Annotated in this window: 96 protein-coding genes and 1 tRNA gene (1 of these 97 cut by a window edge); 61 read left to right on the forward strand and 36 right to left on the reverse strand. The window is 63.0% G+C overall.

Going from position 1 to position 115,343, the window contains the following annotated elements:
* Together BTM36_RS16325 and sodC are read left to right on the forward strand one after the other, a co-directional pair.
* Window positions 1-736, forward strand: partial view of a bifunctional diguanylate cyclase/phosphodiesterase gene (locus BTM36_RS16325; RefSeq protein ID WP_077237096.1) — the end only. The gene continues 1,352 nt to the left of window position 1, outside the view; the window shows 736 of its 2,088 coding nt (coding positions 1,353-2,088); its start codon lies beyond the left edge, outside the window; its stop codon occupies window positions 734-736.
* 201 nt (window positions 737-937) lie between these two features.
* Window positions 938-1,465: a superoxide dismutase family protein gene (gene sodC / locus BTM36_RS16330; protein WP_077237097.1), complete on the forward strand. Its 528-nt coding sequence runs from the start codon at window positions 938-940 to the stop codon at window positions 1,463-1,465.
* A gap of 9 nt (window positions 1,466-1,474) precedes the next feature.
* Here the strand turns inward: sodC and BTM36_RS16335 are convergent, their stop codons facing one another.
* From BTM36_RS16335 to BTM36_RS16350, 4 genes are all read right to left on the reverse strand, one after another.
* Entirely contained in the window at window positions 1,475-2,590 is a 1,116-nt protein-coding gene (locus BTM36_RS16335; protein ID WP_077237098.1) for a sterol desaturase family protein, read from the reverse strand.
* Between the two features lie 197 nt (window positions 2,591-2,787).
* Window positions 2,788-2,881 (reverse strand) — tRNA-Ser (locus BTM36_RS16340).
* 161 nt (window positions 2,882-3,042) lie between these two features.
* Window positions 3,043-4,296 carry an aspartate kinase gene (locus tag BTM36_RS16345; protein WP_006462578.1) on the reverse strand — a complete coding sequence of 418 codons (1,254 nt, stop codon included), beginning with the start codon at window positions 4,294-4,296 and terminating at the stop codon, window positions 3,043-3,045.
* A 569-nt stretch (window positions 4,297-4,865) separates the two neighbouring features.
* The gene (locus BTM36_RS16350) at window positions 4,866-5,144 is read right to left on the reverse strand and encodes a DUF4148 domain-containing protein (RefSeq protein ID WP_077237099.1); all 279 of its coding nucleotides are present in this window, start codon (window positions 5,142-5,144) and stop codon (window positions 4,866-4,868) included.
* A gap of 230 nt (window positions 5,145-5,374) precedes the next feature.
* On the opposite strand from BTM36_RS16350, the gene BTM36_RS16355 reads away from it, so the two are divergent.
* On the forward strand, window positions 5,375-6,286 hold the full coding sequence (locus tag BTM36_RS16355; protein ID WP_006462576.1) for a LysR family transcriptional regulator: 912 nt from the start codon (window positions 5,375-5,377) through the stop codon (window positions 6,284-6,286).
* 18 nt (window positions 6,287-6,304) lie between these two features.
* On the opposite strand, the gene BTM36_RS16360 is transcribed toward BTM36_RS16355, so the two are convergent.
* Entirely contained in the window at window positions 6,305-6,733 is a 429-nt protein-coding gene (locus tag BTM36_RS16360; RefSeq protein ID WP_006462575.1) for a thioredoxin family protein, read from the reverse strand.
* A 121-nt stretch (window positions 6,734-6,854) separates the two neighbouring features.
* Here BTM36_RS16360 and tsaB point away from each other — a divergent pair, with 121 nt between their 5' ends.
* From tsaB to BTM36_RS16380, 4 genes are read left to right on the forward strand one after another with little or no spacing between them, the layout of a single operon-like run.
* On the forward strand, window positions 6,855-7,574 hold the full coding sequence (tsaB, locus tag BTM36_RS16365; protein ID WP_077237100.1) for a tRNA (adenosine(37)-N6)-threonylcarbamoyltransferase complex dimerization subunit type 1 TsaB: 720 nt from the start codon (window positions 6,855-6,857) through the stop codon (window positions 7,572-7,574).
* Window positions 7,571-8,068 (forward strand): ribosomal protein S18-alanine N-acetyltransferase, encoded by a 498-nt coding sequence (gene rimI, locus BTM36_RS16370; RefSeq protein ID WP_077237101.1) that lies wholly within the window; start codon window positions 7,571-7,573, stop codon window positions 8,066-8,068. Before tsaB ends, rimI begins: the two co-directional genes overlap by 4 nt.
* Complete coding sequence (locus tag BTM36_RS16375; RefSeq protein WP_077237102.1) at window positions 8,065-9,081, forward strand: uracil-DNA glycosylase family protein; 1,017 nt, start codon at window positions 8,065-8,067, stop codon at window positions 9,079-9,081. The genes rimI and BTM36_RS16375 overlap by 4 nt, the downstream gene beginning before the upstream one ends.
* Before the next feature lie 12 nt (window positions 9,082-9,093).
* Window positions 9,094-10,119, forward strand: coding sequence for a DUF1853 family protein (locus tag BTM36_RS16380; RefSeq protein ID WP_077237103.1), 1,026 nt, complete (start codon window positions 9,094-9,096; stop codon window positions 10,117-10,119).
* Window positions 10,120-10,143: 24 nt separating this feature from the next.
* On the opposite strand, the gene lplT is transcribed toward BTM36_RS16380, so the two are convergent.
* Complete coding sequence (lplT, locus tag BTM36_RS16385; protein ID WP_006462570.1) at window positions 10,144-11,415, reverse strand: lysophospholipid transporter LplT; 1,272 nt, start codon at window positions 11,413-11,415, stop codon at window positions 10,144-10,146.
* Between the two features lie 231 nt (window positions 11,416-11,646).
* On the opposite strand from lplT, the gene alr reads away from it, so the two are divergent.
* Both alr and radA read left to right on the forward strand, forming a co-directional pair.
* Window positions 11,647-12,726 carry an alanine racemase gene (gene alr, locus BTM36_RS16390; protein WP_077237104.1) on the forward strand — a complete coding sequence of 360 codons (1,080 nt, stop codon included), beginning with the start codon at window positions 11,647-11,649 and terminating at the stop codon, window positions 12,724-12,726.
* An 89-nt stretch (window positions 12,727-12,815) separates the two neighbouring features.
* Window positions 12,816-14,201, forward strand: a complete 1,386-nt coding sequence (gene radA, locus BTM36_RS16395; RefSeq protein WP_006462568.1) for a DNA repair protein RadA — start codon at window positions 12,816-12,818, stop codon at window positions 14,199-14,201.
* Window positions 14,202-14,230: 29 nt separating this feature from the next.
* On the opposite strand, the gene BTM36_RS16400 is transcribed toward radA, so the two are convergent.
* Genes BTM36_RS16400 through ompR form a run of 3 tightly spaced genes read right to left on the reverse strand, consistent with a single transcriptional unit; the run spans window position 14,231 to window position 16,950 of the window.
* Window positions 14,231-14,797 (reverse strand): flagellar protein FlhE, encoded by a 567-nt coding sequence (locus BTM36_RS16400; RefSeq protein WP_077237105.1) that lies wholly within the window; start codon window positions 14,795-14,797, stop codon window positions 14,231-14,233.
* The gene (locus BTM36_RS16405) at window positions 14,790-16,151 is read right to left on the reverse strand and encodes a sensor histidine kinase (protein WP_006462566.1); all 1,362 of its coding nucleotides are present in this window, start codon (window positions 16,149-16,151) and stop codon (window positions 14,790-14,792) included. Before BTM36_RS16405 ends, BTM36_RS16400 begins: the two co-directional genes overlap by 8 nt.
* Window positions 16,152-16,188: 37 nt before the next feature.
* Window positions 16,189-16,950: a two-component system response regulator OmpR gene (ompR, locus tag BTM36_RS16410; protein ID WP_039874787.1), complete on the reverse strand. Its 762-nt coding sequence runs from the start codon at window positions 16,948-16,950 to the stop codon at window positions 16,189-16,191.
* Between the two features lie 187 nt (window positions 16,951-17,137).
* Between ompR and BTM36_RS16415 the strand changes: the two genes are divergently transcribed.
* A complete protein-coding gene (locus BTM36_RS16415; RefSeq protein ID WP_006462564.1) occupies window positions 17,138-17,419 on the forward strand; it encodes a hypothetical protein in 282 nt (93 codons plus the stop codon).
* Between the two features lie 147 nt (window positions 17,420-17,566).
* Here the strand turns inward: BTM36_RS16415 and BTM36_RS16420 are convergent, their stop codons facing one another.
* From BTM36_RS16420 to dapC, 8 genes are all read right to left on the reverse strand, one after another.
* Window positions 17,567-18,226, reverse strand: a complete 660-nt coding sequence (locus BTM36_RS16420) for an amino acid ABC transporter permease (protein ID WP_174616863.1) — start codon at window positions 18,224-18,226, stop codon at window positions 17,567-17,569.
* 93 nt (window positions 18,227-18,319) lie between these two features.
* Window positions 18,320-19,123: a cystine ABC transporter substrate-binding protein gene (locus BTM36_RS16425; protein WP_077237107.1), complete on the reverse strand. Its 804-nt coding sequence runs from the start codon at window positions 19,121-19,123 to the stop codon at window positions 18,320-18,322.
* A 135-nt stretch (window positions 19,124-19,258) separates the two neighbouring features.
* Window positions 19,259-21,244 carry an ATP-binding cassette domain-containing protein gene (locus BTM36_RS16430; RefSeq protein ID WP_077237108.1) on the reverse strand — a complete coding sequence of 662 codons (1,986 nt, stop codon included), beginning with the start codon at window positions 21,242-21,244 and terminating at the stop codon, window positions 19,259-19,261.
* A 50-nt stretch (window positions 21,245-21,294) separates the two neighbouring features.
* Complete coding sequence (gene prmB / locus BTM36_RS16435) at window positions 21,295-22,185, reverse strand: 50S ribosomal protein L3 N(5)-glutamine methyltransferase (RefSeq protein ID WP_077237257.1); 891 nt, start codon at window positions 22,183-22,185, stop codon at window positions 21,295-21,297.
* 24 nt (window positions 22,186-22,209) lie between these two features.
* A complete protein-coding gene (gene dapE, locus BTM36_RS16440) occupies window positions 22,210-23,337 on the reverse strand; it encodes a succinyl-diaminopimelate desuccinylase (RefSeq protein WP_077237258.1) in 1,128 nt (375 codons plus the stop codon).
* A gap of 2 nt (window positions 23,338-23,339) precedes the next feature.
* Entirely contained in the window at window positions 23,340-23,699 is a 360-nt protein-coding gene (locus tag BTM36_RS16445; protein ID WP_077237109.1) for an ArsC family reductase, read from the reverse strand.
* 114 nt (window positions 23,700-23,813) lie between these two features.
* Window positions 23,814-24,647 (reverse strand): 2,3,4,5-tetrahydropyridine-2,6-dicarboxylate N-succinyltransferase, encoded by an 834-nt coding sequence (gene dapD, locus BTM36_RS16450; protein ID WP_006462557.1) that lies wholly within the window; start codon window positions 24,645-24,647, stop codon window positions 23,814-23,816.
* Between the two features lie 58 nt (window positions 24,648-24,705).
* Entirely contained in the window at window positions 24,706-25,917 is a 1,212-nt protein-coding gene (dapC, locus tag BTM36_RS16455; RefSeq protein ID WP_077237110.1) for a succinyldiaminopimelate transaminase, read from the reverse strand.
* 376 nt (window positions 25,918-26,293) lie between these two features.
* Here dapC and BTM36_RS16460 point away from each other — a divergent pair, with 376 nt between their 5' ends.
* The 6 genes from BTM36_RS16460 to def all read left to right on the forward strand — a co-directional run bounded on the left by BTM36_RS16460 (window position 26,294) and on the right by def (window position 37,364).
* On the forward strand, window positions 26,294-28,069 hold the full coding sequence (locus BTM36_RS16460; RefSeq protein WP_077237111.1) for a methyl-accepting chemotaxis protein: 1,776 nt from the start codon (window positions 26,294-26,296) through the stop codon (window positions 28,067-28,069).
* A gap of 211 nt (window positions 28,070-28,280) precedes the next feature.
* The gene (gene smc, locus BTM36_RS16465) at window positions 28,281-31,811 is read left to right on the forward strand and encodes a chromosome segregation protein SMC (RefSeq protein ID WP_077237112.1); all 3,531 of its coding nucleotides are present in this window, start codon (window positions 28,281-28,283) and stop codon (window positions 31,809-31,811) included.
* A gap of 453 nt (window positions 31,812-32,264) precedes the next feature.
* On the forward strand, window positions 32,265-33,584 hold the full coding sequence (locus BTM36_RS16470) for a cell division protein ZipA C-terminal FtsZ-binding domain-containing protein (protein ID WP_006462553.1): 1,320 nt from the start codon (window positions 32,265-32,267) through the stop codon (window positions 33,582-33,584).
* 23 nt (window positions 33,585-33,607) lie between these two features.
* Window positions 33,608-35,725, forward strand: a complete 2,118-nt coding sequence (gene ligA / locus BTM36_RS16475) for an NAD-dependent DNA ligase LigA (protein ID WP_077237113.1) — start codon at window positions 33,608-33,610, stop codon at window positions 35,723-35,725.
* 119 nt (window positions 35,726-35,844) lie between these two features.
* Window positions 35,845-36,735: a UTP--glucose-1-phosphate uridylyltransferase GalU gene (galU, locus tag BTM36_RS16480; RefSeq protein WP_039874777.1), complete on the forward strand. Its 891-nt coding sequence runs from the start codon at window positions 35,845-35,847 to the stop codon at window positions 36,733-36,735.
* Between the two features lie 92 nt (window positions 36,736-36,827).
* Entirely contained in the window at window positions 36,828-37,364 is a 537-nt protein-coding gene (def, locus tag BTM36_RS16485; RefSeq protein ID WP_077237114.1) for a peptide deformylase, read from the forward strand.
* Between the two features lie 105 nt (window positions 37,365-37,469).
* Here the strand turns inward: def and cphA (BTM36_RS16490) are convergent, their stop codons facing one another.
* The gene (gene cphA / locus BTM36_RS16490) at window positions 37,470-40,043 is read right to left on the reverse strand and encodes a cyanophycin synthetase (RefSeq protein WP_077237115.1); all 2,574 of its coding nucleotides are present in this window, start codon (window positions 40,041-40,043) and stop codon (window positions 37,470-37,472) included.
* 75 nt (window positions 40,044-40,118) lie between these two features.
* A complete protein-coding gene (gene cphA, locus BTM36_RS16495; RefSeq protein WP_077237116.1) occupies window positions 40,119-42,317 on the reverse strand; it encodes a cyanophycin synthetase in 2,199 nt (732 codons plus the stop codon).
* A gap of 660 nt (window positions 42,318-42,977) precedes the next feature.
* Here cphA (BTM36_RS16495) and BTM36_RS16500 point away from each other — a divergent pair.
* Both BTM36_RS16500 and BTM36_RS16505 read left to right on the forward strand, forming a co-directional pair.
* Window positions 42,978-45,254 carry an ABC transporter ATP-binding protein gene (locus BTM36_RS16500; protein WP_077237117.1) on the forward strand — a complete coding sequence of 759 codons (2,277 nt, stop codon included), beginning with the start codon at window positions 42,978-42,980 and terminating at the stop codon, window positions 45,252-45,254.
* A 4-nt stretch (window positions 45,255-45,258) separates the two neighbouring features.
* Window positions 45,259-45,744 carry a DUF1854 domain-containing protein gene (locus BTM36_RS16505; protein WP_006462546.1) on the forward strand — a complete coding sequence of 162 codons (486 nt, stop codon included), beginning with the start codon at window positions 45,259-45,261 and terminating at the stop codon, window positions 45,742-45,744.
* An 84-nt stretch (window positions 45,745-45,828) separates the two neighbouring features.
* Here BTM36_RS16505 and BTM36_RS16510 read toward each other — a convergent pair whose 3' ends face one another.
* The 3 genes from BTM36_RS16510 to map all read right to left on the reverse strand — a co-directional run bounded on the left by BTM36_RS16510 (window position 45,829) and on the right by map (window position 50,216).
* A complete protein-coding gene (locus tag BTM36_RS16510) occupies window positions 45,829-46,575 on the reverse strand; it encodes a pseudouridine synthase (protein WP_039874775.1) in 747 nt (248 codons plus the stop codon).
* 109 nt (window positions 46,576-46,684) lie between these two features.
* Entirely contained in the window at window positions 46,685-49,237 is a 2,553-nt protein-coding gene (locus BTM36_RS16515) for a [protein-PII] uridylyltransferase (RefSeq protein ID WP_077237118.1), read from the reverse strand.
* A 154-nt stretch (window positions 49,238-49,391) separates the two neighbouring features.
* On the reverse strand, window positions 49,392-50,216 hold the full coding sequence (gene map / locus BTM36_RS16520) for a type I methionyl aminopeptidase (protein ID WP_006462543.1): 825 nt from the start codon (window positions 50,214-50,216) through the stop codon (window positions 49,392-49,394).
* Window positions 50,217-50,534: 318 nt separating this feature from the next.
* Between map and rpsB the strand changes: the two genes are divergently transcribed.
* From rpsB to BTM36_RS16605, 17 genes are all read left to right on the forward strand, one after another.
* Window positions 50,535-51,275: a 30S ribosomal protein S2 gene (gene rpsB, locus BTM36_RS16525; protein WP_006462542.1), complete on the forward strand. Its 741-nt coding sequence runs from the start codon at window positions 50,535-50,537 to the stop codon at window positions 51,273-51,275.
* 137 nt (window positions 51,276-51,412) lie between these two features.
* Entirely contained in the window at window positions 51,413-52,300 is an 888-nt protein-coding gene (gene tsf / locus BTM36_RS16530; RefSeq protein ID WP_006462541.1) for a translation elongation factor Ts, read from the forward strand.
* Between the two features lie 315 nt (window positions 52,301-52,615).
* Complete coding sequence (gene pyrH / locus BTM36_RS16535; protein ID WP_006462540.1) at window positions 52,616-53,332, forward strand: UMP kinase; 717 nt, start codon at window positions 52,616-52,618, stop codon at window positions 53,330-53,332.
* 116 nt (window positions 53,333-53,448) lie between these two features.
* Window positions 53,449-54,009, forward strand: a complete 561-nt coding sequence (frr, locus tag BTM36_RS16540) for a ribosome recycling factor (RefSeq protein ID WP_006462539.1) — start codon at window positions 53,449-53,451, stop codon at window positions 54,007-54,009.
* 199 nt (window positions 54,010-54,208) lie between these two features.
* Window positions 54,209-54,967, forward strand: a complete 759-nt coding sequence (gene uppS / locus BTM36_RS16545) for a polyprenyl diphosphate synthase (protein WP_077237119.1) — start codon at window positions 54,209-54,211, stop codon at window positions 54,965-54,967.
* Window positions 54,967-55,794 carry a phosphatidate cytidylyltransferase gene (locus tag BTM36_RS16550; protein ID WP_077237120.1) on the forward strand — a complete coding sequence of 276 codons (828 nt, stop codon included), beginning with the start codon at window positions 54,967-54,969 and terminating at the stop codon, window positions 55,792-55,794. The genes uppS and BTM36_RS16550 overlap by 1 nt, the downstream gene beginning before the upstream one ends.
* A gap of 26 nt (window positions 55,795-55,820) precedes the next feature.
* On the forward strand, window positions 55,821-56,993 hold the full coding sequence (gene ispC, locus BTM36_RS16555) for a 1-deoxy-D-xylulose-5-phosphate reductoisomerase (protein WP_077237121.1): 1,173 nt from the start codon (window positions 55,821-55,823) through the stop codon (window positions 56,991-56,993).
* The gene (gene rseP, locus BTM36_RS16560) at window positions 56,990-58,363 is read left to right on the forward strand and encodes an RIP metalloprotease RseP (RefSeq protein ID WP_077237122.1); all 1,374 of its coding nucleotides are present in this window, start codon (window positions 56,990-56,992) and stop codon (window positions 58,361-58,363) included. The genes ispC and rseP overlap by 4 nt, the downstream gene beginning before the upstream one ends.
* A gap of 188 nt (window positions 58,364-58,551) precedes the next feature.
* Window positions 58,552-60,933, forward strand: coding sequence for an outer membrane protein assembly factor BamA (gene bamA / locus BTM36_RS16565; protein WP_006462534.1), 2,382 nt, complete (start codon window positions 58,552-58,554; stop codon window positions 60,931-60,933).
* Between the two features lie 45 nt (window positions 60,934-60,978).
* Entirely contained in the window at window positions 60,979-61,488 is a 510-nt protein-coding gene (locus tag BTM36_RS16570) for an OmpH family outer membrane protein (protein WP_233207591.1), read from the forward strand.
* A 128-nt stretch (window positions 61,489-61,616) separates the two neighbouring features.
* Window positions 61,617-62,705 (forward strand): UDP-3-O-(3-hydroxymyristoyl)glucosamine N-acyltransferase, encoded by a 1,089-nt coding sequence (gene lpxD, locus BTM36_RS16575; protein WP_077237123.1) that lies wholly within the window; start codon window positions 61,617-61,619, stop codon window positions 62,703-62,705.
* Entirely contained in the window at window positions 62,698-63,162 is a 465-nt protein-coding gene (gene fabZ / locus BTM36_RS16580; RefSeq protein WP_006462531.1) for a 3-hydroxyacyl-ACP dehydratase FabZ, read from the forward strand. The genes lpxD and fabZ overlap by 8 nt, the downstream gene beginning before the upstream one ends.
* Window positions 63,163-63,293: 131 nt before the next feature.
* Entirely contained in the window at window positions 63,294-64,082 is a 789-nt protein-coding gene (lpxA, locus tag BTM36_RS16585; RefSeq protein ID WP_006462530.1) for an acyl-ACP--UDP-N-acetylglucosamine O-acyltransferase, read from the forward strand.
* Entirely contained in the window at window positions 64,066-65,241 is a 1,176-nt protein-coding gene (gene lpxB / locus BTM36_RS16590; protein WP_077237124.1) for a lipid-A-disaccharide synthase, read from the forward strand. The genes lpxA and lpxB overlap by 17 nt, the downstream gene beginning before the upstream one ends.
* 46 nt (window positions 65,242-65,287) lie before the next feature.
* Complete coding sequence (gene rnhB / locus BTM36_RS16595) at window positions 65,288-65,935, forward strand: ribonuclease HII (RefSeq protein ID WP_077237125.1); 648 nt, start codon at window positions 65,288-65,290, stop codon at window positions 65,933-65,935.
* Window positions 65,936-65,944: 9 nt separating this feature from the next.
* Window positions 65,945-66,736 (forward strand): RNA methyltransferase, encoded by a 792-nt coding sequence (locus tag BTM36_RS16600; RefSeq protein ID WP_077237126.1) that lies wholly within the window; start codon window positions 65,945-65,947, stop codon window positions 66,734-66,736.
* A 9-nt stretch (window positions 66,737-66,745) separates the two neighbouring features.
* Window positions 66,746-67,276, forward strand: a complete 531-nt coding sequence (locus BTM36_RS16605; RefSeq protein ID WP_077237127.1) for a DUF6314 family protein — start codon at window positions 66,746-66,748, stop codon at window positions 67,274-67,276.
* Here BTM36_RS16605 and BTM36_RS16610 read toward each other — a convergent pair.
* Complete coding sequence (locus BTM36_RS16610; protein ID WP_006462525.1) at window positions 67,257-68,111, reverse strand: pyruvate, water dikinase regulatory protein; 855 nt, start codon at window positions 68,109-68,111, stop codon at window positions 67,257-67,259. The genes BTM36_RS16605 and BTM36_RS16610 overlap by 20 nt on opposite strands.
* Window positions 68,112-68,486: 375 nt before the next feature.
* Here BTM36_RS16610 and ppsA point away from each other — a divergent pair, with 375 nt between their 5' ends.
* From ppsA to BTM36_RS16635, 4 genes are all read left to right on the forward strand, one after another.
* Window positions 68,487-70,841, forward strand: coding sequence for a phosphoenolpyruvate synthase (gene ppsA, locus BTM36_RS16620; protein ID WP_234296548.1), 2,355 nt, complete (start codon window positions 68,487-68,489; stop codon window positions 70,839-70,841).
* 146 nt (window positions 70,842-70,987) lie between these two features.
* Window positions 70,988-71,422 carry an NfeD family protein gene (locus BTM36_RS16625; RefSeq protein WP_077237129.1) on the forward strand — a complete coding sequence of 145 codons (435 nt, stop codon included), beginning with the start codon at window positions 70,988-70,990 and terminating at the stop codon, window positions 71,420-71,422.
* Between the two features lie 31 nt (window positions 71,423-71,453).
* Window positions 71,454-72,365, forward strand: a complete 912-nt coding sequence (locus BTM36_RS16630; RefSeq protein WP_077237130.1) for an SPFH domain-containing protein — start codon at window positions 71,454-71,456, stop codon at window positions 72,363-72,365.
* Window positions 72,366-72,374: 9 nt separating this feature from the next.
* Window positions 72,375-73,652: a serine hydrolase gene (locus tag BTM36_RS16635; protein ID WP_174616864.1), complete on the forward strand. Its 1,278-nt coding sequence runs from the start codon at window positions 72,375-72,377 to the stop codon at window positions 73,650-73,652.
* A 38-nt stretch (window positions 73,653-73,690) separates the two neighbouring features.
* Here the strand turns inward: BTM36_RS16635 and BTM36_RS16640 are convergent, their stop codons facing one another.
* A complete protein-coding gene (locus BTM36_RS16640; protein ID WP_077237131.1) occupies window positions 73,691-75,124 on the reverse strand; it encodes an ATP-binding protein in 1,434 nt (477 codons plus the stop codon).
* Between the two features lies 1 nt (window position 75,125).
* The gene (locus tag BTM36_RS16645) at window positions 75,126-75,815 is read right to left on the reverse strand and encodes a response regulator transcription factor (protein ID WP_039877189.1); all 690 of its coding nucleotides are present in this window, start codon (window positions 75,813-75,815) and stop codon (window positions 75,126-75,128) included.
* A 371-nt stretch (window positions 75,816-76,186) separates the two neighbouring features.
* On the opposite strand from BTM36_RS16645, the gene BTM36_RS16650 reads away from it, so the two are divergent.
* Both BTM36_RS16650 and BTM36_RS16655 read left to right on the forward strand, forming a co-directional pair.
* Window positions 76,187-76,936, forward strand: a complete 750-nt coding sequence (locus BTM36_RS16650; RefSeq protein WP_077237132.1) for an AT hook motif — start codon at window positions 76,187-76,189, stop codon at window positions 76,934-76,936.
* 45 nt (window positions 76,937-76,981) lie between these two features.
* Window positions 76,982-78,565, forward strand: coding sequence for a tetratricopeptide repeat protein (locus BTM36_RS16655; protein WP_077237133.1), 1,584 nt, complete (start codon window positions 76,982-76,984; stop codon window positions 78,563-78,565).
* Between the two features lie 63 nt (window positions 78,566-78,628).
* Here BTM36_RS16655 and smpB read toward each other — a convergent pair whose 3' ends face one another.
* A complete protein-coding gene (gene smpB, locus BTM36_RS16660) occupies window positions 78,629-79,078 on the reverse strand; it encodes an SsrA-binding protein SmpB (RefSeq protein ID WP_006465562.1) in 450 nt (149 codons plus the stop codon).
* A 67-nt stretch (window positions 79,079-79,145) separates the two neighbouring features.
* On the opposite strand from smpB, the gene BTM36_RS16665 reads away from it, so the two are divergent.
* From BTM36_RS16665 to BTM36_RS16685, 5 genes are all read left to right on the forward strand, one after another.
* Window positions 79,146-79,577, forward strand: coding sequence for a type II toxin-antitoxin system RatA family toxin (locus BTM36_RS16665; RefSeq protein WP_077237134.1), 432 nt, complete (start codon window positions 79,146-79,148; stop codon window positions 79,575-79,577).
* Window positions 79,570-79,875 carry an RnfH family protein gene (locus BTM36_RS16670; protein ID WP_077237135.1) on the forward strand — a complete coding sequence of 102 codons (306 nt, stop codon included), beginning with the start codon at window positions 79,570-79,572 and terminating at the stop codon, window positions 79,873-79,875. The genes BTM36_RS16665 and BTM36_RS16670 overlap by 8 nt, the downstream gene beginning before the upstream one ends.
* A gap of 138 nt (window positions 79,876-80,013) precedes the next feature.
* The gene (gene guaB, locus BTM36_RS16675; protein WP_006465559.1) at window positions 80,014-81,483 is read left to right on the forward strand and encodes an IMP dehydrogenase; all 1,470 of its coding nucleotides are present in this window, start codon (window positions 80,014-80,016) and stop codon (window positions 81,481-81,483) included.
* A gap of 114 nt (window positions 81,484-81,597) precedes the next feature.
* Entirely contained in the window at window positions 81,598-83,190 is a 1,593-nt protein-coding gene (gene guaA / locus BTM36_RS16680) for a glutamine-hydrolyzing GMP synthase (RefSeq protein WP_006465558.1), read from the forward strand.
* Between the two features lie 530 nt (window positions 83,191-83,720).
* The gene (locus tag BTM36_RS16685) at window positions 83,721-85,736 is read left to right on the forward strand and encodes an acyltransferase family protein (RefSeq protein ID WP_077237136.1); all 2,016 of its coding nucleotides are present in this window, start codon (window positions 83,721-83,723) and stop codon (window positions 85,734-85,736) included.
* A gap of 118 nt (window positions 85,737-85,854) precedes the next feature.
* Here the strand turns inward: BTM36_RS16685 and BTM36_RS16690 are convergent, their stop codons facing one another.
* Window positions 85,855-86,220 (reverse strand): cupin domain-containing protein, encoded by a 366-nt coding sequence (locus BTM36_RS16690; RefSeq protein WP_077237137.1) that lies wholly within the window; start codon window positions 86,218-86,220, stop codon window positions 85,855-85,857.
* A 171-nt stretch (window positions 86,221-86,391) separates the two neighbouring features.
* Between BTM36_RS16690 and BTM36_RS16695 the strand changes: the two genes are divergently transcribed.
* From BTM36_RS16695 to ldcA, 10 genes are all read left to right on the forward strand, one after another.
* On the forward strand, window positions 86,392-87,306 hold the full coding sequence (locus BTM36_RS16695) for a DUF72 domain-containing protein (RefSeq protein WP_077237138.1): 915 nt from the start codon (window positions 86,392-86,394) through the stop codon (window positions 87,304-87,306).
* Window positions 87,307-87,423: 117 nt separating this feature from the next.
* Window positions 87,424-87,924 (forward strand): sigma-70 family RNA polymerase sigma factor, encoded by a 501-nt coding sequence (locus tag BTM36_RS16700; protein ID WP_306460539.1) that lies wholly within the window; start codon window positions 87,424-87,426, stop codon window positions 87,922-87,924.
* A complete protein-coding gene (locus tag BTM36_RS16705) occupies window positions 87,918-88,955 on the forward strand; it encodes a FecR domain-containing protein (protein ID WP_077237140.1) in 1,038 nt (345 codons plus the stop codon). The genes BTM36_RS16700 and BTM36_RS16705 overlap by 7 nt, the downstream gene beginning before the upstream one ends.
* A gap of 69 nt (window positions 88,956-89,024) precedes the next feature.
* Window positions 89,025-91,472, forward strand: a complete 2,448-nt coding sequence (locus BTM36_RS16710; RefSeq protein WP_077237141.1) for a TonB-dependent receptor — start codon at window positions 89,025-89,027, stop codon at window positions 91,470-91,472.
* 104 nt (window positions 91,473-91,576) lie between these two features.
* Window positions 91,577-92,713, forward strand: a complete 1,137-nt coding sequence (locus BTM36_RS16715) for an efflux RND transporter periplasmic adaptor subunit (RefSeq protein ID WP_077237142.1) — start codon at window positions 91,577-91,579, stop codon at window positions 92,711-92,713.
* Window positions 92,713-94,674, forward strand: coding sequence for a MacB family efflux pump subunit (locus tag BTM36_RS16720; RefSeq protein ID WP_077237143.1), 1,962 nt, complete (start codon window positions 92,713-92,715; stop codon window positions 94,672-94,674). Before BTM36_RS16715 ends, BTM36_RS16720 begins: the two co-directional genes overlap by 1 nt.
* Before the next feature lie 149 nt (window positions 94,675-94,823).
* Complete coding sequence (queE, locus tag BTM36_RS16725) at window positions 94,824-95,459, forward strand: 7-carboxy-7-deazaguanine synthase (protein WP_077237260.1); 636 nt, start codon at window positions 94,824-94,826, stop codon at window positions 95,457-95,459.
* 105 nt (window positions 95,460-95,564) lie between these two features.
* On the forward strand, window positions 95,565-96,011 hold the full coding sequence (queD, locus tag BTM36_RS16730; RefSeq protein WP_006712655.1) for a 6-carboxytetrahydropterin synthase QueD: 447 nt from the start codon (window positions 95,565-95,567) through the stop codon (window positions 96,009-96,011).
* On the forward strand, window positions 96,011-96,589 hold the full coding sequence (gene tadA, locus BTM36_RS16735; RefSeq protein WP_368730706.1) for a tRNA adenosine(34) deaminase TadA: 579 nt from the start codon (window positions 96,011-96,013) through the stop codon (window positions 96,587-96,589). Before queD ends, tadA begins: the two co-directional genes overlap by 1 nt.
* Window positions 96,586-97,593 (forward strand): muramoyltetrapeptide carboxypeptidase, encoded by a 1,008-nt coding sequence (gene ldcA, locus BTM36_RS16740; protein WP_077237144.1) that lies wholly within the window; start codon window positions 96,586-96,588, stop codon window positions 97,591-97,593. The genes tadA and ldcA overlap by 4 nt, the downstream gene beginning before the upstream one ends.
* Before the next feature lie 38 nt (window positions 97,594-97,631).
* Here the strand turns inward: ldcA and BTM36_RS16745 are convergent, their stop codons facing one another.
* Window positions 97,632-98,204, reverse strand: a complete 573-nt coding sequence (locus BTM36_RS16745; protein WP_077237145.1) for a DUF1439 domain-containing protein — start codon at window positions 98,202-98,204, stop codon at window positions 97,632-97,634.
* 243 nt (window positions 98,205-98,447) lie between these two features.
* Between BTM36_RS16745 and BTM36_RS16750 the strand changes: the two genes are divergently transcribed.
* The 3 genes from BTM36_RS16750 to nadC are packed head-to-tail and all read left to right on the forward strand — an operon-like array spanning window position 98,448 to window position 102,126.
* Window positions 98,448-100,046 carry an ABC-F family ATPase gene (locus BTM36_RS16750; RefSeq protein WP_006712651.1) on the forward strand — a complete coding sequence of 533 codons (1,599 nt, stop codon included), beginning with the start codon at window positions 98,448-98,450 and terminating at the stop codon, window positions 100,044-100,046.
* A 29-nt stretch (window positions 100,047-100,075) separates the two neighbouring features.
* A complete protein-coding gene (gene nadA, locus BTM36_RS16755; RefSeq protein WP_077237262.1) occupies window positions 100,076-101,215 on the forward strand; it encodes a quinolinate synthase NadA in 1,140 nt (379 codons plus the stop codon).
* Entirely contained in the window at window positions 101,212-102,126 is a 915-nt protein-coding gene (gene nadC, locus BTM36_RS16760; protein ID WP_077237146.1) for a carboxylating nicotinate-nucleotide diphosphorylase, read from the forward strand. Before nadA ends, nadC begins: the two co-directional genes overlap by 4 nt.
* Before the next feature lie 117 nt (window positions 102,127-102,243).
* On the opposite strand, the gene nadB is transcribed toward nadC, so the two are convergent.
* Window positions 102,244-103,848: an L-aspartate oxidase gene (gene nadB / locus BTM36_RS16765; RefSeq protein WP_077237147.1), complete on the reverse strand. Its 1,605-nt coding sequence runs from the start codon at window positions 103,846-103,848 to the stop codon at window positions 102,244-102,246.
* Window positions 103,849-104,005: 157 nt separating this feature from the next.
* Window positions 104,006-105,217, reverse strand: a complete 1,212-nt coding sequence (purT, locus tag BTM36_RS16770; protein WP_077237148.1) for a formate-dependent phosphoribosylglycinamide formyltransferase — start codon at window positions 105,215-105,217, stop codon at window positions 104,006-104,008.
* Between the two features lie 315 nt (window positions 105,218-105,532).
* On the opposite strand from purT, the gene BTM36_RS16775 reads away from it, so the two are divergent.
* A complete protein-coding gene (locus BTM36_RS16775) occupies window positions 105,533-105,796 on the forward strand; it encodes a hypothetical protein (RefSeq protein ID WP_077237149.1) in 264 nt (87 codons plus the stop codon).
* Window positions 105,797-105,804: 8 nt separating this feature from the next.
* On the opposite strand, the gene BTM36_RS16780 is transcribed toward BTM36_RS16775, so the two are convergent.
* Genes BTM36_RS16780 through BTM36_RS16790 form a run of 3 tightly spaced genes read right to left on the reverse strand, consistent with a single transcriptional unit; the run spans window position 105,805 to window position 108,818 of the window.
* Window positions 105,805-106,110 (reverse strand): hypothetical protein, encoded by a 306-nt coding sequence (locus BTM36_RS16780; protein WP_077237150.1) that lies wholly within the window; start codon window positions 106,108-106,110, stop codon window positions 105,805-105,807.
* A gap of 1 nt (window position 106,111) precedes the next feature.
* Window positions 106,112-107,473 carry an acyclic terpene utilization AtuA family protein gene (locus BTM36_RS16785; protein WP_077237151.1) on the reverse strand — a complete coding sequence of 454 codons (1,362 nt, stop codon included), beginning with the start codon at window positions 107,471-107,473 and terminating at the stop codon, window positions 106,112-106,114.
* Window positions 107,474-107,516: 43 nt separating this feature from the next.
* Window positions 107,517-108,818 carry a CitMHS family transporter gene (locus tag BTM36_RS16790; RefSeq protein ID WP_077237152.1) on the reverse strand — a complete coding sequence of 434 codons (1,302 nt, stop codon included), beginning with the start codon at window positions 108,816-108,818 and terminating at the stop codon, window positions 107,517-107,519.
* A 187-nt stretch (window positions 108,819-109,005) separates the two neighbouring features.
* Here BTM36_RS16790 and BTM36_RS16795 point away from each other — a divergent pair, with 187 nt between their 5' ends.
* Window positions 109,006-109,962 (forward strand): LysR family transcriptional regulator, encoded by a 957-nt coding sequence (locus BTM36_RS16795; protein ID WP_077237153.1) that lies wholly within the window; start codon window positions 109,006-109,008, stop codon window positions 109,960-109,962.
* A gap of 202 nt (window positions 109,963-110,164) precedes the next feature.
* On the opposite strand, the gene BTM36_RS29355 is transcribed toward BTM36_RS16795, so the two are convergent.
* The 3 genes from BTM36_RS29355 to BTM36_RS16810 all read right to left on the reverse strand — a co-directional run bounded on the left by BTM36_RS29355 (window position 110,165) and on the right by BTM36_RS16810 (window position 115,264).
* Complete coding sequence (locus tag BTM36_RS29355; RefSeq protein WP_077237154.1) at window positions 110,165-111,499, reverse strand: PAS domain-containing methyl-accepting chemotaxis protein; 1,335 nt, start codon at window positions 111,497-111,499, stop codon at window positions 110,165-110,167.
* Window positions 111,500-111,815: 316 nt separating this feature from the next.
* On the reverse strand, window positions 111,816-113,477 hold the full coding sequence (locus BTM36_RS16805) for an MFS transporter (RefSeq protein ID WP_006712641.1): 1,662 nt from the start codon (window positions 113,475-113,477) through the stop codon (window positions 111,816-111,818).
* Window positions 113,478-114,061: 584 nt separating this feature from the next.
* Entirely contained in the window at window positions 114,062-115,264 is a 1,203-nt protein-coding gene (locus tag BTM36_RS16810; protein WP_077237155.1) for a TIGR03364 family FAD-dependent oxidoreductase, read from the reverse strand.
* Window positions 115,265-115,343 lie beyond the last annotated feature (79 nt).

Genomic DNA, 115,343 nt, shown 5'->3' on the forward strand with positions numbered 1-115,343 from the left:
CGGGGCCGAAGCACTGGTGCGCTGGCAGCATCCGGAGCGCGGCCTGCTGCTGCCGGGCGAGTTCATCCCCATCGCCGAAGAGACCGGTCTGATCGTCCAGCTCAGCGACTGGGTGCTGGATGCCGTGTGCCGGCAGGCAAGGGCCTGGAAGGAAGCCGGTATGGCGCCGATCCGTATCGCCCTGAACGTGACGGCGCGTGAGTTCACTCGTTCGCTGCCCGACCGCGTGCGCGCCGCGCTGAGCCGCCACATGCTCAGCGGCGACTGGCTGGAGCTGGAAATCACCGAGAGCATGCTGATGCATAGCACCGATCGCGTCATTTCCATCATGGAAAAGATCTGCAGCCTGGGTATCACCATCTCGCTGGACGATTTCGGGACTGGCTATTCCAGCCTGTCCTACCTCAAGCGTTTCCCTATCAATACCCTCAAGATCGACCGCTCCTTCACTATGGGCATCCCGGACGATACCAATGACTGCGCCATCGCCAGCGCCATCATCGGTATCGCCAAGCAGTTGCGCCACAAGGTTATCGCCGAAGGGGTGGAAACCGAAAAGCAGTTCAACTTCCTGCGCGAAGCCGGTTGCAACGAGTTGCAGGGCTATATCTTCTCGCGCCCGATTCCGGCCGTGGATTTCCATGCGATGCTGCTGGAGGGGCGTAAGCTCAATGTGGCGTTGGGTGGTGCCGATACAGGTGAGGGCAGCGAAACCGGTAACACGCCGCACGCCTGAGTCCGCTGTCAGGAAGGCGGCACCGGTTTGTGATGTAGTCCTGTCGGCGTGTGGTAGAGCAATTCAGCTTTGATTTTCGAAGTTTTCTGGGATAAAAATCTCGAACTTCGTCCAGTTCTGGCGGCGAGAATCCGTCATTCCCACCGCTGCGCTTGCGGACGACCTATCCTCCATCCTTTTCATTTTCGGAAGGAAACAAGCATGAAACGACACATTGCAGCATTGGCCATGATGGCCTGTGGAACCGCTATGGCTGCCTCTCCGGCGGCGATCAAGGTGCCGATGAACCTGGTCGATGCCAATGGTGTGGCCGCCGCCGTGGGTGAGGTGACCATCAGCGAGACTCCCTACGGTCTGCTGTTCACGCCGGCCATCAGCGGCCTGCCGGGCGGGCAGCACGGTTTCCACGTGCATCAGAATGCATCCTGCGCACCGCTTGAGAAAGACGGCAAGATGGAACCGGCCCTGGCCGCAGGTGGTCACTGGGACCCGCAAAAAACCGGCAAGCATGAGGGCCCGTATGGCGAGGGGCACCAGGGCGATTTGCCGGCGCTCTACGTGAATGCCGCCGGCAAGGCCGAGTACCCGGTCCTGGCGCCTCGCATCAAGACACTGGCCGAGGTCCGTGGCCATGCCCTGATGATCCACGTGGGCGGCGATAACCATGCCGACCATCCTGCGCCGCTGGGTGGAGGCGGGGTGCGCCTGGCCTGCGGCATCATCCAGTAAGCAGAGCGCTCAGATCAAAGCGTAGACGGCCACCGCTGCCGCCACGTCAATGGCAAGTACCAGCGCGCCGCCCAGGCGGCGCTGCATGTACGCACCGAGCGCCCAGAATCCGGCCAGCAGGGCGGTGCTGATCGCCAGAAGGTGCAGGTAGGGCTGTTCGTCTGCCTGCCACAGCAACGCCGAGGCTGCTGCCAACAAACCTACGAACTGTAGTCCTGAAAGCCACTGCCTCAGGCGCGGCAGCTGTACGTCGTAACGGCGACGCGCGGCCTCAAGGTCGAAGGGCGGGTAAGGTTCCATCCCGGCGGGGCGCCAGCCTGGCGCCTTGAACCAGATTTTCAACTTGTCCTGCCAGCGCGGCATCGTTGCCGCGCTGTGCAATAGCTGCCAGTAGCCGGACAGGACCGCCCACAGCGGATCCCAGCTATTGAGGGGCGTACGGGTGCCGTAGACGACTTTCTCCTTTTCCTCGGCAAAGGTGCCGAACATGCGGTCCCAGATCACCAGCATGCCGCCGTAGTTCTTGTCCAGGTATTGCTCGTTGACCGCATGATGTACCCGGTGATTGGAGGGGGAGGAAAACACGCGATCGAACCAGCCCAGTTTGCCGATGTGCTCGGTGTGGATCCAGAATTGGTAGGTCAGCACCACCAGTCCGGCGATGCCGAATTGTTCGGGCTCCACGCCGAGGATCGCCATGGGCAGGTAGAACACCCAGCCAAGCAGCGCCACGGTGCTTTCCTGACGCAGCGCAGTGGAGAGATTGAAGTCCTGGCTCTGATGATGCACCGAGTGTGCCGCCCAGCCCAAGGCGTTCTCATGGCCGAACCGGTGCAGCCAGTAATCGAAAAAATCGAACAGCAAGATGGCCGCGATCCAGCCGAACGCGCCTTGCCAGAAGCGCGCCGCCGGGAAGACGGCCACGGCACGATAGGTGAGCGAATACAGCCCGACCTGGAACAACTGGGTGAGCAGCGCCACCAACTGGCTGATGACCCCTTGCGACATGCTCGCCAGGACATCGGGCAGGCGGTAGGTATTGCGGCCGCGAACGTAGCCATAGGTGAATTCCGCCACGATCAACAAGAGGAAGACGGGAATGATGTAGACAATGATTTTTTCCATGGCGGATATTATGCCGCGATGCACAAAACACTGTCTGACAGTACCCTGACGTTTACGTCCAGCCGCGCAGATGCCGAGAGTCAGAATCTCCTGTTTGCCGTCCATGCTACGACAACTCAGCAGCTGCCCCCGGGGAGGGTGGCAATATCGATGAAGCAATAAAAAAGCCCCTGTAAAAACAGGGGCTTAGTAATGCTTGGCGGAGACGGAGGGATTCGAACCCTCGATACAGGTTTAAGCCCGTATGCTTCCTTAGCAGGGAAGTGCCTTCGACCACTCGGCCACGTCTCCACACTGAAGGCTGTTATCGCATTGCTGCGTTGCCTCAGCGAAGACCGAGATAATATCTTCTCATTTGCATCCGGTCAACAGTCGTCTTGCAAATAATCACTGTTTTTTACCGGTGCGGTCTTCGCTGCTGCGGGTAGTGCAGAGGATGCAGTTGGTGCGGATTACTTGGCGCTGTCCAGGTCGAAAGCCTTGTGCAGGGCGCGCACGGCTAGTTCCATGTACTTCTCGTCGATCAGCACCGAGATCTTGATTTCGGAGGTGGAAATCATCTGGATGTTGACGCCTTCTTCGGACAGGGTGCGGAACATCTGCGAGGCGATGCCCACGTGGCTGCGCATGCCCACGCCGACCACCGAGACCTTGGAGACCTTGGTGTCGCCGTTGATGGCGGCCGCGCCGATGTGCGCCTTCACGCTGCTGTTCAGCACTTCCACGGCCTTGGCGTATTCCGCGCGCGGGACGGTGAAGGTGAAGTCGGTCTTGCCTTCCACCGACTGGTTCTGGATGATCATGTCCACTTCGATGTTGGCATCGGCCACCGGGCCCAGGATCTGGTAAGCGATGCCCGGACGATCCGGTACGCCCAGCACGGTGATCTTGGCTTCGTCGCGGCTGAAGGCGATGCCGGTGATGGTTGCTTGTTCCATGTTCTTGTCTTCCTCAAACGAAATCAGGGTGCCGGAGGCGGCTTCTTCGGCCAGCGGCGTGAGCGGGTCGGTCAGAGACGACAGCACGCGGGTCGGCATCTTGTAGTTGCCGGCAAATTCCACCGAACGGATCTGCAGGACCTTGGAGCCCAGGGAGGCCATTTCCAGCATCTCTTCGAAGGTCACGGTCTTGAGGCGGCGGGCGTCGCTGACCACGCGCGGGTCGGTGGTATAGACGCCGTCGACGTCGGTGTAGATCAGGCATTCGGCCGCCTTGATGGCCGCAGCCACGGCAACTGCGGAGGTGTCCGAGCCGCCACGACCCAGGGTGGTGATGTTGCCGTCGGCGTCCACACCCTGGAAGCCGGTGATCATGACGATCTTGCCGGCATTGAGGTCCTTGCGGACCTTGGCGTCATCGATGGAACGGATGCGGGCCTTGGTGAAGGCCGAGTCGGTCTTGATCGGCACTTGCCAGCCGGCATAGGACACGGCCTGCTTGCCCAGGGCCTGCAGGGCGATGGCCAGCAGGGCGACCGATACCTGTTCGCCGGTGGAGGCCAGCATGTCCAGTTCGCGACCGTCGGGCTGGGCCATGATTTCCTTGGCCATGCCCAGCAGACGGTTGGTTTCACCAGACATCGCCGAAGGTACGACGACGATCTGGTGGCCTGCGTCGTGCCATTTGGCAACGCGCTTTGCGACATTCTGGATGCGCTCGATCGAGCCCATCGAAGTGCCGCCGTATTTGTGAACGTATAAAGCCATAGGGGGATAAAAAAAGGTGGCCCGACTTTGACAAGAAACCCTTAGCTAGGCCGGAAGGAACAAACCCTTGACTTTACATGCGGCGCGCCAAAATCTCAAGGGAAAGCTGGGTCTGGCTTGCGTTTGCACCAGGCCGGGATGGCAATTGAGGCATGTCGCGCCGCAGCAGAAATGAGCATGGGCGGGCCGCCGCATGCATGAATCTGGAGACTCACGGCATGGGAATGCGTGCTCCGTGCGTCAAATGCGGCTGTAGCGGGAAAAGTGGGGAGGGCGCGGGAGGGGCGATTCAGGAGCGGCTGGACGGGAGGCGGAAATGATTGGCGCACCAGCTGTCATGCGCCCGATAACGACTGGCGGCATGGCAGGTGGTGCTGCGGTACTGTGAAGCATTGGTACTGCGGGTGAAGCTTTGCGGCGACGGCGGACCTGATTTCCAGGGCGGGCGGTTCGGACGCCATCGGGGCACTCATTCGCGTTCATTGATGATCAAACGCGGGGGATGCGCCGTGCGGAACACTGCCTGTGCGGAATCGGTCAATGCATCGACCGGGTGCGGAGTCTGTCGATCAGGCGCCGCTGTACAGGTTTTGTGCTGCGTTGTTGGCTTGTTGCACCTGGCTTTCGACTTCCTGGCGGCTCAGCTTGGAGGGCGCCTGACGCAGCACCGGGTACTCGTTGCGCGAGACGATCTCATGGTTGGCCTGGGCGCGTTGCAGTTCAGCCTTCACGTCGGCGCGGGTCTGGGTCGAATGGAACGGGGTTTCCGGCGGATATGGGGCTTCGGCCATGGCGGCACCGGCAGCGGCCAGCAGGGAGGCGGCAACGACAATATTCTTGATGTTCATGATAGGGTCCTCTGTTTGGTAAGTGGGTGGAACTACATTGCCCAGATGCCGGCGAGTAAGGCACTCTCCTTGTGGGAAAGTCCACTCGTGGGCCAGCTGGTGCAGGCGGTTGGGGCAGATGCTGCATTGCGCTAACCGATGACTGAAGTGTAAATATTGCGAAGCTAAAGAAAAATAGGTCTAATCGGAATTGACTATTTCTCTTTATGGAACAATCGGGGACTTGAAAAATGGATCGTCTGCAATCAATGCGGGTGTTTGCCAAGGTGGTGGAGCAGGGCAGTTTTGTGCGCGCCGCCGAATTGCTGGAAATTTCCAACGCCGTGGCGACGCGTTTCATTGCCGATCTCGAGGCGCATCTCGGTACGCGTCTGCTCAATCGTTCCACGCGCAGGCTGTCGCTCACCGAGGCGGGGCAGGCCTATCTGGAGCGGGTGCGCATGATCCTGGGGGAGATCGATGACGCCGAAGCGCTGGTGTCGCTGGAAACCAAGCGTCCTGCGGGCACTCTGGCCATCTATGCCAATGCCGGTTTCGGGCAGTCGCAACTGGGCGAGCTGCTGGCAGGCTACGCCCAGGCATTTCCGGACGTGGCGCTGGATATCAACCTGTCCGACCGCTCCATCGATCTGGTGGAGGAGGGTATCGACATCGGATTTTTCAGCAGTCTGCAGAAATTCGACGCCAGCATGATCGTGCGCCAGCTCGGCGTGGCGCGGGTGGTCCTGTGCGCGTCGCCGGCATATCTGGAGCGCGCTGGCGCCCCGGAGCAACCGGAAGACCTGTCGCGTCATAGTTGCCTGAATTTTTCGCATGAATATCTGCGTCATCACTGGCACGTCAATACTGAGGCGGGGGTGCTGGATGTGCCCATCGTGAGCAAGGCGGTGTCCAACAGTGGCGTGCTGCTGCGCGACCTGGCCCTGGCCGGGATGGGCATCGTCCTGCGGCCGTCCTACTCGCTGGGGGATGATCTGCGCTGCGGCAAGCTGGTGCAGGTGCTGCCTGGCTTCGACATGGGGCAGGTGGTGATTTCCATGGTCTATCCGAGTCGCCGCCTGCTCTCGGCCAAGGTGCGCAGCTTCGCCGATTTCATCAGCGCACGCTTCCCCCATCCGGAGAGCGATCCCTGGCTGACCTGAAACAGAAGGGGATTGGCTTCAGCCGATGACGTCGGCGAGCTTGTCCAGCAGGCTGCACTCCTGCTGCCAGGTACGGCGCTCGGCGCTGCTGGCGGCTTCGCGCTGCAGTTCGGCGTCGCTCTTGTCGACCTGTGCCAGCAGGATGCGCTCCGCCAGCCGGGTGTCGGGCTCCATGGGGCCGAAGAAGGCCACGGTGGCGCCACGTTCGATCAATAAGGTCGGGAAGTTGTCGATATCGAGGTCGCCAACGAGGTCGGCCTGGTCTTCGATGTCGATCCAGGTGAAGTGGTGTTGAGGATAGCGTTCGGCCCAGGCCTGGAAGGCGGCCTCGTATTCGCGACAACTGCCGCACCAGTTGGCGCACAGGCAGGCAACGACCCACGTGTCGTTGCGCAGCGCCTCGGCGAGATGGCGGCGGTTGGTCTGGTCAAGTTTCTGATAGGACATGGCGTGGCTATTTTACTCGCTTCATGCGCCGGTGTTTTGCGCCGCCGCATGAAGCTGCCGGAAGCTGCCGGAACGCGGCAAAGGAACCGAACAATTGCTCACCTCACGGTAAAATAGCGGGATGTCCACGATTCTTGCTATTGAAACTTCCACCGAGCTGGCCTCGGCCGCCTTGTTGCACCGGGGCGAACTGATCTCGCGCCAGTCGGCCGGCACGCAGACGCACTCCGATGCCATCCTCCCCATGATCCAGCAACTGCTGGCCGACGCCGGCCTGACACTGGCCCAGTGCGATGCCCTGGCCTTCGGCGTCGGCCCGGGCTCGTTCACCGGCGTGCGCACCGCATGCGGTGTGGTGCAGGGATTGTCCTTCGGCTGCGACCGGCCGGTGGTGCCGGTGGTCACGCTGGAGGCCGCAGCCCAGGCCTGTCGTGCTCTGGACGAGAGTGTCACCGAGGTGCTGGCCATCCTGGACGCCCGCATGGGTGAAGTCTACTGGGCGCGTTACCGGGCTCGCCCCGAGGGTGGCTGGGAGGTGCTGGCCGAACCCGCCCTGGCAGCGGCCGACCAGGTGCGCACAGAGGGACGCCCCACCGCCTGTGGCAATGGCTTATCGGTCTATGCGGCCCATTTTACGCCGCAATTCTGTGCCAGCCAGTTCGCGGCGGCGCATCCACAAGCCATGCCCCACGCACGTCAGGTGGCCCAGTTGGGCCAGGTCTATTTCGGCCAGGGACGCGGATTGCCGGCGCAGGAGGCGCAACCGCTCTATCTGCGCAACAAGGTGGCCCTGACCACCGCCGAGCGCGAACTGCGCGACGCTGCCAAGGGCGCTGCATGAGTGCAGGGGTCTTGCCGCTGTCGGCGCTCTCGCATCCGCAGCTGGGCCGCCTGCAATTCGCCCCCATGGGTGCGGGTGACCTGGATGCGGTCGTGCAGATCGAAGACGCTGTGTATTCCCACCCGTGGAGCCGTGGCAACTTCCAGGATTCGCTCTACAGCGGTTACCAGGCGCAGACCCTGCGCGACGCCGGTGGCCTGCTGCTCGGGTACTTCCTGGTCATGCTGGCCGTGGATGAGGCCCACCTGCTCAACATCAGCGTGGCGGCCGCGTATCAGCACCAGGGACTTGGACGCATGTTGCTGGATCAGGCCACTGCGGTGGCTCGTCAGCAGCAGATGCGGACCATGCTGCTGGAGGTACGTGAATCGAATACGCATGCGGCCAAGGTCTACCGTCGCTATGGTTTCACGGAAATCGGCCGCCGCAAGAATTACTATCCCGCCGCCAACCAGACCCGGGAAGGGGCTATCGTCATGAGCCTGCCTTTATGAGTGAAGAAATGAAACAAGATCCCGGCTTCGGTTCCTCCCTGGCCCTGCTCGATGCGCTGGGGATCGGCCCGGTGTGGGTGAGGCGCGAACTGGCCGTGGAGGAAGATGTGGAAGCGTCCGCTGCGGAAGATGCGGTAGCACCGCCGGAAGTCGCCTCTGCTGCCCAGCGCCAAGTCCCTGTGCCGCCACCGGTGGCTCCGGCCGTCGGTCCCGTTGCGCGGGCACCGGTGACCAGTGATGCGGCAGCGATGCCACCTGCCGCTGCGCCCTCCGTTCCGGCACCGAGCGCGCCGCGGGTGCGTGCGCCGGTCGATGAGGACGGTGGTCCTCCGTCCTGGCTGGATGACATGAATTTCGCTGCGTCGATGGAACCCATGCCCATCCCGGATGGCGATGAGGAAGAGGACGCCCCCGCAGTCGATCCGATGATCGCCAGGATCAAGTCCATGGACTGGCCACAGCTGACGCAGCAGGTATCTGAATGCCGCCGCTGCGGGCTGTGCAACGGGCGCAAGAATACCGTCTTCGGCGTCGGTGACGAAAAGGCCAAATGGCTCTTCATCGGTGAGGGGCCGGGGCGCAACGAGGATATGCAGGGCGAGCCCTTCGTCGGACCGGCCGGCAAGCTGCTGGACAACATGCTGCTGGCCATGGGTGTCAAGCGGGGTGCCAACGCCTACATCGCCAACATCGTCAAATGCCGGCCGACCGATGACAATGGTCGCGACCGACCGCCTTCGCCGCAAGAGGTGGCGGCCTGCCTGCCTTATCTGCAACGCCAGATCGAACTGATCCAGCCCACCGTGCTGGTGGCATTGGGCAAGACGGCGGCACTCTCGCTGCTGGGTCTGGACCCGGCCACGCCGGTCTCGCGCCTGCGCGGCAGCGTGCATCGCTATCAGGACCTGCCGCTGGTGGTGACCTATCACCCGGCCTATCTGCTGCGTACGCTCAACGACAAGAGCAAGGCCTGGGCCGACCTGTGCCTGGCCATGAGCACCTACCAGGCTTAGGCAGGCGCAACGATGCACACCGGCGCCGCCCTGGGGACGCAACCCGCCACGCATCAGGCCCGCTTTCACCAGCGCTGGCCTGATCTACGCGACCCACACGTGCGGGCACTGGCCTGGTTGCTCTATGCTCCGGACCTGCTGGCGGCCGATGCGGCCAGCTGGGAGGGCCGCATTGCGACCCTGGGTCCCGTCTCACCCGCCGTGGCGGGCTGGCTGCACGACCTGCAATACGATCCCGTCCTCAACGCCGAGCTGCATGCCGAGATGGTGCGGCAACCGTCTGCGCGCCTGGGCCGCTATGCCGAGAAACTGCTCGGCTTCTACCTGCGCCAGCATGACTGGCTGGTCGCCGCCAATTTGCAGGTACGCAATCAGGGGCCGACGCGCGAGACGCTGGGAGAGTTCGACTTCCTGGTGAGTTCGCCGGAGGCGGAGGAGCAGGGAGGAGTCGTGCATTGGGAATTCGCGACCAAGTTCTATCTGCTACAGGCACGCGATGCCTGCCAGGCCGATGCCTTTGTCGGCCCCAACCTGGCCGATTCCCTGGGGCGCAAGATGCGCAAGATCATGCAGCAGCAACTGATGCTGTCGGCCCACCCGGCAGCCCAGGCGGTGTTGCCGGCTCCGGTGGTGGCTGCCCGTGCATTGGTGAAGGGCTGGCTGTTCTATCGGCACGATGAAGCACTGGTGCTGCCAGCGGCGATGGGAATCGCACCGGACCACTGTCGGGGTTTCTGGGGGGATGTGCAGTTCCTGAAGGAGCGCGACGATGTGGCAGACCGCTATGTGCTGCTGCCGCGCCTGTCCTGGCTGGCGCCGGCAAGGCTGCCGCTGGCCGAGGGATTGACGCTGGCGCAGTTGCTGTTGCGCCTGGAAAACCTGTTCCAGGCTGACGACAGCCCGGTCATGGTGGCCCGTTGTCGCCCGGGCGAATCCATGGAGCCGGAACTGCTGGAAACGGCGCGGGGTTTTATCGTGCCGCCGCAGTGGGAGCAGCGTGCCGCCGCAATCCAGCAGCACGTCATCGTTCAGGTCTGAATCGGCTGCAGTGCAGCTTCAGGCTCAGTGGTGGGGATGCTTGTCCTCGCCGATCAGGGCCAGGGAATCATGCTCGCGCTGGTTGGCCGCATGACGGCGCATGATCAGGTACATGATGCCGGCCACGAAGGTGCCGAAGATGATGATGACGGTATTTACATCCAGGTTCATGCGCACCATGAAGGCATACAGCACCAGCATGGTCAGCACCGAGAGGTTTTCGTTGAAGTTCTGGACGGCGATCGAATGGCCGGCGCTCATCAGCACGTGGCCCCGGTGCTGCAGCAGGGCATTCATCGGCACCACGAAGTAACCCGACAGCGCCCCCACGATCACCAGCAGCGGATAGGCGACCCAGACCGAGGTGGTGGTGGTCATCAGCATGACCACGATGCCCATGATGATGCCCAGCGGCATGACGGTCAGCGATTTCTTCAGCGGCACGAAGCGGGCAGCGCCCATTGCACCCAGTGCCACGCCTACGGCGACGATCCCTTGCAGGATGGCTGCCTTGTCCAGCGGCATGTGCAGTGACTTCTCGGCCCATTTCAGGACGATGAACTGCAGGGTTGCGCCAGCACCCCAGAACAGCGTGGTCACGGCCAGCGAAATCTGGCCCAGCTTGTCCTTCCAGAGGGTGGTGAAGCAACCGGCGAAGTCCACGATCAGGCGGATGGGATTGCGTTGCTGGTTTTCGTAGCGGGCGCCAGTGTCGGGAATGTAGAAGTTGAACAGCGCGGCGATGACGTAGATGCAGGAGATGATGCACAGTGCCGCTTCGGTGGGGGTATCGATGGGAAAATCGACCATCGGGAAATCGAAGCTGAGGATTACTGCGGAAATCTTCGGGTTGACCAGCGCTCCGCCCAGGACCGTGCCCATGATGATGGAGCCCACCGTCAACCCTTCGATCCAGCCGTTGGCGGCGACCAGTTTCTCAGGCGGTAGCAATTCGGTGAGGATGCCGTACTTGGCCGGCGAATAGGCCGCCGCGCCGAAGCCCACCACCGCGTAGGCCAGCAGTGGATGGACGGTGAAGAACATGAGTGAACAGCCGACGATCTTGATCATGTTGGTGATCAACATGACCTTGCCTTTCGGGAAGGCGTCGGCAAAGGCGCCCACGAAAGCCGCCAGCAGCACGTAGGAAAGCACGAAGAACAGCTTCAGCAGCGGGGTCATCCACGCTGGCGAATGCATTTCGGCAAGTAGGGCGATGGCGGCGATCAGCAGCGCGTTATCGGCGAGCGACGAAAAGAACTGCGCCGCCATGATGGTATAGAAACCGCGATTCATCCCTGTCCAAGATGTATAACAAATGATGTCCGGCTAGCTTTATACCATGAAACCATGAGCTCTCCGTCATAAGTCAAACCAGAAAGATGTTCGTCCGGTAAAATGCCCGCTTGTTCCGCGCCAGGCAAAAACTTCCGGGCCAAGCGCGAGAAGCAGGCCCCTGGCGGGCCTGTCGCCTCGCCGCATGCGTTGCCTGTCATTTGCCCACCGTCATCAGCCTACCCCGACATCATGCCAAGACCGATCGTTGCCTCCATCAGCCTTTCCGCTCTTCAACACAATCTGGCCGTTGCCCGCGCCCATGCTCCCGGGGCCAAGGTCTGGGGCGTCGTGAAGGCCAATGGCTATGGTCACGGACTGGAGCGCGTCATGCGCGGATTTGCAGCCGCCGATGGCCTGGCACTGGTGGAACCCAACTATGCGGTGCGCCTGCGCGAACTCGGCTGGACCAAGCCCGTCCTGCTGCTGGAAGGCTTTTTCGATGCCGATGACCTGCCGGTGCTGGCGCGTCACGACATCCAGTTCGCCGTCCACTGCGAAGAACAGATCACCTTGCTGGAGGCCTACGCGGGTGAAGCCAACTGGCATATCCACCTGAAGATGAACAGCGGCATGAACCGCCTGGGTTTCCAGCCCGACGTCTTCCGCGCTGCCTATGCACGCCTGCAGAAGATCGCCGGGGTGCGCAGCATCACCATGATGACCCACTTCGCCAACGCCGACGACGCCGGTAACCCGGCGCTGCCGCTGAAGGAACAGGTGCGGCGCTTCCAGGCCGCCACGGAGGGCCTGGCCGGTGCCAGGAGCCTGTGCAATTCGGCGGCCGACCTGATGCATGGCGAACTCGCGCATGACTGGATCCGGCCGGGCGTCATGCTCTATGGCGGTACCCCGGGTGGCGGCACGGCGGCCGATTTCGGACTGCGCGCGGCCATGACGCTGGAAAGCCGGATCATCGGCGTACAGGATGTCCAGCCCGGCGAGGCGGTCGGCTACGGCAGCCGCTTCGTGGCCGACAAGCCGATGAGGCTGGGCGTGGTGGCCTGCGGTTATGCCGACGGCTATCCGCGTCATGCGCCCACCGGGACCCCGGTACTGGTCGATGGCGTAAAGACGACCACCGTGGGCCGGGTATCGATGGATATGCTGGAAGTCGACCTGACGGCTATCCCCGGTGCGGGCGTGGGCAGCCATGTCGAGCTGTGGGGGCAAGGCCTGCCCATCGACGAGGTTGCGTTTTCTGCCGGCACCATCGGTTACGAGTTGATGTGCGCGCTGGCCCCACGCGTGGCCGTGCGCGAAGTGGAGTAAGCCGGGAACAGGCCGGGAATAGACTGGAAACAGACCGGGAAAAAGCCAAGACGGGTGCCCGGGACGCAATAAGGAACAGCAAGGCGACAATGGCGAAGCTCAAGACCAACTACACCTGCACGGAATGCGGCGGGATCAGCAACAAATGGGCCGGCCAGTGCCCGTCCTGCGGACAGTGGAACACCCTGGTCGAGACCCTGGTGGAGCCGGCTGGTGGCAACCGTTATTCCTCGACGCCGCAAAGCCTGGCGCAGACAGCCCCGGTGCTCAGCCTGGCCGACATCGAGGCCATCGACGTGCCACGTTTCGGCACTGGTATCGAGGAATTCGACCGGGTGCTGGGCGGCGGCCTGGTGCCGGGTGGGGTGGCCCTGATCGGTGGCGATCCCGGCATCGGCAAGTCGACCCTGCTGCTGCAGGCGCTGGCCAATATCTCCAAGCTGAAGAAGGTGCTCTACGTCAGCGGAGAAGAATCCGGCTCGCAGATTGCCCTGCGCGCCAAGCGGCTGGCGGTGGATGCGCGCGAACTGCAACTGCAGGCCGAGATCCAGCTCGAAAAGATCCTCGCCACCCTCGCCGAACACAAGCCGGAAGTGGCCGTGATCGACTCCATCCAGACCGTGTATTCGGATGCATTGACGTCGGCGCCCGGCTCGGTTGCGCAGGTGCGCGAATGCGCGGCGCAGTTGACGCGGGTTGCCAAGACCTCCGGCATCACCATCATCATGGTTGGCCACGTGACCAAGGAAGGTGCACTGGCCGGCCCCCGCGTGCTGGAACACATCGTGGATACGGTGCTGTATTTCGAGGGCGATACCCATTCCAGTTTCCGCCTGGTGCGTGCCTTCAAGAATCGCTTCGGCGCGGTCAACGAACTGGGCGTGTTCGCGATGACGGAGAAGGGCTTGAAGGGCGTGTCCAACCCGTCCGCCCTGTTCCTCTCGCAGCACGAGAACCAGGTCCCTGGCTCCTGCGTCATGGTGACCCAGGAAGGTACACGTCCACTGTTGGTGGAAATCCAGGCCCTGGTCGACAGTTCGCATGTGCCCAACGCCCGCCGTCTCTCGGTCGGCCTGGAGCAGAACCGGCTGGCCATGTTGCTGGCCGTGCTGCATCGTCATGCGGGAGTTGCAGCGTTTGACCAGGATGTGTTCATCAATGCTGTGGGTGGAGTGAAGATTACGGAGCCCGCGGCCGATCTGGCGGTGCTGCTGGCGATCAATTCATCAATGCGCAACAAACCCCTGCCACGGGGCCTGGTGGTCTTTGGCGAGGTAGGGCTGGCTGGCGAAATCCGTCCGGCACCGCGCGGTCAGGAACGCTTGCGCGAGGCCGCCAAGCTGGGCTTCTCGATCGCCGTGATCCCCAAGGCCAACGCGCCCAAGCAGCCTATAGAGGGCTTGAAGGTGATTGCGGTGGAACGCATCGACGATGCCCTGCAGAAGGCACGCGAGATCGACGATCTGGCGGCCTGAGTCGCTTGCCCAGGCCGATAAGGCAGCGATCAGCGGGGAATATCGAAGGTCACGATGACCTGGTTGACCTCGCCCTTGACCGGCGCTTCGCCGGTGCGCGTGCTGCCGCGTACGCCGTAGTAGAGCTGGAAAGGCAGGCTGGCATCGCGCCCGTTGAAGAAGTCGGTGCTGCCGCTGTCGGCATGGCTGACGTCCCAGCACAGGGCCGCATCCTTCCAGCAGAGACGGGCTTCAAAGCCGGCCGGCTTGCGCGCTACGGTGTAGCGCCAGCTGACCTTGCTGATGGTGGCGCCCGGCGGGATCTGACCCACCACCTTGAACTGCGTGAGGTAGTCGGCATTGCGGGCGCGGATGTCCGGACCCGCTTCGTCCGAGGCGTAGGCGCCGCTGGGGCCATTCCTGGCGGCGGCCGGTGCGGCGGGTGGGGGCGCTGCCGGCGTGACGGGCGATACGACGATGATGGGGCGGCGGTTTTCCGTGCCGCCCTGCGGCAGGCTCAGGTTGCGATCGGCATAGCTCTGGGCCGGTGCCAGGGCAGGGAGCAGGGCGCTACCGGCCAGCAGCATCATGCCGGCCAGCCCGGCGCGCTCACGCATGGCGACGATGCCCCTTCAGCGGCAGCGTGATCTGCACCAGCAGGCCGCCACGGGTTTCTTCATGTCCCTTCAAGCTCAGCTTGCCATTGTGCTTGAGCACGATGCGGTTGACGATCGCCAGGCCCAGTCCGGAACCGTTGGCCTGTCCGCGCGCGGTATCGAGCCGCGTAAACGGGCGCAGCAGGCGCTCGCATTCATTCTCCGGCACGCCCGGGCCATGATCGAACACATCCACCACTACGTGATGCCCTTCGATGCGACTGCGCAGATGGATCTCCGCACAATCGGTGCCCGGCGTCTTGCCGTAGCGGCGGGCATTTTCCACCAGGTTGCTGAAGACCCGCGCCAGCTCGGTGCCATTGCCGGCGACTTCGGTGGCCGGGGTGATCTGGGCGGTGATCTTCACGTCGGACAGCCTGCCGGAGTTGCTGGCAACGTCTTCCAGCAGACTGGCCAGGTCGATGGTTTCCAGATTGCTGGTGTCGAAGGGTTTGGCGTAGTCGAGGAACTGCCCGATGATGCTATCCATCTGCGCCAGATCCGAATGCATGCCATCGCGCGATTCGTCGGAGAGGTTGGCCATCTCCACTTCCAGCTGCATGCGCGCCAGCGGGGTGCGCAGGTCGTGCGAGATGCCGGCCAGGATCAGGGCCCGGTCGGACTCGATGCGATTGAGGTCGGCCACCATCTGGTTGAAGCTGCGGTTGGCTTCCTCGATCTCGGTCGGTCCGGACTCTGGTAGCGGCTCCGGTTGCCGCCCCTTGGCGATGGCGCGGGCCGCAGCCGTCAGGCGCGCCAGCGGCTGGTTGATCAGGGTCGAGATGAAGACCGCGCCGATCAGCGACAGGAACAGTGCAATCGAGCCCCAGCCCAGCCATTGCAGGCTGGAGGTGCGATCCAGGCGGCCACGGTCGAGCATCAGCCAGTACTGGTCGTCATCGATGTTGAAGCTGATCCAGAACCCTTCGACGTCGTTCACGCTGGAGGCGAAGGTGGTGTTCTCATCCAGCGACTGGCGCACGTAGTACTCCAGTTCGGGGACGATGGGTGAGTCTTCCGGCGGGACGATGCGGTCGGTCTTTTCCAGCGGATAGATGCGGATACCTTCATTGCTGGCCAGGTCGAACAGGAGTTCGCGTCGCATCTCCGGCGCCGAGTGGGTCAGCGCAGCGCGGGTGATGGTCACGACCGAGACGATCTGGGCGGCCAGCTGCTCCGCACGCGGGCCGCGTTCGACCATGCGGAAACTGGCCACCCAGGCCACCATGCTGGCGGTGATCAGGAAGGTCAGGAGGAAGAAGGTACGCCAGAACAGGCCGTTGCTGAACCATCCTGATTGGGGTCGGGCTTTCATCGGCAAACGGCCTGCAGGTCAGGGGTGAAGCGGGCGATCAGCGCGGTTTCCCTTCCGGGATGAAGACATAGCCCAAGCCCCAGACGGTCTGGATGTACAAGGGATTGGCCGGATCCGGCTCGATCAGCTTGCGCAGGCGGGAAATCTGCACGTCCAGACTGCGGTCGAAGACTTCATATTCGCGACCGCGCGCCATTTCCATCAGTTTTTCACGCGACAGCGGCTGGCGGGCGTTACGGGCAAAGACCTTCAGTACCGAGAATTCGCCGGTGGTGAGGGAAATCGTTTCGCCGTTCTTTTTCAGGGTACGGGTCCCCAGATCAAGGATGAAATCGCCAAATTCAAAGGTTTCCGGCGTCTCCGAAGGCGCACCCGGAAGTTCGTCCGGGCCCTTGCGGCGCAGCACCGCGTTGATGCGGGCCACCAGCTCACGCGGATTGAACGGCTTGGGCAGGTAGTCGTCGGCACCCATTTCCAGGCCGATGATGCGGTCCACGTCCTCGCCCTTGGCGGTGAGCATGATGATCGGGGTCTGGTCGCCGGCGCCGCGCAGGCGGCGGCAGATCGCCAGGCCATCTTCGCCGGGCAGCATCAGGTCCAGCACCAGCAGATCGTAGCGCTCACGGATCCAGAGCTTGTTCATGGCCTGGGCGTTTTCGGCCGTGACCACGTTGAAACCCTGTTCGGTCAGATAGCGACGCAGCAGGTCGCGCAGACGGATATCGTCATCCACCACCAATACTTTGAATTGATTGGCGGATGTTGTCGTATTACTATTGTTGCCAGTAGTTGTATTCATGTTGCCTATGGTAGCGTCTTGGCGATTTTGAGCAAGTCGGGGCGGATGATCCATTACAAACTGTTACATACCTTACCTTAATCATCTTATACCATCGCGGCCTGCGGCCTAAACTGGAATCAAGCACGAAAGCCATGTCGTCAGTGCTTTCCCTTTTGATTCTCTGTCCTCGGAAAATACGCACATTATGAAGATTGCAGTCGTCAACAAGCTATGTCTGGCAGTGATGCTGGCGCTCGGTGTGGGAGCGGCCGCGTCGGCAGCCCCACCACAGGGTGGCCGGCCGATGCCGGGGCAGCCGGGCGACTTTCGTCAGCACGCAGGTGATTTCAACCCGCAGGATCACCGCAACCAGATCGCCAGCGATCAGGATCAGCGCCGCAACGGCAAGCTCAGCGCCGATGAACGGCGTGAACTGCGGCGCCAGATCAACGAGGTCGGTCAGGACATCTACCGCGTCAAACGCTAGAGTTGATTGCTGATTCATGGATGTCGTCGGCACGGAAAGATTCCCGCCCCGATCCACAAATGCGAAAAGCCCGGATGCACAACATCCGGGCTTTTTCACGTCTACCGGCCGCAGGGGTCTCCGCTTGCGCGCCAGACCTCGCCAGACCTATATCTGGTGCGCCTTGCCCAATTTCTTTTCAAGGCGATGCTGCAAGGCCTCGAAACACAGGCTAAGTACCCAGTAGATCGCCGCTGCCGCCAGATAGAGCGGAAGCGGGCGGAAGGTCACGGCGATCACTTCCTTGGTGGCCAGCATCAGTTCCGTGACGGTAATGACGGAAACCAGCGAGGTGTCCTTGATCAGGCTGATCAGGGTGTTGCTCATCGAGGGGACGGCGATACGCACCGCCTGCGGCACGATGATGTAGCGCAAGGTCTGGAAGTAGGTCAGCCCGACGCTGTAGGATGCGTTCCACTGACCTCGGGTAACGCCCAGGATGGCACCGCGCAGGCTTTCCGACAGGTAAGCCCCGGCGTTCAGGCTCAGGGTCAGGACGCCGGCCGTCAGCGGCGAGAACTCGATGCCGATCCCCGGCAGGCCGTAATACACCACGAAGATCTGCACCAGCAAGGGCGTGCCGCGCATCATGCTGACGTAGAGCGCAGCCGGCCAGTGGATCGGGCGCCAGGGAACGATGCGCGCCACGGCCAGCACGAAACCCAGCACCAGTCCGCCCACCATGGACGCCAGTGCAAAAAGCAGGGTATAGCCCACGCCCTTGGCCAGGATGGGGGCGGCTTGCTGTAGCAGTTCCAGGATTTCCATAGGCATTCGATATAAAAAATTATCCCCGCAATGCGGGGATAAGTCGGTCCGCCCGGTCAGTGCCGGGCGGCATGGAGCGCCGGTGAGCGCGCCTTATTGTGCTTTCGGCGGCTGGCTTACGTCAATGCCGAACCACTTCTCGGAAGCGGCCTTGAAGCTGCCATCGGCCTTGATGTCGGCCAGGGCCTTGTTCAGCGCGGCCTTGAATTCCGGGTTGCCCTTGCGGAAGGGGATACCGATCTTGTCGACCGTGCCAATGGGACTGCCGGCCTTCAAGGGCAGGTTTGTCGACTTCAGGATGTAGCCGACCAACAGGCTGTCGTTGAGGGCAGCGTCGATGCGACCGGCGGCCAGGTCAGCCAGGTATTCCGGCGAGCCCGGATAGGTGCGCACGTCGATGCCCGGCACGGCCTTGGCCTTCTGTTCGAAGTTGGTGCCCTGGCCGAGGCCGAGCTTCTTGCCCTTCAGGTCGTCCAGATTCTTGAATTCGCGCTTTTCATCCTTGCGCACGATCAACTGGGCGCTGGAGAGGGTGTAGGGATCGGAGAAGTCGAAGGCCTTCTGGCGTTCGTCGGTAATGCCCACCTGGTTGATGATGACGTCATACTTGCCGGCGCCCAGGCCTGCCAGGATGCCGCTCCATTCGGTGGTGGTGAAGACGGGTTTCACGCCCAGCTTGGCCGCCAGCAGCTTGGCCACGTCGACCTCGAAGCCGGTCAGCTCGCCCGTCTTGGCGTCCTTGAAGTTGAACGGCGGATAGTTGCCTTCCAGCGCCACTTTCAGGGTGCCGCTGCTCTTGACCGATTGCAGCAGGTCAGCTGCGGAAACGCTCAGGGAAGAGGCCAGCAGTGCAGCGCCAACGCCAGCCAGCAGCCATTGCTTGATGTTCTTGTTCATTTGTCGATTTCCTTTCGAAAACAATCGCCACGAAAATGCAGCCAGGTCGCCATGATGCCTTCGTTTTGCCGAACTGCAAGGGCAGGCTTAAGACTTTGATGTAGAAAGCTTATGCCGGCCCCCAGCCAGGCGGCATCAGGCCTGCAGTTGCTCCAGCGCTTCCTGCTGCTCCAGCCACTCGTTCTCCAGCTGTTCGAGCTCCTTGCTGCAATAGGCCTGGTCAGTGATGAGCGTCTTCAGTTCTTCCTTGTTGGCCGCATCGTAGATATCGGCACTTCCCAGCCGCGCATCGATGTCAGCCTTGCGCGCATTGAGCTTGGCGATCTGTTCATCCAGCCGCTTGATGCGCGTCTCGATGGGCTTCTTCAGCGCCGACATCTTCTGGCGCTGCTCGGCTTCCAGTCGCTTCTGCTCCTTGCGGTCCACATTGCTGGCCGACGAAGCGGCATCCACCACCTGGCTGGCCGTGGGCAGGGGCGCTGCGGCAGCCGCATCATTGCGTGCGGCCAGCTTGGTCTTGAAGAGCCAGTCCTTGTAGTCGTCCAGGTCGCCGTCGAAGTCTTGCAGCTTGCCCTCGGCCACGATCAGGAACTGGTCGGTGGTGGCGCGCAACAGATGGCGATCGTGGGACACCAGGACCAGCGTACCTTCGAACTGCGCCAGGGCCATGGTCAGGGCTTCGCGGGTTTCCAGGTCGAGGTGGTTGGTCGGTTCGTCCAGCAGCAAAAGGTTGGGGCGCTGCCAGACGATCAGCGCCAGGGCCAGTCTCGCTTTTTCGCCACCCGAGAAGGGCGCGATGGAGGACGAGGCCATGGTGCCGTTGAAGTTGAAGCTGCCCAGGAAGTTGCGCAACTCCTGCTCGCGCACATCCGGCGCCAGTCGCGTCAGGTGCCACAGCGGCGATTCGTCATGGCGCAGCATCTCCACCTGGTGCTGGGCAAAGTAACCGATCACCAGCCCCTTGCCCAGGCGGGCCGTGCCGGACAAGGGATCGATCTCGCCTGCCACCGTCTTGATCAGCGTGGACTTGCCGGCGCCGTTGACGCCCAACAGGCCGATGCGCTGGCCGTTTTGCAGCGAAAAGTCGATGCCATGCACGATGATCTTGTCTTCATCCGGCGCGCCGTTCTTGCCCTCGATGTGATAGCCGGCATTGACCTTTTCCATCACCAGCAAGGGGTTGGGCGCCGACAGCGGTTCGCGGAACTCGAAGGAGAATTCGGCCGCCGCGCGCAGCGGCGCCAGTTCTTCCATCTTGGAGAGCGCCTTCATGCGGCTCTGCGCCTGGCGCGCCTTGGTGGCCTTGGCCTTGAAGCGGTCGATGAAGGATTGCAGGTGGGCGCGCTGGCGCTGCTGCTTCTCGATCATGCCGGCCATCAGTTCCAGCTGGGCCGCGCGCTGGCGCTCGAAGGCGCTGTAGTTGCCGGAATAACGCTTGAGCTTGCGATCATCGATATGAACGATGACATTGACCACGCCATCCAGGAAATCGCGATCGTGGGAAATGATCAGCAGGGTGCCCGGGTAGCGCTTCAACCAGTCTTCCAGCCAGATGATGGCATCCAGGTCCAGGTGGTTGGTCGGTTCGTCCAGCAGCAGCAGGTCGGACGGGCACATCAGCGCCTGTGCCAGGTTCAGGCGCATGCGCCAGCCGCCCGAGAAGCTGGCCACCGGCCGCGCCATCTGTTCCAGCGAAAAGCCCAGGCCCAGCAGCAACTGCTCGGCACGCGAGCGCACCGTATAGGCGTCGGCATCGGCCAGGGCGGTGTGCAGTTCGGCGATGTGGTTGCCGTCGTGCTTGTCATCGGGCTGCGCTTCGGCACGGGCCAGATCGGCTTCCAGTTGGCGCAGGTGGGCGTCGCCATCGATGGCGTATTCGATGGCCGGACGGTCCAGCGCCGGCGTTTCCTGCGCCACGTAGGCCATGCGCCAGCGTGCCGGGAAATCGATATTGCCCTGGTCGGCGTGCAGTTCGCCACGCAGCATGGCGAACAGGCTGGACTTGCCGGCGCCATTGGCGCCGATCAGGCCGATCTTGTCGCCCGGGTTGAGCGTCAGGTCGACATTCTCCAGCAGCGGCTTGACGCCGCGCTGGAGGGAGACTTGCTGGAAACGGATCATCGGTGATTCACAATCAGTGGAACGCGGTGGAGCAGGGCGGGCCTGGCAGTTCAGCCCAGTTGCAGTTGTTCGGCCGTGACCAGGAACACCATGTCGTCACCGGCGCTGGTGGTCAGCCAGGTCAGTTGCAGTTCCGGGAAGGCGGCTTCGGCAAAGGCGCGTTCGTTGCCGATCTCGACCACCAGCACGCCTTCGGGCGTGAGGCGTTCAGCGGCGCCAGCGACGATCTTGCGCACCAGGTCCATGCCGTCTTCGCCGCCGGCCAGCGCCAGTTGCGGCTCGCGCAGGTATTCCTGCGGCAGCTTGGCCATGGAACCGGAATTCACATACGGCGGATTGCTGATGATCAGGTCGTACTTGCGGGCCGGCAGCTTGGTGTAGAGGTCCGACTCGACCAGGGTGATGCGATCCTGCAGCTGGTACTCGTCCACGTTCTTGCGCGCCACCGCCAGTGCATCGGCGGAGATATCGACGGCATCGATCTGCGCATGGGGGAAGGCGTCGGCCAGCAAGACCGGCAGGCAGCCCGAACCGGTACACAGGTCCAGCGCATTCACGATGGCTTCCGGGTCCTGGATCCACGGCGAGAAATGCTGCGGAATCAATTCGGCGATGAAGGAACGCGGCACGATCACGCGCTCATCGACGTAGAAGCGATAGGCACCCAGCCAGGCCTCGTTGGTGATGTAGGCGGCCGGCACGCGGTCCTTGCTGCGGCGTTCGATCACGCGCATGACGGAGGCAATTTCCTCGGGCAGCAGACGTGCATCGAGGAAGGGATCGAGCTGGTCCAGCGGCAGCTTCAGCGTATGCAGGATCAGGTAGGCTGCCTCGTCCAGCGCGTTGCTGCTGCCGTGGCCGAAGAACAGTTGCTCGGTGTTGAAACGGGTCACGGCGTAGCGCAGCAGGTCGCGCACGGTGGAGAAATTGTTGGGGGTCATGATGTTCTCTTCAATGCCGGGCACTCAGGCCAGCAGGTTTTCCAGCGTCTTGCGGTAGATGTTCTTCAGGGGATCGATGTAGCGCACCTCGATGTGCTCGTCGATCTTGTGGATGCTGTCGTTGGGCGGCCCGAACTCGATCACCTGCGGGCAGATCTGGGCGATGAAGCGGCCATCGGAGGTGCCGCCGGTGGTCGACAGTTCGGTCTCCAGGCCGGTCTCGTCCTTGATCGCCTTGGCCAGCGCGTCCGACAGGTCGCCGCGCGGGGTCAGGAAGGGCAGGCCGCCGACCGTCCACTTCAGGTCGTATTCCAGGCCATGCTTGTCCAGGATGGCATGCACGCGCTGCTGCAGGCCCTCCACGGTGCTGGCGGTGGAGAAGCGGAAATTGAAGTCGATCACCACTTCGCCCGGGATCACATTGGAGGCGCCGGTGCCGCCGTGGATGTTGGAGACCTGCCAGGACGTCGGCAGGTAGTATTCGTTGCCCGCATCCCACTGCTCGGCGACCAGCTCGGCCAGCGCCGGCGCGGCCTGGTGGATGGGGTTGCGCGCCAGTTGCGGATAGGCGATGTGGCCCTGGATGCCCTTGACGGTCAGCTTGCCCGACATGGTGCCGCGGCGGCCGTTCTTGATCATGTCGCCCAGGGTCTTGGCCGAGGTCGGCTCGCCCACGATGCAGTAGTCCAGTTGCTCGCCGCGTGCCTTCAGGGCATTGCAGACCACCACGGTGCCATCGATGGCCGGGCCTTCTTCATCGCTGGTGATCAGGAAGCCGATCGAGCCCTTATGATCCGGATGGGCCGCGGTGAACTCCTCGCAGGCCACCACCATGGCGGCGATCGAGGTCTTCATGTCGGAGGCGCCACGGCCATACAGGCGGCCATCGCGCAGGGTCGGCTGGAAGGGATGCGATTGCCACTTCTCCAGCGGGCCGGCGGGCACCACGTCGGTGTGGCCGGCGAAGACCACCAGCGGCTGGGCTGTGCCCTTGCGCGCCCACAGGTTGGTGACGTCACCGGACTGGATGGTCTCGCAGACGAAACCCAGGGGCGCGAGCAATTCCGCCAGCCGCGCCTGGCAGCCTTTGTCTTCAGGGGTGACGGAAGAAAGGGACATCAATTCCTGGGTCAGGGCCAGCGTCTTGCTCATGATCATTTCTCGAAAATGTGTTGATACTGATCGGCCTTGAAGCCGACGTGATAGTGCTTGCCATCGAAGAGCACCGGGCGCTTCACCACCGAGGGGTTTTCCACTATGAGTGCAACTGCGGCAGCGTCATCGGTGATGGCGGCCTTGCGTTCGTCAGGCAGGGCGCGCCAGGTGGTCCCCTTGCGGTTGACCAGCACGTCGCGCTCCACGTCCTTCAACCAGGCTTGCACCTGTGCGGCCTCCAGGCCGGCCTTCTTGAAATCATGGAAATGGAAGGCGATCCCTTGCTCGTCCAGCCACACGCGGGCCTTCTTGACGGTGTCGCAGTTGGGGATGCCGTAGAGGGTGATCTTGTCGCTCATGCTCGTTCTCGCGCTTTGCAATCGGGGCCACTAGAACACGACGCCGCGCCGGTGTACGAGACGACCGGCGCGGCGCGTGGTGATGCAGGACTTCAATAAAGCCGCAAGGCGGGATTACTCGCCGCGCAGCAGTTCGTTGATGGAAGTCTTGGAACGGGTCTGGGCATCGACCTTCTTGACGATGATCGCGGCGTACAGGCTGTACTTGCCATCCTTGGAGGGCAGGTTGCCCGGTACCACCACGGAACCGGCCGGCACGCGGCCGTAATGCACTTCACCGGTTTCGCGATCGTAGATCTTGGTGGACTGGCCGATGTACACGCCCATGGACAGCACCGAGTTTTCTTCGATGATGACGCCTTCGACCACTTCCGAACGGGCACCGATGAAGCAGTTGTCTTCGATGATGACCGGACCGGCCTGCACCGGCTCCAGCACGCCGCCGATGCCGACGCCGCCGGACAGGTGAACGTTCTTGCCGATCTGCGCAGCCGAGCCGACGGTGGCCCAGGTGTCGACCATCGTGCCTTCATCGACATAGGCGCCGATGTTGACGTAGGAGGGCATCAGCACCACGTTGCGGCCGATGAAGGAACCGTGACGAGCCACCGCCGGCGGCACCACGCGGAAGCCACCCTTGGCGAAATCTTCGGCGGTGTAGTTGGCGAACTTGGTGGGCACCTTGTCGTAGAACTGCGGGTAGCCGGTACCGGCCGACATCGGCACGTTGTCTTCCAGGCGGAACGACAGCAGGATGGCCTTCTTCACCCATTGGTTGACTTCCCACTGGCCGACGCCTTGACGGTTGGCGACGCGCAGGGTGCCATCGTTCAGGCCTGCGATCACTTCGGCGACTGCATTGCGGATGTCGGCCGGAGCGCTCTTGGGGGACAGGCTGGCGCGGTCTTCCCACGCCTGATCGATGATTTGCTGAATGGACTGTGTCATGTTGGTATCTATGAACGGTTGGGTGAAAGGGGTATTGGTCTCGCTTGTCGGCGGGCTTTTAGCCCTGGCCGGCGAGTTTCTTGGTAAAGGCGACGATGCGTTGCGCCGCCTCCAGGCATTCCTCGACTTCGGCCACCAGCGCCATGCGGATGCGACCGGCGCCCGGATTGACGCCATGCGCCTCGCGCGCCAGGTAGCTGCCGGGCAGCACCGTGACATTATATTCGGCGTACAGGCGACGGGCGAATTCGGTGTCGCTGATGGCGACCAGCTTGTCGACCTTCGCCCAGAGGTAGAAGGCCGCGTCCGGCAGCGCTACGTCCAGCACTTCCTGCAACAGCGGGGTGACCTGCGAGAACTTGGTGACGTACTTGGCGATGTTGTCCTGGACATGGGTCTCGTCCTTCCAGGCCTCGACCGACGCCGCCTGGATCACCGGGCTCATGGCGCCGCCATGGTAGGTGCGGTAGAGCAGGAATTTCTTCAGGATCGCCGCATCGCCGGCCACGAAGCCCGAGCGCATGCCCGGCACGTTGGAGCGCTTGGACAGGCTGGAAAAGGCGATCAGGTTGCGGTAGTCGCGGCCCAGCTTGCGGGCGGCTTCCAGGCCACCCAGCGGCGGCTCCTGCTTGAAGTAGATTTCCGAATAGCACTCGTCGGAAGCGATCACGAAGCCATAGCGATCCGACAGGGCGAACAGTTCCTTCCAGTCTTCCAGCGTCAGCACCGCGCCCGTGGGGTTGCCGGGCGAGCAGACGAACAGCAGCTGCACGCGCTCCCACACCTCCTGCGGCACCTGGCTGAAGTCCGGTGCAAAGTTGCGCGCCGGGTCGGAATTGACGAAGTACGGCAGGGCCCCGGCCAGGTAGGCCGAGCCTTCGTAGATCTGGTAGAACGGGTTGGGGCACATCACCAGCGCGCCAGGCCTGGTGGGGTCGATCACGGTCTGCGTCAGCGAGAACAGTGCCTCACGCGAACCATTGACCGGCAGGATTTCGGTGGCCGGATCAGGGCGCGGGATGCCATAGCGATTCTGCAGCCAGTCGGCAATCGCGCCGCGCAGGGCATCGCTGCCCAGCGTGGCCGGGTAGGAAGCCAGGCCGGCCAGGTTGTCGGTCAGCGCGCGCTTGATGAATTCCGGTGTCGGATGCTTGGGCTCGCCGATACCCAGGCTGATCGGACGATAGGCCGGATCGGGCGTGATGCCGGCGAAGAGCTTCTTGAGCTTTTCGAAGGGATAGGGCTGCAGTTGGTCGAGTAGGGGATTCACGTCGCTGGGGCTGGAGTAAAGCTGCCCGGGCCGGCAACTGGCCGGATCATCAGCGAGAACGCGATCATCAGGCAGGAAGGACGGCCACGGCAAAGGGCTGGGAAAGCTTGCGATTATACCGTCATTGCCGCGCCGATGGTCGCCTGGCGAATTGATACGATGACATGCATGAGAGACAAGAGGTCCGGTTGCCGGCAAGCGGGCTGCGCAGGTGTTCAGTCCATGTTGCGGCCACGTTATGAAATGTGCAATCCCGAAAATCAGGCCTGCGTAGCGGGTGTATTCAGCGGATTGTCAGCAAGCTTTCGGGGGTATTGTGGGCGCTCGCCAAAACTGGCCGGCTCACAAGGCTGGCACTGAACCCCGGAGAACAAGAATGAAAAGCCTAAAGGCGCAGCTACTGTCTGCGCTGGTCGTGATGTGGGTTGGTCTGTTGCTGCTGGCCGCCTGGTCGGCCTTCAGCGCCCGTGAAAACATGATGGACGAACGTAAGGACGGCCTGCGTCGCGTGGTCGAGGCCGCCAATGGGGTGGTCAACAGCTATGTGGCCGATGTCGCCGCCGGCAAGATTTCCAAGGAAGAGGCGCAGAAGAACGCGCTGGAGCGCATCGCCGCCATGCGCTATGACGGTGACAACTACCTTTTCATCTTCGATTCCCGCCCGGTGGTGTTGATGTTGCCCTCCAACAAGGCCATGATCGGCAAGAACGTGGCCGATCGCAAGGATTCCGAGGGCAAGGCCTATTACGTCGAGATGATGAAGGTCGGCCAGGAAAAGCAGCAAGGCTTCGTCCAGTACATGGGGCGCCTGCCTGGTACCGATGACAGCAACCGCACCCCCAAGATGAGCTATGTCGTGCACAACAAGACCTGGGACTGGTTCATCGTCACCGGCGTGTTCCTGAGCGACGTACAGGCACAGTTCCGCAGCGACCTGATCCGGCTCCTGGGCATCCTGCTGGTGGTGGGCGTGGTGGTGTCGGTGATGATGCTGGCCATCATCCGCCGCATCACCGGCAGCCTGGGCGGCGAGCCGGCCTATGCGGTGGGCATCGCCACCCGTATTGCCAATGGCGACCTGACCGTGAAAGTCGATACCCGGCCCGGTGACAAGCGCAGCTTGCTCTACGAGATGGCGACCATGCGCGAACGCCTGGCCGGGGTGATCAAGGGCATCCGTCAGGGCACCGATGCCATCGATGTCGGTGCGCACGAGATCGCGGCCGGCAACCTGGACCTGTCTTCGCGTACCGAAGAGCAGGCTGGTTCACTGGCGACCACCGCGTCCAACATGGATTCGCTGACCGCCACCGTCAAGCAGAACGCCGACAACGCCCGCCAGGCCGGGCAACTGGCCAACAACGCTTCGGAAATCGCCAAGCGCGGGGGCGAGGTGGTGGGACAGGTAGTGCAGACCATGGAAGGGATTACTGAAAGTTCGCGCAAGATTTCGGACATCATCGGCGTCATCGATGGCATTGCCTTCCAGACCAATATCCTGGCCCTGAACGCCGCCGTCGAGGCGGCCCGGGCCGGCGAGCAGGGCCGCGGCTTTGCGGTGGTGGCTTCCGAGGTGCGCTCGCTGGCCCAGCGTAGCGCCCAGGCCGCCAAGGAAATCAAGGCCCTGATCGAAGATTCGGTGCAGCGCGTGGGCAGTGGCTCCGACCAGGTGGCCCGCGCCGGTGAAACCATGGGCGAGGTGGTCTCGGCGGTGCATCGCCTGACCGATATCGTCAGTGAAATCTCGGCCGCTTCCGAAGAGCAGCGCCGCGGCATCGAACAGGTCAACCTGGCCATTGGCGAGATGGACCAGGTGACCCAGCAGAATGCGGCTCTGGTCGAGGAAGCCGCCGCCGCAGCCGGCTCGCTGGAAGAGCAGGCGCGACGCCTGAAGGCGGCCGTGGCCACCTTCCAGGTCGAAGGCGAGGCCTCCGCCGCGGAAGCTGCTGCGCGCCCGGTCCCGGCAATGGCGGCCAAGCCGGCGTCCGCGCCGGCCTTCAAGCCGACCCCGAAGCTGACGCCGAAGGCGGCCGCTCCGGCGAACCCGGCAGCCCCCGTCAAGGCAGCTGCGCTGGCCATGCCGGTGGCCAAGCCGGCCGCCGGGAAGAAGCCGGCGCCCACCGGCGATGATGGCGACTGGGAAACCTTCTGATCCTTGCCGCCGCCGTAGGTAGTGCTTGACGCTGTGCCAATGCAAGTCGGCGCAGCGTTTTTCATTGGGCGAGGAAGGGGCGGCGACAGCGCCGGCCAGGGCTCGGAGGAGGGCCGTTTTTGGCCGTGGCGGGGGCTGGCGATGTTATGATACCGGCCTTCCCGGAAGCAAAATTCCCGCTTTCCCTCAATTGTTCTAATTTGTCGATAACGTGCGTCTAACTTCCATCAAATTATCTGGATTCAAGTCCTTCGTCGAGCCTACGCATTTCCAGGTTCCGGGGCAGCTGGTAGGCGTGGTCGGACCCAACGGCTGCGGCAAATCCAACATCATCGACGCCGTGCGCTGGGTGCTGGGCGAGTCCAAGGCTTCGGAACTGCGCGGCGAGTCGATGCAGGACGTCATCTTCAACGGCTCCACCCACCGCAAGCCGGCCGGGCGCGCCTCGGTCGAACTGGTGTTCGACAATTCCGCCGGCAAGGCGGCCGGCCAATGGGGCCAATATGCCGAAATCGCCGTCAAGCGCACCCTGACCCGCGACGGCACCTCGTCCTACTACATCAACAACCAGTCGGTGCGTCGCCGCGACATCCAGGACATCTTCCTCGGTACCGGCCTGGGCCCCCGCGCCTACGCCATCATCGGTCAGGGCATGATCTCGCGCATCATCGAAGCGCGCCCCGAAGAGCTGCGCATCTTCCTGGAAGAAGCCGCCGGCGTCTCCAAGTACAAGGAGCGCCGCCGCGAGACCGAGAACCGCCTGCACGACACCACCGAAAACCTGACCCGCCTGGAAGACATCCTGCGCGAGCTCAACGCCAACCTGGAAAAGCTGGAAGCCCAGGCCGCCGTGGCCAAGAAATTCCATGAGCTGCAGAACGATCAGGAAGAAAAGCAGAAGCTGCTGTGGCTGCTGCGCAAGAACGAAGCCAAGGCCGAGCAGGAAAAGTTCTTCAAGGAAATCGAACGCGCCCAGATCGACCTGGAAGAGCAGACCGCCAAGCTGCGCCACGTCGAGGCCGAACTGGAGCACATGCGCCAGGCCCACTATGGCGCCGGCGACCGCCTGCACCAGGCGCAGGGCCATCTATACCAGACCAACTCCGAGATCGGCAGCCTGGAAGCGCAGATCAAGTTCGTCATCGAATCGCGCAACCGCCTGCAGGCCCAGTTGAACTCCCTGGGCGCGCAGCGTGACCAGTGGCAGCGCCAGGGCACGCAGCAGCAGGAAGAATTGGCCGAGGCCGAAATCCAGCTGGAAGAATTCGGCATGCGCGTGGAGCAGGCCCAGCACGCCGTGCAGGACACCAGCGACCGCCTGCCCTCGCTGGAAGCCGCCTGGCGCGAGTCGCAGCTGAAGACCACGGAATCGCGCGGCAAGATCATGCAGGTGCAGCAGCAGATCGAGCTGCAATCGACGCACCAGCGCAATGCCTCCAACATCCTCTCCGGCCTGGCGGTGCGCCGCGAGCGGCTGATGCAGGAAAAGAATGGCATGGCCCTGCCCGACGAGACGCACCTGTCCAACCTGCGCATGCAGCTGGAAGAGAAGCAGGCCTCGCTGGAAGAGGCCAGCATGTATCTCGAAGAGGCGCAGGAGCAGTTGCCGCGCCTGGAAGAAGAGCGCCGCACTGCCCAGGAACTGGTGAGCAAGGAAACCTCGGCCAACGCCCAGCTGGAAGCACGCCTGAGCGCCCTGAAGCAATTGCAGGAAAGCGTGCAGGCGCAAGGCAAGGTCCAGCCCTGGCTGGAAAAGCACGGTCTGGCCGAACTGCCGCGCCTGTGGCAGAAGTTGCACATCGAATCCGGCTGGGAAACTGCGCTGGAAGCGGTGCTGCGCGAGCGCATGTCGGCCCTGGAAATGTCCAACCTGGACTGGGCCAAGGCCTTCTTCAGCGATGCACCGCCGGCCAAGCTGGCGCTGTACGCCCCCAATGCCGGGCTGGCCCAGCCGGAAGCGCAGCCGGTCGCCGGCCTGAAGCCCTTCGTGGGCCTGCTGCAGCTGAACGATCCGGGCCTGCGCGCCCTGATGAACGACTGGCTCAACCACATCTACATCGCCGACGACACGGCTACCGCCTTTGCCGAACGTTCGAAGCTGCCGCTGGGTGGCCTCTTCGTGACCCGTCAGGGCCATGTGGTGAGCAATTCCAGCGTGCGCTTCTATGCCTCCGATTCGGAGCAGGACGGCATGCTGGCGCGCCAGCAGGAAATCGAGAACATCACCAAGCAGCAGCGCGCCCAGTCCATGCTGGCCGAGGAAGCCAAGGGCCGCGCCGTGCGCGCCGAGGCCGCTCTGTCGGGCGCCTCGCAGCGCCTGCAGGAACTGCGCCAGCGCGTCAATTCGCTGACCCAGTCGGCGCACAGCCTGCAGATCGAAGTGATGAAGCTGGCCGAGGTGCAGGAGCGCTTCAACCAGCGCAGCACCCAGATCGCCACCGACCTGGAAGAAATCGGCATGCAGGAAGCCGAACAGCAGCAGGTCCAGGCCGAATCCGAAGCGCGCTTCGAGGAACTCGATATCGAACTGGCCGAGCTGCAGGAGCAGCATGAAAACGGCCAGACCGATTACCTCAACAAGGAGCAGCAGCTCAACGACGCCCGCACCCGCCTGCGCGAGCTGGAGCGTGCGGCCCAGGAGACCGAGTTCGCCGAGAAGTCGCATCGCAACAAGATCGAGGAATTGAAGCGCGGTATCGCCACCGCCCTGGAACAGGCGGCGCAATTGTTCGCCAGCATGCAGCAAGGCTCGCTGGAGCTGGAAAGCCTGGACGACCAGGCCGCCCAGGCCGGCCTGCAGGAGTTGCTGGACCGTCGCAGCGAGCAGGAACGCGCACTGGCCGATGCCCGTCACGAACTGGACCAGCTGTCCCAGCAATTGCGCTCGCATGAAGAAAGCCGCATGCAGGCCGAACGCAGTCTGCAGCCGCAGCGCGACCGCATCACCGAACTGCAGTTGAAGGAACAGGCCGCGCGCCTGAACCAGGAGCAGTTCTCCGAAGCCCTGGCCCAGACCCAGGCCGACGAGGCCGCGCTGTCCGAGAAGCTGACCAGCGACATGCGCCCGTCCTACCTGCAAGGCGAAGTGACCCGCCTGACCAATGCCATCGCGGCACTGGGCGCGGTCAACCTGGCCGCGCTGGATGAACTGGCCACGGCTTCCGAGCGCAAGCACTTCCTGGATGCGCAGCATGCCGACCTGAACGAAGCCATTACCACCCTGCAGGATGCGATCCACAAGATCGACATGGAAACCCGCGACCTGCTGCAAGACACCTTCGACAAGGTCAACCACCACTTCTCGGAGCTGTTCCCGGTGCTCTTCGGCGGTGGCCAGGCCAAGCTCATCATGACCGGCGACGAGATCCTGGATTCCGGCGTACAGGTCATGGCGCAGCCGCCGGGCAAGAAGAACGCCACCATCCACCTGCTCTCGGGTGGCGAGAAGGCACTGACGGCGACCGCACTGGTGTTTTCCATGTTCCAGCTGAACCCGGCGCCGTTCTGCTTGCTCGACGAGGTCGACGCGCCGCTGGACGATGCCAACACCGAACGCTTCGCCAACATGGTCAAGCGCATGTCCGACCATACCCAGTTCCTGTTCATCTCCCACAACAAGATCGCCATGGAAATGGCGCAGCAACTGATCGGGGTGACCATGCAGGAGCAGGGCGTGTCGCGCATCGTGGCGGTGGACATGGAGTCGGCCGCCAACTTCTCCAGTGCCGAGCAGGCGGCCTGATGTCGGGTGCGGGATGCCTTTTGCCGGGAGTGCCAAGGCCTTTGTCGGCTTGACAAGCAGGGGGCGCGACCGTACCCTGAAAAACTTGTCGACCGGCCCGGTCCGGGCGTCTGCCCAGCCGGTGTCGGGTCGGCGCTGCGTTTGCCGCAGCATTCGCAGTAGCTTCGATTCTCGGCCCCCACGGGCCATGGAAAAATAACAATATCTTGACCGCGATCTTGCCGTACTCCTTCCGTCCGACGCGCCCGATGTCCGCCTGCCTGGCCGACGCCGATGGCGGCGCAGCAATGCCGAGCGTGGCAGCGACGGACGCGCATGTACCGGCGGCCGCGGTCGGCCTTCTTGGATTGATAGGATTCGGATTTCTTCGATGAGCAGCTTTTCCCAGCCGACCATGCCCTGCGGCGCCCATGATGGCGCCCCCCAGCCAGATAGCCTGAAAGGTCGTGCAGCATGATGATGGATCTCCAGACCAGCCTGATCATTCTCGGCGGCGTCTTCGTCGTCGGAGTCATCTCCTACAACAAATGGCAGGAACACAAGGCGCGCAAGACCGTCGAACGCGCCTTCTCTTCGTCCCATGACGATGTGCTGATGTCGCCGGATGAGCCCTCGGCCATTGAACCGGTGTTCGCCGCGCCGCAGGGCGAGCGTGCCGCTGCCGGCCCCTCGGCCCTGGCCGAGGAAACGGCCGAGCGCACCGAGCCCTCCCTCTACGATATTCCCGAGCGCAAGCCCGTGCCGGCGCCGGTGAAGGCTTACCAGGACCAGGCCGAGTTCGAGCCGCGTGAACCCTTCCTGGGCGAGCCGCCGGCCGGCGAGCTGCCCCGCGTCGCCGACGAGGCGGTGCTGGGCGAGGCCCTGGCGCAAGCCCCGCAATCGACCGTGGCCCAGGTCATCGCCGGTGCCGAAGACCAGATCGAAGCCGCGCCCGCCTTCACGCCGCCGCCCGAAATGCAGGCGCGCCTGGCGCCGCGCCGCGAGCTACCGGTCGATGAACTCATCGACTGCAACATCCCCATCGCCCTGGACAACCCCCTGCGCGGCGACAAGCTGCTGCCGCTGCTGCAGAACCTGCGCCATGTCGGCAACAAGCCGGTGCACTTCATCGGCCGCACCGCCGAGGGCGACTGGGAAGCCGTGGCCCATGGCGGCATCTACACCGCGTTGCTGGCCGGTGCGCAGCTGGCCAACCGCAGCAATGCCCTCAACGAAATCGAATACTCGGAACTGGTCATGCGCCTGCGTGACCTGACCGATTCGCTCTCGGGCGAACCCGAATTGCCGGACATGCCTGACGTGATCCGTACCGCCCAGGCGCTGCACCAGTTCATCGCCGACCATGATGTCCAGCTGTCGGTGAACGTGCGCTCGCAAGGTGCGCCGTGGAGCCTGGCGACGCTGCTGGCGGCGCTGACCCGTCAGGGCTTCGACCGTCGCACCGAAGGCTTCCTGGTGATGCAGGACGGCGAGGGCGAAGTACTGTTCGCTCTCTCCACCAATGCCACGCCGACCGACGAGACCACCGACCGCCTGACGCTGCTGCTGGATGTGCCGCGGGTGTCGCCGGCACGTGACGGCTATGGCGCCCTGGTGGCCTGCGCCCGTTCGCTGGCCCAGCGCCTGGGTGGCGTGATCGTCGACGACAGCGACCAGCCCCTTTCCGATGAAGCCCTGGCCGATATCGCCGAACAGGTCGCCGCCTTCTACAGCGCCATGGAATCGGCCGAGATCGCAGCCGGCTCCACCCGTGCCTTGCGCCTGTTCAGCTAAGGCCCCGTTCCTACTCCTCCACGATGCAAGCAGATCTGTTTTCCGCCGGCCGGCCCCCGCAAGGGGCGCCGGACTGGCTGGTGCGCGCCTTCGCGCTGCGCGCCGACCTGAACCGCCATAACCACAGTTACTACGTGCTGGACCAGCCGAGCATTCCGGATGCCGAATATGACCGGCTGTTCCAGGAACTGCAGGCGCTGGAAACCGCCCACCCCGAACTGCTCACCCCGGATTCCCCCACCCAGCGCGTCGGGGCCGGACCCTTGCCGCAATTCGAGCCGGTGCGCCATGAAGTGCCGATGCTGTCGCTGGGCAATGGCTTTTCCGATGAAGACATCGAAGCCTTCGACAAGCGGGTGCGCGACGGGCTGGAAAGCCTGCAGGAAGTGCGCTATGCCACCGAGCTGAAGTTCGACGGCCTGGCCATCAGCCTGCGTTACGAAAACGGCGTGCTGGTCCAGGCTGCCACGCGGGGCGACGGTATGACCGGCGAAAACGTCACCGCCAACATCCGCACCGTGCGCGCCATTCCCCTGCGCTTGCATGGCGAACAGGTGCCGCAGGTGATCGACGTGCGCGGCGAAGTGCTGATGTACAAGAGCGATTTCGCTCGCCTGAACCAGCGTCAGCGCGATGCCGGGCAGAAGGAGTTTGCCAACCCCCGCAATGCCGCTGCCGGCAGCCTGCGCCAGCTGGATTCGCGCATCACCGCCCAGCGCACGCTGCGCTTCTTCGCCTATGGCATCGGCGTGCTGGAAGGTGCCGAGATGCCGGCTTCGCATTCGGCCCTGCTGGACTGGTACCAGGAACTGGGCCTGCCGGTGTGCAAGGAGCGCGCCGTGGTCACCGGCGCGGCCGGGCTGCTGGATTTCTTCCGCGGCATCGGCGCCAAGCGCGACAGCCTGCCCTACGAGATCGACGGCGTGGTCTACAAGGTGGACCGTCTGGACCAGCAAAAATACCTGGGCTTTGTTTCGCGCGCGCCGCGCTTTGCGCTGGCCCATAAGTTCCCGGCGCAGGAAGCGCTGACCGTGGTGCAGGACATCGAGGTGCAGGTTGGCCGCACCGGTGCCATCACGCCGGTGGCCCGACTCAATCCGGTCTTCGTGGGCGGCGTCACCGTCACCAATGCCACCCTGCATAACGAGGACGAGGTACGCCGCAAGGACATCCAGATTGGCGACACCGTCATCGTGCGGCGTGCCGGCGACGTGATCCCGGAAGTGGTCGCCTATGTGCCCGAGAAGCGTCCGGCCGACGCCCGTGCCTTCGTCATGCCCACGGCCTGCCCGGTGTGCGGCTCGCCCATCGTGCGTGCGGAGGATGAGGCGGTGGCGCGTTGCTCCGGGGGCTGGCTCAAGTGTGCCGCCCAGCGCAAGGGCGGCCTGCAGCACTTCGCCTCGCGTCGCGCCATGGATATCGAGGGCCTGGGTGAGCAACTGGTGGAACAACTGGTTGATCGCAAGGTGGTCAACACCCCGGCCGACCTCTATCGGCTGGGCCTGTCGGCACTGTCCGAACTGGACCGCATGGCCGAGAAATCGGCACAGAACGTGCTGGACGCACTGCAGAAGTCCAAGGCCACCACGCTGGCGCGCTTCATCTATGCGCTGGGCATCCGTCACGTGGGCGAGGCCACAGCCAAGGAGCTGGCACGCCATTTCGGCGGCATCGACAAGCTGCTGGTAGCCAGCGAAGAGCAATTGCTGGAAGTGGCCGACATCGGCCCGGTGGTGGCCAGTTCGCTGCGCGCCTTCTTCAGTGATCCGCTCAACGTGGAACTGGTCGAGCAATTGCGTGCAGTCGGCGTACACTGGCCCGAAAGTGCGGGCGTGGAGGCCGGCGCCAAGCATCTGGCCGGCAAGACCTTCGTGTTGACCGGCAGCCTGCCCAACCTGTCGCGTGACCAGGCCTCGCAGTTGATTGAGGCGGCCGGCGGCAAGGTGTCGGGCTCGGTGTCCAAGAAGACCAGCTACGTGGTGGCCGGCGCCGACGCCGGCAGCAAGCTGGCCAAGGCCGAAGAGCTGGGGCTGACCATCCTGGACGAGGACGCCCTGAAGGCACTGTGTGCAGGCGAGGGTGGTGCGGGCGATGCGGACAGTGAAGGCGGCGACGCTGACAACGCTGACAACCCGGCGTAATTACCTTGTCTTTTTATTCATATACAATGCGCCACCATTACATTCCCGTTCAGTCGGGGCTGCTCTGCCAAAGCAGACGATAACGCACTACCAAGACCCATTCCTACCTCGGAGTCATGATGATCAAGAAGATCAAGAAAGCCGTCTTTCCCGTCGCCGGTCTCGGCAGCCGCTTCCTGCCCGCCACCAAGGCACAGCCCAAGGAAATGCTGCCCATCGTCGACAAGCCGCTGATCCATTACGCTGTCGAAGAGGCGGTGGCCGCCGGCATCACCGAGATGGTGTTCATCACTGGCCGCAACAAGCGCGCCATCGAAGACCACTTCGACAAGGCCTATGAGCTGGAAAGCGAACTGGAAGCGGCCGGCAAGAAGAAGCTGCTGGAAATCGTCCAGAACGTGGTACCCAAGAACGTCAATTGCATCTTCATCCGGCAGTCCGAACCACTGGGCCTGGGCCACGCCGTGCTGTGCGCCCGTCCGGTGGTGGGCGAGGAACCTTTCGCCATCCTGCTGGCCGACGACTTCATGGATACCGACGACGGTGTCAAGCCGGTGCTGGCGCAGATGACCGACATCTATGCCCGCGAAGGCATGAGCATGCTGGCCGTGCAGGAAGTGCCCAAGAGCGATACCCGCCAATACGGTATCGTCAGTGCCACGCCTTACCAGCCCGATCTGGAACGCATCAACGCCATCGTCGAGAAGCCGGCGCCGGAAGAGGCACCGTCCACGCTGGCGGTGGTGGGTCGCTATGTGCTCAACAGCCGCATCTTCCACTACCTGGAAAACATCCCCCGCGGTGCCGGCGGCGAAATCCAGCTGACCGACGGCATCGCCAAGCTGATGCAGGCCGAGTCGGTTCTGGCCTATCGTTACCAAGGGCAGCGTTATGATTGCGGTTCCAAGCTGGGTTACCTGAAGGCCATGGTGGCCATGGGCCTGAAGCACCCGGAAACCGGCCCGGCCTTTTCCGAGTACCTGCAGGAAGTGGCGAACAAGCAGCGCTGAAGATGAGCTCGCATGGCGCGACCATGATGATGCCTTGATGTGCTCACACCCTGACGCCCGGCCCGACCGGGCGTCTTTCATGGAGAAAATGAATGGCGATACGCGAGATTCTCAAGATGGGCGACCCACGCCTGCTGCGCCAGGCGCAGCCGGTGACCGAGTTCGGCACGCCCGAGCTGGCGCGGCTGGTCGATGACATGTTCGAGACCATGCGCGCCGTCAACGGTGCGGGACTGGCGGCGCCCCAGATCGGTATCGATCTGCAGCTGGTGATCTTCGGCTTCGGCCACAACCAGCGCTATCCGGACGCCCCGGCCGTGCCCGAGACGGTACTGATCAACCCCATCCTGACGCCCCTGTCCGACCAGGAAGAGGAGGGCTGGGAGGGCTGCCTGTCGGTGCCCGGCATGCGCGGCGTGGTACCGCGCTGGAGCCGTCTGCGCTACCAGGGCGTGGACCAGAACGGTAAGCCGATCGACCGCACCGTGGAGGGTTTCCACGCCCGCGTGGTGCAGCACGAGTGCGACCATCTGCAGGGCATCCTGTACCCGATGCGCATTCGCGACTTCCGCCAGTTCGGCTTTACCGAAGTGCTGTTCCCCGAGCTTGACCCCAATCAGGACGACTGAGTCCCGGCCTTGCGCTTGAGGCAGTCGTAAAAAAAGCATCCCGGCACGGCGCCGGGATGCTTTTTCGCTTTTTGCATCACCCGCCAGGCGGGTGTACGGTCGCGGTCAGTGGCTTTCCTTCACGCGGGCGTCGATGTGCGCCAGCGCCTCTTCCACCTGGTCGATCAGGATCAGGCACAGGTCACCCGGCTGCAGCGACGCCAGGGCGGTATCGATGGCGATGAATTCGCCGTCGATTTCCTTGATGTCGCTGGTGCGGCTGGCCTTTTCCAGACCCTGGCGCAGCAGGGCGATCACTTCTCCATCTTCACGGCCACGCTGGCACTGGTCCTGATACAGCACCACCTCATCGAAGGCATCGCCCAGCAGTTCGGTCTGGCGGGTGATGTCGACATCGCGCCGGTCACCGGCACCGCTGATGACCACCGAGCGACGCTTGGCGGGCATGCTGTCGACCGCCTTGATCAGGGCCTGGATGGCGTCCGGATTGTGGCCGTAGTCGGCGATCAGGGTGGCGCCCTTGTAATCGAACAGATTGAAGCGGCCCGGTGCGGTGCCGCTGTCGCTGATGAAGCTGGCCAGGGCGCCGGTGATCTGCTCCCAGTCCAGGTCCAGGGCCCATGCCGCGCCGACCGAAGCCATCACGTTCTCGACCTGGAAGCCGATGGCGCCGGCACGGGTCAGGGGGATGCCGGAGAGCTTCAGGCGTTTTTCGAAACTGCCCTGGGCGGCCACGATGGCGTCGCCATCGCGATAGACGATGCGATGGCCCTGGGCGCGATGGGTGGCCATGATGGGGTGGCTGGGATCGAGTGCGAAGAAGGTCACCGAACCGGGGCAGGAAGCGGCCATCTTGGCCACCATCGGATCAGCGGCATTGAGCACGGCCGTGCCGGTTGGTGCGACGTTCTCGACGATGACGCGCTTGACCACGGCCAGGTCTTCCACTGTGCTGATGTAGGACAGGCCCAGGTGGTCGCCCATGCCGATGTTGGTGACCACGGCCACGGCGCAGCGATCGAAGCCCAGGCCTTCACGCAGCACGCCGCCACGTGCGGTTTCCAGCACGGCCGCATCGACTTCCGGGTGGAACAGCACGTTGCGGGCGCTGCGCGGGCCGCTGCAGTCGCCGGTGTCGGTGCGCAGGCCGTCGATGTAGACGCCATCGGTATTGGTCATGCCCACGCGCAGGCCGGTCTTGGCCAGCAGATGGGTGATCAGGCGCACGGTGGTGGTCTTGCCGTTGGTACCGGCTACGGCCACCACCGGGATGCGACCATCGTCGCCATCGTCGTACATGGTCGAGACAATGGCTTCGCCGACATCGCGCGCCTTGCCGTAGGAGGGCGAGAGGTGCATGCGCAGGCCTGGCGCGGCATTGACTTCGACGATGCCGCCGCCTTGCTCTTCCAGCGACATGTGTACCGAGTTGCAGACCACGTCCACCCCGCAGATGTCCAGGCCCACCATCTGGGCGGCCGCAATGGCGCGCGCCGCCACGTCGGGATGGACGTCGTCGGTGACATCAGTGGCAGTGCCGCCGGTGGACAGGTTGGCGTTGTTGCGCAGGACCACGCGTACTCCCTGGGCGGGGATGGATTCGGGTTCCAGGTTCTGGCCCGACAGCACCAGCAGGGCGATGTCGTCCAGGCGGATCTTGGTCAGCGAGGTGGCGTGGCCATCGCCGCGCAGCGGGTCGGCGTTGACCTGGTCGATCAGCTGGCGGATGGTGTGCACGCCATCGCCGATGACTTGCGGCGGGTCGCGGCGGGCGGCCGCCACCAGGGTCTTGCCGATCACCAGCAGGCGGAAGTCGTGGCCGGGCAGGTAGCGCTCGACGATCACTTCATCGCTGATCAGGGCGGCGTTGTTGAAGGCACGGGTGATCTGTTCCGGGGTACTGATGTTGACGGCCACACCCTTGCCCTGGTTGCCGTCCAGCGGTTTGATGACCACGGCCGAACCGATTTCCTCGGCCGCCTTGAGCGCGTCTTCGGCCGTGGTGACCACGCGGCCGTTGGGCACCGGGACGCCAGCGGCGTGCAGCAGCATCTTGGTCAGGTCCTTGTCCTGAGCGATGGATTCGGCGATGGCGCTGGTGTTGCTGGTCTCGGCGGCCTGGATACGCTTCTGACGGCTACCCCAGCCGAACTGCACCATGCTGCCCTGGGTCAGGCGGCGATAGGGAATGCCACGCTTGATGGCGGCATTGACGATGGAGCCGGTGGAAGGACCCAGGCGGACATCTTCGTCCAGCTCGCGGATGCGGGTAAGCGCGGCGGTCAGGTCGAAGGGCGCATCAGCCTGGGCCGCCTGCACCAGTTCCAGCGCCAGGTCGAAGGCCAGGCGGCCGACTTCCTCTTCGCTGTATTCCACCACCACCTGGTAGATGCCAGTCTCGACGGTGGACACCGTGCGGCTGAAGGTCACCGGACAGCCGGCCTGCGATTGCAGCGCCAGGGCTGCGGCCGCCAGCGCGTGGGCCATCGACACCACCTGCTTGCCGCCATCGGGTTCGAGGAAGCCGATTTGCGGGAAGCGGGCGCGCAGGCGCAGTTCGAAGCCGGGCATGTCGTCGATGACGCGCTCGTGTTCCGGGCAGGAAACGATGGCTTCGATGGCAGTGTGTCTGCTCCAGAGATTGGGGCCGCGCAGGGCGCGAATGCGGGATACGTCCATGGACAAGTTTTCCTAGGTGTCTCTTGATCTTGAATCTGTCTGTCTTGCAGTGCGGATGCAGTCCAAGCCGATGGCTCAGGCCACCTGGCTCTTGAACTTCAGGCCTTGCTCTTCGGCCCGTTCGGTGCCGAAGAGCTCAATGCCGGCACGGATCACCTCGGGGCTGATACCCAGCGCCCAGGCTGCACCCACGGCGGCCAGCACGTTCTCGACCTGGTAGGCGACGGCGCCGTTTTCGGTCAGCGGAATGGCATCCACCGAGCTGACCTTGCATTCGCGTTCACCGTCGGCCTGGATCAGGTCGCCATCGCGCAGGAACACGGCGCGGCCACCTTCCTTCAGATGGCCGACCAGCAGTTCGGAGGCCGGGTCGGTGCCGAAGAAGATCACTTCGCCATCGCACAGCTGGGCCATGTCCGCCACCAGCGGGTCGTCGGCATTGAGCACGGCCGCGCCATCGGGCAGGACCAGGTCCACCTGGGTGCGCTTGACCTTGGTGGCGATCTGTTCGGCGTTCTCGATGTAGAACTCGGGCAGGCTGTCGTCGGGGTCGATGTTGGCGACCACGCCCACCAGGCAGCGGTCATAAGCCAGGCCTTCGGCCAGGATGGAGGCGCTGCCGTTCTCGAACACGGCGGCTTCCACCGCACGGTTCAACAGCACGCGGTGCGCTGCGTCCCAGTTGGCGCGGTTGCCACGCTCGATCTGGCGTTCACCGAAGTACAGGCCATCGCCGCAGGCCAGGCCCACATGCTTGCCCGAGAGGTGCACGATGCGCGCGATCAGGCGCGAGATGGTGGTCTTGCCGTGGGTGCCGGTGACGCCGACGATGGGGATGCGACCGTTTTCTTCCGGGCCGAACAGGTTGTCGATGATGGCTTCACCGACCGGACGCGGCTTGCCGTCGGAGGGCTTCAAGTGCATCAGCAGGCCGGGGCCGGCGTTGACTTCGACGATGGCACCGCCCTGGTCGGCCAGCGGGCGCGAGATGTCTTCGGCCACGATGTCCACGCCGGCGATGTCCAGGCCGACGATGCGTGCGGCCAGCGAGGCGGCGGCGGCCACGCTGGGGTGGACCAGATCGGTGATGTCGGAAGAGACGTTGCCGTTGCGCAGCAGCAGGATGCGGCGGCCGGCGGCGGGGACCGATTCGGTGGTCAGGCCCTGGCGTTGCAGTTCCAGCGCGGCGGCCGGTTCGCGTTCCAGCAGCACCGGGTCCAGCAGGTGTTCTTCCAGCAGGCCACGACGCGGGTCGCGGTTCAGTTCGTCCAGCAGGTCCTGGACGGTGGACTTGCCATCGCCGACGATGAAGATGGGTTCGCCACGGGCGGCGGCGGCCAGCTTGCCGCCAACGATCAGCAGGCGGTGTTCCAGGCCCGGCACGAAGCGTTCGACCAGCACGCCGCTGCCTTCTTCCAGCGCAACCTTGTAGGCGGTTTCGATTTCTTCGCGGGTATTGAGGTCAATGAAGACGCCGCGGCCATGGTTGGCGTCGCAGGGCTTGACCACCACCGGCAGGCCGATGTCCTGGGCGGCCTCCCAGGCGTCTTCCGGGCTTTCCACCAGACGACCTTCAGGGACCGGCACGCCGCAGGTTTCCAGCAGCGACTTGGTCAGATCCTTGTCGCGTGAAATGCCTTCGGCAATGGCGCTGGTCTGGTCTGATTCTGCGGTCCAGATGCGACGCGACTTGCAGCCGTGGCCCAGTTGCACCAGGTTGCCTTCGGACAGGCGGATGGTGGGGATGCGGCGCTCGTCGGCGGCGTCCACGATGCAGGCCGTGCTGGGACCCAGGCACAGGCGGTCGACCATGCGGCGCAGCTTGGAGAGGGTGCCGTCGAGGTCGTAAGGACGGTCTTCGATGGCGGCCATCACCAGATCGCGGGCGGCGAAGAGGGCGGCGCGGGTGACGGTCTCATGGCGGGCGCGCACCACCACCTTGTAGACGCCGCGCACATTGGTTTCGCGGGCCTTGCCGAAGCCGCCGGGCAGGCCGGCCAGGTTCTGCAGTTCCAGGGTGACGTGTTCCAGGATGTGACCGGGCCAGGTGCCCTCGTGCAGGCGACGCACGAAGCCGCCGCGCTCTTCATAGCTGCAGCGGTGTTCGATCAGGGTCGGCAGCCAGGTGGTCAGGCGGTCAGGGAAGCCGGGAATGGTGTTGGAGGGGCAGTCTTCCAGTTCGCCGATATCGATCCACACTTCGAGAGCGGAACGGTAAGTCCAGATGTTCGGACCCTTGAGGTTCAGGAAACGGAGGAATTCGATATTTTTCATGTGTGGTTGGTGTGCCGCTGTGTTGGCCTAAGCCTGGATTGCCGAAGCTGCTGAAATTCTGAAATGCTGAAGTTGCCCGTTTTGCCCATGCTGCCTGTACTGCAGATGCATTTGTCGCCGCCCTCAGGTGAAGCCCGGCGCAGACCGGTCAGCACTCTGTCAGAATAACGCATGGTTCACTAACGCGCAGGGCGGCGTTTGGTTTACTGGATACGACAGAACGACCCTGGATTTTCTTGTCGGGAAGAACGCTGGCGGCCTGGCCCCGATCCGGGAGACCGCTCAAATGGGCGCAGAAAGGGCATAAAAGTCATCTGTATGCTGATGCTGGGGGATGGGAAGTGAACGATATTGTCGCAGACTGTTTCTCCCCGTGGCACGCCTGGCGCAAAAAACGCGGCGCTCAGGTGCTCCCGGCATTCGCATTTGGCGGGAAAATTGCGCTGAATCTCTGCTCTGGTGCACCGTTTTGCCGGTTCTCGCGTTATCGGGTGAAGCTTGTCGCCTATCCGGGGTGCGCGACGCAGGCAGGGGCTGCGGGGCGCTGCGCTATAATCGCGCGCTGCTCGCCGCTGAGGCGTTGCAAGCGGTCCGGCGAGACCTGCTCATCCATAAAACAATAGCCAAACTGCTCACTTCGGGCCTCAACGTTGCCGTTACATGACTACTGACTCACATCCTTCCGCGACCGCCAGCCTGCCCGAGCGCTGGCAAACGGAAACTGCTGCCCGCCTGGCGCCCGGCGAAGCCGTGCTGGCCTGGCTGGAGCTGGACCTGGACGCCCAGCTGCAATTCTCCCGCTCTTTGGTGCTGGCGACCGAACGCCGCCTGCTCTCCAGCTCTGCCGATGGTCGCGTCTGGCAGGAATGGACCTACGCGCCCGATCTGCAATTGAAGCACCACGACCACGCCGGCGTGGGCACGCTGGAACTGTGCGACGGCGCCGGCCGCCTGGCGGCCTGGCGCTACACGCTGGCGCAGAACCCGCAGGCGCTGCGCCTGATCAAGTTGTTCGAGCAGCAACGCGACCTGCTGGCCTCGGGCGTGCAGGTCGAGGAAGAGGGCGACGTCTGCCCGACCTGCAAGGCGGTCCTGCCGGAAGGCCAGGAAACCTGTGCCATCTGCCCCGAGACCAAGGAGGCGCCGCCGTCCACCTGGGCGCTGTTCCGCCTGTCGCGCTTTGCCAAGCCCTACAAGGGGTCGCTTCTGCTGGGCTTCCTGCTGACGCTGGCCTCGACGGCGGCGACGCTGGTGCCGCCCTACATGACCATGCCCCTGATGGACAATGTGCTGATCCCGTTCCAGAACGGCACGCCCATCGATACCCATCTGGCCACGCTCTATCTGTCGGGCCTGCTGGGCGCGGCGCTGCTGGCCTGGGGCCTGGGCTGGGCACGGACCTATATCCTGGCGCTGGTGTCCGAGCGCATCGGGGCCGACCTGCGCACCACCACCTATGCGCACCTGCTGCGGCTGTCGCAGGAGTATTTCGGCGGCAAGCGGACCGGTGACCTGATGGCCCGCATCGGCTCCGAGACCGACCGCATCTGCGTCTTCCTTTCGCTGCACCTGCTGGACTTCGCCATCGATGTGCTGATGATCATCATGACGGCGGCCATCCTGATCTCCATCAATCCCTGGCTGGCGCTGGTGACCCTGTTGCCGCTGCCTTTCATCGCGTGGATGATCCATGTGGTGCGCGACCGCCTGCGCCACGGCTTCGAGAAGATCGACCGCATCTGGTCGGAAGTGACCAATGTGCTGGCCGATACCATCCCCGGCATCCGCGTGGTCAAGGCCTTCGCCCAGGAAAAGCGCGAAGTGGCCCGTTTTCGCGAGGCCAACCGCCACAACCTGATGGTCAATGACCGGGTCAACAAGATCTGGTCGCTGTTTACGCCGACCGTCACCTTCCTGACCGAAGTGGGTCTGCTGGTGGTGTGGGTGTTCGGTATCTGGCAGGTCTCCAGCAACCAGATCACGGTGGGTGTGCTGACGGCCTTCCTGGCCTACATCAGCCGCTTCTACACGCGCCTGGATTCGATGAGCCGCATCGTGTCGGTGACCCAGAAGGCGGCCGCCGGCGCCAAGCGCATCTTCGACATCCTGGACCACGTCTCCAGCGTGCCGGAACCGGCCAACCCGGTGCACCTGGAGAAGGTGCAGGGTGCCATCGAAGTGCGCAATATCGGCTTCCGCTACGGCAACCGCGCCGTGATCCGCAACATGAGCCTGTCGATTGCTCCGGGCGAGATGATCGGCCTGGTCGGACACAGCGGTTCGGGCAAGTCGACCATGGTCAACCTGATCTGCCGCTTCTACGATGTCTCCGAAGGGGCGATCCGCATCGATGGCGTGGATATCCGTTCGCTGCCGATTTCCGAATACCGTCGCAACATCGGGCTGGTGCTGCAGGAGCCTTTCCTGTTCTTCGGCACGATTGCGGAGAACATCGCCTACGGCAAGCCCGAGGCCACCCGCGAGGAAATCATCGCTGCCGCCCGTGCCGCCCATGCCCACGAATTCATCCTGCGCCTGCCGCAGGGTTACGACTCGCTGGTCGGCGAACGCGGGCAGGCGCTGTCGGGCGGCGAGCGCCAGCGCATCTCGATTGCGCGGGCGCTGCTGATCGATCCGCGCATCCTGATCCTGGATGAGGCCACTTCCTCGGTCGATACCACCACCGAAAAGGAAATCCAGAAAGCCCTGGACAACCTGGTGCAAGGCCGGACCACGATCGCCATTGCCCACCGCCTGTCCACGCTGCGCAAGGCCGACCGTCTGGTGGTGCTGGATCGCGGCCAGGTGGTCGAGGTCGGCAACCATGAAGAACTGATGGCCCGCGAAGGGCATTACTACAAGCTCTATCAGGCACAGGCGCGCAACCCGGACGGGGATGCCGAGGTGTCGGTGAGCGACGATGAGAAGGGCGATTGAAGCCATGACGACCACCACTATTGCCCAGCCGTCCTGGCAACTGCAACGCAACAGCTTCGGCCGCCTGGTGCTCACCGATGTCGATGGTGTCGCCCATGAGAATGTGATTCCGGTGCGTGCCTTTCCCGTCTCCGCGCCGGATCACGGCCTGTCGCTGGTCAGCAGCGATGGCCATGAACTGGCCTGGATCGATACGTTGGATGAGCTCGCCGGAAACGCGCGCAAGCTGATCGAGGAAGAGCTGGCCAGCCGCGAATTCATGCCCGAGATCGAGCGTATCGTCAGCGTCTCGACCTTCGCCACGCCCAGCGACTGGACCGTACAGACCACCCGTGGCACCACGACCTTCACCCTCAAGGGGGAGGAGGATATCCGTCGCCTGGCGGCACCGGCGCTGTTGATTGCCGACAGCCATGGCATCCAGTTCCTGATCCGCGACCAGAAGGCGCTGGACAAGCATAGTCGCAAGATCCTGGATCGTTTCCTCTGATCCTTTTCCCTGTTTTGCTGGAAAAAGCAACGGCCCTGATGTTGAGTCAGGGCCGTTCTCGTTTGCGGGTAGTGATCTGAACTTCTAGAACTTTTCGTCAGGCCGCAGGTAGCGCCATTGCCCCACCGGCAGGTCGCCCAGCTTGACGCCGCCGATGCGCACGCGTTTCAGGCCGATCACCTTCAGTCCCACCATGTCGCACATGCGGCGGATCTGGCGCTTCTTGCCTTCGCGCAGGGTGAAGCGCAACTGGTCTTCGTTCTGCCAGGCCACCTTGGCCGGACGCAGCGGCTTGCCGTCCATGATCAGGCCGTGGTTCAGACGCTTGAGATCGGATTCGGGCAGCTTGCCGGGGCGGGTGTATTGCACCCGCACCAGATATTCCTTGTCGACCGCCGAATCTTCGCCGATCAGTTGCTTGGCGATGCGGCCATCCTGGGTCAGTACCAGCAGGCCGACCGAGTCGATGTCCAGTCGCCCGGCGGGTACCAGGCTCTTCAGCTGGCGCGGATGGTAGCGCATGTCGGTCTGGTCTTCGACCCAGCGGGATTGCTCGTTGACCAGCACCACGGCGGGCTTGTAGCCGTCCTCGGCCTGGCCGCTGACGTAGCCCATGGGCTTGTTGAGCAGGATGGTCACGCGCTGCGCCTGTTCGGCGCTGGCCTGGCGTTCCACGGTCACCTTCTGGTGCGGCAACACCTTGCTGCCCAGCACCGATACCACCACGCCATCGACCCGCACCCAGCCCTTTTCTATCCATTCGTCGGCCTCGCGGCGCGAGCACAGGCCGAGTTCGGACATGCGTTTGGAAAGTCGTACGGGTTCAGTCATGGGAATTGCCTTGCGAAAAACGGGGAGCCGGCCAGCGGCGAGGGTGAGATTGTAAGGCCGGCACGGTCGGCGCGCCAGACTGGCGGCGAGCCTGCCGGTACCGGCGAGGTCAGATGCGCAGGGTCTGCAGGAGTTCGGTTTCCAGCAGGATCTGGTTGCGCGGCTGGGACAGCCCGGGGCCGTCGATCAGGAATACGTCTTCCACCCGCTCGCCAAGGGTCATCACCTTGGCGGTGTGCAGGTTGATCCGGTACTTGGCCAGGACGTTGGAGATCGAATACAGCAGGCCTGCGCGGTCATTGGCCGAGACCGACAGCAGGTAGTACTGGCCGCGTTCGTCCGGGCGCAGGTCCACCGAGGGATTGACCGGGAAGGTGCGCGACAGCCGCGACAGGCGGGCCTTGGATGGCGGCGGCAACGGCTGCTCCGACTGCAGCAGGGCGCCTAGTTCGTGTTCGATCAGGTTGATGATGTCGCGGTAGTTCTTGGCGAACACCGGGGCATTGATCAGGAAGGCATCCAGCGCGTAGTTGTTGCGGGTGGTGTGGATCTTGGCGTCGAAGATGCTGAAGCTTTTTTCATCGAAGTAGCTGCAGATGCGCGCGAACAGGTCGGGGCGGTCGGGCGTGTAGACCGCCACCTGCACGCCTTCGCCGATGGGCGCCAGGCGGCAGCGCACCAGTGGCACCCCGGTATCGACCTTGTCGTAGAAACAGCGCGTCTGCCAGGCGATGTCGGAGGCGTCGTGGCGCAGGAAGTAGGCCACATCCAGCTGCTTCCAGAGCTGTTCGTGGGCGTCGGCTGGCAGACCATAGAGGCGCAGCGTCTTGATGGCTTCCTGCTGGGTGTTCTTGAGCTCACGGTCGGCCGAGGGCGCTTCGCCGCCCAGCACGCGCAGGGTCATGCGGTAGAGGTCTTCCAGCAGCTTGCCCTTCCAGGCGTTCCATACCTTCGGGCTGGTGCCGCGGATGTCGGCCACGGTCAGCAGGTAGAGCGCGGTCAGGTGACGTTCGTCCTTGACCAGCTGGGCGAAGGCGGTGATGACGTCGGGGTCGGACATGTCCTGCTTCTGCGCCACATGCGACATGGCCAGATGCTGTTCGACCAGGAACACGATGAGCTCGGTATTCTCTTCGGAGATGCCATGCTGCAGGCAGAAGGCCCGCGCATCGGCCATGCCCAGCTTGGAGTGATCACCGCCGCGCCCCTTGGCGATGTCGTGGAACAGGGCGGCGACGTACAGCACCCAGGGCTGGCCGAAGTTGGCCATCAGCTGGCTGCAGAAGGGGTATTCGTGGGCATGCTCGCTCATGGTGAAGCGGCGTACGTTGCGCACTACCATCAGGATGTGCTGATCCACCGTGTAGACGTGGAACAGGTCGTGCTGCATCTGTCCGACGATCTGGCGGAAATTGGGCAGGTAGCGACCCAGCACGCTGGTTGCGTTCATTCCGCGCAGGGCATGGGTGATGCCGCGCTTGCTCTGGATGATCTGCATGAACAGCCGATGGTTGTGCGGATCGTTGCGGAAGGCATTGTCGATCTTGAAGCGCGCATGCCACAGCGCGCGCATGGTGCGGGCCGACATGTCCTTGAGCTCGGGATGCTCGGAAAGCACCAGGAACACCTCCAGCATGGCCGAGGGAGTGTCTTCGAAGACCTTGTCGTGGGCGATGTCGAGGAAGCCGTTGACCTCATTGAAGCGCTCGTTGATCTGGCGTGGCACCGCCTGCTGCGGGAACAGGTGGGCTTCGATGTTCTGCAGCAGGATGGTGTTCAACTGGGTCACCGCCTTGGCGGCCCAGTAGTAGCGCTGCATCAGGTATTCGCTGGCGCGGCGGGTATCGGTGGTCTTGAAGCCGAAGGTTTCGGCCAGTTGCGTCTGGATGTCGAACACCAGCCGGTCTTCGCGGCGGTCGGTGAGGATGTGCAGACGGATGCGGATGTCCTTGAAGGCGCGTTCCTTCTGGCGCAATTGCCGTGCCTCGGTAGAGGTCAGCATGCCGTGCTCGGCCAGTTCGCCCCAGGAATTGCCCAGGCCGGCCGCCTTGGCCACCCACAGGATGACCTGCAGGTCGCGCAGCCCGCCGGGGCTTTCCTTGCAGTTGGGTTCCAGGCTGTAGGGGGTATCTTCATATTTCACGTGGCGCTGGCGCATTTCCAGGGTCTTGGCCTGGAAGAAGGCCAGCGGGTCGAGCGCGGCGTGGTAGCGCTCCTGCAGACGCTTGAAGAGGGCCCGGTTGCCGGTGACCAGACGGGCTTCCAGCAGGCTGGTCTGGACCGTGATGTCGGCCGCCGATTCGTCCAGGCATTCGTCGATGGTTCGGATGCTGTGGCCGATTTCCAGGCCGATGTCCCAGAACAGTTGCACCAGCGATTCCAGCTTTTCCTTCTTGGCGGCGTCCGGTGCCTGGTCCAGCAGGATCAGTACATCCACGTCCGAATGCGGGAACAGTTCGCCACGGCCATAGCCACCCACGGCCACCAGCGCGGCATTGCCGGACATGCCCAGTTCTTCCCAGGCCTGGGTCAGCGCTTCATCGACATTGCGGCGCAATTGCGCCAGCAGTTGCTCGGTCTTGTGATTGGACTGGAACACATCGATGGCTTGCTGGCGCGCGGCCTTGAGCTGTTTCTTGAGCGTGATGGCGAGAGTGGGCATCGGTGGATTCGATCAAAGGAGGCAGGGCGCCGGGGTAGCGCCAACAACGGACGGGGCCGTATCCCCATGCGGCCCCGAGCCCTTAGCAGGTTTCATGCCGGAAACTGCGGGCGGGGCAGCTGGCGTCACCGTTGCTTGCCCCGCCATCATTCGCTCAGGCCGCGGCAGCGACCTGGTTCTGGATGAAGGCCGGCGGCGCCGGCATGCCCGGCGACACGGTCAACACCTCGAAACCGGTCTCGGTGACCAGGACGGTGTGTTCCCACTGCGCCGACAGGCTGCGGTCCTTGGTCTTGATGGTCCAGCCGTCACCCATCTCGCGGATTTCGCGGCGGCCGGCGTTGATCATGGGTTCGACGGTGAAGATCATGCCGGCTTCCAGCTTTTCCAGGGTGCCGGGGCGGCCATAGTGCAGCACCTGCGGCTCTTCGTGGAAGACCTTGCCGATGCCGTGGCCGCAGAACTCGCGCACCACGCTATAGCCGGCCTTTTCGGCGTGCTGCTGGATGACGTGGCCGATGTCGCCCAGATGGGCGCCCGGCTTGATCTTGGAAATGCCCAGCCACATGCATTCGTAGGTGATCTCGGTGAGGCGGCGCGCCAGGATGGAGGGCTCGCCCAGGAAGAACATGCGGCTGGTGTCGCCGTGGTAGCCGTCCTTGATGATGGTGACGTCGATGTTGAGCACGTCGCCGTTCTTCATCACCTTGTCGCCGGGGATGCCGTGGCAGATCACGTCATTGAGCGAGGTGCAGATGGCCTTGGGGTAGGGGGTGTAGCCGGGAGGGCAGTAATTGAGCGGGGCCGGGATGCTGCCTTGTACATTGGTCATGTATTCGTGGCAGAGGCGGTCGATCTCGCCGGTGGTCACGCCGGGCTTCACGAAGGGGGTGATGTAGTCCAGCACCTCGGCGGCCAGGCGGCCGGCCACGCGCATGCCTTCGATGTCTTCGGCGGTCTTGATGGTGATATTGCCCATGATGAATCGCAATTCGCTAGAAAATCGTCAAGTCGGGATTATAGACGACGGGGGTATTTTCTGTTTTGCCGGCCATGGCAGCGGGTCAGATAGCAATTTGATGTGCTACTTGAACAAAAGGGCGGGGTCGAGTAGAATGCCGGGCTGATCTGAAACCTCAGGTCGGTTGCCGGAATCGGTGTGCGGAATGAATCTTCATATCTTTTTGGCAATATGTGTTGTAAATCTTTTTGAAACGCGAATCCGTTCGCTAAAAGGGTGTCTGGCTGCATGAGCCGGATGACCGAGCGGATTCCAGACCTAACCCTGGAGAAATTCATGTCCGTTACCATGCGCGAAATGCTGGAAGCCGGTGTCCACTTCGGTCACCAAACCCGCTTCTGGAACCCCAAGATGGCCCCCTTCATCTTCGGCCACCGCAACAAGATTCACATCGTCAACCTGGAAAAGACCCTGGGCATGTACCAGGAGGCGCAGAAGTACGTGCGTCAACTGTCGTCCAACCGCGGCACCATCCTGTTCGTCGGCACCAAGCGCCAAGCGCGTGAAATCCTGGCCGCTGAAGCACAACGTGCTGGCGTGCCTTACGTCGATCAGCGCTGGCTGGGCGGCATGCTGACCAACTTCAAGACCATCAAGACCTCGATCAAGCGTCTGAAGGACATGGAAGCAGCAGTCGAAGACGGTTCCGTCGAGAAGCTGTCCAAGAAGGAAGCCCTGCTGTTCAGCCGTGAACAGGAAAAGCTGCAGAAGGCCATCGGCGGCATCAAGGACATGGGTGGCATTCCTGACGCCATCTTCGTCATCGACGTCGGCTACCACAAGGGCGCCATCACCGAAGCCGCCAAGCTGGGCATCCCGGTCATCGGCGTGGTCGATACCAACCACTCGCCCGAAGGCGTCACCTACGTGATCCCGGGTAACGACGACTCCGCCAAGGCAATCGCACTGTACGCTCGCGGCATGGCTGACGCCGTGCTGGAAGGCCGTGCCAACGCCGTCAACGACGTGGTCGAAGCAGTCAAGGGCGATGAATTCGTCGAGGTCGAGCAGGCTTGATTCTGCTCTTCCGGTAGTACGGTAGTACAAAAAGGGGTGACAGCGGGTAGTGACGCAGTGGCCCCTTTTTTTTGATTCAATTTTCGAGTTTCAGGCATGCCGCAGGACGCGGGATGCCTCCAAGTCAGGAGAATAGTATGGCGGCAATTACCGCAGCAATGGTGGGCGATCTGCGCGCGAAGACCGACGCGCCGATGATGGAATGCAAGAAGGCGCTGACCGAAGCCGGTGGCGACATGGCCAAGGCGGAAGAGATTCTGCGCGTCAAGCTGGGCAGCAAGGCTTCCAAGGCCTCTTCCCGCATCACCGCAGAAGGCGTGATCTCGACCTACATCGCCGGCAACGTCGGCGCGCTGGTCGAGGTGAACTGCGAAACCGACTTCGTGACCAAGAACGACGAGTTCATCGGTCTGGTCGAAGCCGCTGCCAAGCTGGTGGTCGAGCAGAATCCGGCTGACGTGGCTGCCCTGGGCGCCTGCAAGCTGGCCGACGGCAAGACCCTGGAAGAACTCCGCACCGAACTGATCGGCCGCATCGGCGAGAACATGTCGTTCCGTCGCTTCCAGCGTTTCGAAACCAGCGGCAAGCTGGCTTCCTACCTGCACGGTACCCGTATCGGCGTGATCGTCGAGTTCGACGGTGCCGACGAGCAAGTGGGCAAGGACGTGGCCATGCACATCGCCGCCATGAAGCCGGTCGCCCTGTCGGCCGAGCAAGTGCCGGCTGACCTGATCGAGAAGGAACGCTCGGTCGCAGCCCTGAAGGCTGCCGAATCCGGCAAGCCGGCCGAGATCGTCGCCAAGATGGTGGACGGTTCGGTGCAGAAGTACCTGAAGGAAGTTTCCCTGTTCAACCAGGCTTTCGTGAAGAACGACAAGCAAAGCGTCGAACAGATGCTCAAGGCCGCCAACACGACCGTCAAGTCGTTCGCCATGTACGTGGTGGGTGAGGGCATCGAGAAGAAGCAAGACGACTTCGCCGCTGAAGTGGCTGCGCAAGTGGCTGCAGCGAAACAAGCTCAGTAAGCGTTGCAAGAAAAACGGGCCGAGAGGCCCGTTTTTTTAAGCCGGTCCCCGGGAACTTTCGGAGAAGGCTGCATCTATCCTCTGGGTCGGCTGCCGGGTAAGCCTGTGGCAGGTGCGGTGGACAGCTTGCAAGTAGCAATGGCAACAGCATGGAAGTAATGGCAGTCGTAGTGGCAATAGAGTAGGGCGCAGCAGTAACCCTCTCATGCGTTCGGGCTACATCCAGATGACGAAATCGCGCCGTTTCGTCGGGTGACAGCGAGTGCCGACGCGTCAACAAGCAATTCAACATCGGAAAGAACACGGAGCCCTGCAATGACAACACCTGCTTATAAGCGCGTACTCCTCAAACTCTCCGGCGAAGCACTGATGGGCGATGACGCCTACGGTATCAATCGCGCGACCATCGAACGCATGGTCGCGGATGTAGCAGAAATCAGCAAACTGGGCGTGGAACTGGCCATCGTGATCGGTGGCGGCAACATCTTCCGCGGCGTGGCGCCGGGCGCCCAGGGCATGGATCGTGCGACCGCCGACTACATGGGCATGCTGGCCACCGTCATGAACTCGCTGGCCCTGGCCGACGCGATGCGTCAGGCTGGCCTGACAGCCCGCGTGATGTCCGCCATCGGCATCGAACAGGTGGTCGAGCCCTATGTGCGCCCGAAGGCGCTGCAATACCTGGAAGAGGGCAAGATCGTGGTCTTCGCTGCCGGTACCGGCAACCCCTTCTTCACTACCGATACCGCCGCCGCCCTGCGTGGCTCGGAAATCGGCGCCCAGATCGTGCTCAAGGCCACCAAGGTGGACGGTGTCTACACCGCTGACCCCAAGAAGGATCCGGCCGCGACCCGCTACCAGTCGATTTCCTTCGACGAAGCCATCGCCAAGCATCTGCAGGTGATGGACGCGACCGCCTTCGCGCTGTGCCGTGACCAGAAGCTGCCGATCAAGGTGTTTTCCATCGTCAAGCCGGGCGCGCTCAAGAGCGTGGTCATGGGTGACGACGAGGGTACCCTGGTCCACGTCTGAGCCGTATTGCGGAACAGAAACCGGCCGCAGGCCGGTCATTCCCGTTTACAATGCCCCTCTTTCAGGCATTTGCCATCAAGAAAAGCCAAGTTATTGCACCAAGTTAGGAGAGCAGCATGAGTGTCGCTGACGTCAAGAAAAATACTGAACAGAAGATGGGTAAGTCCATCGAGACCCTGAAGGCCAACCTGGCCAAGGTCCGTACCGGCCGCGCCCATACCGGCCTGCTGGACCAGGTGATGGTCGATTACTACGGTTCGCCGACCGGCCTGTCGCAGGTCGCCAACCTGACCCTGATCGACGCCCGCACCATCGGTGTGCAGCCGTACGAGAAGAAGATGGTCGCTGCTGTCGAGAAGGCCATCCGTGAAGCCGACCTGGGCCTGAACCCGGCCACCCACGGCGAACTGATCCGCGTGCCGATGCCGCCGCTGACCGAAGAGCGCCGCAAGGAAATGGTCAAGCTGGTCAAGAGCGAAGCCGAAGATGCCAAGATCGCGGTGCGCAACATCCGCCGCGAAGGCAACGAAGGTCTGAAGAAGCTGGTCAAGGACAAGGTTGCCTCGGAAGATGACGAGCGTCGTGGCCAGGATGAAATCCAGAAGCTGACCGACAAGTTCGTCGCCGAAATCGACAAGCTGGTGGGCGACAAGGAAAAGGAAGTGATGACCGTATAGGTCGTTCGGCAGGCCCTATGCGCGACCGCACAGGTGGTCGCGCTGCACGAGAAGTCAAAGACAGCAAATGTGCAGGGCGCAGCGGGGAGCATTTCGCTTGGGGTAGGGCGCGCGCGGCTGGTTTGTCAAAGCGTCCGCGGCCCGTTACCATGAGGCGCTGCCCCGTTCCCCACGCACCGAAATGCACTAAATTATTTTCATGAAGCATCAAAGCTCAACTCTTGCGGTTCCGGATTCTTCCGCGGTTCCGCGCCATGTTGCCATCATCATGGACGGCAACGGTCGTTGGGCGACCAAGCGTTTCCTGCCGCGCGTGGCGGGGCATGCCAAGGGGGTGGACGCAGTACGTTCCATCGTCGAGGCCAGTGCCGAACGCGGCATCGAATTCCTGACCCTGTTTGCCTTCAGTTCCGAGAACTGGCGTCGGCCGGCCGATGAAGTGTCGGTGTTGATGCGCCTGTTCATGACCGTGCTGGAGCGCGAAGTGGGCAAGATGGCCAACAACGGCATCCGCCTCAAGATCGTCGGCGACATGAGTCGTTTCGATCCCAAGCTGCAGGAGATGGCCGCCAAGGCTGAGGCCCAGACGGCCGGCAACAGCCGTCTGACCCTGACCGTCTGCGCCAATTACGGTGGCCGCTGGGATGTCATGCAGGCGGTCTCGCGCATGGTCAAGGACAAGCCGGGCGTATCCGATTACACCGAAGAAGAGCTGGCACCCTATCTGGCCATGGCCTATGCCCCGGAGCCGGACCTGTTCATCCGCACCGGCGGCGAACAGCGCATTTCCAATTTCCTGCTGTGGCAACTGGCCTACAGCGAACTGTATTTCACCGAGACCTTCTGGCCCGACTTCGATGCCAAGGCGCTGGACGTGGCGATCGGGTCCTATCAACAACGCGAGCGCCGCTTCGGGCGCACCAGCGCCCAGGTGCTGGACCAGAAAAAGGCTTCCTGATGCTCAAGACGCGTGTCATCACAGCGTTGATCCTGCTGGCAATCCTGTTGCCGATCCTGTATTTCGGCTATTTCCCGGCCTTTGCCATGGCCGCGCTGGTGTTTTTCGCCGCCGGCGCCTGGGAATGTTTCCGCCTCTTCAAGAGCCCGCGTCCGACCTTGTGGGCAGTCGTGTGGACGCTGGTCTTCTGCGTGATCCTGTTCTTCAGCGGCCTGCCCAGCGTACGTCCGCTCTACGTGCTGTGCGTGCTGTTGTGGGCATTGCGGTTCGTGCCCGCCCTGGGGTTGGGCCTGCCCAAGATCGAGGCCTTCGGCAATCGCCTGCTCAATGCGACCTATATGCTGTCCATCCTCGGCTGCTTCGTGGCCATCGTGGATCTGTTCCAGCGTTCACCGCTGTATCTGCTGTCGGTGATGGCGGTGGTGTGGGTGGCTGACATCGGCGCCTATTTCGCCGGCAAGGGTTTCGGTCGCCACAAGCTGGCGCCCACCATTTCTCCCGGCAAGTCCTGGGAAGGTGCCATCGGTGGTTGGCTGGCGGTGCTGGTGATTTCGGCCGCCGTGGCCATGTCCATGAGCGCGGGCGAGACCTTCCAGTATCACCTCTTCAACCGCTGGGGCTGGGCCGGTTTTGTCGGGGCCTTGAGCCTGATGGTGGTGGCCAGCGTGGTGGGCGATCTCTTCGAGTCGCAGCTCAAGCGGCGCGCCGGCATGAAGGACAGCAGCAATCTGCTTCCTGGCCATGGCGGCGTCCTCGACCGCATTGATGCACTCATCCCGGTGCTGCCCCTGGCGGCGCTGGTCGACCTCTGGCTGGCGGCTGCCTGAGCCGCCGCTTTCCTTCTGGAAATTCCATGCAGTCCATCAGCATTCTCGGTTCCACCGGCTCCATCGGCGTGTCCACGCTGGATGTGGTCGCCCGTCATCCGGACCGTTATCGCGTCCATGCCCTGAGCGCGCATGCGCGCGTGGCCGAACTGGCCGAGCAATGTCAGCGTTTTCGCCCGCAAGTAGCCGTGGTCGGTTCGGCCGAGGCGGCCGCCGAGTTGCAGAAGCTCTTGCGTGCAGCCGATCTGCAGACCGAAGTGGCCTATGGACCGCAGGCCCTGTGCGATATCGCCGCCGCCGATGGTTGCGACATGGTCATGGCCGCCATCGTGGGCGCTGCCGGCCTGGCATCGACGCTGGCCGCCGCCCGTGCCGGCAAGAAGATATTGCTGGCCAACAAGGAAGCCCTGGTCATCTCCGGCCAGTTGCTGATGGACACGGTGGCTGCCCATGGTGCAAGTCTGCTGCCCATCGATAGCGAGCACAACGCCATTTTCCAGTGCCTGCCGGCGGACTACAGCCGCTCGATGCCGGTGCATGGGGTCGAGAAGATCCTCCTGACCGCCTCTGGCGGGCCCTTCCTGAATCGCGATGTCAGCACGCTGGATCAGGTGACCGTGGAAGAAGCGGTAGCGCATCCCAAGTGGGTGATGGGGCGCAAGATCTCGGTGGATTCGGCCACCATGATGAACAAGGGCCTGGAAGTGATTGAGGCGCACTGGCTCTTTGGTGCGCCGGCCGACAAGATCGAGGTGGTGATCCACCCTCAAAGCGTGATCCATTCCATGGTGTCCTATGCCGACGGCTCGGTACTGGCGCAGTTGGGAAACCCCGACATGCGTACGCCGATTGCCAATGCGCTGGCCTATCCGGAGCGGATCGCCTCCGGCGTGGCCCCGCTGGACCTGGCGCAGATCGCGCAGCTGTCCTTCTCGGCGCCCGATTATCGGCGCTTTCCCTGCCTGAAACTGGCGTATGATGCCCTGCGAGCCGGTGGCACACTGGCGGCCATCCTCAATGCCGCCAACGAAGTTGCCGTGCAGGCCTTCCTGGACCGCCGCATCGGCTTCGGGAAGATCGCTCCCCTGATCCAAGAGGTCATGTCCGCCATCCCCAACCGCCAAGCCGACGATATCGCCGCCTTGCTGGAGCAGGACCGGCAGGCACGCACCCACGCCGAGGCCCTGATTTCACGATGACACTGCTGCATACCCTGATCGCTTTCTTCGTCGCCCTGGGCAGCCTGGTGGTGGTGCACGAGCTGGGCCATTACCTGGTCGCCCGCTGGTGTGGGGTCAAGGTACTGCGTTTCTCGGTGGGTATGGGGCGGGTGATCTGGTCGCGACGTTTCGGGCGTGATCAGACCGAGTGGGCGCTGTCGATCCTGCCGCTGGGCGGTTACGTCAAGATGCTCGATGCCCGGGAGCAACCACTGGAAGACATTCCCGAAGCCGATCTCAAACGTGAATTCACCCGGCAGTCGGTATGGCGCCGCATCGCCATCGTGGCGGCGGGGCCGATTGCCAATTTCCTGCTGGCCATCGTCCTGTTCGCCGGGCTCTACATGCATGGCGTACCCGAGCCGGTGCCGGTGCTGCGCGCCGCGGCCGAGCAAAGTGCGGCCTACCAGGCCGGCCTGCGCGCCGGTGACCGCATCACCGCCATCAATGGCGCACCGGTGCAGGTCTGGTCGGAGGTGCGCTGGAAGTTGATGCAGCTGGTGCTGGAGAAGGCTGATGCCCGTGTGGATGTGGAGCGTCCCAATCCGAATGGCAGTGGCAAGCTGCTCAATAGCGTGACACTGCGTCTGGCCGGGATCGACAGCAATGAGCTGGAAGGTGATTTCCTGGGCAAGCTGGGCCTGGCCCTGGCGCGTCCGCCGGCCGTGCTGGGCAAGATCATGGACGGCCCGGCCAAGGCGGCCGGGCTGCAGAGCGGTGACCGCATCACTGCCATTGACGCCGTCCCGGTCCAGGATGGCCTGGCCTTTGTCGAAAAGGTCCGTGAGTCGGCCGGCAAGCCGCTGCTGCTGGAAGGCGTGCGCGGCGGCAACCGTTTTGAGGTACGCGTGACCCCGGAGGCGGTGGAAGAGGGCGACAGCGGCAAGCGCATCGGTCGCATCAAGGTGGAAGTACCGCTGGCACCGGAGATGGCCACCGTCAGTGATGGCCCGCTGACGGCCTTGGCCAAGGGCGCACAGCGTACCTGGGATACCAGTGCGATGACCGTCAAGATGATCGGCAAGATGATCGTCGGCCAGGTTTCGCTGAAGAACATCACCGGCCCCATCACCATCGCCGACTACGCCGGGCAGACCGCCCGCGTGGGTCTGGTCAGCTATCTGAGCTTCCTGGCCTTCATCAGCATCAGCCTCGGCGTGATGAATCTCTTGCCAATCCCGGTTCTAGATGGCGGTCATTTGCTGTATTATGCGCTGGAGATTTTGACAGGACGGCCCGTTTCCGAACGGTTTGGGGAAATCGCGCAGCGTGCCGGCCTGGGTTTACTGATGGCGCTGATGCTCGTTGCCGCATTCAACGATATCGTGCGGCTGATGTTCCAAGGATGAATCCGGCCTGATGCCGGCCCCGGCGATACCAGCGGCGGGGCGGCGCGAAAGACCGGATTTTTTACATTTGCCGGCTAAGCCCGATGGCAGTTGTTAAGCAATTGGCAATGGATCTGGGATCCGTTTTCAATTCCTTACCAGCATCTTGTCAGGCAGTGTCACGGCGAAAAACTGTTGATGAACGATAGATGAAATTACACCCTGCGCAACATCCCATCCCGACCTTCTCCCGTCGCCTGATCGCCGCAGCCGCCTTTGCCCTGTGCTCCAGCCAGGCCATGGCGGTGACGCCCTTCGTGGTCAAGGATATCCGCGTCGAAGGCATCCAGCGTACCGAGGCCGGCACGGTCTTCAGCTACCTGCCGGTGCGCGTGGGCGACACGTTCAACGATGAAAAGGCCACTGCCGCCATCAAGGCGCTGTATGCCACCGGCTTCTTCCGCGATGTGCGCATCGAGGCCGAAGGCGACGTGCTGGTGGTGCAGGTGGTCGAACGTCCGGCCATCGCCAGCGTCGATTTCTCCGGCATCAAGGAGTTCGACAAGGAACAGCTGACCAAGGCGCTCAAGGAAATCGGCGTGGCCGAGTCGCGCATCTTCGACCGCTCCCAGGTCGATCGTGCCGAGCAGGAATTAAAGCGCCAGTACCTGTCGCGCGGCCTGTACGGCGCCAAGGTGTCCACCACCGTCACCCCGGTCGAGCGTAATCGCGTGGCGATTACCTTCTCGGTGGACGAAGGTGAAGTTTCCCGCATCAAGCAGATCAATTTCGTCGGCAACAAGGTGTTCTCCGACAGCACCCTGCGTGACCAGATCAAGCTGACCACCCCTGGCTGGTTCACCTGGTACACCAAGGCCGACCAGTATTCCAAGGAAAAGCTGCAGGGCGACATCGAGACCCTGCGCTCGTACTACCTGGATCGCGGCTATCTGGAAATGCAGGTCGAATCGACCCAGGTGTCGATCACGCCCGACAAGAAAGACATCTACATCACCGTCAACATCAAGGAAGGCGAGAAGTACACCGTCTCCGGCGTCAAGCTTGAAGGCGAGATGTTCGGCATGGAGCCGGAACTGTCCAAGCTGGTGCAGTTGAAACCGGGCGACGTCTATTCCGGCGCCAAGCTCACCGACAGCACCAAGAAGATCGGCGAGCGCCTGGGCAACTTCGGCTATGCCTTCGCCAACGTCAACGCCAACCCCAATGTCGATCGCGAAAAGAAGGAAGTCGCCTTCACCATCATGGTCGACCCGGGCAAGCGCGTCTACGTGCGTCACGTCAACATCGCCGGCAACACCAAGACCCGCGATGAGGTGATCCGCCGCGAATTCCGCCAGTTCGAGGATTCCTGGTACGACGGCGAAAAGATCAAGCTCTCGCGCGACCGCGTCGACCGTCTGGGCTACTTCAAGGAAGTCACCGTCGATACGCCCGAAGTGCCGGGTACCAGCGACCAGGTGGACCTCAACATGAAGGTCGAGGAAAAGCCGACCGGCAACATCATGGTCGGCGCCGGCTTCTCGCAGTCCGACAAGCTCAGCCTGACCGGCTCGATCTCGCAGGAAAACGCCTTCGGTAGCGGTAATACCGTCGGGATCGACATCAACACCAGCTCGCGTTATCGCACGATCTCGCTGTCGACCACCAATCCGTATTTCACCGATGACGGCATCAGCCGCACCTATGAAATCTACCTGCGCACGATCCGTCCCTCGGTCTATACGACCGGTGACTATCGCGTCAAGACGCTGGGTGGCAGCATCAAGTTCGGCGTGCCGTTCTCGGAACTGGATCGCGTCTTCTTCGGTATCGGCGTGGAAAACACCAACGTCAGCACCGACAGCACCAGCCCCTCGCTGTACCGCCAGTATGTGCGCGACTTCGGCGGCGCCGGCGCTGCGGGTTGCGATGTGACCGACGTCTCCTCGGGGGCAACGTGCGGTATCGGCAGCGCCCGTACCACCAGCATCCCGCTGACGGTGGCGTGGCAGCGTGATGGCCGCGACTCGGCACTGGTTCCGACTTCCGGCCGCTATCAGCGCGCCAACCTGGAAGTTTCGTACCTTGGTACCCTGAAGTACTACCGTGCGAGCTATCAGCACCAGTACTTCCAGCCTTTCTTCAGCAAGGCCGTGACCCTGGCCCTGAATGGCGAAGTCGACTACGGCCGCGGCATCGGCAGCAAGCCCTATCCGGTGTTCAAGAACTACTATGCCGGCGGTATCGGCACCGTGCGCGGCTACGAAGCGTCTTCGCTGGGTTCGCTGAAGGACCAGTACGGCGACTCCATGGGTGGCGCCTCGCGTCTGTACGGCAACGCCGAGTTGCAGTTCCCGTTCCCGGGTTCGGGCCAGGACCGTACGCTGCGCTGGTTCACCTTCTTTGACGGCGGCAACGTCTTCGCTGACGGCCAGAACATCAAGCTGAACGACCTGCGTTATTCGGCCGGCGTGGGTATCAGCTGGGTGTCACCGATTGGCCCTCTGAAGCTCAGCTTCGGTAAGCCATTGAACCTGAAGACGGGTGACAAGTCTCAAACCTTCCAGTTCCAACTGGGTACCGGCTTCTAAAGCGGTCATCATTGATTCGTAATACGGAGAGTAATCTTGAAGTTCATGACCAAATCGTTCCTGTCCCTGCAGACCATCGTGATGGCTGCCTGCCTGTTGAGCTTTGCCCCTGCCCATGCGCAGGAGAGCTCGAAAATCGCCTTCGTCAGCACCGAGCGCATCTTCCGCGAAGCCGCTCCGGCCAAGGCTGCCCAAGCCAAGCTGGAAGCCGAATTCGCCAAGCGCGACCGTGAGCTGCAAGACATGGCCGCCCGTCTGAAGGCCCAGTCCGACAAGCTGGACAAGGACGCCGCCGTGCTGTCCGATTCCGACCGCGCCAAGCGTCAGCGTGACCTGTCCGATCTGGACAAGGAATTCCAGCGCAAGCAACGCGAGTTCCGCGAAGACCTGAACCAGCGCCGCAACGAAGAACTGGCGGTTGTGCTGGAGCGTACCAACAAGGTGATCCGCCAGATCGCCGATGCCGAGAAGTATGACATCGTGTTCCAGGAAGCCGTCTACGCCAGCAAGCGTATCGACATCACCGACAAGGTGCTCAAGGAACTGGCCAAGTAATTGCATCACCGCCGTGCGGGCGCGGGGCAGCATCGCCCCGGCGCCCGCATGTCGCTTCAGGGGCCGCCATGCAGGCGGCTTTCGTTTTATCGTCATTCCAGGCAACGCCTGTCATTCGGAAAGCCAAGATGAGTATTCGACTGGAGCAATTGGTCGAGCGCTTGGGCGGGCAGTTGAAGGGTGATGCGAACATCGCAGTCCAGGGCATCGCGCCCTTGGATGCCGCAGGTTCCAGCCACATCACCTTCCTCTCCAATCCCAAATTCCGCGCACAAGCCGACCAGACCCAGGCCGCGGCGCTGATCCTGTCCGAGGCCGACGACGCCCAGGTACAGGCTTATGCCGGTGCCCGCATCGTCACCCGTAATCCCTACGCCTATTTCGCCCGTGCTGCGCAGATGTTCCAGGCCCTGGCCGAGGTGCTGCCTCCGGCCGGCATCCACCCCAGCGCCGTGGTCGACCCCGCTGCCAGCGTGGCAGCGGATGCGGTGATCGGTCCGCTGGTGGTGATCGAAGCCGGCGCCGTCATCGGCCCGCGTGCCCGCATCGATGCCGGCAGTTTCATCGGGCACCACGCCAGCGTTGGCGAGGATACCCATTTCCACGCCCGTGCCACCTTGCACTACGGCTGCGAAATCGGCGCCCGTGGCATCGTCCATTCCGGCGCCGTGATTGGAGCGGATGGCTTTGGTTTCGCCAATGAGGCGGGCCAGTGGATCAAGATTCCCCAGGTGGGCCGCGTGATGATCGGCGACGACGTCGAAATCGGCGCCAATACCACCATCGACCGTGGTGCGCTGGCCGACACCGTGATCGAGGAGGGCGTCAAGCTCGACAACCAGATCCAGATCGCCCACAACTGCCACATCGGCGCGCATACCGCCATTGCTGCCTGTGCAGGCATCGCCGGCAGCGCCCGCATCGGCAAGTATTGCTCCATCGGTGGCGCAGCCATGATCCATGGTCACATCACCATCGTGGACAAGGTCCACGTCTCGGCCGGCACCCTGGCCCTGCGTTCCATCCTGGAGCCAGGCCAGTACACCGGCTTCTATCCCATCACCGAACACCGCGACTGGGAAAAATCGGCGGCATTAGTGCGCAATCTGGGCACGATGCGTGAGAAAATCCGGGCGTTGGAAAAATCGCTCAAAACGTTGACACAAGAACAAGCGGGCCAAGCCCCGCTTTCAGAGAATCAAGAAGAGAATGAATAGCCTCGACATCAATCAAATCAAACAGTACCTGCCGCACCGTTACCCGCTGCTGCTGGTCGATCGCGTGCTGAACTGGGAGAGCGGCAAGACCATCACCGCGATCAAGAACGTGACCGTGAATGAAGAATTCTTCAATGGCCACTTCCCGCACAAGCCGGTGATGCCGGGCGTGCTGATGATCGAGGCACTGGCCCAGACGGCTGCACTGCTGTCCTTCCTGACCGAAGGCCGCAAGCCGGACGAAAACACCGTGGTCTATTTCGTGGGCATCGACAATGCACGCTTCAAGCGTCCGGTGGAGCCGGGCGACCAGTTGAAGATGGAAGTCGAGATCACCCGTCGCGCGCGCGGCATCTGGAAGTACCGCGCAGTGGCCACCGTCGATGGTCAGGTGGCAGTCGAAGGCGACCTCATGTGCACCATGCGCAGCGCCGCCGACGCCAGCCAGAGCGCCTGACCCGGCCGGCCTGACGACAGGCTGCAAGGCAGGCCCGGCGGCGATCGGCAAGGTCGCGCCGGGCCTGATTCATTGTGCATGTTGCGCATCTGCAATGTGTACATCCAGCGAACCCAAGCGAAGCACAGGATATGTCCAAGATCCATCCAAGCGCAGTGATTGCCCCCGGAGCACAGATCGACGAGTCGGTCGAGATCGGCGCCTATGCCGTCATCGGCCCTGATGTGCGCATCGGTGCCGGTACCCGCATCGGTCCGCACGTGGTCATCGAAGGCCACACCAGCATCGGTCGGGACAACGAGATTTTCCAGTTCGCCTCCATCGGTGCGGCGCCGCAGGACAAGAAGTATGCCGGCGAGCCTACCACCGTCGAGATCGGTGACCGCAACACCATCCGCGAATTCGTCACCTTCAACCGTGGCACCGTCCAGGATGCCGGTGCCACCCGCATCGGCAACGACAACTGGATCATGGCCTACGTCCACCTGGCCCATGATTGCCAGCTGGGCAACAACATCATCCTGGCCAACAATGCCACGCTGGCCGGGCACGTGCACCTGGGCGATTACGTCTTCCTGGGCGGTTTCACCACCGTGCACCAGTTCTGCCACATCGGCGCGCATGCCATGACGGCCTTCACCGCCGCAGTCAGCCAGGACGTGCCGCCCTTCGTGACGGCTGCCGGCAACCGCGCCGTCCCCGCCGGCATCAATAGCGAAGGCCTCAAGCGTCGTGGCTTCAGCAGCGAGCAGATCATGGAGATCAAGCGCGCCTACAAGCTGATCTATCGTGCCAACCTGCCGCTGGAGCAGGCCAAGCAGGAACTGGCGCAGATGGAAGCCAAGTCCGCCGATGCTGCCCAGTACATCCGCATGTTGCGCGAGTTCATCGAGGCTTCGGCCCGTGGCATCATCCGCTGACATCACGCGGCGCCAGTCGATTGCGCTGGTCGCCGGGGAGAGTTCAGGCGACCTGCTCGGCAGCCGCCTGCTGGCCGGCGTGCGTGAACGCCTGCCGCAGGCGCGTCTGCATGGTATCGGCGGCGAGCACATGGCCGCGCAAGGCTTTACCAGCCACTGGCCGATGGACAAGCTGACCGTGCGTGGCCTGTTCGAGGTGATTCCGCGCTATCGCGAGATCAAGGGCATCCAGGAAGCGCTGCGCGACAAGCTGCTGGCCGACCGGCCGGACGCCTTCGTCGGCGTCGATTACCCGGGATTCAACCTGGGCCTGGAAGAACAGCTCAAGAAGGCCGGTATCCCGACCATCCATTTCATCGGGCCGCAGATCTGGGCCTGGCGAGGCTGGCGCATCAAGAAGATCCAGCGTGCGGTATCGCACATGCTGGTCATCTTCCCCTTCGAGGAAAGCATCTACCGCAAGGCCGGCGTGCCGGTGACCTATGTCGGCCATCCGCTGGCCGAGGTGATTCCGCTGCAACCGGATACCGCCGGCGCCCGCCAGCGACTGGGTCTGACCGGTCCCGGCCGGGTGGTGGCCATCCTGCCGGGCAGCCGCATGAGCGAGCTCAAGCAGAATGGTGAAGGCTTCCTGGCGGCGGCGCGCCTGCTCAGGCAGCGTGACCCACAATTGCAGTTCGCCACCCCGATGGCCGGCGATCACCAGATGGCATTCTTCCAGGAACAGATTCGCCAGGGGGGCTATGAAGACCTGGACATCCAGATCATCCGTGGCCAGTCGCACAGCGCCATGGAAGCCTCGGATGCGGTGCTGGTAGCCTCCGGTACGGCCTCGCTGGAAGTGGCGCTGTACAAGAAGCCGATGGTGATCTCCTACAAGGTCAACTGGGCCTCTTACCAGATCATGCGTCACATGGCCTACCAGCCCTGGGTCGGGCTGCCCAATATCCTGGCCCGGGACTTCCTGGTGCCGGAACTGCTGCAGCATCAGGCGACCCCGACCGCGCTGGCCGACGCCATGTGGCATCAGCTGGAAGACCACGCGCACCAGCAGCGCCTGCTGCGGCGCTTTGCCGACATGCACCATGCGCTGCTGCGCGATACCAGCCGCGAGAGTGCCAATGCCGTGTGCGAGGTCATCGGCAGCCGACGCCGCTGACCTTGGCAGCGACGGTCCGTTATCAAGTTTGAAGAAGGAAATTCCCATGCCCAAGCTGGCGCCGCAGACAATGGCATTGTTCGACGACCACACCGGAGAGATCATCTGCGGCGTTGACGAGGCGGGCCGTGGGCCGCTGGCCGGTCCGGTGTTCGCCGCCGCCGTGATCCTTGATCCGGCGCGCCCGGTCAAGGGCCTGCGCGACTCCAAGAAACTCAGCGAAGCCGCCCGCGATGGGTTGGCGCTGGAGATCAAGGAATGCGCGCTGGCCTGGTCCATCGCCTCCTGCACCGAGCAGGAAATCGACGAACTCAACATCCTGCAGGCCAGCATGCTGGCCATGCGACGCGCGGTGGAAGCACTCTCCACCTTGCCCACGCTGGCGCTGATCGACGGCAATCGCTGCCCGGTGATGAGCATCCGCTCCGAAGCCATCATCAAGGGGGATGACAAGGTGCCCTCGATCTCGGCCGCCTCCATCCTGGCCAAGACCGCGCGCGATGCCGCACTGATGGTCTTGCACGACGCCTATCCGCATTACGGCTTTGACCGTCACAAGGGTTATCCAACCCCCTTGCATCTGGAGATGCTGCGCCTGCACGGCGTGTCGCCGGTGCACCGCCGCTCCTACGCTCCGGTCAAGGCCCTGCTGTCGGGCCAGGTCGTATCAGGCCCGGCCGTCATGCTGGCGTAGGGAGGGCGCATGAAACTGATTACTTCGAAAGACAATCCGCTCTTCAAGGATCTGAAGCAGCTGGCCTCCAGCAGCCAGGCGCGCCGCCGTGCCGGCCAGAGCCTGCTGGACGGCGTGCACCTGGCCCAGGCCTGGCTGCAGTATCGCGGCGCGCCACAGCTTTGCGTAGTCGCAGAGGGCGCCCAGTACCATCCCGAGGTCGCGCCCATCCTCGCCCGTAGTGAAGCGCTGGGTGCCCAGTGCCTGGTGCTGGCCGACAAGCTGTATGACGCCATCAGCACCGTCGAGAACGGCGTCGGGCTGTTCCTGCTGGTGGTGACCCCACAGGCGGTCGCGCCCCAATCGCTGCGGGATTCGGCAGTATTGCTGGATGGTCTGCAAGACCCCGGCAACCTGGGTTCCATCTTGCGCAGCGCCGCCGCGGCCGGGGTGAAGCAGGTGTTCTGTTCCCCCGGCACGGCGGCAGCCTGGTCGCCCAAGGTCTTTCGCGCCGGCATGGGCGCGCATTTCGTGCTGGATATCTTCGAGAATGTGGACCTGGTCGCCTTGTGCGCAGCCAGCCGCATTCCGTTGCTGGCCACGAGCTCGCACGCCGCGCAGACCATCTACGATTGCGACCTCTCCGGCCCTGTGGCCTGGTTGCTGGGGCATGAAGGGCAGGGCGTCTCGCCGGCCTTGCAGGAGGCCGCAACGCAAGAAGTGGTGATCCCGCATCTGGGGCAGATGGAGTCGCTCAACGTGGCCGCTGCGGCGGCCGTTTGCCTGTTCGAACAACTGCGTCAGCGCACGCTGGGGCGCTGAGAGGGCATCATGGCGACGACGGCGGTCACGACGGCGTTTCCTCCCCCGGACCTGGCCGCCCTGGCGGCCTACTTCCTTGGGCAATGGCAGTTCGATCGCACCATCTGGGAAGGTAGCGAGACACCGCAGGCTACGGCCGTCGGCTCCTTCGATTTCATTTCGGGCGAAGTGCCGGGCCAGTTGCTCTACCGCGAACGTGGCCAACTGCGCATGCTGGCAGGGGCACTGGGGCGCCCCATCCTGTTTTCCCGTCTCTTCGATTACCGTTTCGGCGCCGACCGGGTCGCGGTGCTGTTCGCCGACGGCGAGCGCGTCGGCCAGCCTTATCAGTCTTATTTGCTGCGTGGAAATATGCTGGTTCCGGCCGCCGACCACCTCTGCGGCCCGGATTGCTACAACGCCGCCTACACCCTCGATACTGAAGTTTCCTTCACCATGGAAACCTTCATCAGCGGCCCCAAAAAGCGCACCCGCGTGCTGACCGTGGCCCGTCGCTGCAGGCCCGAGGTCGGGCCTGAGTTCAGCGCGTCTCCAGCTTGATTTCCTGCAGGATAGTGGCAGCGATTTCCTCGATGGACTTGGTGGTGGAGGACATCCAGCGGATGCCTTCGCGCCGCATCATCTTCTCGGCTTCATTGATTTCATAGCGGCAATTTTCCAGCGCGGCGTACTTGCTGCCCGGGCGGCGCTCATTGCGCACTTCCGAGAGGCGTTCAGGAGCGATGGTCAGGCCAAAGATCTTTTTCTTGTGCATCACCAGGCCGCTGGGCAGCTTTTCGCGCTCGAAGTCTTCTGGAATCAAGGGGTAGTTGGCGCACTTGATGCCGAACTGCATGGCCAGATACAGGCTGGTCGGGGTCTTGCCGGAGCGCGAGACGCCCACAAGGATCACGTCGGCTTCCGAGAGGTTCTTGTTGGACTGGCCGTCATCATGCGCCAGGGAGAAATTGATGGCCTCGATGCGATTGCGGTATTCCTCGGAATCGGTGGTGTTGTGGCTGCGACCGATGGTGTGGGTGGACTTCATCTCCAGCTCCTGCTCCAGCGGCTCCACGAACGTCTGGAACAGGTCCATGTGCATGGCCTTTGCGCGGCGGATCACCGAGGACAGCTCCGACTTGACCAGGGTGGAAAAGACGATCGGCAGCTTGCCGTCGACCTGATAGGCCTCGTTGATCTTGCGGGTGGCGTCGTGGGCCTTGTCCAGGGTATCGATGAAGGGCAGGCGGATCTGCTTGAAACGCAACTCGAACTGGCTCAGCACGGAATGCCCGAAGGTTTCTGCGGTGATCCCGGTGCCGTCGGAAACAAAGAAAACGGTGCGGTTGGCGGCCAGGACGGGCGAAGGATGCGGGATCGGCATGGGGTCGAGCATGGTCTGATTATCTTGTCTTTTGGAAAATTGAAAAAAAGTATGGTGCTACGAACAAAAATGATTTCACGCGGTACAATGCCTAGCAATATTTCGAGAAGCCCATTCTGATGACTGTCATTCGCCTGCGCAATTCGACCGAGTTCCTGATGATGTTTGCATTGGCAAACGTCCTCGGCGGTGCCTGCGCGCGTCTGCTCATGTCCCTGGGCTCTTCCTCGACACCGCACCTGCTGCCGCAACCGTCGCAGAATAACAAAAATAAACCGACCCATGCCGCGCCCGCGAAGATTTCTTATCATCAAGCTAGGGGTAGTCATGTCCAACGCAGTAAACACCCAGGGGGCGGTATACGTAGCCTCCTTTGAAACTCTTCGCATGACGGACGTCGAGTCCGTCGGTGGCAAAAACGCATCGCTGGGAGAAATGATTTCCCAGCTGGCCGGCGCCGGTGTACGTGTGCCGGGCGGTTTCGCCACGACTGCGCAAGCTTTCCGCGATTTCCTGGAACACAGCGCCGATGGCGGTCCGACGCTGGCAGCCCGTATCGCCAAGCGCCTCGAAGGTCTGGATATCGATGACGTGCGCTCGCTGGCGCAAGCCGGCGCCGAGATCCGTCAATGGATCATCGACACGCCATTCCAGCCGCGCCTGGACCAGGAAATCCGTGCCTTCTACGACAAGCTGGTAGCCGATTCGACCGCCGAGATGTCGTTTGCCGTGCGTTCCTCCGCGACCGCCGAAGACTTGCCTGACGCCTCCTTTGCCGGTCAGCAGGAGACCTTCCTGAACGTGGTCGGCATCGACAACGTTCTGGAAGCGATGAAGCACGTCTTCGCCTCGCTCTACAACGATCGCGCCATCTCGTATCGCGTCCACAAGGGCTTCACCCACGCCGAAGTGGCGCTGTCGGCCGGCGTGCAACGCATGGTGCGCTCCGACGTGGGCGCGGCCGGCGTGATGTTCACCATCGACACCGAATCGGGCTTCAAGGATGTGGTCTTCATCACCTCCAGCTATGGCCTGGGCGAAACCGTGGTGCAGGGCGCCGTCAACCCGGACGAGTATTACGTCCACAAGCCCATGCTGGAACTGGGCAAGCAGCCCGTGATCCGCCGCAACCTGGGTTCCAAGCTGATCAAGATGGAGTTCACCGGCGAAGCCAAGGCCGGCCGCTCGGTCAAGACCGTGGATGTGCCGGTGGAACTGCGCAACCGTTATTCCCTGACCGACGCCGAAGTGGTGGAACTGGCCAAGTACGCCACCATCATCGAAAAGCACTACCAGCGTCCGATGGACATCGAGTGGGGCAAGGACGGCCGTGACGGCAAGCTCTACATCCTGCAGGCTCGCCCGGAAACCGTGAAGTCGCAGCAAAAGGCCACCGATGCCCAGCAGCGCTTCAAGCTGAAGAGCTCCGGCACCGTGCTGGCCACCGGCCGTGCCATCGGCCAGAAGATCGGCGCCGGTCCGGTGCGCGTGATCACCGATCCGGCGGAAATGGAACGCGTGCAGCCCGGCGACGTGCTGGTGGCCGACATGACCGATCCCAACTGGGAACCGGTGATGAAGCGTGCCTCGGCCATCGTCACCAACCGTGGCGGTCGTACCTGCCACGCTGCCATCATCGCCCGTGAACTGGGCGTGCCGGCGGTGGTCGGTTGCGGTGACGCGACCGACGTGCTCAAGGACGGCACCCTGGTGACCGTGTCCTGCGCTGAAGGCGACGAAGGCAAGATCTACGACGGCCTGCTGGAAACAGAAGTGACCGAAGTGGCCCGTGGCGAACTGCCGCCGATCCCGCTGAAGGTGATGATGAACGTGGGTAACCCGCAACTGGCCTTCGACTTCCAGTCGATTCCCAACGGCGGTGTCGGCCTGGCGCGTCTGGAATTCATCATCAACAACAACATTGGCGTGCACCCCAAGGCCATCCTGGAATACCCGAACATCGACGCCGACCTGAAGAAGGCCGTGGAGTCCGTGGCCCGTGGTCATGCCTCGCCCAAGGCCTTCTACGTGGACAAGCTGGCCGAAGGCATCGCCACCATCGCCGCGGCCTTCTGGCCCAAGCCGGTGATCGTGCGCCTGTCGGACTTCAAGTCCAACGAGTACAAGAAGCTGATCGGCGGTTCGCGCTACGAGCCGGACGAGGAAAACCCGATGCTGGGCTTCCGTGGTGCAGCCCGTTATCTGGCGCATGACTTCGCCGAAGCCTTCCAGATGGAATGCCAGGCCATGAAGCGCGTACGCGAAGACATGGGCCTGACCAACGTCGAGGTGATGGTGCCGTTCGTGCGTACACTGGGCCAGGCGGAAAAGGTCATCGGCCTGCTGGGCAAGTATGGTCTGAAGCGCGGCGAAAACGGCCTGCGCGTCATCATGATGTGCGAAGTGCCGTCCAACGCCATCCTGGCCGAGCAGTTCCTGGAACACTTCGACGGCTTCTCCATCGGTTCCAACGACCTGACCCAGCTGACCCTGGGCCTGGACCGCGATTCCGGCATGGAACTGCTGGCAGCCGACTTCGACGAGCGCGACCCGGCGGTGCAGGCCCTGCTGACCAAGGTCATCGCCACCTGCCGCGAGAAGGGCAAGTACGTCGGCATCTGCGGCCAGGGCCCTTCGGACCATCCGGACTTCGCCGAATGGCTGATGGACCAGGGCATCGAGTCGATCTCGCTGAACCCGGATACCGTCATCGATACCTGGCAGCAGCTGGCCAAGAAGTGATGATGCGGTAAGCGTCAGTGACCAACAACTGACGTCGATCGTTGAAAGAAGTGAAAGGCGCGGACAGAAATGTCCGCGCCTTTGTTTTTGTGTTCTCAAGCTGCGGTAGACTGGGCGCGTTTGCTATTAACTGACGAGGTGGGCTGATGAGCGACTGGGCGATCTGGTGGGCGCTGGCAGGTGGGCTGCTGGCCGCAGAACTATTCACCGGGACCTTCTATCTGCTGATGATTGCGCTGGGCCTGGCCGCCGGCGGCATCGTTGCATGGGGTGGCGTGCCACTGGAGTGGCAACTGCTGGTAGCGGCCATCGTGGGCGTGGCGGCGGTGCTCGCGCTGCGCCGCAGCCGCTACGGCCGCCTGCGCCAGGGCAATGCCAACGACGATCCCAACCTGCTGCTCGATATCGGCCAGAGCGTCGAGGTGCCAGCCTGGCAGGCACAGGGCAGCCAATACATCGCCCGCGTCCCCTACCGCGGTGCGCAGTGGGATGTCGAACTGCTGCCCGGGCACCATGCCTTGCCCGGCCCCTACGTCATCCGCGAAATACGCGGCAGCCGCCTGCTGGTGGCACCGCGCTGATCCATCCCCCTCAAGTTCCAAGGAGAGTTCCATGCTGGGTAGCGTCACTCTGGTCATTTTCTTCCTCGCCATCGTCTTCGTCGTGCAGACGGTCAAGGTGGTCCCGCAACAGCACGCCTGGGTGGTGGAGCGCCTAGGCAAGTACCACGCCACGCTGGCGCCGGGCCTCAACATCGTGGTGCCTTTCATCGATCGCGTGGCCTACAAGCACATCCTCAAGGAAATCCCGCTGGACGTGCCGCCGCAGGTCTGCATCACCCGCGACAATACGCAGCTGCAGGTCGACGGCATCCTGTACTTCCAGATCACCGATCCGATGCGGGCCTCCTATGGTTCGTCCAACTACATTGCCGCCATCACCCAGCTGGCGCAGACCACGCTGCGCTCGGTGATCGGCAAGATGGAACTGGACAAGACCTTCGAGGAACGCGATCACATCAACACCGCCATCGTCAGTGCCATCGACGAATCGGCCGAGAACTGGGGCGTGAAGGTGCTGCGCTATGAAATCAAGGACCTGACCCCGCCCAAGGAGATCCTGCACGCCATGCAGGCCCAGATCACTGCCGAACGCGAAAAGCGCGCGCTGATCGCCGCCTCCGAAGGGCGCAAGCAGGAACAGATCAATATCGCCACCGGTGAGCGTGAAGCCGCCATCGCCCGTTCCGAAGGCGAGAAGCAGGCCTCGATCAATCGCGCCGAAGGTCAGGCTGCGGCCATCCTTGCCATCGCCGAAGCCAGTGCCGAGGCGATCCGCAAGACGGCTTCGGCAATCCAGCAACCGGGTGGTTCGGACGCCGTCAACCTGAAGGTGGCGGAGCAGTATGTCGATGCCTTCGGCAAGCTGGCCAAGACCAACAATTCCATCATCGTGCCGGCCAATCTGTCCGATATGAGCGGCCTGATCGCATCGGCACTGCAAGTGGTGAAGCAACAGAAATAGAAATCGCCCATGAACTTCGTGTCTTCTCGTATCGCCTTGCCACGGCCAGCCCGCTTCATGCTGACGGCCGCCTTATTGTCGGCCGCCTCCGTCACCCACGCCCAGCAACAGGATGATGCGCTGGCCGTCCGCGTGGATGCCCGCATGGAGCAGATCCTTGCCCGTTATCCGGTTCCCGGGGCCAGCATCGCCATCGCTTATCAGGGCCGGCTGGTGTACCAACGTGGCTATGGCATGGCGCTCACCGAAAGCAATACACCGGTCACGCCCCAGACGCGTTTTCGCATCGGTAGCATTTCCAAGGCGGTGACGGCGGTGGCGGTGCTGAGGCTGTTCCAGAACGAGTTGCCGCAGGTGCTGGATCACCCGGTCTTCGGCCCGCAAGGTCTATTGCCCGACGCGACCTATCCGGATTTCGCCCAGCCGCTGGACCAGCGCGTGCTCAGGATCACCTTGCGCCAGCTGCTGCAACACACCAGCGGCTGGGGTGGCAGCGACTACGACCCGCAATACGACCTGGTCAATATCGCTCGCGCACGCCAGGTCCCGGCGCCGGCCTCTGCACGCGACGTGATCGCCTATGTGCTCAAGCAGCGTCTGCTGGATGCTGCACCAGGCACTGAATTTTTCTACAGTAATTTCGCCTATAACGTGCTGGGTCGCATCATCGAGCACAAGACCGGGCAGCCCTATGAGCAGGCGGTGCAGACATTGGTGTTCGGCCCGGCCGGGATCGATGATGCGGTGATCGCCGGGGATCGCCGCAACGAGCGCGCTGCAGGGGAGGCCGGCTATTACGATGACCCGCGCTGGCCCGCCGTGGCCGACCGCGATGGCAGCGCGGCGACGTGTCCGGAATCCTATTGCGCCTATCATTTCAGGAGCATGGACGCCACTGCCGGCTGGGTGACCACGGCGGCCGACCTGGTGCGCCTGGTCGATGCGGTCCAGGGGCGCGGCAGCCCCGCATTGCTCAAGCCCGAAACGCTGGCCCTGATGAAGCAGCGCGATCCCAGGCTGGCAGAAAACAACTATGGCCTGGGCTGGGTGGTGACCCGTACCAACGGCATGGAAATCCTCTCCCACAGCGGTGCGCTGACCACCGGCAGCTACGCCTATCTGCAGTCGCGAGCCGATGGCTGGTCGTGGGCGGTGCTGATGAACCGCTTGCCGATTCCCTATCCGGCCGAACAGGGCGTGCAGGAACTGCAGGCCTTCCAGGTCGCGGTGCAACGCGGATTGATGACGACCATCGTCGATCCCGAACCACAGGCCCTAGCACACTGACGGCTGCGGACGGATCGCAGCCAGCCGGTAGCCGGCCATTAGGCCTCCAGGGTATCTCCCCGTGCCGGTTCATCGGCCATGAAGGGCAGGGTGATGTCCACCCGCAAGCCGCCATCCGGCCGATTCGCGGCGCGGATGCTGCCTTGATGGGCTTCCACGATACGTCGCGCAATCGACAGTCCCAGGCCGTGCCCGGCGCTGTTGCTCTTGGTGCGGCTGCTGCGGAAGAACAGCTCGAAGATGCTGTTCATCTCTTCCTCCGGCACACCCGGCCCACGGTCGAGAATGGACAGGTGCAGCAGCTTGCCGACCTCGTCGATCTCGGCCACGACCTGCACCGTGGTCGCTGGCGCGGTGTGCTTGATGGCATTGCGCAGCACGTTCTCGATGGCGCGATAGAGCAACTCCGGATTGCCCTGCACCTGCACCCGGCAGGCGATCTGGCTTTCCACCTGCTTGCCCAGGGTCTCGGCCTCGAAATTGGCGTCATTGATCATGTCCCCCAGCATGGGCTGGATGGCGATGGCTTCTTCCATCGAACCGGGGACATTGGCTTCCAGTCGCGACAGCGTCAATAGTTCACCCACCAGCTTGTCCATGCGCACGCTCTCGCGTTCGATGCGTTCCAGGGTCAGCTCCAGCTTGTCCCGGTCCTGCACCCGCGCCAGACCGATGGCCATCTGCAGGCGCGCAATCGGCGAGCGCAATTCGTGCGAGACGTCATGCAGCAGGCGACGCTGACTTTCCATCAGGGTGCGCAGCTTGGCGGTCATGGCGTCGAAATCGCGACCGAGGTCGGCCAGCTCGTCGTTGCGCGCGCTCATCACCGGCTCCAGTTCCAGATCCAGGTTGCCATTGGCGGCCTGGTTGAAGGCGTTCTTGAGGTGGCGAATCGGGTGCGAGAAATACCAGGCCAGCAGCAGGGCGAATATCAGGCTGGCCATCAGTGCCACGGCCAGCGGCATGGTCGGGAAGAACAGCGGCTTGGGTCCGCGTTCCTTCATGTAGCGGGGTTCGCGACCGGGCATGCCGCCGGGTCCGGGGCCGGGCGGTGGCACAAACTCATCGTTGGGCGCCGGAATGAACATCAGGTAGCTATGGCCGTTGGTGGCCTTGACCAGTTCCACCGAGCGTCGCTCGCGCTCGGTCGTCAACAGGTGACGCGCCTCTTCCACCAGCTTGGGCGGTACTTCTCGACCCATCAGGTCCTTGTTCTCTTCATCTACCGCATACAGTTGCAGGCGATGCGGGCGTCCTTCGTTGATCAGGCTGCGCAGCGCTTCCGGCCCGCCGAACTGCAGCGTGGCCGCCGCCGAGCGGATCATGAACGAGGCCGGCGGACTGAGGTCGATTTCCGAATTGCGGTTGCTGCGTTCCAGGTTTTCTATCCAGAACAGCACGCCCACGCCGAAGGTGGCGGTAATCTGGGCGATCGCGATGAAGAAGAAGAACTTCCAGAAAAGCCGGCCCACTTTATTCCTTGATGAACTGGTAGCCGAGGCGATAGACGGTCTGGATGCAGCTCTTGTCGCTGCCCAGGGCGGCGATCTTCTGGCGGATGCTGGAGAGGTGGACGTCGATGTTGCGATCGAAGCGCGCCAGCGGGCGGCCCAGGCCCTGCTCCGACAAGGTCTGCTTGCTGACGGGCTTGCCGGCATTGCGGGCCAGCACTTCCAGCAGGTTGAATTCGCTGCTGGTCAATTCCAGCGGCCGGCTGTTCCAGGTGGCGCGACGCTGTTCCGGCCACATCGACAGCGCGCCCACGGCCAGCGGCGAATAGGGCGTCTGTTCGCTGCTCTCGGCAGAAGCGCGGCGCAGGATGGCGCGGATGCGGGCGGCAATCTCGCGTGGTGTGCAAGGCTTGGGGACGTAGTCGTCGGCACCCAGTTCCAGGCCGATGATGCGGTCGGTGTCATCGCCCTTGGCGGTCAGCATCACCACCGGCATGCTGCTCTTGGCGCGGATACGGCGCAGGGTATCGACGCCGTTCAGGCGGGGCATCATCACATCCAGCACCGCGATGGCGTACTGGCCGGTGAGCGCCTCGGCGGCGCCGGCTTCGCCATCGTAGGCGACGTTGACTTCGAATTTTTCCTGCTCCAGGTATTCCTTGAGCATATCGACGAGCTCCACGTCATCGTCGATCAAAAGTACTTTAGACATCGCTGCATTCCATTCTCGAATTGCCCTGCCTCCAGGCCGCAGGGCGTCGGCAGCCCGTAATATGCCGTAAAAGGTTTTGCAGGAGTGTTTCTGGCCGTCTTTACAATTGCATCTTTACATTCATTTACCGCGTGCCGGTGAACCTTCGCGACAGGGTATTGCGCCCATCCTTCCTTGACCGATTTTTTCACCACCCGCCGGCAGGCCGCGCCAGGCTTGACTTGCGGCAATGGCCCGCGCTGCGCGTGTTGACAGAACTTTACTCCGCTTTACGCTTTCCGGTTCAACTTAACAGGTCTTGATGACCGATACTGTTGACACTGACAAGGGAGCGGCGCAAGGGGCGTCGCGCACAATAAAAGGGGAGTGTCATGGCCATCAGCAGCGTTGGTTCCAGCAGTTTCAGCCTGTCCGATCTGTCCGCGCTCAGCGGCACCAGCGGTTTTTCCACCAGCGCCACGCAGCGCATGGATGTGCCACCGCCACCACCGCCGCGTGGCGACAAGGGGGGAGGGCTGATCGGCGCGCTCAAGGATATTCTCGCCTCGCTGGGCGTGGCGCTTGATGCGACCGCCAGCAGCGCCACGGCAACCAGCGCCACCACCTCGGCCAGCACGACCTCTTCAAGCAGCAGCATTTCGGCTTCGAATGTCGATTCCAAGCTCGATGCCTTCCTGCAGGAACTCATGGCCGCCCTGAAAGGCCAGGACAATCCCCCACCGGGACCGCCGACGGCACTTTCGTCGTCTTCTGACGGCAGTTCCTCCAGCAGCGTGTCGGCCACCAGCGAGGTCGACAGCACCAGTGGCTCCAGCAGCACTAGCAGTGCCAGCACCACGGCCACCGACACCACGGCGCGCTCCTACTCGCCAGCGGGCAGGCCTCCGCCACCCGGCGGTGGGCTGGAGACAGACCTCAATAGCCTGATCTCCAGTCTTTCCTCTGGCAGCAGCGATAGCGGTGATGGTACGAGCTCTTCGCTGGAAAGTGCCTTCAGCAACCTGCTCAGTTCCCTGGGCGCATCGTCGACCACTACGTCGCTTTCCAGCTTCCTGCAAAACCTGCAGAGCAAGCTGGCGGCAGGCAAGACCACAGGCAACCTGATCGATACCACGGCGTGATCCGGCGGCGGCGTCACGAGCCGGCGGCGTGATAAGCTGCCGGCCATGATTTCTCCCGACCCCGCCAAACTGGCAAGCATCATGGGCCTGATGTGCGAGGCCATCGCCCTGCGTGGCGCCCAGCAGCCTGCTGCAGCCGTGGCCTTGCTGGAGCAGGCGCTGGCGCTGGATCCAGGCTTCCTGCCATTGCACATGCAGCGTGCCGATCTGCTGGTGGAAATGGGTGAGCTGGCCGGCGCGATCGTCGCCTACGAAGCCTGTCTGGATCTGGTGCCGGACTACCACGACGCGCGCGTCGCCCATCGCGCAGTGATGGCGCAATGGGCCGATACGCTGGCAGCCGCCCAAGGGCCGGAAGAGACGCCCGACACTGAGCGCGCCGCCACGTTGGCGCGCCTCTACTACAAGCTGGCGCAGCCACAACAGGCATTGGCCGCCCTTGCTTCTGCGCTACCGCTGGCCACCCTGGAACACCAGGCCTTGCACGCCGATATCCTGCTTCTGTTGAACCGCCACGAAGAGGCGCTGCATTGCTACTCGGAAGCCCCCGACAGTGACGACGCCACCCGCGCCCTGATTGCCTTCAATCGCGCCGACATCTTGCGCCGCATGGGCCGCATCGATGAAGCGCAAGCCGCCTATGAAGAGGCTCTGCGCTGGCATGCCGATTTCCCGCAGGCCCAGGTCGGTCGCGCCCACATGTTGCTGACGCGGCATGACTATGCACGGGGATGGCCAGCCCATGAAGCCCGTTTCGCGATAGCCGAACTGGCCCGGCAGGGCATCAGCAGCCCGAGCCCGCGCTGGCAGCCAGGCCAGGATGTACAGGGAAAGCGAGTGCTCTTGTGGGCCGAACAGGGGCAGGGCGATTGCCTGCAATTTTCCCGCTACATCCCGCTGGTCGCACAGCGTGCCGCGCAGGTGACGCTCTGCGCCCCCGCAGCGTTGTTGGCGGTGCTCGCCCCCTCCTTGCCCGGGGTGGACTGCGTGTCCCACGCACATGAAGCGCCGCCCCATGATTGCCATGCCTCGCTGCTGAGCCTGCCGTTGTTGCTTGCGTTGCCTGATCCTCGCCAGGGACCGCAGCCGCCTTATCTTTTTGCCGATCCTGGGCGCATAGCGCAGTGGCAGCAGCAACTGGCGTTGCTGGACGGCGCTGGGCCGCGTCGTCCGCGTATTGGCCTGGCCTGGGCCGGGCGGCAGTACGCCACCACGCATCCCAGCCGCGACGTGCCACTGGCCGCCTTGCTGCCGCTCTTGGACCTGCCGGCCGACTTCATCAGCCTGCAGGTGGAAATTCCCCTGGCCGACCAGGCCCTGCATCAGCAAGTGGCGGGCCGGCTGCACAGCTTGCCCTTGGCGGACTGGGCCGATACCGCAGCGCTGGCCTGCGCGCTGGACCTGGTGATCAGTGTCGATACTGCCGTCATACACCTGGCCGGTGCCCTGGGCCTGCCATGCTTTTTGCCGCAACGACTGGAAGGCGAGTGGCGCTGGGGCGTCGAGGGGGACTCCAGTCCCTGGTATCCCTCGGTCCGGCTGTTCCGCCAGCAGGAGCGCGGGCAATGGGCGCCGGTGGTGGCCGGGATGGTGGCCGCCTGCCGCGAGAAGTTCGCCGGCTGGTCGTAACGGCGGACATGAAAACGGCTGCCCTGGGCAGCCGTGGTCGCAATGGAAGAGGGTAGAGCGGGATCAGCGACGATTCTGCTTCATGGCCGCCTGGATTTCACGCTGGCTGTCACGCTGCTTTTCGGTCTCGCGCTTGTCGTGCTGCTTCTTGCCCTTGGCCAGGCCGATGTCGCATTTGACCCGGCCCTTGCTGTAATGCAGGTTCAGTGGCACCAGCGTATAGCCGGAGCGCTCCACCTTGCCGATCAGTTTGCTGATCTCCGCCGCATTGAGCAGCAGCTTGCGGGTACGGGTCGTTTCCGGATGCACGTGGGTGGAGGTGCTGGTCAGCGCACTGATGTGGCAGCCGAACAGATAGACCTCGCCATTGCGCACGATCACGTAGGCTTCCTTCAATTGCACGCGGCCGGCGCGGATCGATTTGACTTCCCAACCTTGCAAGACGAGACCTGCTTCGAATCGCTCTTCGATGAAGTAATCGAAAAAGGCCTTTTTGTTATCAATAATGCTCATCTAAATAAAAATTCGTCTCGTCGGTTAAAATTGTGCCTTTGCGATTTTATCAAACGGATCACCCTCGATGGCAGTCGTTCACAAAACCGTCCTGATCAACTATAGCGCGGAGCAGATGTTCAACCTGGTCGACAAGGTTGAGGATTACCCTGAATTCCTGCCCTGGTGTGGCGGTGTCGAGGTGTCTGAACGCAGTGACTATAGTCTCACGGCCAAGCTCAAGATCAACTACCACGGCCTGAAACAGTCCTTCAGCACCCACAATACCAATGTGCGCCCCACCAGCATGACCATGCGCCTGGTGGAAGGCCCGTTCAAGCATTTCGAAGGTCGCTGGAGCTTCAAGCCGCTGCGCGAGGATGCCTGCAAGATCGAGTTCGACATGGAATATGAATTTTCCAGCCGCATCCTGGAGGGCGTGATCGGCCCGGTCTTCAGCATGATCGCCAACAGCTTCGTCGATTCCTTCTGCAAGCGGGCCGAACAGATATATGGCTGAAGCAGGCCCTTTGCAAGTCCAGCTCTGCTACGCCGCGCCCGGACTGCAGATTCTCAGGGATCTTGAGGTGGCCCCGGGCTGCACCATCCAGCAGGCCATCCTCGACAGCGGCCTGCTGCGCGAACAGCCGGCCATTGACCTGTCGACCTGCAAGGTCGGCATCTTCGGCAAGGTCAGGCCGCTGGACACCCCGCTGCGCGAACGCGACCGCATCGAAATCTACCGTCCCCTGATCGCCGACCCCAAGCAATCCCGCCGGCGCCGGGCCGCGCACCAGGAGCGCGGGCAGGGCGAATAGCCCGCGCGGCTCGCCGGGCTACCTATAACGTGCAGGATATCCGGCATTTTTACGACGCGCGGAGGCAGAAACGCAAGCAGAGCAAGACGCGCGATCAAGTTTTCTGTATAATTCGCTTTTGCGCCTATAGGAAACACTATGCGTCTTCTCCAAAAAGCACTCACGTTCGATGATGTGCTGCTCGTTCCGGCCTTCTCGGACATCCTCCCCAAAGATACTTCCCTGACCACGCGCCTGACGCGCAACATCTCGCTGAACATCCCGCTGGTGTCGGCTGCGATGGATACCGTCACCGAAGCACGCCTGGCCATTGCCATGGCGCAAGAAGGCGGGATCGGCATCATCCACAAGAACCTGACTCCCAAGGAACAGGCGCGCGAGGTTTCCAAGGTCAAGCGTTTCGAGTCCGGCGTGGTCCGCGACCCGATCACCATCCCCCCCACCATGAAGATCCGCGACGTGATCGCGCTGTCCAAGCAGCACGGCATTTCCGGTTTCCCGGTGGTTGAAGGCAAGGCACTGGTGGGCATCATCACCAACCGCGACCTGCGTTTCGAGCGAGAGCTGGACGCCGAAGTCCGCGCCAAGATGACCCCGCGCGACAAGCTGGTCTACGTCAAGGAAAACGGTTCCAGCGCCGATCCCGAAGAAGCCAAGCGCCTGATGAACAAGCACCGCCTGGAGCGCGTGATGGTCGTCAACGATGCCTTCGAGCTGCGCGGCCTGATCACCGTCAAGGACATCGAAAAATCCACCGAACACCCCTTCGCCTGCAAGGACGAACACGGCAAGCTGCGCGTGGGCGCCGCCGTCGGCGTGGGTCCGGACAATGACGAGCGCATCGAACTGCTGGTCGCTGCCGGCGTGGACGTGATCGTGGTCGACACCGCCCACGGCCACTCTGCTGGCGTGTTGAACCGCGTCAAGTGGGTCAAGACCCGCTACCCGCACGTGGAAGTCATCGGCGGCAACATCGCCACCGCCGCCGCTGCCAAGGCACTGGTCGAACATGGTGCCGACGCCGTCAAGGTCGGCATCGGTCCTGGCTCCATCTGCACCACCCGTATCGTCGCTGGCGTGGGCGTACCTCAGATCTCCGCCATCGCCAACGTCGCCGACGCCCTGAAGGGGACCGGCGTACCGGTGATCGCCGACGGCGGCATCCGCTTCTCCGGCGACGTCGCCAAGGCGCTGGCCGCCGGGGCGTCCGCCGTGATGATGGGCAGCATGTTCGCCGGCACCGAAGAGGCCCCGGGCGAAGTGATCCTGTACCAGGGCCGCAGCTACAAGTCCTACCGTGGCATGGGTTCGCTGGGCGCCATGGCCGACGGTTCGGCCGACCGTTACTTCCAGGACGGCGACAACACCGCCGACAAGTTCGTACCGGAAGGCATCGAAGGCCGCGTGGCCTACAAGGGCTCGGTGGTCGCCATCCTGTATCAGCTGGTGGGCGGCGTGCGCTCCTCCATGGGTTACTGCGGTTGCGGCTCCATCGACGACTTCCGCGAACGCGCCGAATTCGTCGAGATCACTTCGGCCGGCATGCGCGAATCGCACGTCCACGACGTGCAGATCACCAAGGAAGCCCCGAACTACCGCGCCGAGTAATTTTCGATGCGGCCACAGCCCGACAGTCCACCGGCATTGCGCCAGGCTGTCGGGCTGTTGAATTTTTCAGCAGTCCATTTTCAACGTAGCTAACGTAGCCAGACCTCATTGCCCATGTCCACGCATTCGCATTCGAAAATCCTGATCCTCGACTTCGGTTCCCAGGTGACCCAGCTCATCGCTCGCCGCGTGCGCGAAGCCGGTGTGTTTTCCGAGGTATTCCCGCATGATGTGACCGACGAATTCGTGCGCAACTACGGCGCGGCCGGCGTCATTCTCTCCGGTGGCCCCAACAGCGTCACCGAAGGCGACACCCCGCGCGTACCGCAATCGGTATTCGAACTGGGCGTGCCGGTCCTGGGCATCTGCTACGGCATGCAGGCCATGGCCGAGCAACTGGGCGGCAAGGTCGAAAACGGTCACCTGCGTGAATTCGGCTACGCCGAAGTGCGCGCCCACGGCCACACCAAGCTGCTGGAAAACATCAGCGACTTCACCAATGCCCAGGGCCACGGCATGTTGAAGGTCTGGATGAGCCACGGCGACAAGGTCAACGACATGCCGGCCGGCTTCAAGCTCATGGCCTCCACCGGCAACTGCCCCATCGCCGGCATGGCCGACGAAGAACGTCGCTTCTACGGCGTGCAGTTCCACCCCGAAGTCACCCACACCGTGCAGGGCAAGGCCATGCTGGCGCGCTTCGTGCACGAGATCTGCGGCTGCCAGTCGGACTGGAACATGCCGGACTACATCTCCGAAGCCGTCGAGATGATCCGCCAGCAGGTCGGCAGCGATGAAGTCATCCTGGGCCTCTCCGGTGGCGTAGACAGCAGCGTGGCTGCGGCCCTGATCCACCGCGCCATCGGCGACCAGCTGACCTGTGTCTTCGTCGACCACGGCCTGCTGCGCCTGGACGAAGGCAAGATGGTCATGGAGATGTTCGGCAAGAACCTGGGCGTGAAGGTGATCCATGTGGACGCTACCGCGCAGTTCATGGGCCACCTGGCTGGCGTCACCGATCCCGAAGCCAAGCGCAAGATCATCGGCCGCGAGTTCGTCGAAGTGTTCCAGGCCGAATCGGCCAAGCTGACCAGCGCCAAGTGGCTGGCCCAGGGCACCATCTACCCGGACGTGATCGAAAGCGCCGGCAAGGGCAAGAAGACCGCCCACACCATCAAGAGCCACCACAACGTCGGCGGCCTGCCGGAAACCCTGAACCTGAAGCTGCTGGAACCCCTGCGCGAACTGTTCAAGGACGAAGTCCGCGAACTGGGCGTGGCCCTCGGCCTGCCGCCGGAAATGGTCTACCGCCACCCGTTCCCCGGCCCGGGCCTGGGCGTGCGTATCCTGGGTGAAGTCAAGAAGGAATACGCCGACCTGCTGCGCCGCGCTGATGCAATCTTCATCGAGGAACTGCGCAATACGAAGGATGACGACGGCCAGAGCTGGTACGACAAGACCAGCCAGGCCTTCGCCGTGTTCCTGCCGGTGAAGTCGGTGGGCGTGATGGGCGACGGCCGTACCTACGAATACGTCGTGGCCCTGCGCGCCGTGCAGACCCAGGACTTCATGACCGCCCACTGGGCGCACCTGCCGCATGAATTGCTGGGACGCGTGTCCAACCGCATCATCAATGAAGTCCGCGGCCTGAACCGGGTGGTGTATGACATTTCGGGGAAGCCGCCGGCGACCATTGAGTGGGAATAAGGGTGATTTCTAATCGTTTGTTTTAAATGCCGTTGGTGATGTTTTCACTTCATCAACGGCAGGACTGCACTGCTGGTCGCAGGCATTTGCTATGCCATGCTAGCTGCGCAGTTCACTCGCGGTCCTAAAGGGGATAAGGAACTGGCGATTTATTTCGTCGTTGCATTGCGGCACACACTGGCTGCTGCTTTCAGCAATGAGATTTGCCCTGCACTTGCAAACGAATCTGAAGACGACTTTGACGGTACTGGCGGTCTGTCGCTCATCATATTTCCGCCTCTGAAGGTCTCCCTATCCGTGCGACTGGTCTGTTGAGCGACAGTGCGTCCTTTCCGGCTGGCGACTAACTCTAGCGCTGACTACAAAAACAGGGCCGCTTAATTGCATAAAGAGCTCACCTACCCGTACTACAAAATTCGTCTTAGGTCACGCCGACTAACTATATAATCGCCAAATTTTTAGGTTCTAGCTGATCGCTGGCGCTCGGAGAGTGTTAACTTCGCAGAGTTTGGCTTAAAACGACAACATTGATGCCACATCTGTCACACCCCAAATATCGCGCTGACATAGATGGCTTGAGGGCCGTCGCTGTGCTGTCAGTAGTTGTTTTTCATGCGTTCCCGGCTTCCATGAAAGGTGGCTTTATTGGCGTTGATGTCTTTTTTGTTATCTCGGGTTTCCTTATTTCTACCATTATTTTTGAAAACCTAGATAAAGGCACTTTCAGTTTCGTTGAATTTTACTCAAGACGCATCAAACGAATTTTTCCGTCGTTGCTGCTTGTTTTAACAGCAAGCTATATTTTTGGATGGTTCGCTTTACTTGCTGATGAATACCGGCAGTTAGGCAAGCATATGGCCGCAGGCGCCAGCTTTTTGTCTAACTGGGTTTTATGGAGAGAGGCCGGATATTTTGATAATTCAGCCGAGACAAAACCATTACTGCATTTGTGGAGTTTAGGCGTGGAGGAGCAGTTCTATATTGCTTGGCCATTGCTGTTATATGTTGCTTGGAAGAGGAAGTTCAACTTACTTACGCTGTCCATATTAGCCGCGCTTGGGTCTTTCTACTTGAATCTTAAAGGCGTGCAAAAAGATGTGGTAGCTGCTTTCTATTCTCCGCAAACCAGGTTTTGGGAGTTGTTGACCGGAAGTTTGCTGGCTTGGATTACTCTCTACAAGAAAGAGGCTTTTGCGAGCATCGGCTTAAGGATTGACGGTCGGCTCGCTAAAATAATCTACCGGGCATCGTCAGAAAGTGATGGGAATACCTTATCTCATCTAATCTCTTTTCTCGGTGCCTTGCTATTGCTTTATGGTTTTTGGCGTATCGGGAGCGACCTTAGCTTCCCTGGAAAGTGGGCTGTTATTCCCGTTCTAGGCGCCACTGCAATTATTATGGCAGGACCCCATGCATGGTTTAATCGCACAGTACTCTCTAATAAGATCGTAGTTTGGTTTGGCTTAATTAGCTTTCCTCTCTACCTGTGGCACTGGCCGTTACTTTCATTCGCTAGGATCGTGGAAAGTGACGTCCCAGGTCAAACCCTACGCATCGTCGCTGTCGCGCTATCTATTTTGCTTGCTTGGCTTTCATACAAGCTTATCGAGCGTCCAATACGCCTAGGTAATCGCGGAAAAACCAAAGTCACCGTACTTGTCGTTCTTATGATGGTGGTTGGTTCGGTCGGATATATCACTTATGTGAAAGATGGTTTCGACTCAAGGAGCTCAATTAAAGGCTTTGTCAATAACAAGAACGAGTTTGTCAGGACTCCTGAAATTGATGATGCATGTTTGGCATATGTTGAATTGAAGTCTCCATTGTTTCCGTACTGCCGTTTTACAAATGTGAATTCCAATGAAACTGTCGCTGTTATCGGTGATAGTCACGCCCATGTGGCATATCCGGGAATTTCGGAGTTTCTAAAGAGTCGTGGGAAGAATACGGTTCTTTTGGCTAATAGTAGCTGCCCGCCTTTTCTGGGAAGTCCCACCGGCAATAATCAGGTTGAGCTAGATGCTTGTAATGACAGGACAGAGCAATTGCTGAAGGTGCTCGAAAGTAAGTCAGACATAAAGAAAATATTTGTTTTTACTAGAGGGCCGATATATACGACTGGGACTGCGCCTTTAACTGGAGACACGAAGCGCGGCATTAACGTAACTCCGGTAGAGAAGTTTGTAAATTCCGCACAAATCTCTTTCAATCGACTAAGCGCCAGCGGTCATTCTATTTTCTACGTTAGTGAAAATCCGGAGCTTAGCTTTCTTCCTGACGCCTGTTTAACTCGTCCTTTCAAAACAATCACTCGGAATTGTCTTGTGGCGAAGGAGGCCGTCTTCAGGAGGCAAGCTGATTATCGTAATGCTTTTTCTAAGCTCAAAAATATCACTTTCATTGATAGCATTCCTGCCTTCTGTTCATCTGATCGTTGTGTGATTTTTGATGAGCGAGGTGCTCTGCTTTATGCTGATGACAATCATTTGTCTGTTGCTGGAAGCAGATTTCAGGTCAGGAAACTTTTGCAGCCTTACCTCGATTGAGGTGATGCGGGCCCATTAATGACGAAACGACGGTATGGGATGCATGCCCAGCCATGTGGCGAGGAGTCATAGACAAGTCCGGGCCATTAAGTCAGTAATGGGGCCTGCTCGCATCGTCTCAAGCGCCGCCGCGCTCGACGATCACATAGTGCTTGCGCATCGGCTCCACCACCTCGAACACGCCCTTAAAACCCGCCGGGATCACCATGGCATCCCCCGGGCCGGCTTCGGCAGCCAGTCCTTGCTCATCAATGACGCGGCAGCGACCTTCCAGCACGTAGAAATATTCATCTTTGGTCGGTGCAAAGGCAATGCGCCAGCTGCCTTTTTCGCAGGCCCAGATACCGGCGTTGATTTCGCCGCTGACGCTGGTGAAGTGGTTCCAGGTGGTGCGCAGGGGATTGCCTTCCAGGCGGCGCTCTTCGACGGGGTGGTCATGTTCGGGAGCGGGGGAGCCGAGGCGGAATTGGGTGATGGCGGTCATGGAAAGGGCCTGCAATTTAAGGAAGAGGACGAAAAAGGAGGAAAAAGGGGATAAGGCGGGCGGTCGATCAAAGGGCAGCAGTGTACCAGCAGCATGCTACTGCCGCGCTGGCCGGCACCAAGTCTGCCTACCCCGGTCACACCGTGCATGAACAGGATCGAGGAGGCAGGCGTGGGCAAGATCTGGATCGGTATCTCCGGCTGGCGTTACGCGCCCTGGCGCGGCAGTTTCTACCCCAAGGGACTGCGCCAGGATGACGAGCTGGGCTATGCCGCGCGCATGCTGCCCAGCATCGAGCTCAACGGTTCCTTCTATGCCTTGCAGCGGCCGGAAAGCTATCAGCGCTGGTATGAGTCCACGCCACCCGGCTTCGTCTTCAGCCACAAGGGCAATCGCTTCATCACCCATACCCGTCGGCTGAAGGATATCGATGGCGCCCTGGCCAATGTCTTCGCCTCCGGTGTATTCAACCTGAAGGAAAAACTGGGCCCCTTCCTGTGGCAGTTTCCGCCCAGTTTCAGTTATGAGCCCGAGGCCCTGGAGCACTTCCTGAGCCTGCTGCCGCACGATACCGAAGCCGCACAGAAACTGGCCCGTGGACATGAGCCGCGCATGGAGGGCAGGGTGCAGTTGGAAATCGACAGGAAACGCAAGCTGCGCCATGCCATGGAAATCCGCCATGACAGTTTCGTTGACGAGTCCTTCATCAAGCTGCTGCGCAAGTACAAGGTGGCGCTGGTGGTGGCCGATGCGCCCAAGAAATGGCCCTACCAGGAAGATGTGACGGCTGATTTCATGTATCTGCGTCTGCACGGTGACAAGCGCCTCTACCAGAGCGGTTACAGCGATGAGGCCATCGACGCCTGGGCCGAACGCATCCGGGCCTGGGCCGGAGGCGGTCAGCCGGCGCAGGGGCCGCGCATTGCGTCCGGTGCGCCACGGCAGCGCGCCAGTCGTGATATCTATTGCTATTTCGATAACGATATAAAGGTCAAGGCGCCGTTCGACGCCCGGCGCCTGATTGAACGCCTGGGTCTGAAGCTGGACCTGCCCGAGCCCGGCGAACCCCTGGAATGGCGCAAGTGATCAGTTTCGTGGACTGAAAACTGACAAATCGTAGCTGCTTCCATATAATAATGATTCTCATTATTAAGAATCATGCTCATGGAAGCCCGGTTACTCGACAGGCAGGAAAGCGACGCATTGCAAAGGATGTACAGCGGCCATCACGGCTGGCTGCTGCAATGGCTGCAACGCAAGCTGGGTAACCGTGGCGACGCGGCCGATCTGGTGCAGGACACCTATGTCCGGGTGGCCACGGGGCGCAGCATGCCGAACCCGGAGCAGGCGCGCCCCTATCTGGTCCAGATCGCCAAGCACCTGATGATCGACCTGCATCGGCGTCGCAAGCTGGAGGCAGCCTATCTGGAGGCCCTGGCAGCCTTGCCCGAAGCCCATGCGCCGTCGCATGAAGACACCCTCATCGTGCTGCAGACCCTGGCGGCCATCGATGCGGCGCTGGAGGGGCTGCCGCCGAAGGTGCGGGAAACCTTCTTCATGTCGCAATTCGACGGTATGACATATAGCGCTATCGCCGCGTCCTTGGGCATCGCCGTTGCCACTGTTCGCAAGCATATGCTCACGGCCACCCGGGCCTGCTTCCTCGCCATGCAGCAGTGCGGCGAACCGGTCTGCGCATGCTGAGCGCCGCGACCCTGCACCCGGACGCCACGGAATATGTCACCGGAGACGCCCTGGACCAGGCCTTGCAATGGTTCGTGATCCTGGCCTCCGGTGAAGTCACCCCCGCGCAACGACAGGCCTTCGCCACCTGGCTGGTGGCCAACCCGGCCCATGCCCGGCAGTGGGAAGCGGTGAGCCGCTTCCAGGGCATGCTGCAGGGCATGCCGTCGCAGGCGGCCAGCCAGGCCTTGCGCGCCCGAGGCCCCCGCGGCCCCGTCCGGACGAGCCGGCGGCAGGTGCTGGCCTTGCTGCTGGTCGCCGGTGCCGGGGCGCTGTGCTACGACCGCCGCCACGCCTACCTGGCGCTGACCGCCGATCAGCGCAGCGCCGTCGGCGAACGGCGCGAGTTGGCGCTGCCCGATGGCAGCAGACTGGTGCTCGATAGCGATAGCGCTGTCGATATCCGCTTTGCCGATGGGCTGCGGCGGCTGGTGCTGCGACGCGGTGCCATCATGGTCGAGACCGCCCACCTGGCAGGCTGGGCGGAGCAGCCCTTTTATGTGGATACGGCCCAGGGGCGGGTGCAGGCTTTGGGGACACGCTTCGTAGTGCGCCAGGAAGCGTCGCCCGGATGGCGCCAGGCCGGCCGCAGTCGGGTCGAGGTGATGGCAGGTGCGGTCCGCATCACCCCGGCACGCAACGCCGTGGGGAGCGCGCTGGTCGGGCAGGGGCAACAGGCGGTTTTCGACGATGTCATCGTGGGCGCGGTCGCTGCGCTCGACCCGAATGCGCAGGCCTGGACCCAGGGCATGCTGATCGCCCGCGAGCGGCCCCTGGGCGATCTGCTGGCCGAGCTGGGGCGTTATCGGCCGGGCCTGTTGCAGGTCGATGATGCGGTGGCGCAGATTCCGGTCAATGGCGTCTTCCCGCTGGAAGATACCGACCGCGTGCTGGCGGCGCTGGAGCATGCCTTCCCGATCCGCATCCAGCGTCACACGCGCTACTGGACCCGGGTGGTCGCTGCCGCGCAGAAAAAATCCGGCCAGCCATAGCACATTTGGATTCTCGTTCGTAAAGCAGATGAAGACCTTCACTTTTCATCGCTAACGAGGATAACAATAATGCGCCATCAGTCGCTTCGTTCTACCGCCACCACCCATCGCGCCCGCGGCACCACCGGTGCAACCCGTCCGCTCAGGGCACTGTCCACCACCGCCCATGTCCTGATGGCCGGTAGCCTGCTGCTGGCCGGTGTCGCGCTGGTCATGCCGGCCAGTGCGGCTACACCGGTGGCGGCCGAGCAGAGTCTGCCGTTGTCCATTCCTGCCGGTCCGCTGGACCAGTCCCTCAACCGCCTGGCCGCCAGTGCGCGTCGCCTGCTGGTGGTCGATCCGGCATTGCTGCGCGGCAGGCAGGCGCCCGCCGTGGAAGGCAATCTGCCGGTGAGCCGCGCGCTGGAACAGTTGCTGTCCGGAAGTGGCCTGGTGGCGGATCAACGCGAGGATGGCAGCATCCACGTACGCAAGTTGCCGGCGCAGTCCTCCAGCCTGCCGGCCCTGACCGTGGTGGCCACCAGCGCCGCCGATCCGGGGACCGGCCTGCAGCGTCCGGCCAGCAGTGGCGCGCTGGGATCGCGCTCGCTGCTGGAGACGCCGTTTTCCATCACCGTGGTGGACAAGGACGATATCCAGGAGCGCCAGGTCACCACCGTCGAGCAGGCCTTTCGCTACGATCCTTCGGTGACCTCGGCCAGCGGCGAATACGGGCGCGGGTCCTCGCTGCTGGTGCGCGGCCTGGGCATCGATGACACCAACGGTTTCAAGATGGATGGCCTGGCCCTGCCGGGCTGGGGCAACGACCTGTTACCGATGGAAGTGTTCGAGCGCGTGGAGCTGCTCAAGGGGCTGTCGGGCTTCATGTATGGCTTCGGCTCGCCGGGCGGGATCATGAACTACGTGCTCAAGCGGCCCACCGACGAGAATCTGTTTGCCGTCGATGTCGGCTACAAGACCGGTTCGCTGTTCTCCAAGCACATCGACATGGGCGGTCGCGCCGGCGACGACCAGCGCCTGGGCTACCGGATCAACCTGGTGCAGGAGCAGGGCGGCACCTACTTCAAGGGCGGCTCGCTGGATCGTACCGTGGCCTCGCTGGCCACCGACCTCAGGCTGACCCAGGACCTCAAGCTCAGTTTCGATACTGTCTATGCCCGTCGCAAGTCCAACGGCAACGCCTTCTGGGGCATGAGCCTGGCCAGCGGCCTGGACCTGCCGACCGCCATCGATCCGCGCACCCGCCAGCAACCTGAGGGCGCCTATTTCAGCAATGAAAACATCGTGGTGAGCACCGGCCTGGAATGGCAGCTCAATCCGGACTGGAAATCCAGCTTCAACTATCGCTACGCCCGTGAAGACGTGGATTACGTCTATGGCGACATCAGCATCAACGATGCGCTGGGTAATAGCAGCACGCAGGTCTATGGCGGGCTCTACAGTTTCCAGTATCAGCAGCTGCAGGCCATGCTGGAGGGCAAGCTCAAGACCGGTGTGATCGGTCATCAACTGGTCTTTGGCGCCAGCCGCCAGCAATACGAGGTGCTCTCCGACCGAGCCTCGACCAGCACGGCCGTGGGTAGCGGCAACATCTACCGCGATTCGCTGCTCAGCGTGGGCAGCATCAGCAACGCCGGCCATTCCCAATACCGGGGTTCGGAGATCGTGCAGAACGCACTCTTCGCCAGCGATACTCTGAGCCTGGGCGAGCAGTGGTCGCTCATCGGCGGGTTGCGCTACACCCGCTTCGACCAGCGGGGTTACAACCGGGTCGGCGTGCAGACGACGACCTACCAGCGTTCCCCGGTCACGCCCACGGTGGCGCTGATGTTCAAGCCCCTGGCCGGCCTGACCACCTATGTCAGCTATGTCGAAGCGCTGGAGCGCGGTGGTACGGCGGGCGATACCACGGCCAATGCCGGCGAGGTCATGCCGCCCCTGAAGAGCAAGCAGATCGAGGCTGGCGTGAAGGTCGAGCAGGCCAACTGGAGCGCCACGGCGGCGGTGTTCCGCATGCAGCGGGCGGCGGAGTATGTCAACGCGGCCAATACGCTGGTGCAGGATGGCGAGACCCGCTACCAGGGCCTGGACCTGTCCGGTCGCTATGCGCTCACCCCGGCGCTGAACCTGGAGGGTGGCCTCATGTGGCTGGACGCCAAGTACCAGAGCGATTCCGCCGACCTGGCCGGCAAGCAGGTCGTGGGTGCGCCGCGCATGCAGGCCACCGCCGGTGTGCGGTACCGCGTCGCGGGTGTGGCTGGCCTCAGCGTGAACGGCGGCCTGCGCCATGTCGGCCGCTCCAAGCTCGACACCGGCGCCCCCCAGCGTGAGTTGAGCGCCTACACCGTCATGGACGTCGGCGCCGTCTATCGCACCCGCCTGAGTGGCAAGGACGTCACCTTCAATGCCCAGGTACAGAACCTGGCCGACCGCCGCTACTGGGTCTACAACGGCGACAGCTACATCTTCGCCGGTGCACCGCGCACCCTGAGCCTGAACGCGCGCGTGGAGTTCTGAGAGCAAGGCTTGCCGGATCGCGCCATTGGCCGGTCCGGCTTTTTTGCGGCAAGCAAGGAGATCGGGTGAGCAGGGGCAAGTCAAGACGTGGATGGGGCGCGGGCATGACGCTGGCCGCACTGGCATCACTGGCAGCGGTGCTGGGCGTGTTGGCCTGGTCGTGGGGGCAGGCGGGGCCGGAATACGATACGGTCGCGGTGACGCGAGGCGATGTGGAAGCCAGTGTGGTGGCGGTCGGCAAGCTGCAGCCACGGCGGTTCGTCGATGTCGGCGCGCAGGTATCCGGGCAGATCCAGCACCTGCATGTGCAGCCCGGCGATACGGTCAAGAAGGGCCAGTTGCTGGTCGAGATCGATCCCAGCGTGCAAAAGGCGACGGTCGATGCCGGGCGGGCTGCCCTCAGCGGGCTGCGTGCGCAACTGGCCGAGCAGCAGGCCCAGCATGCCTTGACACTGCGCCAGGCGCAGCGGCAGCGGGCGCTGGACGCCGGTGGCGCCACCCGTACCGAGGACGTCGATATCGCCGAAGCCGCGCTGGCCCAGGCCGCGGCCCGCGTGGCTCATATCCAGGCCCAGATCACGCAGAACGCCGCCACGGTGCAGGCCGACGAAGTGCGGCTGGGCTATACCCGCATCTATGCGCCCATGGACGGCACGGTGGTCAACGTCGAGGCCCGTGAAGGCCAGACCCTCAACGCCACCTACCAGACGCCCGCCATCCTGCGCATTGCGGACCTGTCCGTGATGACGGTGTGGACCGAGGTGTCCGAAGCCGAAGTGCGCAAGGTGCGGGCCGGCATGCCGGTCTATTTCTCGACCCTCGGCGGCGACCAACGGCGCTGGCAGGCGCAGGTGCGCCAGGTGCTGCCGGCGCCCAGCGGCGAGGGCAAGAGCCTGGACAGCGCACTGGCGCCCTCCAGCAACAAGGTGGTGGTCTACATGGCCCTGTTCGACGTAGACAATCGCGATGGCGCCCTGATGCCGCAGATGACGGCGCAGGTCCATTTCGTCGTGGCGGCGGCACGTGACGTGCTGGTGGTACCGTTGGCCGCCGTGCGCAAGGACAGGGAACGCCTGCTGGCACGGATACAACTGCCCGATGGGCGTATCGAGGAGCGCGAACTGCGCGCGGGCGTGCGCAACCGGATCAGCGTGGAAGTGCAGCAGGGTGTGCAGGCAGGTGAACAGATCGTCATTGCAGAGAAACCGGGCCGACGCGGTCTGCCGAGGTTCCAGCTGTGATGGCGGCCGCGACCGCCGCTGCCCTGATTGAACTGCGCGGCCTGCGCAAGGACTATGGCGGCCAGGACGGCAGCCCTGCGGTACAGGTGCTGCGCGGGGTGGACTTGCAGATACGCCAGGGTGAATTCGTCGCCATCGTAGGTGCTTCAGGCTCGGGCAAGTCCACCTTGATGAACATCCTCGGTTGCCTGGACCGTCCCAGCGCTGGCCAATATCTGTTCAACGGCAGCGACGTCGCCGCCTTCGATGCCGACCGTCTGGCCTGGCTGCGACGTGAAGCCTTCGGCTTCGTCTTCCAGGGCTATCACCTCATCCCCACCGAATCCGCTTGCGAAAACGTGGAGCTGCCGGCCATCTACGCCGGCCAGCCCGAACCGCAGCGGCGGCAACGGGCGGCGGCACTGCTGGCGCGGCTGGGGCTGGCGCAGCGCCTGGACAACCGGCCGCACCAGCTCTCCGGCGGCCAGCAGCAGCGGGTGTCGATCGCCCGCGCCCTGATGAACGGCGGCCGCATCATCCTGGCCGATGAACCCACCGGGGCGCTGGACAGCCAGAGCGGCGCCGAGGTGATGCAGTTGTTCCATGAACTGGCCGATGCCGGCCATACCATTATCCTCATCACCCATGATCGTGAGGTGGCCGCTCAGGCCAGGCGTGTCATCGAGGTGCGAGATGGCAGCATCATCGGTGACAGCGGCGCGGCCCCGGATGCACCTGCACAGGCCATGCCCGATCTCCGCGAGGCTGCCGCCAGCCAGCCACCGGTGCGCCGCTGGCGGGACGAATTGCGCGAGGCGGCGCGGGCTGCCTGGCGGGTGATGTGGGTCAACCGCTTTCGCACCGCGCTGACCTTGCTGGGCATCGTCATCGGCGTGGCCTCGGTGATCGTGATGATGGCCATCGGCCTGGGCACGCGCCAGCAGGTGGTGGCGCAACTGGGACGCTTCGGCTCCAACCTGATGTACATGGCCGCCATCGGCGAGAGTTCGCGCATCCCGGGGCGCAGCATCACCCTGCAAGACCTGGAGGCGGTGGCCGACCTGCCCAACATCACCCATGTCCTGCCCAATGTGACGGGCAACAAGGTGGTGCGTCATGGCAACCAGGATATCCAGACCTATGTCCGCGGCACCGGCGCCGGCCTGCCCGAGGTCCAGACCTGGCCGCTGGCACGGGGCGCCTTCTTCACGGTCGAGGACGAACGCGAACTGGCCTCGGTGGCGGTGCTGGGCCACCGGCTGGCGCGCGAGCTGATGCCGGAGGTACCGGACCCGGTGGGGCAGATGGTGTTGATCGGCAATTCGCCGTTCCAGGTGATCGGCGTGATGAGCGAGAAGGGTGCCCTCAGCGGGGACCGTGACGAAGACAACCTGTTGCTCATGCCCTTTTCCACGGCCGGGGCCAAGGTCTTCGGCCAGCGTGAGCCGACCTATACGGTCATGGCGGTGGCCGATGTCGGTCGCATCCAGGACACCCAGCAGCAACTGGAAGCCCTGCTGCTGGAGCGGCATGGCATCCGCGACTTCAGCATCGGCAATGCCGCCGCCTCCATCGCCGCCGAAGCCAGCACGCGCGACACCATGACCATGATGCTGTCGCTGGTGGCGGCGGTCTCGCTGCTGGTGGGCGGCATCGGCGTGATGAACGTGATGCTGATGACGGTGCGCGAGCGCACCCGTGAGATCGGCATCCGCCTGGCCACCGGTGCCCGACAGCGCGACATCCTGCGCCAGTTCCTCACCGAGGCGGTACTGGTGACGCTGGTGGGTGGTGCCGCCGGGGTGGGTCTGGGCGTGGCGGTGGGGCTGGCACTGATGGTGGCCGGGGTGCCGCTGATCTTTTCGCTGACGGCCATGCTGGCGGCTTTCGGCTGCGCCGTGCTGACCGGGCTGCTGTTCGGCTACATGCCGGCGCGGCGGGCGGCGAGGCTGGACCCGGTGGTGGCGCTGAGCACGGCCTGAGCTGCTTGCGGGGCGGCAAACGCGTCCGGGCCGGTGGGGAGCGGCTATAATGAGGGCCTCCGTTAAAAATGTCGCTCCAACCAGGCATCAGCATGGCAGCCGGCCCCGGCCAGCCTGCCCAGTTTCTGCGGCCCGCCCGCTCCGATATCGTGACCTACAGCATCAAAGAAATCTTCTATACCTTGCAAGGCGAGGGCGCGCACGCCGGTCGTCCGGCCGTCTTTTGCCGTTTTTCCGGCTGCAATCTGTGGACCGGGCGCGAGGAAGACCGCAACCGCGCCATCTGCCAGTTCTGCGACACCGACTTCGTCGGCACCGATGGCGAGAACGGCGGCAAGTTCAAGAGCGCTGGCGAACTGGCGGCGATGATCGACAGCCTCTGGCCGGCCAGCTATGCGCCCAGCAAGTACGTGGTCTTTACCGGTGGTGAACCGCTGCTGCAGCTGGATGCCGCCCTGATCGAGGCGATGCATGCGGTGGGCTTCGAAATCGCCATCGAGACCAACGGCACCATTGCCGTGCCGGACGGGGTGGACTGGATCTGCGTCAGCCCCAAGATGGGGGCCGAGCTGAAGGTGTTGCGCGGCAGTGAGCTGAAAGTGGTGGTGCCGCAGGCCGGCCAGCCGCTGGCGGAGTATGAGAAGCTGGATTTCCAGCACTTCCTGCTGCAGCCCATGGATGGCCCGCAGGCGGCCGCCAATACCCGCATGGCCATCGACATGGTCAAGCACAATCCCAAGTGGAAGCTGAGCATCCAGACCCACAAGCTGCTCAACATTCCCTGAGCGATTTTGCTTTTTTCTTCATGCGGCGCTGCGCCGCGTGATTACAATGACCTCATCCCGGCCCGCTGCGCGCAAGCTGCGGCGGGCTTCCTTGAAGAAACATTCATGCTGACCATTACCCGCAAACTCGAATTCGACGCCGGCCATCGTATCCCGGACCACAAGAGCCAGTGCCGCAACCTGCACGGCCACCGCTATACGCTGGAAATCACCCTGACCGGCGCGGTCATCGATATCGAGGGCAATTCCGACAATGGCATGATCATGGACTTCTCCGACATCAAATCCCTGGCCAAGGAACACCTGGTGGACGTCTGGGACCACGCCTTCCTGGTCTATGACAAGGACGCGCCGGTGCGCGACTTCCTGGCCAGCCTGCCGGGCCACAAGACGGTGGTCATCGGCAGCATCCCCACCGTGGAAAACCTGGCCCGTGAGGCTTTCGCCATCCTCAAGGCGGCCTACAAGGACCGTTATGGCACCGGCTTGCATCTGCAAAAGCTGGTGTTGCACGAAACGCCCAATTGCTGGGCCGAGATCACGGCCGACTGATGGACGCTTCGCTTCCGCTCGAGGCGGCAACGCCATCGACAGCACCGACGCCATTGGCGGCAACCGAAGCCGACCTGCGCCACATGCGCGCCGCGCTCGACCAGGCCAACAACGCCTGGGCGCTGGGCGAGGTGCCGGTGGGCGCGGTGGTGGTCAAGGATGGGGTGGTCATCGCGACCGGCTTCAACCAGCCCATCGGCAAGCATGATCCGACGGCGCATGCCGAGATCATGGCCCTGCGCCGCGCGGCCGAAAAGCTGGGCAACTACCGGCTGCCCGGCTGCGAGCTGTACGTGACGCTGGAGCCCTGTGTCATGTGCTCCGGCGCCATGATGCATGCGCGCCTGGCGCGGGTGGTCTATGGCGCGTCTGATCCCAAGACCGGGGCCTGCGGTTCGGTGGTGAACCTGTTCGAGCAGGAAAAACTGAACCATCACACCGAGCTGCTGGGTGGTGTGATGGCCGAGGAATGCGGGCAGTTATTGAAAGAATTCTTCGCCATGCGGCGCGAACAGGTGAAGCAACAACGCCTGCAGTCGACGCCCGCTGAGGGTGAACAACAAGGTGGAGCAGCATGACAGCAGGGCGCGAACTTCTCGACGGACTGGTGCCAACTGGCACCGGTGTGGCCATCGTGGCCCCCTGCGGCCATGCCGGGGTGGAACCGGAGGGCGTGCAGCGTGGCGTGGCCCTGCTGGAGTCGCTGGGCTGCCGGGTGCGCAACTTCTACGACCATGCGCAGCGCTTCCAGCGCTTTGGCGCCACCGACGAACAGCGCGCCGCGCAGTTGATGGAGGCCGCCGCCGATCCGGAGATTGACGTGATCCTGGGGCTGCGCGGTTCCTACGGTATGAGCCGCATCCTGCCGGCGCTGGATATCCCGGCCCTGGCCGCCAGCGGCAAGCTGCTGGTGGGTTACAGTGATTTCACGGCGCTGCAGTGTGTCCTGTTGGACCAGTGCGGTCACGCCGGCTTCCAGGGCCCGATGCTCAATGGCGACTTCGGCGCCCTGGCCCCCAACTGGCAGGCGCTGTCGACCTTCTGGCGCACCCTGACTTCGCCGCAGGTGGTGGTGCGCAACTACCAGGGTGAGAGCGATGCCGAGCGTCCCGCCATTGGCGACCGTCGTACCGATCCGCTCAGCCCGGAAGTGCGTTGCGAGGGCAGGCTATGGGGTGGCAACCTGGCCATGGTGGCGCACATGGTGGGCCATCCGCGCTTCCCCAGGATGGACGGCGGCATTCTGTTTCTGGAAGATGTGAATGAACATCCCTTCCGCGTCGAGCGGATGATCCTGCAGCTGGAGCAGGCCGGTGTGCTGGCGCGCCAGCAGGCCATCGTGCTGGGCGATTTTTCCGGTTACCGGCTGGCCGAGATCGACAACGGCTACGATTTCACGGCGATGCTGGCCTTCCTGCGCCAGCGCATCGCCACCCCGATCGTCACCGGGCTGCCCTTCGGGCATGTGCGCGACCTGGTCACGCTGCCGTTGGGTGCCCATGCGGTGCTGGATGCGCAGGGCGCGCAAGGCTTCACGCTGACCCTGTCGGATTACCCGTTCTTGCCTCTGCGCCGGGCCTGAGGCCCGAGGAGCAGGCGGCGCAGGCGCGGGCAGGGTGCTTATTGCTCCTTGACCTCGACCTTCACCGCATCCTTTTCGACGGTGATCTTGCCGGGTTCGAAGCGTTTGCCATTCATCTGCAACTGATCTGGCGTGAAGGTATAGAGCGCGTAGTCGCGCAGGAACTGGTCGGCAGCGGCGTTACCCAGCGCAGTCAGCTGCTGCGCATACTGCGGCGGCAGGTCGGTGCTGTCGACCTTGTCCACCTTGGGCGCGTCCAGGCGCAGCGAGCGGGTGGCCGGGTCGTACTTGAAGGCGCTGCTCAGCGTCAGTACCGCATTGACCGGGCGCTGCAGCAGCAGCGGGTTGGCAATCTGCGCATCGACCACGGTGTTCATGCGGTTTTCGCTCGGCAACATGCCCAGGCGCGGATTGCTCAATGTGACGTCGAAGATGTCCATGTAGCGCAGCTTGCGCGGGAATTGCGGCGCGATGGCACTTTGCAGTTGCTGGCGGGACACGGTGTATTCGTTGGTCCAGATGTTGTAGCCGGTCTCGGCGGCCAGGGCGTGGCCCATGGCCAGGGTGGAGAGCATCAGGGTGGCCGCAAGGGCCGGGGTGGCTTGCTTCATGCTTGCAGTTTCCAGAGTGACAAAGTGGGTAGAGCCTCATCTTGGGGCTAAAAATCCCGCGCAATTGTAAGTCGCAGACAGTCAAAGCGGGTTTGGGAATGGCTGTTTGACAAGTTTCGCGCACTCGCCAGTGGCCGCAGGCAAGCCGTGGCGGGCGCGCAGTGGTAAAATCCGCCGTTTCGCGTGCCGCGGCTGTGGCCTGGACTGGCGCACGCAAGTTACATTTTTGAAAAGGTTTTCGCAGTGCTATCCACCGCAAACATCACCATGCAGTTCGGCGCCAAGCCGTTGTTCGAGAATATTTCCGTCAAGTTCGGCGATGGCAATCGCTATGGCCTGATCGGCGCCAATGGCTGCGGCAAGTCCACCTTCATGAAGATCCTGGGTGGCGATCTGGAACCCTCGGGCGGCAACGTCAGCCTGGACGTCAACGAACGCCTGGGCAAACTGCGCCAGGACCAGTTCGCCTACGAAGAGATGCGCGTGCTGGACGTGGTCATGATGGGCCACGTCGAGATGTGGGATGCCATGTCCGAGCGCGACGCCATCTATGCCAACCCGGATGCCACCGACGACGACTACATGAAGGCGGCCGACCTGGAAGCCCGCTTTGCCGAATTCGACGGCTATACCGCCGAAGCGCGTGCCGGCGAACTGCTGCTGGGCGTGGGCGTGCCCATCGAACAGCACAACGGTCCCATGAGCAACGTCGCCCCCGGCTGGAAGCTGCGCGTGCTGCTGGCGCAGGCCCTGTTCTCCAACCCCGACATCCTGCTGCTGGACGAACCGACCAACAACCTGGACATCAACACCATCCGCTGGCTGGAAGACGTGCTCAACGAGCGCAATTCCACCATGATCATCATTTCCCACGATCGCCACTTCCTGAACCAGGTCTGCACCCACATGGCCGACATGGACTATGGCACCCTGAAGATCTACCCCGGCAACTATGACGAGTACATGCTGGCATCCTCCCAGGCACGTGCCCAGCAACTGGCTGTGAACGCCAAGGCCAAGGAAAAGGTCGCCGAACTGCAAGACTTCGTGCGCCGCTTCTCGGCCAACAAGTCGAAGGCCCGCCAGGCGACTTCGCGTGCCAAGCAGATCGACAAGATCAAGGTCGAGGACATCAAGCCGTCCTCCCGCGTGAACCCCTTCGTGCGTTTCGAAGGCGAGAAGAAGCTGCACCGCCTGGCCGTGGAAACCCAGGGCATCACCAAGACCTACGACCGCGACATCTTCAAGAACTTCAGCATCATGGTCGAAGCCGGCGAGAAGATCGCCATCATCGGCGCCAACGGTGCCGGTAAGACCACGCTGTTGCGCAGCATCGGTGGTGACGTCACCGGCCTGCACCCCGATTCCGGCCAGGTGAAGTGGGCCGAGAACGCCAACGTGGGCTACATGCCGCAGGATCCGACCGAGGAATTCGCTGCCGGCGAGACCCTGACCGACTGGATGGGCAAGTGGACCCAGGAAGGCGACGACGACCAGGCCGTGCGCGGCATCCTGGGTCGTCTGCTGTTCTCCGGCGACGACGTCAAGAAGTCCGTGAAGGTGCTCTCCGGTGGTGAAAAGGGCCGCATGATGTACGGCAAGCTGATGCTGGGCCGCCACAACGTGCTGCTCATGGACGAACCGACCAACCACATGGACATGGAGTCCATCGAGTCGCTCAACATCGCGCTGGAAAAGTACGCCGGCACGCTGATCTTCGTCTCGCATGACCGCGAATTCGTGTCGTCGCTGGCCACCCGCATCCTCGAAGTGAAGGACGGCCAGGTGATCGACTTCCGTGGCAACTACGAAGACTACCTGGCCAGCCAGGGCATCGAATAACCCCTCATCGCAAAGCATTGTTGACCGCCATGCAAGCAACAGCAACCAAGGTCGTCGAGTTCGAGCGACCGCAAATGGAGACCGGCGGCAGTTGTACCGCCAATGCGTGGGCCAAGGTACCGGCCACGCCCAGCCCCGAGGAACGCGCGCATCTGAAAGCGCGCATCCGCCAACTGCTCAAGGAAAAGCAGGCGGTGCTGGTGGCGCACTACTACGTCGATGGAGACCTGCAGGACCTGGCCGAGGAAACCGGCGGCTGCGTCTCCGATTCGCTGGAAATGGCGCGTTTCGGCCGTGATCACGCCGCCCAGACCCTGGTGGTGGCCGGCGTGCGCTTCATGGGCGAGACCGCCAAGATCCTGAGCCCGGAAAAGCGCATCCTCATGCCCGACCTGGACGCGACCTGTTCGCTGGACCTGGGTTGCCCGGCCGACGAGTTTGCCGCTTTCTGCGACCAGCACCCGGACCGCACCGTGGTGGTCTATGCCAATACCAGTGCGGCTGTGAAGGCCAGGGCCGACTGGATGGTGACCTCCGGCATCGGCCTGGAAATCGTCCAGCACCTGCATGCGCAGGGCAAGAAGATCCTGTGGGCGCCCGACAAGCACCTGGGCAGCTACATCCAGAAGCAGACCGGCGCCGACATGCTGCTGTGGCAGGGTTCCTGCCTGGTGCATGACGAATTCAAGGGCGTGGAGCTGGAACTGATGCGCGCCGAACATCCCGATGCGCTGGTGCTGGTGCACCCCGAGTCGCCCGAGGCCGTGGTGGCCCAGGCCGACGTGATCGGTTCAACCTCGCAACTGATCGCCGCCGTGCAAGCGTCTGACGCCCCGGCCTTCATCGTCGCCACCGACAACGGCATCCTGCACAAGATGCGCGCCGCCGCCCCCGGCAAGCGTTTCATCGACGCCCCCACAGCCGGCAACAGCGCTACCTGCAAGAGTTGCGCCCATTGCCCGTGGATGGCCATGAACGGCTTGCAGAATCTGCTGCATATGCTGGAGACCGGCGCCAACGAAATCCATGTCGATCCCGCCGTAGGCCAGCAGGCCGTGGTCTGCATCGATCGCATGCTGGACTTCGCCGCCCAGCGCAAGGCCAAGGTCCGCCCGTCGGCGCGCCTTGAAGATGAACAGCAACTGTTTGCAGGAATCGGCCCCGCATGACTCTCCACGCCCTCAAATCCGCGTCCGCGGCCTCCACCGTCGCCGCCAGCAATCTGCGCAATCCCTTCGCACCCTTCGATCCGGCACTGCATGCGGCCTTCGATGCCAACGTCAACCAGGCCATCGCCGAAGACGTCGGTGACTGCGACTACACCGGCCTGCTGGTGCCGGAGAGCGAGTTCGTCAAGGCCCGCGTGATCGTGCGCGAAGCCGCCGTGCTGTGCGGTGCGCCCTGGTTCGAAGCCGTCATGACCCGCCTCGACCCGCGGCTGCAGGTCAGCTGGCGCTACGCCGAAGGGGAGATGATGACGGCCGACAGCGAGGTCTGCACCATCGAAGGCCCGGCCCGTGCCTTGCTGACTGCCGAGCGCGGTGCGCTGAACTTCCTGCAGCTGCTCTCGGGCGTTGCCAGCGCCACCCGGCGTTATGTGGAGGTGGTGCAGGGTACCCGCGCGTCCATCCTGGATACCCGCAAGACCCTGCCGGGCCTGCGCCTGGCGCAGAAGTACGCAGTGCGCGTCGGTGGCGGCGCCAACCAGCGCCTGGCGCTGTACGACGGCATCCTGATCAAGGAAAACCATATTGCTGCTGCCGGTGGCATCACGGCCGCTGTGGCCGCTGCCATAAAGCTCAATGCCGGTGTCACCATCCAGGTCGAGGTGGAGAACCTGCAGGAGCTGGAAGAAGCGCTGCAGGCCGGCGCGCAATCCATCCTGCTGGACAATTTCTCGCTGGAGCTGATGCGCGAGGCCGTGGTCATCAATGCCGGACGCGCCTTGCTGGAGGCTTCCGGCGGGATCAACATGCAGACCGTGCGTGCCATCGCCGAGACCGGCGTGGACCGCATTTCCATCGGCAGCCTGACCAAGGATATCCAGGCCACCGACTTTTCCCTGCGCGTGGTCGGCTGACGCTGTCCGTACGCTGGAACGACAAGGCCCGCCTGGGAAACCCGGCGGGCCTTGTCGCTTTATCGCTCTAGCTCTTTGTCACGCCGGCAAGCCGGTGCGGGGCAGGGAGCTGGCGCATCATTGCCGCCCGGGCAGGATGGTCGGCGTGGCCCGGGGCAGCGTGCGCGGATAGTCCTGGCTGAAGTGCAGGCCCCGGCTTTCCTTGCGCATCAGTGCGCTGGAGACGATCAACTGCGCCACGTCCACCAGGTTGCGCAGTTCCAGTAGATCGCGCGAGACGCGGAAGTTGGCGTAATACTCGTCGATCTCTTCCTTGAGCAGGCGGATGCGATGCTGGGCGCGCTCCAGGCGCTTGTCGGTACGCACGATGCTCACATAGTTCCACATGAAGCGACGCAGTTCGTCCCAGTTGTGGGCGATCACCACCTCCTCGTCGGCATCGGTGACACGGCTTTCATCCCAGGCCGGCAGGTCGGCCACGCGCCAGCTGCCAGCAGCCAGTTCGCGCTCGATATCGGCAGCCGCGGCGCGTCCCAGCACCACGCACTCCAGCAGCGAATTGCTGGCCAGCCGGTTGGCGCCGTGCAAGCCCGTATAGGCGGTCTCGCCGACGGCATACAGCCCCGGCAGGTCGGTGTGGCCAGCCATGTCGGTCACCACGCCGCCGCAAGTGTAGTGGGCGGCCGGCACCACCGGGATAGGCTGGCGCGTGATGTCGATGCCGAACTCCAGGCAGCGCGCCTGGATGGTCGGGAAGTGCTCGGCGATGAAGGCCGGGCTCTGGTGGCTGATGTCCAGGTCCACATGGTCCAGGCCGCGCTTCTTCATCTCGAAGTCGATGGCGCGGGCCACGATGTCGCGCGGCGCCAGCTCGGCCCGGGCATCGTGCTCGGGCATGAAGCGCTGGCCGGCGGCCGCACCGGCCGAGGCCGGCAGCTTGAGCAGGGCGCCTTCGCCGCGCAGTGCCTCGCTGATGAGGAAGGACTTGGCATAGGGGTGATACAGGCAGGTCGGATGGAACTGGATGAATTCCATGTTGGCCACCCGGCAGCCGGCGCGCCAGGCCATGGCAATGCCGTCGCCGGTGGCTGAATCCGGGTTGGAGGTGTACAGATAGACCTTGCCCGCACCGCCGGTGGCCAGCACGGTGCGGCCGGCGGCGATGGCCAGCACCCGGCCGCTCTGGCTGTCCTGCACATGCACGCCCAGGCAACGCGGCTCGGCCTCGCGATCGCGCTTGCCGGCGTGGATCAGGTCGATGGCGCAGTGGTGTTCCAGCAGGGTGATGTTGGGGTGGGCGCGCACGCGCTGTTCCAGCGTCACCTGCACCGCATGCCCGGTGGCATCGGCGGCGTGGATGATGCGGCGCTGGCTGTGGCCGCCTTCGCGGGTCAGGTGGTAGCCCAGCTCGGCGCTGTCGTCGCGGGTGAAGGGTACGCCCTGGGCGATCAGCCATTCGATGGCCTGGCGCCCTTGTTCGACGATGGCGCGGGTGGCGCCTTCGTCACACAGGCCGGCGCCGGCCACCAGCGTGTCCTCGATGTGCTGGGCGTGGCTGTCGCCGGAATCCAGCACGGCGGCGATGCCGCCTTGCGCCCAGTTGCTGGCGCCGTCCAGCAGTTCGCCCTTGGAGACGACCACGACCTGATACTTTTCGGCAAGATGGAGAGCTACGGAGAGACCGGCCAGACCGCTGCCGATGATGGCGACATCGCACTTCATGATCGTGAGCAAAGCTGCTGTTGTGGAGGGAGGCGACGATTATAACCAGAGCCGACGGGCATATTGTTTATATCGTTTCCCCGCCGCGTTGCCGGCCCCAAAAACAAAACGGGCTCCGATGCAACTCGGAGCCCGTCGGCCAGATCGTTTGCGACGCTTATTCCGGGATCACCGGCTTGACCTTGGCTGCGGCCTGCTTGGCGCGGATGCGGGCGGTTTCCACATTGTCGGCGGCGGCCAGGGCCACGCCCATGCGGCGACGGGCGAAGGACTCGGGCTTGCCGAACAGACGGATATCGGCGCCGGGGATGCGCAGCGCCTCGGCTACGCCGTCGAAGGCGATGCCACGGGCTTCATGCTGACCGTAGATGACGGCCGATGCACCCGGGGTGCGCAGGGCGGTATTGACCGGCAGGCCGAGGATAGCCTTGGCATGTAGTTCGAACTCGCTCTGCACCTGGCTGACCATGGTGACCATGCCGGTGTCGTGCGGGCGCGGGCTGACTTCGGAGAACCAGACCATGTCGCCCTTGACGAACAGTTCCACCCCGAACAGACCCAGGCCGCCGAGGTTCTCGGTGACCTTGCGGGCGATGTCGCGGGCCTTCTCCAGCGCGGCGCCCGGCATCGGGTGCGGCTGCCAGGATTCGACATAATCGCCCTTGACCTGCACGTGACCGATGGGGTCGCAGAAGCTGGTGATGGTCTCGCCGTTTTCGTTGAGCGAGCGCACCGTCAGGAGGGTGATTTCGTAGTCGAAGTCGATGAAGCCTTCCACGATCACGCGACCGGAGTCCACGCGGCCGCCGGCGGCGGCGTAGTTCCAGGCGGCTTCGATCTCGTCGGCGCTGTCGATCTTGGACTGGCCCTTGCCGGAGGAGGACATGACCGGCTTGATCACGCATGGATAGCCGATCTGGTCGATGGCGGCCTTGAGCTCGTCGAGGCTGTCGGCGAAGCGATAGGGCGAGGTCGCCAGGCTCAGTGTTTCACCGGCCAGACGGCGGATGCCTTCGCGGTTCATGGTCAGCCAGGCGGCGCGGGCGGTCGGGATGACGCGGGCGCGGCCGGCTTCTTCCAGCTTGACCAGGGTGTCGGTGGCGATGGCCTCGATCTCGGGCACGATCAGGTCCGGCTGCTCCTGCTCGATCAACGCCGCCAGGGCGGCGCCGTCGGTCATGTTGATCACATGGGCGCGATGCGCGACCTGATGGCCGGGCGCGTTTTCATAACGGTCAACGGCGATCACTTCCACGCCCAGGCGTTGCAGGGCAATGATGACTTCCTTGCCCAGTTCGCCGGAGCCCAGCAGCATGACCTTGGTGGCGGAAGGAGAAAGCGGCGTGCCGAGTCGAGTTGGTTTTTTCATAATGGGGGGAGAGTATCAGCAGGGAGCTGATGCAGTGCGAGAATGAATCACGGGCGGACGATACCAAATCTTGCCGGCTTTGGACAGTCGCAATGCACGCTGTTTCGGGCGAAGTAATCGGTGAAAACTTGCCTATTTTTCTCGTGGGAAACTGATTGTCGCTAAAGAGATAAGCGGATTCAATAACGTCGCTTTATCTACGCCTAACTAGGTACAAAATAATACGAACGCCGCATTCTCATATCTTAAGAATATTCATGCTGCGCTAGTAGGTGCGTTTATCACATTTAAATCTCTACCCAAGGAGAGACTGCAATGACTGATCATTCTTTCAAGCCGCCCGTCGAATCTGTGCAGAAGCAAAAAAAGACAAATCCTGAGCCCGATGTTTGGCGCTCACCAACGAAAGTGAAAAAAACGGGCTTGAATCCCGAAGCTGAACTTGAACTCACGGATCAACTTCCTCTAGGGGATGCAATGATGCAATTGAGCAAGGATATGGGCTTGCGCAATGAGGATGTCGAGGCAATCCTTGCCACCTTGGATAGACGACCAGCGGAGCCCATGAAGTTTGACTAAGGACGCTTTCAAGCTGCCAACTCAATGTCCAGCATCACCCCCGACAACGCCTTCCCATGCGCATCCAGCGCCAATGAACGGGTCACGCCGCCGCCCAGTGCGCGCTGCATCACGAAATTGAGTGCTCCCAGCTGCGGCAAGGCGTAGCGCACCACCTCTCCCAGCACGACCCCCGCAAAATGCGCTCGCACCCGCTCGGCGGTCAGTTCTCGTTCCAGCAGGGCGTAATCCTCGATGCGGTAGGCAATCACCGAAATATTGGAAATGTCGCCCTTGTCCCCGGCACGCGAATGGGCGATGTCTCTGAGTTGCATGTCAGACCTCCTCGATATGAACGGATGGGTGCACCAGGCTGCGCGGCAGCAGCAGCGATAGCACGGCAATGACCTCGCGGGCGGCTTTGGTCGCGCCACCGCCACCGGCCGGGCCATTGGTGTAGAGGGTCTCGACCTCGTTGCCGATGCGTACCGCTTCCTTCATGCTGGCCGTGCGCCCGGCCACGCGCAGGCGCACTTCCTGTGGCTCTGGCGCCTGGGCCGCCGACGCCATCTGCGCGCTACTGATGGCGCTCACGCCGATCAGGTCCAGGCGCAGTTCGTCGGTCTGCACGGCGGTCAGCGCCAGGCGCTCGCGTACGATGTCGGCGGCCAGCTGGGCGCGGGCTTGCGCCCCCGGTCCAGCATAGGAAATCTGGCCCTCGCCGATGAAGCTGTCGCGGTAGCCCAGCGTGGTCTTCAACGTTTCCGGGCGCGCGCGGCCACGGCCGCCGGTGACGGCGACGCGGTCAGGGCCGATTTCGGTGATCTGCACCTGCGAGAAATCGGCGATCACGTCCGGCGTGTAGTAGGCACTCGGATCATGGATTTCATAGAGCAGTTGTTCCTTGCAGGTCTGCGCCGTCACCTGGCCACCGGAGCCGGCGACCTTGGTGATGACGGCACTGCCATCGGCGCTGATCTCGCCGATGGGGAATCCCAGTCGCGCCAGCGCGGCCACATCCTTCTTGCCAGGATCGGCAAAGTAGCCACCGGTGATCTGGCCGGCACATTCCAGCAGATGGCCCACCAGGGTGCCCTGGCCCAGCTTGTCCCAGTCATCGGCGGCCCAGCCGAATTCATGCACCAGCGGCGCCAGCACCAGCGCCGGATCGGCCACCCGGCCGGTGACGATCACGTCGGCACCGGCTTGCAGGGCTTCCAGGATGGGGGCCACGCCCAGGTAGGCATTGGCCGAGATGAGGCGCTCCCCCAGGGATGCCACCGGCTGGCCATTGTCCTCGATGCGGAAGTCGCCGGCCTGCACCGCCTCCAGCACGTCGTCGCCGATGACGGCGGCGACCTTCAGCTGCGTCAGGCCCAGCTCGCGGGCGATCTCGCGGATGCGTTGGGCTGCCGCCTGCGGATTGGCCGCACCCATGTTGGTGATGATGCGTACGCCCTGGTCGGCGCAGGTCTTGAGCACGGCGTACATGCGCTCGGCCAGCAGCGGATCGTAGCCCTTGGTCGGATCGGCCAGCCGCGCCTGCTGACCGATGGCGATGGTGCGCTCGGCCAGGCATTCGAAGATCAGGTAGTCCAGCTGCCCCTGTTCGGCCAGCTCGGCCGCCGGTTCGATACGGTCGCCCGAGTAGCCGGCACCGGCGCCGATGCGCACGACGCGTTGCGGATCATGGGTCATGCAATTCTCCAAAAACGTTTCTTTCCCGGGGCCGGTCGCTGGATCAGAACAGCGGGAACAGGCCCAGCACCACGCAGGCGATGGTCATCACCACCGAGGCGCCGAACAGGAAGGGAATGGTGTACTTCTGGTGGTCCGCCAGTTCAATGCCGGCCAGGCCGCACACCAGGAAGGTGGCCGGGGTCAGGGGGCTGACCGGGAAACCGGTGGTCATCTGGCCCAGCAGCGCCGCCTGCGCCACCTGGATGGTCGGTACGCCCAGCATGTGGCTGACCTCGGCGATCACCGGCAGCACGCCGAAGTAGAAGGAATCCGGGTCGAACAGCAGCGACAACGGCATCGACAGCAGGCCCAGCACCACCGGAATATGGCCGGCCATGTCGGGCGGCACCAGGCCGACGGCCGTCTTGGCCATGGAGGTCAGCATGCCCGACTTGGTCATGATGCCGGTGAACACGCCAGCGGCGAAGAGGATGCTGGCCATCAGCAGCGCCGCCTTGGCGTGGGCATCGATGCGTTCGCGCTGCATGGTCACGTCGCGGTAGTTGATCATCAGGGCCAGCACCACGCCGATCATGAACATCACCACCGGATCGACCTTGCCGCTGATCATCACGCCCAGCACGAACACGGTGAGCACGATGTTGGCCCAGAAATTCTGCGGTCGGCGGATCTTCATTTGCGCCTCGGTCAGCTCGTGCTGCTGCACGAAGTCCACCGTAGAACCCTTGCCCAGGCCGAGGCGACGTTCTTCCTTCAGGCCCAGCAGGTAGGAAGCGATGAAGACAAAGGCCAGCCCCACCAGCTGCACCGGCACCAGCGGCGTGAAGATGTCCGACACCGGGATATGCAGCGCCGCCGAGGCGCGGATCATCGGCCCGGTCCAGGGCAGGAAGTTCACCCCGGCCGCCAGCGAGGCCACGCAGGCCAGGATGCGCTTGTCGATGCCCAGCCGGTTGTACAGCGGCAGCATGGCCGGGATGGTGATGAGGAAAGTCACCGCGCCCGAGCCGTCCAGGTGGATCAGCAGCGCCAGCAGGGCAGTACCCGGCACGATGCGCGTGGGCCGGCTGCCCACCGTCTTGAGGATACGGCTGATGATGGGGTCCAGCATGCCGGCATCGGTGACGATGCCGAAGAACAGGATCGCAAACACGAACATGCCCGCCACCGGCGCAATGGCGGTCACGCCCTGGACGATGAACTTAGAGGTCTGCAGGCCGAAGCCACCGACCAGCGCAGCGATGATGGGAATGGCGATCAGCGCCACCAGCGGCGACATCTTCTTGGTGAGGATGGCGGTGAACAAGGATACGATCGTGACAAAGCCTAGCAGGGCTAACATGCGTGTCTCCGGTGTTTGGTTTGATGTTCTTGTGTTGTCATCACTTCCAACGCGCCGGATCATTGTTGTGTACTGAGGCTGCGGGAGGTGAGCAGGGCGAGTGTAGGTGGCGGTCGATTTTGTTGTAAAGTCGCTTTTTTCGATTGATTGACCGGTTTTTCAGGATAATTGCCGGCCCACCTTCGCCATGCAAACCAATATCTCCACGCGATTGCTGCAGGCCTTCCTGGCCCTGGTCGACTGCCGCCATTTCGGTCACGCGGCCGAGCGCTGCCACGTTTCGCAATCCGCCTTCAGCGCCATGATCCAGAAGCTGGAAGCCGCCGCCGGGGCGCGGCTGTTCGAGCGCGATACCCGCAATGTGACCCTGACGCCTGAAGGTGAACTGTTCGTGCAGGTGGCACGCCAGCTGGTCCACGACATCGAGGCCGCCTTCGCCGACATGAGCGACTACGTGGCGCGCCGCAAGGGCCGGGTGGCCATCGCCGCCTTGCCCTCGCTGGCGGCGGGTTGGCTGCCGCCGGTGCTGGCGGAGTACCGGCGTCGCTATCCGGGGGTGATGCTGGAGCTGTTCGACGCCATCTCAGACCACTGCCTGGACCTGCTGCGCCAGGGCAAGGCCGATATCGCACTGACCGCGCCGGGACCGAACCTGCTGGAGTTCGATACCCGCCCGCTGTATAGCGATCCGTTCTATCTGGTCTGCCGGCGCGACCACAAGCTAGCCGGCAAGCGTCGCATCAAGGTAGCGCAGCTGGCCGGCTGCGAGATGATCCACCTGGCCCGTTCCACCAGCGTACGCCAGCACCTGGATGCAGCCCTGCGCCCGGGCGCGGTGATCCATACCGGACTGGAAGTGGAGCACCTGGCCACCGTGGCCGCCCTCATCGAAAGCGGCCTGGGCGTGAGCGTGGTGCCGGAGCTGACCTTGTTCCAGTTCCGCCTGCCGGAGCTGGTGGCCATCCCGCTGGATGCCCCCGACCTGGTGCGGCCCTTGCTGATCGTCACGCCCAAGGGGCGCAGCCTGTCAATTGCGGCACAGGGCTTGATGGAACTGGTGGAAGAGAAGGCCGGGCGGGCGAACGCGTCCAGCCTGGCGAGCACGCCAAGACCGGCCTCCAGGGCGCGTAGGTCTCCGTTGTGAGCTGCGTCAGTGGCCCGGTGGAGGCTGCGCCCGATCACGATCGGAAGCTGGGTGCGAAATCGGGGAATAGGGAAATCGGCGAATGGTGAGGCATGGGGCCCTTGCCAGTCCGAGCAGCGCAAGCGTCAATCGCCGCGAGTGGTAGGGATCGTCGCTGCTGATCAGTGCTAACCGCGACTAATCCCACTTTTCCCGTCCCGGCTTATTTCATCAGGATTTGCAACTGCTCCAATGCCCCGTTGACATGTTCGATCTCATTGGTCTGATTGTGGGCGGAGACGCTGATCGTCTCGATGATTTCGCTGATGTTGTTGATCGACTCGACGATGGTGCTCATGGTCTTCCCCGCGTTCGTGACCAGGTCAGATCCTTCCCGGGCCTCGTTGACCGATTCACCGATCAGGGTCTTGATCTCACTGGCCGAGGCCGCCGTGCGTTGTGCCAGGCTGCGCACTTCGCTGGCTACCACGGCAAATCCTCGCCCGTGCTCGCCGGCTCGCGCAGCCTCGACTGCCGCATTCAGGGCAAGCAGATTTGTGCGGAAGGTGATCTCGTCGATCACGGCGATGATCTCGGTAATCTTTGCCGCGCTGGCATTGATTGCGCTCATCTTATGAACGACTTCATTCATGACCTCGCCCCCTTGCACAACGACGGAGGAGGTCGCCTTGACGAGATTGTTCGCCTTCTGCGCACTGCTCGATCCCTCACTGAGCGCGCCGGTCAGGCCCTTCACCGCTGCCTGCAGAGTCTGGGTGGCCTGTGTCTGGATGGTGACGTTGGTCGCATATTTGACGATCTTGAAGACGCGGCCATTCATGTCAAAGATGGGGTTGTAGTTCGCCTGTAGCCACAAGGGATCGCCATTTTTCTTGACGCGGCGATACAGCCCTGCATCAGCTTGCCCCATGCCCAGGCGATGCCAGAAATCCTTGTATTGAGGAGATGCGCGCTCGGTCTGCTCGACGAAGATGGAATGATGCTTGCCCTGGATTTCAGCAAGTGTATAGCCCACCGCCTGCAGGAAGTTGTCGTTGGCGTGGAGTATGTTTCCTGCGACATCAAACTGGATCACGGCGCGGACCTTGTTGATCGCCTTGATCTGGCCCGAGAAGTCGGCCACCTGTAGCTGCTGTTGCGTGACGTCGCGCGCATATTTGACGATCTTGAAGGGCCGTCCCCAAGCATCCATGATGGGATTGTAGGTGGCCTGAATCCAGACCTCGGCACCCGATTTCGTGATGCGACGATAGAGACTCTGTTCAAATTCGCCACGCGCGAGCTTTTCCCAGAATTTTGCGTACGCGGGCGTATTGCGTTCTTCCTCTGCCACGAAAATGCGATGGTGCTGGCCTTTGATCTCGACGAGCGAGTAGCCCATCAGATCGAGGAAATTCCTGTTGGCCTTGATGATTTTTCCGTCGAGGCTGAACTCAATGACGGCCAGCGCCTTGTCAATGGCGGCGAGCTGCCCCAGCGTATCGGCTTTCTTCTTGCTGAGACGAGATAGGAATCGGAAAGAATCAAGGAATGTCATGGCAAAGGGTTTACATGGTTGGTTTTTGTCATGCGCACTGGCAAGGCTGGCGCCCCCTCCTGAGAGGGATTTTCCTGCGCGCGACGCAGCGTCTGCGTCATTGGCCCTAGTGTATGAATCTTCAGCAACGCGTCCATCAGAGATTTCCTGATGGGCTTGTCTGGAGGATTGGAATGTTTTTGCTGCGGGGAGGGGGCAGGACACAACTTGAGCTTATTCGCGAGAGCCCGCAGGCATATCGACTGCCACGGTCGCGACGCCCAAAAGAAACGCCCCGCGACAGGGCGCGGGGCGTTAAAGCGGGTATGTCTTGCGGTCAGTCGTGGATGTTGTTGTGCACGGTTTCCTTGACGAACAGCAGGCCGATCACGAAGGTGATCATGGCGATCACGATCGGGTACCACAGGCCGTAGTAGATGTCGCCCTTGAAGGCCACCAGCGCGAAGGAGGTGGTCGGCAGCAGGCCGCCAAACCAGCCGTTACCGATGTGGTAGGGCATGGACATGGAGGTGTAGCGGATGCGGGTCGGGAACATTTCCACCAGGGCGGCGGCGATCGGGCCGTAGACCATGGTCACGTACAGCACCAGGATGAACAGCAGCAGCAGGACCATGGGCTTGTTGATCTGCTCCGGATCAGCCTTGCTCGGATAGCCGGCAGCCTTGATGTCGTCAGCCAGTTCCTTGGACAGTTGCTTGTCCTTGGCGGCCGCATCTTCCTTGGACAGGCCGTTGGCCTCATAGGAGGTGATGACGCGATCGCCGATCTTGACGGTGGCCACCGAGCCCGGTGCGCCTGCCACGTTCTGGTAGTTCACCGAAGCGGCCGACAGCTTGGCCTTCACGATGTCGCAGGACGAGGTGAACTTCTTGGTACCGGTCGGGTTGAACTGGAACTGGCAGCTGGCCGGGTCGGCGGTCACGATCACCGGCGACTTTTGCAAAGCCGATTCCAGCGCCGGGTTGGCGAAGTGGGTCAGGCCGTTGAAGATCGGGAAGTAGGTGACGGCGGCGATCAGGCAACCACCCAGGATGATGGGCTTGCGGCCGATCTTGTCCGACAGCGAACCGAAGAACAGGAAGAAGGGCGTCGCCAGCAGCAGGGCGGCAGCGATCAGGATGTTGGCGGTGGGACCATCGACCTTCAGGGTCTGGGTCAGGAAGAACAGGGCATAGAACTGACCGGTGTACCACACCACGGCCTGGCCGGCGGTCAGGCCCACCAGCGCCAGGATGACCAGCTTCAGGTTCTTCCACTGGCCGAAGGCTTCGGTCAGCGGAGCCTTGGAGGTCTTGCCTTCAGCCTTCATCTTCAGGAAGGCGGGCGACTCGTTCATGGACATGCGGATCCACACCGAGATAGCCAGCAGCAGGATGGAGACCAGGAAGGGAATGCGCCAGCCCCAGTCGGCGAAGGCGGCTTCACCCACCGCAGTACGCACGCCCAGGATCACCAGCAGCGACAGGAACAGGCCCATCGTGGCGGTGGTCTGGATCCAGGCGGTGAAGGCGCCGCGACGACCTTCCGGCGCGTGTTCGGCCACGTAGGTAGCCGCACCGCCATACTCGCCGCCCAGTGCCAGGCCCTGCAGGATGCGCAGGATGATCAGGATGATCGGGGCGGTGATGCCGATGGAGTTGTAGTTGGGCAGCACGCCGACGATGAAGGTCGATGCGCCCATGATCAGGATGGTCACCAGGAAGGTGTACTTGCGACCTACCAGGTCACCCAGGCGGCCGAACACCAGCGCGCCGAAGGGGCGCACGATGAAGCCGGCGGCAAAGGCCAGCAGCGCAAAGATGAAGGCAGTATTGGGATCGGTGCCGGCGAAGAACTGCTTGGCGATGATGGCCGCGAGCGAGCCGTAGAGGTAGAAGTCATACCATTCGAAAACGGTGCCTAGCGACGAGGCGAAGATGACTTTCTTCTCCTCCGGTGTGATGCCGCGCGCAGTCGTGTTGACTGATGCTGTGGTCATGTTTGTCTCCTTGGTTTTAATTGATATTGCTACTGCATGGATGCCTGCGGTACCCGGGGTACGGACCCTGCGATGCAACAGGTGCAACAGATGCAACAGATGGTCGAATGGGGCGTTATGCAAGAACGCACCGGAGACAGCATGAAGATTCCTCCCTCGCCTTCCCCGTCAGACACAAACCGCGATATTGGCTTCGCATTGCTTGCGTAAGGACCCACTTGTCCATGCCGGGAGTGTGCGACGTCAAACTTACGCAAGACTTGCTCCAAACTTACACAAGCTTACAGCGCAGGACGGCGATTTCAGGTTGCGCTGCAGCAGGCAAAGTGGCCTCTGGCAAGGCTTTGCAGGGCGGGGAGTGGCTATTGCGATGCAGCGAGGATGTCAGGGGGCTCGCATCTGTCCAGGCAAGGGGTGAAGTTTTTTCTGTCAGGAACAGGCAGAAAAACCTGAAGCGGACGTCAGGGCAGGTGTAGCGGGAAGGGAAGCGGACGAGAACGCGGGGAAGGATAGCGGGCCGGTCGAAGACCGGTGGCGCGGCAGCGAGGCCGCCGCGCCGGAGAGGGATGCCGAGGGTAAAACGATCAGGCCAGCGCCGTCGCCGGTGCCGGCTGGGCAGTGGGCGTAGGCAGGCTGTCACCTTCCAGCAAAGCCTTGACCACGCGCTCGCCCAGGCCCAGGCCCACGCTCATGCCGATGCCGGTGTGCATCAGTACCACCGAGGTGTGGGCATCGATGGGCAGGGCCGAGAACGGTCCCGGGCCCTTGCTGCCGTAGACGCCTTGCCAGCGCTCGATCACCTTGACCCGGGTGGCCAGGGTATGTTCCACCAGGCCCAGCATCAGTTCATCGACCTCTTCGCTGTTGAAGGGCGGCGAATCGCTGCCGTAGTGGTGCGAGTCGCCCACGATCAGTTCCTGGTACGGCGTGGGGCTGACCAGCAGGTGGATGCCGTGCTTGTTGAGCAGGGGCGCATTGGCCTCGATCTCGGCATGTACTGCGCGCGCGGTCGGCAGGTCCGAGAAGGCGCCATAGTGGGTGCAGGACAGCCCGGTCAGCACCGCATGGGTCAGTGGCAGCGGCTCTTCGGTCTTCAGGCGCAGCATCTGCAGGCGGCACTGTTTCAGGTTCATCGGCTGCAGGCGATCGGCGAACAGGGTCAGGTAGTCGTGACCCGAGCAGACCACCACGCGCTCGGCACGGAACTCGCCGGCCGTGGTAGACAGGCGGCCATCGGCCGTGCCATGCACCAGGGTATTGAAGCGGAAATGCACGCCCTGCGAGTGCAGGTAGGCTACCAGCGCCGGCATCGCCTCGCGGGAATACAGTTGCAGGTCTTCGGTGCCATGCAGGGCCGAACGGTGATGGCGGAAGCGGCCGTTGTAGAGGGCGTTGAGCTTGTCGCCTTCCAGCAGCGAGGCGCGGTAGTCGTACTGGCGGGCGCGCACCATCATGAATTCTTGAAGCACATCGTGCTCGGCTTCGCTGCGGGCAAACAGCAGGGTGCCGGCTTCGCGGGCGCTGAAGTGGGCGCGCGCGGCCAGGTGCAGCCAGATGGCGCGGCTTTCACGTGCCAGGTCGAGCATGATGCCGGGCGGCTGGCCGGTCACCAGGCCCATGCCGAAGTTGCGCACGGAAGCGCCCAGCGGGGTGCCGGTACGTTCGAACACGGCCACCTTGAGACCGCGCTTGACGGCCGCATAGGCATGCGCCAGGCCGAGGATGCCGGACCCGACCACGGCCAGGTCGAAGTGTTGCGGATCGTGTTCTGAGGGGGATTGCGTCATGGGAATGCTCCATCGGATACGGTTGCGAGATGTGGTGCTGCCTGTTGTGGACGGACGCTCTGTCGGCGTCCTGTGGTCC

Origin of the sequence: Herbaspirillum sp. VT-16-41 (assembly GCF_001994935.1) — a bacterium.
In the GTDB taxonomy this organism is placed as follows: Bacteria; Pseudomonadota; Gammaproteobacteria; order Burkholderiales; family Burkholderiaceae_D; genus Herbaspirillum; species Herbaspirillum frisingense.

Coding starts and splice junctions, on each gene's coding strand:
- sodC (WP_077237097.1), top strand. CDS start 938: ATGAAACGACACATTGCAGCATTGGCCATGATGGCCTGTGGAACCGCT.
- queD (WP_006712655.1), top strand. CDS start 95,565: ATGCTGACCATTACCCGCAAACTCGAATTCGACGCCGGCCATCGTATC.
- BTM36_RS16420 (WP_174616863.1), bottom strand. CDS start 18,226: ATGGAAATCCTGGAACTGCTACAGCAAGCCGCCCCCATCCTGGCCAAG.
- BTM36_RS16505 (WP_006462546.1), top strand. CDS start 45,259: ATGACGACCACCACTATTGCCCAGCCGTCCTGGCAACTGCAACGCAAC.
- nadA (WP_077237262.1), top strand. CDS start 100,076: ATGCAAGCAACAGCAACCAAGGTCGTCGAGTTCGAGCGACCGCAAATG.
- prmB (WP_077237257.1), bottom strand. CDS start 22,185: ATGACCCCCAACAATTTCTCCACCGTGCGCGACCTGCTGCGCTACGCC.
- BTM36_RS16470 (WP_006462553.1), top strand. CDS start 32,265: ATGATGATGGATCTCCAGACCAGCCTGATCATTCTCGGCGGCGTCTTC.
- dapE (WP_077237258.1), bottom strand. CDS start 23,337: ATGAGCAAGACGCTGGCCCTGACCCAGGAATTGATGTCCCTTTCTTCC.
- guaB (WP_006465559.1), top strand. CDS start 80,014: ATGCGTCTTCTCCAAAAAGCACTCACGTTCGATGATGTGCTGCTCGTT.
- tsf (WP_006462541.1), top strand. CDS start 51,413: ATGGCGGCAATTACCGCAGCAATGGTGGGCGATCTGCGCGCGAAGACC.
- ppsA (WP_234296548.1), top strand. CDS start 68,487: ATGACGGACGTCGAGTCCGTCGGTGGCAAAAACGCATCGCTGGGAGAA.
- def (WP_077237114.1), top strand. CDS start 36,828: ATGGCGATACGCGAGATTCTCAAGATGGGCGACCCACGCCTGCTGCGC.
- BTM36_RS16425 (WP_077237107.1), bottom strand. CDS start 19,123: ATGAACAAGAACATCAAGCAATGGCTGCTGGCTGGCGTTGGCGCTGCA.
- BTM36_RS16550 (WP_077237120.1), top strand. CDS start 54,967: ATGCTCAAGACGCGTGTCATCACAGCGTTGATCCTGCTGGCAATCCTG.
- ligA (WP_077237113.1), top strand. CDS start 33,608: ATGCAAGCAGATCTGTTTTCCGCCGGCCGGCCCCCGCAAGGGGCGCCG.
- rimI (WP_077237101.1), top strand. CDS start 7,571: ATGAGTGCAGGGGTCTTGCCGCTGTCGGCGCTCTCGCATCCGCAGCTG.
- BTM36_RS16610 (WP_006462525.1), bottom strand. CDS start 68,111: ATGCTCGACCCCATGCCGATCCCGCATCCTTCGCCCGTCCTGGCCGCC.
- BTM36_RS16635 (WP_174616864.1), top strand. CDS start 72,375: ATGAACTTCGTGTCTTCTCGTATCGCCTTGCCACGGCCAGCCCGCTTC.
- BTM36_RS16745 (WP_077237145.1), bottom strand. CDS start 98,204: ATGAAGCAAGCCACCCCGGCCCTTGCGGCCACCCTGATGCTCTCCACC.
- nadB (WP_077237147.1), bottom strand. CDS start 103,848: ATGAAGTGCGATGTCGCCATCATCGGCAGCGGTCTGGCCGGTCTCTCC.
- BTM36_RS16600 (WP_077237126.1), top strand. CDS start 65,945: ATGAAACTGATTACTTCGAAAGACAATCCGCTCTTCAAGGATCTGAAG.
- cphA (WP_077237116.1), bottom strand. CDS start 42,317: ATGAAAAATATCGAATTCCTCCGTTTCCTGAACCTCAAGGGTCCGAAC.
- uppS (WP_077237119.1), top strand. CDS start 54,209: ATGAAGCATCAAAGCTCAACTCTTGCGGTTCCGGATTCTTCCGCGGTT.
- BTM36_RS16785 (WP_077237151.1), bottom strand. CDS start 107,473: ATGACCCATGATCCGCAACGCGTCGTGCGCATCGGCGCCGGTGCCGGC.
- smpB (WP_006465562.1), bottom strand. CDS start 79,078: ATGAGCATTATTGATAACAAAAAGGCCTTTTTCGATTACTTCATCGAA.
- guaA (WP_006465558.1), top strand. CDS start 81,598: ATGTCCACGCATTCGCATTCGAAAATCCTGATCCTCGACTTCGGTTCC.
- BTM36_RS16570 (WP_233207591.1), top strand. CDS start 60,979: ATGACCAAATCGTTCCTGTCCCTGCAGACCATCGTGATGGCTGCCTGC.
- BTM36_RS16670 (WP_077237135.1), top strand. CDS start 79,570: ATGGCTGAAGCAGGCCCTTTGCAAGTCCAGCTCTGCTACGCCGCGCCC.
- BTM36_RS16780 (WP_077237150.1), bottom strand. CDS start 106,110: ATGCAACTCAGAGACATCGCCCATTCGCGTGCCGGGGACAAGGGCGAC.
- galU (WP_039874777.1), top strand. CDS start 35,845: ATGATCAAGAAGATCAAGAAAGCCGTCTTTCCCGTCGCCGGTCTCGGC.
- BTM36_RS16650 (WP_077237132.1), top strand. CDS start 76,187: ATGGCCATCAGCAGCGTTGGTTCCAGCAGTTTCAGCCTGTCCGATCTG.
- BTM36_RS16380 (WP_077237103.1), top strand. CDS start 9,094: ATGCACACCGGCGCCGCCCTGGGGACGCAACCCGCCACGCATCAGGCC.
- cphA (WP_077237115.1), bottom strand. CDS start 40,043: ATGGACGTATCCCGCATTCGCGCCCTGCGCGGCCCCAATCTCTGGAGC.
- BTM36_RS16445 (WP_077237109.1), bottom strand. CDS start 23,699: ATGAGCGACAAGATCACCCTCTACGGCATCCCCAACTGCGACACCGTC.
- BTM36_RS16625 (WP_077237129.1), top strand. CDS start 70,988: ATGAGCGACTGGGCGATCTGGTGGGCGCTGGCAGGTGGGCTGCTGGCC.
- lpxA (WP_006462530.1), top strand. CDS start 63,294: ATGTCCAAGATCCATCCAAGCGCAGTGATTGCCCCCGGAGCACAGATC.
- BTM36_RS16665 (WP_077237134.1), top strand. CDS start 79,146: ATGGCAGTCGTTCACAAAACCGTCCTGATCAACTATAGCGCGGAGCAG.
- BTM36_RS16715 (WP_077237142.1), top strand. CDS start 91,577: ATGACGCTGGCCGCACTGGCATCACTGGCAGCGGTGCTGGGCGTGTTG.
- BTM36_RS16430 (WP_077237108.1), bottom strand. CDS start 21,244: ATGATCCGTTTCCAGCAAGTCTCCCTCCAGCGCGGCGTCAAGCCGCTG.
- tsaB (WP_077237100.1), top strand. CDS start 6,855: ATGTCCACGATTCTTGCTATTGAAACTTCCACCGAGCTGGCCTCGGCC.
- map (WP_006462543.1), bottom strand. CDS start 50,216: ATGGGCAATATCACCATCAAGACCGCCGAAGACATCGAAGGCATGCGC.
- BTM36_RS16415 (WP_006462564.1), top strand. CDS start 17,138: ATGAAGATTGCAGTCGTCAACAAGCTATGTCTGGCAGTGATGCTGGCG.
- BTM36_RS16790 (WP_077237152.1), bottom strand. CDS start 108,818: ATGTTAGCCCTGCTAGGCTTTGTCACGATCGTATCCTTGTTCACCGCC.
- BTM36_RS16645 (WP_039877189.1), bottom strand. CDS start 75,815: ATGTCTAAAGTACTTTTGATCGACGATGACGTGGAGCTCGTCGATATG.
- rnhB (WP_077237125.1), top strand. CDS start 65,288: ATGCCCAAGCTGGCGCCGCAGACAATGGCATTGTTCGACGACCACACC.
- BTM36_RS29355 (WP_077237154.1), bottom strand. CDS start 111,499: ATGACATTCCTTGATTCTTTCCGATTCCTATCTCGTCTCAGCAAGAAG.
- radA (WP_006462568.1), top strand. CDS start 12,816: ATGGCGAAGCTCAAGACCAACTACACCTGCACGGAATGCGGCGGGATC.
- rpsB (WP_006462542.1), top strand. CDS start 50,535: ATGTCCGTTACCATGCGCGAAATGCTGGAAGCCGGTGTCCACTTCGGT.
- BTM36_RS16335 (WP_077237098.1), bottom strand. CDS start 2,590: ATGGAAAAAATCATTGTCTACATCATTCCCGTCTTCCTCTTGTTGATC.
- BTM36_RS16690 (WP_077237137.1), bottom strand. CDS start 86,220: ATGACCGCCATCACCCAATTCCGCCTCGGCTCCCCCGCTCCCGAACAT.
- bamA (WP_006462534.1), top strand. CDS start 58,552: ATGAAATTACACCCTGCGCAACATCCCATCCCGACCTTCTCCCGTCGC.
- BTM36_RS16805 (WP_006712641.1), bottom strand. CDS start 113,477: ATGACCACAGCATCAGTCAACACGACTGCGCGCGGCATCACACCGGAG.
- BTM36_RS16350 (WP_077237099.1), bottom strand. CDS start 5,144: ATGAACATCAAGAATATTGTCGTTGCCGCCTCCCTGCTGGCCGCTGCC.
- BTM36_RS16355 (WP_006462576.1), top strand. CDS start 5,375: ATGGATCGTCTGCAATCAATGCGGGTGTTTGCCAAGGTGGTGGAGCAG.
- dapD (WP_006462557.1), bottom strand. CDS start 24,647: ATGACACAGTCCATTCAGCAAATCATCGATCAGGCGTGGGAAGACCGC.
- BTM36_RS16515 (WP_077237118.1), bottom strand. CDS start 49,237: ATGCCCACTCTCGCCATCACGCTCAAGAAACAGCTCAAGGCCGCGCGC.
- lplT (WP_006462570.1), bottom strand. CDS start 11,415: ATGAATCGCGGTTTCTATACCATCATGGCGGCGCAGTTCTTTTCGTCG.
- BTM36_RS16630 (WP_077237130.1), top strand. CDS start 71,454: ATGCTGGGTAGCGTCACTCTGGTCATTTTCTTCCTCGCCATCGTCTTC.
- rseP (WP_077237122.1), top strand. CDS start 56,990: ATGACACTGCTGCATACCCTGATCGCTTTCTTCGTCGCCCTGGGCAGC.
- lpxD (WP_077237123.1), top strand. CDS start 61,617: ATGAGTATTCGACTGGAGCAATTGGTCGAGCGCTTGGGCGGGCAGTTG.
- ompR (WP_039874787.1), bottom strand. CDS start 16,950: ATGAATACAACTACTGGCAACAATAGTAATACGACAACATCCGCCAAT.
- ispC (WP_077237121.1), top strand. CDS start 55,821: ATGCAGTCCATCAGCATTCTCGGTTCCACCGGCTCCATCGGCGTGTCC.
- BTM36_RS16510 (WP_039874775.1), bottom strand. CDS start 46,575: ATGACTGAACCCGTACGACTTTCCAAACGCATGTCCGAACTCGGCCTG.
- BTM36_RS16405 (WP_006462566.1), bottom strand. CDS start 16,151: ATGAAAGCCCGACCCCAATCAGGATGGTTCAGCAACGGCCTGTTCTGG.
- frr (WP_006462539.1), top strand. CDS start 53,449: ATGAGTGTCGCTGACGTCAAGAAAAATACTGAACAGAAGATGGGTAAG.
- BTM36_RS16720 (WP_077237143.1), top strand. CDS start 92,713: ATGGCGGCCGCGACCGCCGCTGCCCTGATTGAACTGCGCGGCCTGCGC.
- purT (WP_077237148.1), bottom strand. CDS start 105,217: ATGAAAAAACCAACTCGACTCGGCACGCCGCTTTCTCCTTCCGCCACC.
- ldcA (WP_077237144.1), top strand. CDS start 96,586: ATGACAGCAGGGCGCGAACTTCTCGACGGACTGGTGCCAACTGGCACC.
- BTM36_RS16345 (WP_006462578.1), bottom strand. CDS start 4,296: ATGGCTTTATACGTTCACAAATACGGCGGCACTTCGATGGGCTCGATC.
- pyrH (WP_006462540.1), top strand. CDS start 52,616: ATGACAACACCTGCTTATAAGCGCGTACTCCTCAAACTCTCCGGCGAA.
- BTM36_RS16705 (WP_077237140.1), top strand. CDS start 87,918: ATGCTGAGCGCCGCGACCCTGCACCCGGACGCCACGGAATATGTCACC.
- BTM36_RS16460 (WP_077237111.1), top strand. CDS start 26,294: ATGAAAAGCCTAAAGGCGCAGCTACTGTCTGCGCTGGTCGTGATGTGG.
- BTM36_RS16655 (WP_077237133.1), top strand. CDS start 76,982: ATGATTTCTCCCGACCCCGCCAAACTGGCAAGCATCATGGGCCTGATG.
- BTM36_RS16795 (WP_077237153.1), top strand. CDS start 109,006: ATGCAAACCAATATCTCCACGCGATTGCTGCAGGCCTTCCTGGCCCTG.
- BTM36_RS16400 (WP_077237105.1), bottom strand. CDS start 14,797: ATGCGTGAGCGCGCCGGGCTGGCCGGCATGATGCTGCTGGCCGGTAGC.
- BTM36_RS16605 (WP_077237127.1), top strand. CDS start 66,746: ATGGCGACGACGGCGGTCACGACGGCGTTTCCTCCCCCGGACCTGGCC.
- BTM36_RS16500 (WP_077237117.1), top strand. CDS start 42,978: ATGACTACTGACTCACATCCTTCCGCGACCGCCAGCCTGCCCGAGCGC.
- BTM36_RS16810 (WP_077237155.1), bottom strand. CDS start 115,264: ATGACGCAATCCCCCTCAGAACACGATCCGCAACACTTCGACCTGGCC.
- tadA (WP_368730706.1), top strand. CDS start 96,011: ATGGACGCTTCGCTTCCGCTCGAGGCGGCAACGCCATCGACAGCACCG.
- BTM36_RS16775 (WP_077237149.1), top strand. CDS start 105,533: ATGACTGATCATTCTTTCAAGCCGCCCGTCGAATCTGTGCAGAAGCAA.
- BTM36_RS16710 (WP_077237141.1), top strand. CDS start 89,025: ATGCGCCATCAGTCGCTTCGTTCTACCGCCACCACCCATCGCGCCCGC.
- BTM36_RS16360 (WP_006462575.1), bottom strand. CDS start 6,733: ATGTCCTATCAGAAACTTGACCAGACCAACCGCCGCCATCTCGCCGAG.
- BTM36_RS16685 (WP_077237136.1), top strand. CDS start 83,721: ATGCCACATCTGTCACACCCCAAATATCGCGCTGACATAGATGGCTTG.
- nadC (WP_077237146.1), top strand. CDS start 101,212: ATGACTCTCCACGCCCTCAAATCCGCGTCCGCGGCCTCCACCGTCGCC.
- fabZ (WP_006462531.1), top strand. CDS start 62,698: ATGAATAGCCTCGACATCAATCAAATCAAACAGTACCTGCCGCACCGT.
- alr (WP_077237104.1), top strand. CDS start 11,647: ATGCCAAGACCGATCGTTGCCTCCATCAGCCTTTCCGCTCTTCAACAC.
- BTM36_RS16375 (WP_077237102.1), top strand. CDS start 8,065: ATGAGTGAAGAAATGAAACAAGATCCCGGCTTCGGTTCCTCCCTGGCC.